Below are 115,343 nucleotides of genomic sequence, written 5' to 3' on the forward strand. Positions count from 1 at the left end.
AGCTGTGTTCGATAGGCTCGCCCTCAGTAGCCTGACAGCGTTTGCAGGTCTTTGGAGCTGTGCAGGTCGCTTCTTTCCAATCATGTCCCAATGGGTTTATAGGCTCATCTTTGTACTGTGAACATTCGGAGCAATTAAACCTCTTCACACCCTTATCGATGCAAGTCGGTTCGGAGATTATCGTTCCCTTGTCAAATATATGTCCGTCTACTGCGCAGTTCCTTATTACTGTAAGCGTTGCTTTTTCCGATACCCAAGTACCCACGTAGTCCGCATTTTCAGCGTTCTTGACCGTACATTTGTACATATATCCGTTAAAGCTTATGTTCGTTGCACAGGTGGTGAATGTAGTCGACCATTCTTCCTTGCCGTCCACGACTTTTGAATCAAGAGAGAACGTTCCGTCAGCTTCGGTAACGTCTGCAAAAGTCTTTCCATCGTCCTTGCTCACCTGCCATATCACCTCAGCTCCGTAAGGATTTCCCTGAGCGATAGGAAGTGTGAACGTAGCCTTTTCTCCGCTGTTTATGGTCTTATTGCCGAGTGAGGCTGTAAACTCAGGAGAATAATAAATTGTAAGTTTTGCCGCATTTGAAACTACAGAGCCGTATTCATTTGATACAACACAGCGCACAAGCTTTCCGTTGTTTTCTTTTCGCACTTTTAATGAATGTGAATTGTCGTTGGTATATGGGATATCCACGAAAGTTTCTCCGTTATCGCTGCTTTCCTGCCACTGATATTGGAGCGGTTCACTGCCTGTTGCTTCTACATTGAAGAAATAGTAACGTTCAATTACGATAGTTATTTCTCCGGGCTTAACAGGTTTAGGCTGGCTAGGAGCGTTTGTTGCACCGCTTTGCGGGTGCTTTACTATGACCGGTGCTTTTTCGGAGAAGTTTATCGTAACAGGGCCGAAAACGGTCGGCTCAGTTTTTTGTCCGTCGCCTGTTGATACCCATGTTTTGCATCTTATCTGCCAGCCGTTCATTTGGCTTTCTATAGTAGGCTCGTAAACAGAAGAAGTTTCGCCGTCAATGGCGGTGAAAGTCTTTCCGCCGTCCTTGCTCACTTCCCATAGGTAATTCAGCCGTACTGCGCCATTTGGTGTATTGTTTGTGACCTCGAATTTTGCCTTTTTATCCAAGTGGAATTTGTCAGGAGCAGTAAATACCGGCTCGTCAATGAAGATATATGCGTCATAGGTATATGAATGATTGAGCTTGGAATCCCAGCCTAAATAATATACATCTGCCTGATAATGCGTACCATTGTCACTGTTGCCCATACGCCCCACATACATGCTTGTGCCATGGGCATTTATTTTTGTGCGCTTGTCGTTTTCAACACTGTACCATTCTACTCGGATATCACTGTCTTGCAGTGAGGACGGCTCGTTTTCCATTGTTTTCAGCGTAACGACGTCGTTCTTTTTCACAACAAAGTATTTTAATGTTATAGGATCAAAAGGTATCCTATGCTCTAAGATATTCGTTCCATAACGCAGATTAAAATAGGTGTTCTCATCTTCAAGAGTGCCGTCAGCTTTTATTTTAAAAGCATTCACGCCATAAATGGAATCCTGTGACTTGAGCCAGAGATGAAGCTTGTTTCCATCATGGAATATTTCTGAGCGGTTATAGCCATAAAAATCGTCATATGGCGGCTGACGTGTGTTAGCACTGCCTATAAACTCATTGCCATCTGCACCCCTTGCAACATAGGTGTACTTGTGTACCGAGTTTCCTTTTGCGTCCACAGCCTTGCCGTTGTCATTGAAGTCAGCGCTTCCGCCTGATATCTGCAAGATTACGTTGTCACCAAGCGTTCCAGAGTAGTTTCCGCTATCAATGATGACCTTGCCCTCTCCTACAATGTTAAGTCCTCGCACGATCGCACTGTTTGTAAATTCTATCGTGCCGCCTTTCAGCTCGATAGGATAAGTGAAATTATATGTTTTATCAGGGGAGGTCTTTAATTTTAAAGTTGCGCCGTCATAGACAATGATCTTCGGAAGCTCAAAACCGCTTTTGATATCTATGTTCATTTTGATATCGCCTGAAAGTATGTTTACATCAAATGGAACGTTGGTGTCCAGATCGATTTCATATATATCTTTTAGATCTATTCCGCTTGCTAAATAAAATGTTTCATAATCATGCATATCCTTGAAATATGACATTTTACCACGGCCATTATCATCTTTTATATAGATGTCATCCATGTTTTCTGTATAATATTCTGTATACCCTCCGAAGCCATACTGCGCAAACTTCTTGAAGTCAGCGGGACAAGTATCGCTTTCATAGAGTTTCAGCCGTCCCGAAACTGTTATTTCGTTGCCGCCTGATTTACGGAAACCACGATTGACGCTTTCATAATCCACATACTCTGTTCCGGCACGGACACGTCCTCTTCCTAAAAATTTTATGGCGTAATGGTGAACTTGTACGCCATATTCCATGAATCCCGGCGTGGACGGATTAATGTTTCTGCCTTCTACTGTGGCGTTGTTCTTTATTACAATACCGCCTGCTTCAAGGCCTGAGGTGTATTCTGAATCATACTCTTGTGGTTTGTATATCTCTTTAAAGACGTTACCTTCGACCTTACTGCCGTCAACTGTCAAAATTCCATATACCATTATTCCTGCAATAGTTGAACCTGCATTGTTGAAATATCCGCCTGAAGTGAGATTTTTTGGTCTGTAGTGTGTGTAATTGGTGCACTCTCCCTTAACAGGTCTGTATGTAGCACGACCCTCTACGGTGGTATTAGTGCCGTTTACATAAAGCGACCCCTCAACATAAATGCCGTTCATGCCCACAGTTGGTCCGTTTGCGCAAGCCCAAACAGTACTGTAGTCATTAACTATCATATTATACTTTACGATAATGCAAGCGCCGAAGCTTTCGCACGATACATTAGTAGCATTTTGTTCAGTTCCGTCGCCGATAGTAAGATTTGAGCAGTATATTGCTGCGTCATGTGTTACTGCTGAAAACGTTCCGCTGCCAATGATAGTGATATTACTGTCAGGAGCATAAATTCCGCTGTAGCTCTCATTGTATTTGGTTGCGGCTTGGCTTGAAAATGGGCTGTCACCAAGATCAATGCTGCCGACAAGCTTTATGTTCAGATCTTGTTCGCCTTCAACGTATATAAGACCAAATCGGCTGGGTCTTTCGCTGTTGCCGTTTATACGTTTGCCTATAGTCGCCATATTGTAACCAAGAAGCGTCAGGGTCTTGCTTTGTATATCGTATTTCCAGCCCTGTTTGCTCCATGTTTTATCAGATGTTACCTGTTCTTCACCTATCCATATGCCATATTCTGTGACCGCAAATGCGTTCAATGGTGTAATGGACATTGCCATACATAGAGTAAGTATGATGCTCAATAACCGTTTTTTCATCTTGTTTCCCCCTCTTCATCATCTTTTGAAAGTTTAAAATCGAATGTCATTTCCAGCATTGCAAACAGCTTATACATGACCTCAGTGGCGATAGCTCTAATATCAAGCGATCTGATAAATGCAAGCACTTTTGCCTGTTCTTCCTCTGGTACTTTATACACTCGCATTGCCGCCGTCAGAAAACGTCTAAGCTTGTGGTCAAGTGGAAAATGGATATCGCATTTTCTTGCCATATAGTTGCGCATTATTCCTGATGTTCCGATTTCCATTTCATAGAAATCGCTCTCGGTATAGCCCGGAAAATTCGAACCGAATATCTGTTTCAGTTCCGTCGTAGTGTGGACATAGATATACTCAGCCGTTTCAGGCATAGTATAAGCTTCAATGTAGATCTCTCGGAGATTTTCATTCAGCTCAGTGAGGGTTATCTGTATGGCAGTTTCCACCGCATATGTGTATATCGGCGACATATTATCACCAACAATGTTCTTTGCCACTCCAAATTGTCCGCTGAACATCGTGCCCACAAGTTCCATTAGAATAGCGTCTTTTGTGGAAAATAAGTTCTGGAAGCTTCCTCTTGCAACGCCAGCTTTTTTCACTATTTGCGAGATAGTTGTCTGTTTATACCCCTGTTCCAGAAAAAGTTGGACGCATACAGTGAGTATCTTTTTTTTCGTTTCGATACCGTCTTTTCTTGTAGAAATATGTATCACCTCTTTTCATTATTTATTAATAATGATTTATAAATTAGTATGTGTATTAGTTATAACATATATAACACAAATTGTCAAGTATCAGAAAGGGGTAACAGCGAAATTTTACAATGGGCAACGATTTTTTGTATTATTTTTGCCTTAATGATTTAAAGCAAAACTCTTGTATTATTATAAAAAGTATGGTATAATCAAATTACGAAATTTTTTGTATATTTCTAAGGAGGAAATAATTATGAGTATGTATATCACTTGTCTTGACCTTGAGGGAGTTCTCGTTCCTGAGATATGGATAGCTTTTGCTGAGGCTACAGGTATCCCTGAGCTTAAAAGAACAACAAGAGATGAGCCTGACTATGACAAGCTTATGAAATACCGTATCAACATTCTTAAGGAGCATGGTCTTGGTCTTAAGGAAATTCAGGATACTATCGCAACTATCGACCCAATGCCAGGCGCAAAGGAGTTCCTTGACGAGCTGAGAAGCTTCACACAGGTAATAATCATCAGCGATACTTTCTCACAGTTTGCAGGTCCTCTTATGAAGAAGCTTGGTTATCCTACTATCTTCTGCAACACTCTTGAAGTTGCTGACAACGGCGAGATCACAGGCTTCAAGATGAGATGTGAAAAGTCAAAGCTCACAACTGTAAAGGCTCTCCAGTCTATCGGCTTTGAAACTATCGCAAGCGGTGACAGCCACAATGACCTTGGCATGATTCAGGCAAGCAAGGCAGGCTTCCTTTTCAGAAGCACAGATAGCATCAAGGCTGAATATCCTGAGCTTCCTGCTTATGAAACATATGATGAGCTTATGGCTGCAATAAAGGCTGCTATGGACTAATAGTCTTTAACAAAGAAAAAACATAGATGAAAAAGGTAATATCACTTATAATAACAGCGGCTTTGTCACTGTCTGCGATGCATTCATGAAACAATTCGCAGAGCTTTTAAGCAAATAATATTTGTTTTTTTACGGCGTTGTGTCTTTTGGCACTTCGCCGTATTTTTTTGCAAAACAATACCAAACATAATCTGCGATATGTAACGCATATTATATATAGTATCTTCGCTTTTGCCGTGAATATTTTATCATATGAAAAGTTTATACTTCTGACATAAGTTTCCCTTGACAAACGGGGTTAGTTTATGCTAATATGAATGTGGTTAGTAAATACTAACCTAAATTAATGAAAAGGAGGAGTTAAGAAAAGTATGAGCGTTATAATAGTAGGCGGAAATGACCGTATGGCAACACGCTATAAGGATATCTGCAAATCATATGATTGCAAGGCTAAGGTGTTCATCAAATATCCTACAGGTTTTGATAAGAAGATAGGCAGTCCTGATCTGGCAGTGGTGTTTACTGATACAGTGTCACATAAAATGCTCAATGGTCTTAACCAAAGAGCAAGCAAACTTGATTTTCCCGTGGCTATATGCCATTCATCAAGCTGTTCGGCTTTGAAGAACGTGCTTGAAAAATATTGTACTAAAGGCGTTGTAAACGCATAGATCTATATGTATAGGTTAGGAATTTCTAACCAAAGGAGGGACTATGTCACAGTCTGAGCTGAGAAATTTTGAAAAAAGCATGGCTTATCATCTTGCCCCTGCAATGCTTGGAATAAAGCCTGCCTGTCTTATGTCAATGGAAAAGAACAAGGACGGGCTTGAAGAGAATGTCGAGCTTTTTAACAGCAGGGCATATACAAAGGGCATGAAGCTAACAGTGCTTTGCGAGTGCAAAAGCAGAAAGCTGCTTTTTCTCTATAACGAAAAGCTTTTATCTGACAGACTTGCAGACAACAGAGTAAGAAAGCTTCTTGAAAGCTTTGGCTATGACAGCCGTATGACCCTTGAACAGCAGCTTGAAAGGCTGTCTGGAAGAATATCCGCAAGTGAAGATTTCCCTCATGAGATAGGTCTGTTTCTAGGCTATCCTGTTGATGATGTTACAGGGTTCATACAGAACAAGGGAAGAAACTATCTTCTTTGCGGATATTGGAAAGTCTACTCTGACGAAAACAGAGCAAGACGTATTTTCAGCAATTATGACAAGTGCAGAAATTATCTGTGTAATAAACTTGCTCAGGGCGAAAGCATTTACCAAGCCCTGAAAATTTCTTAGGAGGTAATCATAATGAAAACAGCAGTAATTTATTGGAGCGGTACAGGCAACACAGAGGCTATGGCAAAGGCAGTTGCAGAGGGTGCAGGCGCAGAGTGCTTCGCAGTTTCTGAGTTCAGCGGCAATGTTGAGGATTATGACGCAATAGCTCTTGGATGCCCTGCAATGGGAGCAGAGGAGCTTGAGGACAGCGAGTTCGAGCCATTTTTCGCAGGTATCGAGGGCAAGCTCTCAGGCAAGAAGATAGCACTCTTCGGCTCGTACGGCTGGGGTGACGGCGAGTGGATGCGTCAGTGGCAGGACAGAGTTACGGGCGACGGTGCAACACTTGTAAATGGCGAGGGACTTATTGTAAACGAAACTCCTGACGACGACGCTCTTGCAAGCTGCAAGGCTTTGGGCGAGGCTCTTGCTAAGTAAGCATATATCTCTAATGTAATAATGTAAACTGCAAACGCAGGCGGAAAAAGGCAGTTTTGCTTTTCTGTCTGCGTTTGTGCGGTAATTAAGTTATTGAAAACTAACTAAAGTTACCTGAAACTAACTTGAGATTTTGTGCAAGCTTACAAAATTGAAAAAACGGCACATTTAGTCTTGACAAATTCGGTTAGCCGTGCTAAACTATATTACGGGTTAGAAAATGCTAACCCTTTTAATAAGCCTGAAAGTTAGATGAATCTAACTTTTGATACTGACAAAAGAACAGGAGGGTCTGAATGATGCCGCTGACATTTGCAAACGTAGGGGAAGAGAACATGATAAAGAAAGTAGGCGGAAAACCTGAAACAAGAAAGTTTCTTGAAAATCTGGGTTTTGTCGCAGGTGGAACGGTAACGGTAGTAAGCACTATCGGAGGAAACGTTATCGTTAAGGTCAAAGAATCAAGAGTAGCTGTTTCAAAGGAAATGGCTGCGAAGATAATGGTATAGGAAACATTTGGCGGTCAAGCCATGATAAATATGTTTGAAGATATTTTGTATAGTTAGGAGGATCAGGTTATGGCAACATTGAAAGAAGCTAAGATCGGTTCAACAGTTACCGTGAAGAAGCTCAACGGCACTGGTGCTGTAAAGAGAAGAATCATGGATATGGGCATCACAAAGGGTGTTGAAGTCCATGTAAGAAAGGTTGCGCCTTTGGGTGACCCTATTGAAGTAACGGTCAGAGGCTATGAGCTTTCGCTCAGGAAAGCTGACGCTGAGATGATCGAAACGGTCTGATACATAGTTCAGGCAAACAGCAAAAAATTTCATCGGCAGAGCTGATGTGTACTTAGAAGATGAGGATATATTAGAGTGCCGAAATTCTGAAAGGATCAAATTGTATGGAGATCAAAATTGCTCTCGCAGGTAACCCTAACTGCGGTAAAACAACTCTTTTCAACGCTCTTACAGGTTCAAACCAGTTCGTAGGTAACTGGCCGGGCGTAACAGTTGAAAAGAAAGAGGGTAAGCTCAAGGGTCATAAGGACGTAGTTATCATGGACCTTCCTGGTATCTATTCTCTTTCACCTTACACACTTGAGGAAGTAGTTGCAAGAAACTATCTTATAAGCGAGCGTCCGGACGCTATCCTCAATATCATCGACGGTACAAACCTCGAAAGAAACCTTTATCTTACAACACAGCTTGTTGAGCTTGGTATCCCTGTTGTTGTTGCTATCAACATGATGGACGTTGTTAAAAAGAACGGCGACAAGATAAATACAGATCAGCTTGCTAAGGAGCTTGGCTGTCAGGTCTGCGAGATATCAGCACTTAAAGGCACCGGTATCAAGGAAGCTGCTGAGCTAGCAGTAAAGGCTGCTGAGTCAAAAGTTCCAATGGTACCTCAGCATTCATTCAACGGCGTTGTTGAACACGCTATCGCTCATATTGAGGAAGCATTTCTCAATGATGTTGCTGAAGAACAGCAGAGATGGTACGCTATAAAGATATTCGAGAGAGATGAGAAGGTCATCGAACAACTCGGTATGTCTGAGCAGGTAAAGACCCATATCGAAAAGGATATCTGCGCTGCTGAAAAAGAAATGGACGACGACTCGGAGAGTATCATCACAAACGAGAGATACATTTACATAGCTTCAATAATCAAGGATTGCTATAAAAAGAAAAATCAGGGTGGTCTTACAACATCAGATAAGATCGATAAGATTGTAACGAACCGTTGGCTCGGTCTTCCTATCTTTGCAGTGGTTATGTTCCTTGTTTACTATATCTCAATGGTAACAGTAGGTTCAGCCGCAACTGACTGGGCAAACGACGGACTCTTCGGCGACGGCTGGCACCTGTTCGGTATCGGTTCTTCTGACGCTGAGGACGCTGCTGACGAATATGGCAGCTCGCTTGACATAATCAACGCATTTATCGAGCAGCAGGGCGGCGAGGCTATCGACAACGAAGCTGATGACTTTGACGTTGACGCTGCTAAGGCAACAGCAGACAACCTGCTTGCTACAGTAGATAAGTCCGCAACTGCTGATTATACAGTAGAGGACGAGGAAACACTTGAAGAAACAACAGAAACAGCTAAGTATGCTGATCTGAAAGCTGCAGTTGCAGCCGCTGAGAAGTATGACTTCGCTGATCCAGACCCAGCAGATTACGGCGTATGGGTACCTGGTATCCCTGTACTTATCGAAAGCGGTCTTGACGCAGTAAACTGTGCAGATTGGCTCAAGGGTCTTATCCTTGACGGTATCGTTGCCGGTGTTGGTGCGGTTCTTGGATTTGTACCACAGATGCTCGTACTCTTCATTCTCCTTGCTATCCTTGAGGCTTGCGGTTACATGGCTCGTATCGCATTCGTAATGGACAGGATCTTCAGAAAGTTCGGCCTTTCAGGAAAGTCATTTATTCCGATCCTTATCGGTACAGGTTGCGGTATCCCTGGTATCATGGCTTCAAGAACTATCGAGAACGAGCGTGACAGACGTATGACTGTCATGACAACAACATTTATTCCTTGCGGTGCTAAGACACCATTTATTGCAATGATCGCAGGTGCTATCTTCGGAGGCTCTGCATGGGTAGCAACAGGCGCATACTTCATCGGTATCGCAGCTATCATCATTTCAGGTATCATGCTGAAAAAGACAAAGATGTTCGCAGGAGATCCTGCACCATTCGTTATGGAGCTTCCTGCTTACCATATCCCTACAGTAGGCAACGTACTCAGATCAATGTGGGAGCGTGGCTGGTCATTCATCAAGAAGGCTGGTACGATCATTACACTGTCAACTATCTTCGTATGGTTCACTTCATACTTCGGCTGGGTAGACGGTTCATTCGGTATGCTCACAGAAGACCAGATGGAATACAGTATCCTGGCTCACATTGGTAAGGCTATCTGCTGGATCTTCGCACCTCTTGGCTGGGGCAACTGGCAGGCAACTGTTGCAGCTGTTACAGGTCTTGTTGCTAAGGAGAATATCGTTGGTACAATGGGTATCCTTTACGGCGGCGGAGACGGTTCAGTTTACTCTGCTATCGGTGCTGCATTCACTGGCATCACAGGTATGTCATTCCTTATCTTCAACCTCCTCTGCGCACCTTGTTTCGCAGCAATGGGAGCTATCAAGCGTGAGATGAACAGCAGAAAGTGGTTCTGGTTCGCTATTGGCTACGAGTGTGGTTTTGCTTATGTTATCGCACTTATCGTAAATCAGCTTGGCAATCTCTTCACTGGTAAGGTGAATGTTATCGGTCTTATCTTTGCAATAGCTCTTATCGCTCTTATCATCTATATGCTCGTTAGACCTTATAAGGAAAGCACAAAGCTTGAAAAGGACGTTAAGGTAGGCGCAAACGCATAATAAAAAGCAAATATCATCACTTATCTTGCATAAACAGTTGGGAGGATAATTATGGACACAGTAGGCGGTACGATTCTGGTTGCAGTGATTCTTGCTGCTATCGTGGCAGCTATAATTTACAAGCTCGTAAAGGATAAGAAGCAGGGCAAAAGCTCTTGTGGTGGCAGCTGCGGCTGTTGTCCAAATTCTTCTCGCTGTCACAGATCATGATAAAACAGTAATAAACTTCGGGGAGGTCATCTGAATGCTGACTAAATCACAGAAAAGGTATTTATTTGCCATATACAGACTGGGTCAGAACGGCAGACCTGTCAAGTCCACAGAGGTAGCTTCTGTTTTGGGCGTGACAAAGGCAAGCACCGTCAAGATGACTCAGAAGCTTATAGACGAGGGCTATATAATCAAAGAGCCTTACCGTGAGATCACACTGACATCTGAGGGCATAAAGGCAGCTAATGAGCTTTATACTCCAAGTGTGATACTTCAGGATTTTCTTGAAAACCGTGTGGGCGTTGAGAGAAAAAATGCCGAGAATGACTCGGTGGCTATTGTTTCTCAGATATCTGATGACGCTCTTGACAAGCTTGTAAGCTTTGCTTTGCAAAGCACGACAAACGGCTAAATTAGTAATATTTATATCGTTAGATCCCGCCTTTTTCGGCGGGATTTATCAGATATATCAGTTAGTTGTAATTAACCACAATGTGAAGTAAGTTATGGCATACAAATATGTATAATATGACGTTTAAAAACGGCAAAGATACATTATTAAAATAAATAGTTAGAAAGGGGAATGAATGTATTTCTTGAAATAAAGAACATAAAAAAGCATTTTGGCGAGGGCGAGAGCAGGGTTGAAGTGCTTAAGGGCATTGATATCGAAATAGAAAAAGGAGAGTTCTGCGTGCTTCTCGGACCGTCAGGCTCAGGTAAATCAACACTACTGAACATTATAGGAGGAATTGACGCCGCAGACGAGGGGTATATCTCAATAAACGGCGAAAAAACAGCCGACATGAACGAAAAGGCATTGACCCTTTACAGAAGAAAGCACTTGGGTTATATCTTCCAGATGTACAACCTTATACCTAACCTGAATATCAAGGAGAACATCGAGGTAGGCGCATATCTTAGCGACAACCCTCTTGACGTTGACGACCTGCTTAAAACCCTTGGGCTTTACGAGCATCGTCACAAGCTTCCTAATCAGCTTTCGGGAGGTCAGCAGCAGAGAACTGCTATTGGCAGAGCCATCGTCAAGAACCCTGATATCCTGCTCTGCGACGAGCCTACAGGTGCGCTTGACTACAATACCTCCAAGGAGATATTACAGCTTATAGAGGACGTAAACAAGAAGTATGGCAACACTATCATAATGGTAACACATAATGATGCTATCAAGCAAATGGCTGACAGAGTTGTAAAGCTTAGAGATGGTATGATAAGAAAGAATTATCTTAATGAAACTAAGCTCACAGCCGAAGAGCTTGATTGGTAAGGAGGGTCAGCATGAAAAACCCTCTTATCAAGCGTTTGCCCAGAGAGCTTAAGGGCGAAATAGGAAAATACATCGTTCTGTTTTTGTTCATCACAATGATGATAGGCATAGTATCAGGCTTTCTTGTTGCGGCAGGCAGTATGTCTGTTGCTTATGACGAAAGCTTTGAGAAATACAATATCGAAAGCGGAAATTTTGAACTTCTTCAAAAAGCCGATGATGATGCTATCAAGAAGATAGAGGACGGTGAGGAGAAGATAAAGGTATACGAAAATTTTTATCTTGACAAAGAAACAAAAGAAGTTGACAGCACTATCAGGCTTTTCAAAAATCGTAAGGATATCGACAAGATATGTATAATGGACGGTGAGCTTCCTTCTGCTGATGACGAGATCGCTATTGACAGAATGTATGCTGACAATAATAAACTTAAAGTCGGCGACAGCCTGACGGTCGGCGGCAAGAAGCTTAAGATAACAGGTCTTGTTGCACTTTCAGATTACAGCGCACTGTATTCAAATCCGTCTGATATGATGTTTGACGCTTTGAAGTTCGGTGTAGCTATCGTTACCGATACCCTTTTTGACGATTATGGTGAGGCTGATCTTCATTACAGCTACTCATGGAAATATGATAAAACCCCGGCAGACGACGAGGAAGCTCAGGATATGGCTGAGAAGGTCATGAAGCATATAAATGGAATCTCAATGCTCACTCAGTTTATTCCGGAATACTCAAATCAGGCGATACATTTTACAGGCGACGATATCAAGGGCGATAACACCATGATAACAGTTTTTCTTTATCTTGTTATGGTCATAATCGCATTTGTTTTTGCTATAACAACGGGAAACACTATTGCAAAAGAAGCAAACGTTATAGGTACGCTCAGAGCCTCAGGCTACACAAAGGGCGAGCTTGTTAGACATTATCTTGCAACGCCTATGATAGTCGTGCTTGTATCTGCCATTGTAGGCAACATACTGGGTTACACCTGCTTTAAGGAATTTGCGGTCAAAGCGTACTATGGAAGCTACAGTCTGCCAACATACAAAACGATCTGGAACGCAGATGCGTTTATAAAGACGACAGTAGTTCCTCTTATAATACTTTTCGTAATAAACCTTGTAATGCTTGTAAATAAACTAAGTCTTTCACCGCTTAAATTCTTAAGGCGTGATCTTAAAAAGCGTCAGAAGAAAAAGGCTTTTAAACTCAACACGAGGATAGGCATATTAAAGCGTTTCAGACTTAGAGTCATCTTCCAGAACATTCCTAACTATATTACAGTGTTTGTTGGCATTCTTTTTGCCAATGTTATCATCTTCTTTGGCCTTGGCATGAAGCCTATGCTTCTTCATTATCAGGATATAATAGAAGATAATATGATAAGCAAATATCAGTATGTGCTGAAAATGCCTGCTGAAACTAAAACAGAGGGTGTAGAGAAATATTGTTCAGGCTCTCTTAAAACTGTCGATGACAAGCTAAAAGAGGAAACGGCAACAATTTACGGAGTTAAAGAAAACAGCAAGTTCGTTCATGCAGATATAAAAGACGGCGGAGCGTTTATCTCTGATGGTTATGCTCAGAAGTATAACATAGAGGTTGGCGATGAAGTGACGCTGAAAGAGTCTTACGGAGATAAAAAATACAATTTTAAGGTAGAGGGTATCTATGACGATCCTGCAACTATAGCAGTTTATCTGACAGACAGCGACTTCATAAAGACCTTTGAACTTGAGGACGGGTATTTTAATGGTTATTTCTCCAATACAAAGATAAAGGATATAGACGATCTGTATATTGCGACAACTATAACGAAAGACGACCTGACAAAAACATCACGACAGCTCATACTGTCTATGGGTTCTATGATAAGCATGTTTGCGACAGCGGGTGTTATAATGTTCATGCTAATTGTTTATCTTCTTTCAAAGGTCATAATAGAAAAGAACAGCCAGTCTATTTCTATGACAAAGATACTGGGTTACAACAACAGGGAAATAAACAGCCTTTATATAACGACTACGACCATAGTCGTTATAGCCTCAATGCTGCTGACTGTTCCTATAGTAAATGTTACTTTGAAGTATATATTCAAAGTTGCTTTCGCTCAGTATTCAGGCTGGATGCCATATTATGTGCCAGCAAAAATATTTGTTGAAGTGCCGCTGCTCGGTATCGTTTCATATGCGGTGATAGCATTTATCCTTACAAGACGTGTAAAGAAAGTACCTCTTGATGAGGCACTCAAAAATGTAGAGTAATTCTTCCAAATCATTCTTTCTTAATTGAGCTGTGCTGTCGGTATGTATCGGCGGCACAGTTTTTTGTTTTTTTTTATAACTTTTTTTTGAAAATCGCTAATTTGGAAAAATGAGTTAGGCAATCGCCGTAAATTTTATTAATATCTTTACTATACTTTAACATATTATTAACAGCATAGTGATACATTATATGATATGGAATTATACGCTTTTATAAATAGGCTCTGCTTAATGAAGAGAAGAAGTGCAGAGAACTGCAGTGAATGGCAGTATGTCATTCGGTTGGAGGAAAAATATGAGTAAACAAAAGAAGCCTGCAGGCGGTTTGAATATTATCATTGTGGGCTGCGGAAAAGTAGGCACGACCCTTGTTGAACAGCTTGTGAAAGAGGGTCACGATATCACGATAGTCGACAAGAATGCAAAGAAGATACAGGAACTCAGTAGTCTTTATGATATTATGGGCATCGTAGGAAACGGCGCAAGCTTTAGCGTTCAGCAGGACGCCGGCATAGAGAACGCCGACCTTATAATTGCTGTCACAGAGTCTGATGAGCTTAACCTGCTTTGTTGTACACTTGCCAAGAGAGTAGCGAAGTGTTCAGCTATAGCAAGAGTAAGAACACCTGATTACAGCAAGGAGATAGTCTATCTAAGAGAGAAGCTTGGTCTTGCAATGGTCATAAATCCTGAACTTGAGGCTTCAAGAGAAGCGTCAAGAATACTTTGTCTGCCAACAGCTCTTGAGGTAAACACCTTTGCAAATGGTCAGGCTGAGCTTATAAAGTATAAGATACCTGAGGGCAATCCTCTTGTCGGCACTACGATCGCTGAGCTTAGTCGTAAAACGGCAACAAGCCTGCTTATATGTGTTGTTGAGAGAGAAGGGGAAATATATATTCCATCTGGCGATTTCACAATGAAAAAGAATGATGTTATCTCATTTTGCACCCAAAGAAATTTTTCAAGAACGTTCTTTGAGGATCTCAGTGTGAAGACAAATCAGGTGAAGAACACAATGATAATAGGCGGTGGCAAGGCGGCTTATTATCTTGCAAAACGTCTTATTGGCATGGGGATCAACGTCAAGATAATCGAGAATGACAGACAGCGCTGTGAGGATCTCAGCGTGCTTTTGCCAAAGGCGATAATAATAAACGGTGATGGCACTGACGAGGAACTTCTGAGGGAAGAGGGCATAGAGTATGCAGAGTCATTTGTGGCTCTCACGGGAATAGACGAAGAAAATATCTTGCTCACTCTTCATGCCAGACAGGTGTCAAATGCTAAGACTATCACAAAGATAAACAGGATAAACTTCAAGGACGTTATAAGCAGACTGGACCTTGGAAGCGTAGTATATCCAAGATATATCACCTCTGAGGCGATAATAGCCTACGTCCGTGCGAAGAACGAATCGGGAGATAGCAATATCGAAACGCTGTATCATTTGTTCGATCATAGAGTAGAAGCTATCGAGTTCAAGGTGGATCAGGAGTCAGAGGTCACAGGTACACCGCTTCAGGCTCTTGATTTAAAAAGACATTTGCTTGTGGCGTTCATAAACCGAAACGGCAAGATCATTATCCCGAGCGGTCAGGATACTATAGAGAGGGGCGACACTGTAATGGTCGTCACTACTCATACGGGATTTAACGATATCACTGATATTCTGAAATAGCGGAGGAAATATGAACAGCTCGATCATTCGATATATTTTAGGAAACGTTATGCGAATGGAAGCCTGCTTTTTGCTGCTGCCTTGCATAGTGTCGCTGGTCTACGGGGAAGGCGTGGGACTTTATTATCTTGGAACAGCCATTGTGTGCCTTGCTTTTGGCGTGGTAATGGCTTGGAAAAAGCCTAAAAACTATGTGTTTTATCTCAAAGAGGGTTGTATAGCAACATCTTTGAGCTGGATAGTTATGAGCCTTGTTGGGTGTATGCCTTTTTGGATAAGCGGAGAGATACCAAGCTTCACGGATGCTATGTTTGAAACAGTTTCCGGATTTACAACGACTGGTGCTTCGATCCTTACCAATGTTGAGGCGCTTTCTCATACTGCACTTTTTTGGCGAAGCTTCACGCACTGGATAGGCGGTATGGGAGTTTTGGTGTTCCTGCTTGCTATCATACCGCTGAGCGGTGGTTCAAATATAAATCTTATGAGGGCGGAAAGCCCTGGACCATCAGTGGGCAAGCTTGTTCCAAAGATGAAATATACCGCAAGGATACTTTATATAATCTATTTTGGCATGACCATATTGGAATTTATTTTCCTTATTATCGGCAAAATGCCTGTGTTTGACAGCATTTGTACAGCCGTTGGAACGGCAGGCACGGGTGGTTTTGGAGTCAAGAACGACAGCTTAGGAAGCTATTCGCCATATTTGCAGTGGGTGGTTGCCATTTTCATGATACTGTTTGGCGTGAATTTTAACGCATACTATTATATTATATACAGGCACTTTAAAAAGGCATTCAAAATGGAGGAAGTACGGTGCTATTTTGCTATAATCCTCATTGCCACAGCTATAATATTCGCAAATATCCTCGACCACTGTGTTAGCATTTTTGACGCACTTACAAAATCAGTATTTCAGGTGGCGTCGCTCATTACAAGTACGGGCTTTTCAAGCACTGACTTTAATCTGTGGCCTCAGATATGCCGGACGGTGCTTGTACTTATAATGTTCATAGGAGCTTGCGCAGGCAGTACGGGCGGAGGTATAAAGGTATCAAGAGTGATCGTGCTTTTCAAGACAATGATAAAGGAGCTTCACTCCTATATACACCCAAAGAGCATACGCAAGGTAAACCTTGACGGCAAACCTGTTGAACATGAGATAGTGCGTTCTATAAATGTTTATATCGTAACATTCGTGATAATTTTTGCTTCATCAGTTTTTATGGTGGCATTTGATGGTAAAGATCTTGTAACAAACTTTACTGCTGTGCTGACAACCATCAATAACATGGGACCTGGTCTTGCGGAGGTAGGTCCAGCAGGCAACTTTTCAAACTTCTCTGTTTTTTCAAAGTTCGTTTTCATGTTCGATATGCTTGCAGGCAGATTGGAGCTTTTCCCTCTGCTGATACTTTTCCACCCCTCTGCATGGAAAGATCTTATTTCTAAAAGGGCGGAAGCAAGAAAATTCTGATAACATAAAAAGGACGGCTCAAACCGTCCTTTTTTCATTTTACAGCCTTTTTGAACTGCTGTTCATATTTATGCTTGGTCGCTATTCCGCCTCTTATATGTCTTTCACGTTTGTTTTCCTCAAGGACCTCTTTTACGCTTTTGAAAAGCTGAGGAGAGATTTTCGGCAGACGTTCTGTCAGATCCTTATGTACAGTGGATTTGCTTATGCCAAATTCCTTTGCCGCACAGCGTACCGTGGCTCTGTGTGCCGCAACATATTCTCCAAGCAGCACACATCGTTCCTTTTCGGATCCATTCATTGTTCACACCCCATTAAATTTTTCTGTAGTAATCTATATGCTGTTCCTTACTTCATTATTACTTGACGTTCTTTCAGACTTTACAAAATAATTGCCGATAATCAAATATTTTTATGCAAAATGCTTGAAATCACACTGGGAATGTGCTATAATGTAAGTGTGATATAGATACTGTCACAGAATATGAACGAAACGAGGGGATAAGGCAATGAAACTTAATTTTATCGGTGCAACACATGAGGTAACGGGAAGCTGTACATATATAGAAGCCTGCGGAAAGAGATTTCTGGTGGATTTCGGAATGGAGCAGGGCGTTGACTATTTTGAAAATGCGAAGATACCTTGTCCTCCTGGAAATATAGATTTTGTATTGCTGACTCATGCTCATATAGATCATTCAGGTCTGCTTCCACTGTTGGCGGCAGGCGGCTTTGCTGGACAGATACACGCAACGGAGGCCACTTGTAATTTATGCGAGATAATGCTGAGAGATTCAGCGCATATTCAGGAGTTTGAAGCAGAGTGGAGAAGCAGAAAGGGCAAACGTAAGGGCACTGGCGAAGTGTCGCCACTCTATACTATGGCAGACGCAGAGGCGGCTATTGCTTGCCTTTGCCCACACCCATACAGTGAGGTGACGGAGATATCCGAGGGCATAAAGGTACGCTTTATCGACGCAGGTCACCTGCTTGGCTCATCAAGTATTGAGATATGGCTCACAGAGAACGGTGAAGAACGTAAGATCGTATTTTCGGGAGATATAGGAAACCTTGACCAGCCTCTTATCAGAGATCCGCAGTATATAACGGAGGCAGATTATGTTGTAATGGAGTCCACATACGGTAACCGTCGCCATGATAAGCCGAAGGACTATGCAAAGAGTCTTGCAGAGGTCATTCAAAAGACCTTTGATAGGGGAGGAAACCTTGTTATACCGTCATTTGCAGTGGGCAGAACTCAGGAACTGCTGTATTTTATAAGGCATATCAAGGCGGAGAATATGGTGACGGGTCATGGGGATTTTCCTGTGTATGTGGATTCTCCGCTGGCTATCGAAGCCACACAGATATTCAATAAGAACAAAAATTCATGTTTCGATGAAGAGGCAATGTCCTATGTGAACAAGGGCATAAATCCTATCACTTTCAGCGGACTTAATATCGCTGTCACAAGTGACGAGTCAAGAGCCATAAACTTTATCGACACACCTAAGATAATAATTTCCGCAAGCGGTATGTGCGAGGCGGGCAGAATAAAACACCACCTCAAGCACAATTTGTGGAAACCTGAAAACACCATACTTTTTGTGGGCTATCAGGCTATGAATACCCTTGGAAGAAGCCTTGTGGAGGGTGCAAAAACTGCAAAGCTTTTCGGTGAGGAAGTCGTTGTCAGGGCTGAAATACTGGTGCTGCCAGGCGTGAGCGGTCACGCTGACGTTGACGGTCTGGACAGGTGGATAAAAAGCTATGAAAAGCCGCCTAAGAAAGTCTTTGTCAACCACGGCGAGGATTCAGTTGCTGAGGCGTATAAGGAGCATTTGCGTAACGATTTCGGGCTTAACGCCTTTGCACCTTACAGCGGTGCGGAGCTTGACCTTATAAGCGGCGAGTTCAAAAACACGGCCCCTATAAAGATAGTCAAGAAGACAGGCGCGTCCCCTAACTATCAGCGTCTGCTCAGCGCTCTTGACAGGCTGACGGCTTTGGTAAACAAAAGCTCAGGTCTTACTAATAAAGACCTTGCAAAGCTCACTGATACCATAAATAATATCTGTGCGAAGTGGAACGATTAGCTTTTGCTGCACATATAATATGAGATACAGGGCAACACTGCACGCTTTATGTGTGGTGTTGCCTGACGCATACGAAAGGAACAAACCACACAATGAAAAAGATACACGTCTGTGCTATAAACAGAAAGGTCAGAGATGACGAAAAGCTTTTTGTTGAAGAGTGCGACAGAAAATATAATGAAAAGCTCGTTGCCATTGCAGACAGCATCGAGGAGCATCAAAAGGAGAAGCCTATATTGCTTTTGGCAGGTCCGTCAGGGGCGGGCAAGACCACAACAGCGTTGAAAATAGAGGAAATACTTGACAGCAGGGGTATACACACCCACACTATCTCTATGGACGATTATTTTCTTCCAGCGGACAGCTTCACCGCTGTTATAGGAGAGGACGGCAAGCCTGACTATGAATCTCCTGACAGAATAGACAGAAAGCTTCTTTATGAGCATATGGAAAAGATAAACAGCGGTGAGGAAGTCGTTCTGCCGAAGTTTGAATTTTCAGAACAATGCAGGCGTGATGGAGAAAAACTCAGACGAAACAAAAACGACATAGTTGTTTTTGAGGGTATCCATGCCCTTAACCCGGAGGTCACAGGTGCGGCTGGGGATTATGCAAGATGTATGTATGTCAGTGTAAGAAGCAGACTCGAATTGAAAGACGGTGAGCTTCTGCATCCTTGCTATATCAGGCTTATGCGCAGACTTATAAGGGACGGATTTTTCCGTGGCAGAAGTGCAGCGGAAACACTAGATATGTTCGACAGCGTTGAGGCTGGCGAGAACAAGTATATAATGCCATACAAGCACAGGGCTGAGTTTTCAGTGGATACTTTTCACGCTTATGAGCCTGCCTTGTATAAGAACTATCTTTTGAATACACTGCGACGTGAGAGCAGGAGCTATAAGGATTTTGAACGCTTTTTGCCTATGCTAAAAGCCCTTGAGGAGATAGAGCCGGTGATGCTCGAAAGTGTGCCTGTAAATTCCCTTGCAAGGGAGTTTGTAGGTGAGAGCAGCTATAGCTACTAAGACGATAAAACGCCGTCGGAAAAGGACGGCGTTTTGCTATGCTTGCTTGACTTTTTTTATAAAAAGTAGTAAAATGAGATAAGGTAAGTACAGGTATTTTTGAAAACGTTTTCCTGAACGTGATCATTGAATAAAAAATTAGTGGGGATAAAAATGAATTTTGATAATGATTTGATGCTTTTCTTCCGAACGATATATGAAGATTCGGAGAATATGGACGAATGCAGTGCCAAGGTGAAAAGTGCTGTGGCTGCTGTGGCAGACAAGCTTGACATCGTCAGAGCGGAGCTTGCAGTGAAAATGCCTGCAACAAAGCTTTGTGAGGATGGTGCAGATATGCTCATGGTGCTTTATGACAGAGAGAAGGACGTGGAAAACGAGCCTTTTGAGGCAAGTTTTCCTTTGTTTGAAGGCGGATTTATAACAGTGACCTTTTATTCTGGTAATTCCAATGGTTTTGATAACGAGCAAAGGAATATCGTAGAGATAATCGCAAACACTGTTTTTATCCAATTTAACAGGGTAATTATGCAGGAGCTTGTTACTCATGTTATAAAAACGGATATCGAAACAGGTGCAGCAACTTTAGACGCTTTGATAAATTACGCCGGTATGCTTATAGCGCAAAACAGGATAGAGGATTTCAGTATAATCTTTTTCAATATACATAACTTCAAATATGTAAATAAGGTATTAAATTACGAACAGGGCGACGTTGTTTTGCGTAATTATACAAAGACAATATACCGAAATCTTTCAGATGGTGAGATTATCACAAGACTTGGCGGCGATAATTTCGTTATGCTTGTAAAGAAAGAATCGCTCAGAGAATATATTGATATGCTCAGCTTTATGAACATAAGGTATGATGATGGCAAAGTATCAAAGGATTTTATTTTTAGTGCAACCATCGGATATTCGTCAACTGTGGGTATAAGATATCCAAGAGAAGTAATGGCTCGTGCAAGCATTGCATATTCTGCTGCAAGACGAGTTGGTGCAGGCCATGTAATGGAGTATTCCGAAAATATAAAACAAGAACTGATGAAAATTCAGGGAGTGCTGTCAAACTTCATGGCTGGGCTTATGGCTGGTGAGTTCGAGGTGTATTATCAGCCAAAGGTACGCATCGAAACCAAGGAGATATTTGGTGCAGAAGCCCTTGTACGTTGGCATAGAAAGGGAAGGATATCAGCACCGGTGGAGTTTGTTCCGTTTCTTACCAATGACGGAAGCATAATAAAGCTTGACTACTATGTGCTTGAAGAAGTTTGCAAATGGCTGAGAAAACGTATAGATATGGGTTTTGAACCCTTGAGGATATCAGTGAATTTTTCGAGGAAGCACCTGGAAGAAAAAAATATGATAGGCAATATAGTTGCCTTGATCGACAAATACGAGCTTGATCACCAGCTTATAGAAATAGAGCTTACTGAAAGCGAGGATTATCAGAATTTTGAGCTTATCACAGAGATCGTGAATGGTCTGAGAGCTAATGGTATCGTCACATCTATGGACGATTTTGGTACTGGCTTTTCATCGCTCAATATGATAAAGAACGTTGATCTTCAGGTAATAAAGATAGACAAGTCCTTTATTCCTCTTGAAAAGGATTATGAGGGCAAGGATAAAGATCTTATAATGTTCTATTACATTATAAAAATGGTTAAAAAGCTTGGCAAGGAAACTATCGCCGAGGGAGTTGAAACTGAGCAGCAGCTTGACTATCTCAGAGAAGTTGGCTGTGACGCTGTTCAGGGCTTTGTGTTTGACAAGCCTCTGCCTGCGGCTGAGTTTGAGAAACGTCTTGCCTGCGGTTATAACTGATAAATAAAAGGACGAACATTTTGTGTTCGTCCTTTTTTCTGCATGAATGAAAACAGCCGCAAAACCGCATTTTAGTATTAGTTTTGTGCATCTTTGCTGAGTATCTCCTCTATGTTATCAAAGATAAACTCCTGCGCTTGCTTTGGAAAAAGTATCGTTTTGTAGCTGTTTCCAAGCTGTGATATTTTTTCACGCTCTATTATTCCTGCTTCAGGGGAAAGTATTGTAGTTTCAAGAAAGCCCCTGCCGTTTGCACCGTCTTTTGCAAGATAATTTTCACCTATGAGCCATTCTTTTATGGCAAGTTTTATGCTTCTTATATCGCCGTCTGTGCCGAGCTGATAGAAAATGCTGTCGCATACTTCTGAAAGGGTCATATCCTGTTCCTTGCCTGAAAGCTCACCTGCGTGGGCAATTATATATTCCTTTGTGCTTTGACCGCCAACCGCATTTTGTTTTTGCAGATAGCCCTCTGGGATATATTTATAACCCGAAGCAGCGTCAGGATTTTCCTTGAGATATTTCTGTATCTCAGCTACAAAGTATCTTCCATAACGTTCCTGCTTTGACTTTCCCACCCCTGAGATATTCAAAAGCTCCGTCTGCGTCTTAGGCAGCTTTATACACATATCACGCAGTGAAGCGTCTGTAAGAATGATATATGCAGGCAGACTCGCCTGTGTCGCAAGCTTGCTCCGCACAGCTCTGAGCCGTCCGAAAAGCTCCTTGTCAAATGTCGTAACTTCGTCCCTGCCGATCTTTGTGACCGTTTCGCTCTTTGGCTTTTTCTTTGGAAGGCGTATTGTAATAGTCTTTTTGTCCATTAATATCTCTGCAGACCTTCTGGTAAGTGTAAGCACAGAAAAATCCCCGTGTGAAGTCTGTGTGATGTAATCATCAGCTTCAAGAAAAGCTATGAGCCTGCGGATATATACCTGCGTGGAGTCTTTCATTATGCCGTAGGTTGAAAGAGTGGAAAGGTCAAAACGCTTTACCTTTTCGGAGTCTGAGCCTTTAAGTATCTGTGCTATGACACCTGCTCCAAAAGAAAGGTTTCGCTGGTGAAGTCTATAAATGCAGGAAAGCACTTTTTGGCAATCTACAGACACGTCAACTTCTTCTGTTTCTCCGAAATCACCCAAACAGCCTGAGCAGTTCTGACAAGGCTTGTCCTGCTTCTCACCGAAATATCCAAGGATAAACTCTCTCAGACAGCCGTTTGTGTTGCAGTAATCGGTCATCTTTTTCAGACGCATAAGATCACGTTTGCGTATCATTTCAAGAGTGTCATCGTCAAGGTCGGGATTGTCATGTGAATTGTTTATAAGAAACTTGTTGGTCGCAACGTCCTGACCGCTGTAGAGCAAAATGCACTTTGCTTCGTTTCCGTCACGTCCCGCTCTGCCTGCCTCCTGATAATAGCTTTCAATATTCTTAGGCATATTGTAATGTATGACATAGCTCACGTTTGATTTGTCTATTCCCATGCCGAAAGCATTGGTCGCCACCATGACCTGGACACGGTCAAAAATAAAATCATCTTGATTTTTACGCCTTTCCTCATCAGAAAGTCCTGCATGATAGCGTGAAGCGTTGTAGCCGTCGGCACAGAGCTTTTCACACACGCTCTCAACATTTTTTCTTGTGGAGCAGTAGATTATTCCGCAGTTGTCCTTGTATTTCTCAACTATCCTCACTGCTTCACTGTATTTGTCATGAGGGTGAGAAACGCCAAAGTAGAGATTTTTTCTGTCAAAGCCTGTGGTTATGGTGAAAGGGTCACGTAGTTCAAGCATTTTGATAATGTCTGCTTTTACTTCTGCGGTGGCAGTGGCGGTGAATGCACTGACTATGGGACGGTAGGGAAGTTTACCAAGAAACTCGGGTATCTTCATATAGGAAGGTCTGAAATCCTGTCCCCACTGAGAAACGCAGTGGGCTTCGTCCACCGCAAGCATGGATATCTTCACCGACGAAGCCAGTGACAGAAACGATCCTGTCATCAGCCTTTCAGGTGCAACATATATTATCTTGTACATACCACGGGCGGCGTTTGATATAGCCATTTCATACTGTGCCGCCGTCAGTGAGGAGTTCAGATACGCTGCCCTCACTCCAGATTGTATCAGCGAGTTCACCTGATCTTTCATAAGGGATATGAGCGGCGAAACAACTATAGTTATCCCGTCAAACATAAGAGCAGGTATTTGATAGCACATAGATTTGCCTGCGCCTGTTGGCATAACTCCAAGGCAGTCACGCCCTGCAAGTATGCTGTCTATTATCTGCTCCTGACCGTTTCTGAACTGAGAGTGCCCGAAAAAGTCCTGAAGCACTGAATACTTATTGTGAAAATCTGTCATTTTATCCTAACTTTCCATTGTGTGTATGCTTATATTATACTACCAAAAACCAGCTAAGTCAAACAGATATACAAAATTCCATGCACGATTTTGTAACATCTTTTCCTTAGTCGCTATTGTAATTTTATCGGGATTGTGTTATAATAGGCTTGGTAAATAATTAGTTATAAAAATATAAAAAATTAACAAATCTCCAAAGGAAGGGTTGTCTGAACACAGTCGTATATTCAGGCATGGTGAAGATCATGGATATGGAAAATAAATTGTGGCAAAGCTATTTTGGTGCTGTCTGGGGAAAGGTTTGTTCAATATGGCACAATATCGGCGGGTTTGTTATGGACGAGAAAAGCGGAGAGTTTTATGCCGATGAAAACTGTCGTGCTCTTATGGGACTTAGAGAGAACACAGATTATGACAAGTTCAGAGATATAGTTGCATTGAACGGCGGAGGACGAGATCTTGGTCTGCCGTTGTGTATAGAACTTCTTGACACTCCAAGTGGCATTGCCGCCGGAATAGTGTATCTGTCGAAAGAATATATGTCAAAAAGTGTTTTTGAAGGGCTCGACATTATACCACAATCAGAGCTTGTAAGACTTCTTGATGGAATGACACGCTCATCATTGCTTGCTCTTGTAAGATTTGATGGAGCAGGGAAGCTTTTGGATTCAGACTACTGCATAGGGGAGGCACTTAAGGCGGCTGTTGCGGTTTTGCCTGAAAATACTGTGACGGCATTCAATTCAGACGGTCAGTTTTGGATATATGTTCCACGCTTTGGAGGTAAGCCTGAGGAGTTTGCTGACAATATACGTAAAGCGGTGAAGGAGTGTTGCCTGCCAGATGAATTTGGAGTGAGATCATCTTCGAATCATTCGCTGTCTGTGACGGCAGGCATAAGCAGCGGCTTTGAAGTGCCAGCAAGACTCATGCACGCAGCAGGCTTTGCACTCTATGAAGCTAAGGCAAAGGGTGCAGGCAGTATTTGTTGCTTTGATCCTGAAAAATATGCAAAGCAGAAGAGTGATATTGAGAGTATCAGGGCTTTTTCAGAGCTTCTTGATAAAAATCTGTTTACATATCATTTTCAGCCTATCGTTAGTTCTTCAACAGGCGAGATAGTCGCTTATGAAGCGCTTATGAGAACAAAGGGAAATATAGCACTCAATCCGCTTCAGATACTCAACTGTGCTAAAAATTTCGGCAGACTTTACGATATAGAGAAGGCTACACTGAAAAATACTCTTAAATATCTCAGCAAGCATCAGCTCGATTTTGAAAACCGCAGGCTGTATATAAATTCAATATCATCTCATGCTCTTGACGATAAGGATTTTTATGCGATCGTCAATGATTATGGCGAACTTCTTGAAAAGGTCGTTATCGAAATGACAGAGCAGACAGAGATAAGCGAGGACGACCTCGATAGAATAAGGGTGCGTCTTGAAAAGAACAATATGAGCCTTGCTATTGACGATTACGGCACAGGCTATTCAAATACATCGAATCTTCTGCGATATGATCCTGAGGTGGTAAAGATAGACCGTTCTCTCATTTCTGGCATTGACCAGAATCCTAAGGCTCAGAAGATAGTTTCAAAAATGGTGGAATATTTCCATTCAAGCGGATATACCGCGCTTGCAGAGGGCGTTGAAACAAGCGAAGAACTTAAAACCATGATATATTTCGGCGTCGATCTTATTCAGGGTTATTATGTTTCTAAGCCGAAGCCTGTGCTTATCCACGATATCTCGGAAAATATCCGTGAGGAGATAGTGGCTTACAGTATCGAGGCTGGAGATAAAGATAAAAAGGTTTTCCACGCTGAGGATAATGACGTTATCGACCTTGCTGAGATGTATAAAAAAAGATATTCTGACATTTTTCTCGGCACAGGTACATTTACTTTTTCAGGAAAGGCTGAGGACGATCGTGCAGTGCCTCTGTCTGTGACAGTTGGTAGTGGCGTTGATTGCGTCATTCACTTGAAAAACGCATGGCTCACTACATATGGTGAATTACCGAACATAAAGCTTGGCACTGGCTCTAGAGTAAGGATAGTGTGCAGCGGTGAAGATCATATAGACGGCAGAGGCATTTATGTCCCTGAGGGATCATCGTTAGAGCTTGTAGGCTCAGGTGAGCTTTATGTCAGATCAGAGTCGAAGGATTGCTATGCAATAGGCACTGACAGCAGGCAGCCTTGCGGTAGGATAACTGTCGCAATGACAGGTATTCTTGATATAACTGCAAATGGCGACAAGTGCGTTGGAATAGGCGGAGGAGGCTGCAAAGATGGTATTGTCATTGCAGGCGGTGATATAGCTGTAAATTGCAGTGGCGATAGGTGCGTTGGTATTGGAAGCATCGACGGCGACGCAGATGTGACTATATCAAACTGTGGCTGCAGGCTAAAGCTTGCGGCAGGAATGTCAGTGGGCATTGGTGCCGTAAGGGGCAGTGCTGATATAAGCATTTCAGATTATAACATGAGTTGTGAGCTTTCGGGAAATAACCTGACTGCAGTGGGAGTTATGAGTAACGGAACCGGAAGGATATGTATTCTTGATGGCAGACTCAACATTTCCATGAAGGGAAGAACTCTCAACTGTGTGGGAACAAGGGACGGCGAGCTGGATTGTGAGCTTAAAAATACTGTCTTTAAGCTTTATTGCGAGGGTGGTTCTGTTTCAGGTGTTGGAGATAAAACAGGTAAAGGTGACGTGACAGCACAAAGCTGTCAGTTTGACGTAATGTTCCTTACAGGCGATGGCTGGTGGCTTGGAAGTCCGAATGGTACGCTTTCAGTAGTCGACTGTAAGAAAGATATCAAGATAAACAAATAAGGCAAAGCCCATAGGCGTGCCTTGTGTGACGCTGCTTTAGATCGTCTGAAGCAGCACGGCTGATTTGTACGGAGGATCATGAGATGATGAATGATACTGCTAAACGCAGACGTATAAAAATAGGACTTTTGGTGAGCCACCTTGAAGATGATTTTGACGATGCGGTTGCAGAGGGCGCAATGATAGGCGCAGAGCAGTGCGACGCCGACCTCGTTATTTTTCCAGGCAGATATATAGATGGGGTCTATGCCGATAAGCTGAGAACGGTGTATGAGTATCAGTATAATACTTTGTTCGATATGGCGGCGGCAAATAAGTTCGACGTTCTGCTTGTGCTTATCGGCACACTTGGAACATATCTTGACAACGAGCATAAGGTTCAGTTTCTGAAAAAATTTGCTGGAACGCCTGTTATAACTATAACGGCACATATTGATGGTTATCCTTGTATCATGCTCGACAACAGAACGGGAATGAAGGAGGCTATAGAACATCTTATAAAGGTGCATGGCTGTAAAAAGATAGGTATGGTAAGCGGACCTAAAACAAGTGATGATGCCCTTGAAAGACTTGACGTTTACAAGGAAACTCTTGAGGAAAATGGTATCATCTATGATGAAAAGCGTGTTGCATATGGTAATTTTTCGAAATTCTGTGTTGACGAAGTCGGAACGCTAATTGACGATAATCCAGAACTTGATGCTATCGTTTTTGCAAACGACCAGATGGCAATTGCAGGCTATAAGGCTATGGAAGAGCGTGGGATACGTCCTGGTAAGGATATCCTTGTGACAGGCTTTGATGACGATCCAGTGGCTGAGGAGCTTAATCCGCATTTGACGACTGTCAAGGCTGACCCTTCTGAACTTGGCTATCATGCCGTTCAGGAGGCTGTGAACTATGTTATAAATAAGGCTATAAACAACGATAAGATCTCTTCAGAAATGGTAAGAAGAAATTCCTGCGGCTGTCAGGGCAACTCAAAATTAAAGACCATATCTTTTGGTCGCATATCAGATGATCCGGAAGCGTTTGCAAGAAGAATGAGCCAGTTTTTGTTCAATAAATACAGTGCAAGTGAAACAACTGCGAAAATGCGAGAAGTTTACGTCAAGATAATATATGCACTTGATGATTATGCCCGTGAGGAAAATCTTGATAATGAGGTCAAAAAAGATAAGGTATTAGAAATGATCTCAACTCTTGCCAGTGAAGAATTTTTTAGGTTTGTGAGCGTTGATGAGCTTTATGCTTCTGTTGAGTATATTCAGCAAAAGCTTATCTCTCGTTTTGATAACATGGAGAAGCATTTGAAGTTAAATCAGACTTTTATTCAGATATACAAGATACTGGCAGAACGCAATGCGAATTATTGTAAGGAAAAGCTTGAGGATAATGAGTTTCTTGCATGGCAGGCAAACTCTATCACAAGGGATATGCTTGTATTTGAAGCTTATGATGACAGAGCATATGAGACCGTTGTGGATAAGCTTATGAGGCTTCATATGGAATCAAGCTTTCTGTTCAGCTTCGAGCCTGCCATTATTCACTTCGGTACAGATAAGTGGCAACCGCCGGAATATATGTATCTCAAAGCCTATCACAATGGTTCTGACGCTATCCAGCTCCCACATGAAGAGCAGGCTGTAAAGTATACAGAGCTGTTGTCGAATAAGTATCTGCCAACAGACAGACGTTATACATTAGTGGTATCACCATTGTTCTCTAACGAGGAGCATTACGGAATACTGATGTGTGAGATAAAGCATGAGTATTTTAATTATTTGCAGTCTGTGACAGTTCAACTTTGTGCGGCACTTAAAATAATAACCTTGATGAAGCAGCAGGCTGTTACCCAGAAGCAGCTTAAAAAGAGCCTTATCGAGATCAAGGAAAACAATGAGCTTCTTCGAGATCTTTCAAGGCAGGACGCTTTGACGGGTTGCTACAACCGAAGGGGATTTTTTGAGGAGCTTCGTAAAAGACTCAGCAATGACAAAAACGAGGGTGAAAAGGCTATCATGGTCTTTGCCGACCTTGACTGTCTGAAAACCATAAATGATAAATTTGGTCACGAGGAGGGCGACTTTGCTATACTATCTGCGGCAAAGATACTTAAACACTCTTTTGGCAACAGTGAGATAGTGGGTCGTATAGGTGGCGATGAGTTCGTTGTATGCGCTTTTCTTGATAACGCAATAGATATCCCGTCAATGAGAAACCATATAGAAGCGGTCACAAGAGAATACAATATTAAATATGCCGCCGATAAGCCATATATAATCCATACGAGCGTAGGCGTTTATCCGTTCGTATGCAGTGCCACGCTTGAGATAGGAGAGCTTCTCAGCCATGCTGATATCCTGCTTTATGAGGAGAAAAAGCACAAGAGAAGTATTCTTAAAAGCGATTATGAATAACATTTGCAGGCTGTCTGAAAAAGGCAGCCTGCTTTTTGTTTTTATGCTTGACAAAATATCATGGCTGTGATATAATAAAACATATTTTACGAAAGGAGCGTCGGATGACATGAGAATTACAAGAATATGGGTGAGAAACTATTAAACCGAATATCAGGCAAGTGCATTGGCACAAGCCGCTCCGACTCTTCCGTATAACGTTTTGGTTACACGCCTGAGGGTGTGTTTTTTTATGCCTGAAAAAGCCGAAGAGCGGCTTGATAACAGACATTAGGAGTGATTAATATGGCAGAAATGTTTGACAACACAATAAAAAAAGACCGTGTGCTGTTGGCGGCAGTGGACACAGGTTCGTATGACGTGGAGCTTTCCCTTGACGAGCTTGAAGAGCTGACAGAAACAGCAGGCGGTGAGGTGATAGCGAGAGTAACACAGAAAAGGCCGTCCTTTGACAGCGGTACCTGCATAGGCTCAGGCAGGCTTGAAGAAATGGCTGAGATATGCAGAAATGAAAATATTGACAGGATAGTTTTTGACTGCGAGCTTACAGCTACGCAGATAAGAAATATCGAGGACGTGTGCGGCGTTTTCACTATCGACAGAACTATGCTCATACTGGATATCTTTGCTCAGCGTGCGACTACTCGTGAGGGCAGATTGCAGGTAGAGATAGCACAGAATAAATACAGACTTCCAAGGCTTGCAGGCATGGGAACTAATATGTCACGTCTTGGCGGTGGTATCGGCACAAGAGGTCCTGGTGAGTCGAAGCTCGAAACTGACAAGCGACACATCAGAACACGTATTGCGGCACTTTCAGACGAGCTTAAGGAGATAGAGAAGCGTCGTGGGCTTATGAGAAAACGTCGCAAGAAAGACGGTGTTCTCACAGCGGCGATAGTGGGCTATACAAACGTGGGCAAATCCACACTGCTTAATTATCTTACAGAAGCGGGCGTGCTTGCAGAGAACAAGCTTTTTGCGACTTTGGAAACAACATCAAGGGCTATAGAGCTTCCTGACGGCAGGTCGGTGACGCTTATTGACACGGTAGGACTTATCAGACGTCTGCCGCATCAGCTTGTGGAAGCTTTCAAATCCACTCTTGAAGAGGCGGCAAGTGCGGACGTTATAATCCATATGTGCGACGCCTCGGCTGATGACTGCGAGGAGCAGGCAAAAGTTACCCTTGAACTGCTCAAAGAACTTGGCTGTGAGGGAATACCTGTGGTTACGGTGTTCAACAAGTGCGACAAAGTGCCTTATATAAACGAGCTTGACACATCAGGTGAAGCGGTGAAGATATCCGCCAAAAACGGCACAGGCATTGACAGCCTGCTAGCGGCTATACAAAGGGCGTTACCCGAAAACAGCGTAAGATGCAGGCTTCTTTTGCCTTTTGACAAGGCGGGTCTTGTGAACACCATAAGGCAGGAGGGCAGGATATTCAGCGAGGATTATACCGCTGAGGGTATCGTTCTTGACGCTCTTGTGGATATCAAGGTCTATCATCTTGTGGAAAGCTATAAGGTAAAAAGTGAAGAATAAAGTGTTTTGCAAACGTTAAAAAAATGTAAACTCTCGGTATGGCTATTGACAAGCCCTGCCTGTGAGAGTATAATAATCGTGGTTAGCAATAACAAATAAATCGAAAGGAAAAAACAGAATATGTCTACTGTTATCATGTCTGCAGTCTTTACATACTTCTTTATGAGCTTGAGCTACTTTTATGGCTTCGAGTTTTTTTGGCGTGTGAAGAAAGCGACGAGATCAGAATAGGCGTATAGAGAAGTTTCTGTTTTTATATATGCGTTTATTATAAGCCGTGGCTTTCTTGTAAAAGAATGTCACGGCTGTTTTTATTGCCTATACAAATTTGATTTTCGGAGGAAAGTAACATGATCATCGTATTGAAAAACAATTCACAGGAAAAACAGGTAGAAGAGCTTTTGAACTGGCTCGACCAGTTCCATGTATCGACGAATCTGGTAGAGGGCGTTCATTCAAATGTTATCGGTCTTATTGGCGACACAACTCAGATCGATATAGAAGCAGTTCAGGCTAAGGAATGTGTTGAAAATGTACAGCGTGTTCAGGAGCCTTACAAGAATGCTAACAGAAAGTTCCACCCTGATAATACTGTTATCGACGTTGCAGGCAGAAAGATAGGCGGCGGAAAGCTTCAGGTCATTGCAGGTCCTTGCTCTGTTGAAACTGAGGAGCAGATAATCACAACTGCTATCGCTGTAAAGGAAGCAGGTGCAACAATGCTCAGAGGTGGCGCATTCAAGCCAAGAACTTCACCATATTCATTCCAGGGTCTTGGCAAGGAGGGCATCGACCTTCTCATTCAGGCTAGAAAGATAACAGGTCTGCCTATCGTTACTGAGATCATGGATCTTTCTGATCTTGACTGCTTTGCTGACGTTGACGTTGTTCAGGTAGGAGCAAGAAATATGCAGAATTTCACGCTTCTCAAGGCTCTCGGCAGAAGCGACAAGCCTGTTCTTCTCAAGAGAGGACTTTCATCAACACTTCAGGAGCTTCTCATGTCCGCTGAGTACATAATGTCTGAGGGCAATCAGAACGTTATCCTCTGTGAGAGAGGTATCCGCACATTCGAGCCTGCCACAAGAAATACTCTCGATCTTTCAGCCGTTCCTCTGCTCCAGCAGAAAACACACCTTCCTATCACTATCGACCCTAGCCACGCTACAGGTATCGCTTCACTTGTTGAGCCAATGGCACTTTGTGCTGTAACAGCAGGCTGTGACGCACTTGAGATAGAGGTACACAACGACCCTAAGAACGCATGGAGCGATGGTGCGCAGTCACTTACTCCTGCACAGTTCGCTGAAACAATGAAGAAAGTTAAGGCACTTTCCGAGTTCATGGGCAAGCCTCTTGATGTAAACGAATAAACAAGACATTGAAAAAGAGGTGTTTTCGCACCTCTTTTTCTTTACAAATATTCAGTTATGTGGTATAATGTTTTAGAACTGTAAATGGATAAAGTACAAAGGAGGAAGAGCGATGAAACTTGTGCTTAAACAAAGGCTTTTTTCATGGTTTGACAGCTATGATGTGTGCGACGAATACGGTAACGCAGTTTTCAGCGTAAAAGGCAGACTCGCATGGGGTCACTTGCTGGAGATATACGACAACATGGGAAACAAGGTCGGCGTGCTGAAAGAAAAGGTGCTGAAAATTTTCCCTACCTTTGAGATATACATAGGCGGAGAGTATATGGGCTGTATAAAGAAAGAGTTCACCTTTTTCAAGCCAAAGTTCCATATAGATTTCTGCGGCTGGAGAGTGGACGGTGATATTTTCGGCTGGGACTATTCCGTTTATAGCGGTGCTGAACAGATAATGTATGTGTCAAAGGAGCTTTTGCACCTTACTGATACCTATGTCATAGACGTTTATGACGACAGCAATGCTTTGGCAGGATTGCTCATTGCACTTGCGATAGACGCCGAGAAATGCTCAGACGGCAATTAGGCTTTTATGATAGCTGTGTAAAAAATTGTACTGAAAGGTTTTGATATTAATGAAATTCAACTGCGAGCTTAAAAGGGTCGTGGACGATTCTTATGATATAGAAATAGGCAGAAAATTGCAGGATACGCTGGTCAGCGACTTTAAAGGCGGTCTAGTGGGGAAGACAAAGAAATTTGCCATTGTGACGGATTCTATCGTTGTGGATCTCTATGGCAGAGATATTTACGACAGGCTCAACGCCGCAGGTCTGAAAGCCGAGCTTTTTGTAATACCTGAGGGAGAAAAGTCCAAAACCAGGCAGATGAAAGAGTTTGTTGAGGACTCTATGCTTGAAAAAGGCTTTCGCCGTGACTGCTGTGTGGTAGCCGTTGGCGGCGGAGTTGTCACAGACCTGGCAGGCTTTGTTGCAGGAACATTCGGCAGAGGAGTGCCTTTTGTGAATTATGCCACAACGCTCCTTGCGGCGGCTGACGCTTCTGTGGGCGGAAAAACTGCCGTTGATACGCCACTTGCTACAAATCTTATAGGTCTGTTCAATCAGCCCAAGAAAGTTTATCTCGACATAGACACATGGAAAACTCTGCCTGAAAAACAGCTTTCAAGCGGTCTTGCGGAAACTATAAAGCATGGCTGTCTTGGTGATAAGGAGCTGTTTGAGTATCTTGAAAAAAACGTGGAAAAGGTGCTTGAATGTGACGGTGAAGCCTGCGAGTATATCGCAAAGAAAAACTGCGAAGTCAAGTACAAAGTGGTAATGAAAGACGAGAGAGAGTCGGGTCTGAGAGAGGTGCTTAATCTCGGCCACACTGTTGGCAGAGCTATCGAAACTGTGTCTGATTATAGACTATATCATGGCGAAGCTGTAGCTATCGGTATGGTGGCACAGTCAAGATTGGGCGAGAAGCTTGGCTTTATATCCCATGAAAATGAACAGCGTGTGGAAAAGCTTCTTGAAAGGGCAAAGCTTCCTACAAAAATACCTGACTATATTGACAGAAAGGCTCTTGTGAAAAAGCTTTATACAGATAAAAAGGTCCGTGACGGAAAGCTGAGATTTGTTTTCCAAAAAGAAATAGGCGAGATGATGTGCTTCGGTGAAAATCAGTACGGCAAAGAGATATCCGAGGAGCAGATTGCTGAAATAATCACAGAGATGTAACGGAGGATAGCGATGAACATAACTGTATTTCCGAAAAAACTCAGCGGACAGGTGACAGTTCCGCCCTCAAAAAGCGTTGCACACAGAATGGTGATAGCGGCGGCGCTGTCAAACGGCATTTCTGAGATAACAAATCTTTATCCCTCGGTGGATATCCTTGCGACTATGGATTGCATGAGGGCGCTTGGGGCGAAAATAGATTTTGACGGCGACAAGGCTGTGATAGAGGGCATAAAGGATATTCCTGAGAGCGCAGTTTTGGATTGCTGTGAAAGCGGCTCAACGCTGAGATTTCTCATACCTGTTGCTTGTGCGCTTGGGGTGGATACTCAGTTCATCGGCAGGGGCAGGCTTCCGCAAAGACCTATAACACCATATCTTGAAGAGTTTCCAAAGCATGGCGTAAGCTTTGAATACAACAACACTATGCCTTTTTCCACTAATGGAAAGCTCACAGGGGGCAAGTTCTATGTTGACGGTGGAATATCTTCTCAGTTTATCACAGGGCTTCTGTTTGCTCTGCCGCTTCTTGAGGAGGACAGCGAGATAATACTCACTTCTCATTTGGAGTCAAAGCCATATGTTGACATAACTCTAGGCACTTTGAGAGAGCATGGTTGTCAGGTGGAGGAAACAAAGAACGGATATTTTGTAAAGGGCGGTCAGCATTATATGCCTTTTAGTGGCAGAGTTGAGGGGGATTATTCTCAGGCGGCTTTCTTCAAGGTGGCAAATTCTTTGGGCAGTGATATTGATATCGCAGGGCTCTCTGAAAAATCTTTTCAGGGAGATAAAAAAATTGTTGAAATATGCGAGAAAATAGTGTATAATAAAAATGGCGGTTTGCAGCCTTTTGACCTCGATTGCTCGGATATACCCGACCTTGTGCCTGTTCTTACAGTACTTGGAGGCTTCTGCGAAGGAAAAAGCTATATACGAAATGCCGCACGTCTTAGGATAAAGGAGTGCGACAGGCTTTCGGCTATCTCACAGTGCCTTAACGCAATTGGCGGAAAGGTAACTGAGCTTGAGGACGGATTGGAGATAGAGGGCGTTGGCTCACTGAATGGCGGAGAAGTTGACAGCTTCAACGACCACAGGATCGCAATGTCAATGGCGGTGGCTGCCACAAGATGTACTTCACCACTGAAGATAAACGGTGCGGAGTGCGTCAGCAAGTCATATCCCGATTTCTTTGAGGTATATGAGAGCATCGGAGGAGAGATAAGCCGTGAGCCTTAACGTGGGCTAGTACAAAAATTTGTACTGATCTGGCGGGTATCTGCCGTTATTTATACAGGCTTTATAAGCTGACAGGAGGAAGTAAAATGTCATCAACATGGAACAACAATATAGGCTTTACCGTTTTCGGTGAGAGCCACGGCCCTGCAATAGGCGTTGTTATGGATAATGTACCGCCGGGGGAGAGCATCGACCTTGACAAGATATATCAATTTATGGCAAGAAGAGCGCCTAAGCAGAACAAGACCTCTACACAGAGAAAAGAAAAGGATATGCCGCAGATAATGTCTGGCTATTTCAACGGCAAGACTACGGGTACTCCTCTTTGTGCGCTTATAGCCAATACAGACCAGCATTCACAGGATTATTCAAATCTTTCAAGGCTTGCAAGACCAGGTCACGCTGATTATACAGGCGCATTGAGATACAGAGGCTTCAATGATGTAAGAGGCGGCGGACATTTTTCAGGCAGACTTACTGCGCCCCTATGCTTTGCAGGAGCAGTGGCAGGTCAGATACTTGAAAAAAGAGGTATCTATGTGGGCGCTCATATCGCAGAGATCCATGGCATAAAGGATAAGGCTTTTGACCCTATCAATACCACTAAGGATATGATAAGGGAAGTTCGTGAGAAAGAGTTCCCGACTATTATCGACGTTCAGGGCAACGAAATGATAAAGGAGATAGACAAGGCAAGAAAGGATAAGGACAGTGTTGGCGGAATTATAGAATGTATCGCTATCAATGTTCCAGCCGGTATCGGCTCGCCTATCTTTGACGGACTTGAAAACTCTATAGCTCAGCTTATTTTCGGTATCCCTGCGGTAAAGGGTCTGGAGTTTGGTGCAGGCTTTAAGGTGGCGGAAATGACAGGTTCGGAGAACAATGATGAGTTCTATGTAAATGATAAGGGTCACGTTGTGACAAAGACAAACAATCACGGCGGAATACTGGGCGGAATAGCTTCTGGTATGCCTATCACACTTAGAGTTGCTTTCAAGCCTACTCCGTCAATAGCAAGACCGCAGGCAACTGTGGACTATTCAGCTATGAAAAATGAAACTCTCGAAGTAAAGGGCAGACACGACCCTTGTGTTGTTCCAAGGGCTGTGCCATGTGTTGAGGCGGCTGTTAATATAGCTTTGCTCAATCATATGCTTGAATACCCAAATTTTTAGAGAAATTTCCAAAGGAGGATTGATAGCTTGGTACAAAATCCTGAGGCTCATATATCAGAGAACATGAAGAACATTTCCGACGTGTATGAGGTTCAAATACTTCTGGCTTATTTTCTCGGTCAGATAAATCAGCTTTGTACGCCTAATCAGCTTACTGAGATAGCCACGGGCGAAGGCGTTGTGAATTATTTTGTGTACACTGAGGCTGTCAGCAGAATGTTGGAAAACGGCACGCTGGAGCTTGCGGAAATAGAAGGCACGAATTACTATCGGCTCACTGAAAAGGGCATAGAGGGCGCTGAGAAATTCAAAAAACTTGTGCCGAAAAGTTTTAGAGATAAGATATATGCGGCAGGTCTAAGACTGTTCGTCAAGCTTAAAAACGATCGTGACGTAAGCTTTGATATAAAGCCTGCAAAGCGTGGTTATAACGTGCATTGCCGTTGCTGTGACGATGATATGGTGCTTATGGACATAACTCTTTACGCACCTGATCAGGAGCAGGCAAATTATATAAAATCGAAAATTCAGATGAATCCTACAGATTTCTATTGCAGAGTGGTGGACTATATAATCGAGAACGAGGAATATGTGCCGTCTGCTGCAGAGGAGCAGGGATTGTTCTAAAGAAAGTGGAGCCGTCTGGGCGTATGCTCAGGCGGCTTTTGAAAAAATATTTTTTATTTTTTGTGACATTTCGGGAGAGAAAAAGTATTTATTATAAAGGGGTGATCAAATGGACGTCAATTTGAAAAATACGCCTTCAGAGATAGACAGGCTTATAGATAAATATAAAAGTACCGTTTATGGAATCGCTATAGCACGTCTTGGCTCAAAAGCAGATGCAGACGATGTTTTTCAGGAAGTGTTTCTTGCAGCTTATCGAAAGGGGATAACAGTCAAGGACAATGATGAGGAGAAGTTCTGGCTTATCAGGACTACTCTCAATCAGTGCAAAAAGATAACATTGTCAAGCTGGCGCAGGCGTACGGTTCCCCTTGAAGAAAGAAAGGAAGAGGTAAGCTTTTTCAGAAGCCGTGAGGAAAATGATGTTTTCTGTGCTGTAACGGAACTGCCTGAAAAATACAGAATGGTGGTCTATCTTTACTATTTTGAAGAGGTGTCTACTGATGAGATAGCAGAGATAATGAAAGTACGCAGTGGAACGGTGAGAATGCAGCTTACAAGGGCAAGAGAAATGTTGAAAGAAAAGCTGAAAGGAGGATATTTCTATGAATAAGGAATTTTTCAGAGGCATGAAAGAGCAGATAGAGCCTGATGAAGAGCAGGTCGAGGAGCTGAAAAATAAGCTCAAGAATACTGCGGCGGTAAGCAGGAAACCTATGTGGATAGGCGGAGTATGTGCGGCGGCACTGTGTGTGGCAGTTGGAGCAGGTCTGTTTTTATCCGACAGCAAAACTGATAAAAACAGCATAAAGACAAGCGGCAGTTCATCAGTGCAGTACAATGACAGTTGGTCGCCTGACCTTATAAATAGAAATGGGAACGGCTCTGACGGAAATCAGACAGTAGCTGGTGGCGAAACAGAGGAAAGCATTGTCGACAGTACACATGATTCAAAGATCGACAACGGCAAGACGGACGATACGCATAATACAAACAACAATACGGGTGGAAATACGCACATAACAGACAATGACCGCATAAGTGACAACAATGGCGGAATTATTTCAGACAATAGTAATACAGAAAATACAGATAGTAATGCAAACGACAGCAAATCGGAGACCACATCGTCCAAAAATGAAACGGAAGACCCTATAGAGTTCGATGAAAAAGACCCTGTATACCCTGAGATATATGTGCAGGACGAAAGGCTTTTTGATATGACATTAAAGGGCAGGGCATTTGCATTCCCTGCAAAGTATAGTGATGTAGCGGATATGGGTCTTTGGGCGGCAGGTCTAAGTGGTTATTCTGAGAGCGTTGACCCGAAAAATTATGTGATAGCGGAAGATGATATGGAAACTTTTTTCAGTAATGGTGCAACAGGATATTCAGGAAGCATGACAATTGACAATAACACTTATGAGGAAGCGAAAGCAAGCGATTGTGATGTCATGGGATTGTTTTTGGATAACTGTCCTGAGTTTTCAATAGGAGGAATAAAGGCTGGTTCAACAATAGAAGATGTGAATAAGACGTTTGGCGTTAATTATACTAATGAATGCAGAACGCTTACTGTACATTCGGATAACGGCGCTTTTACAGACAGCAAGGGTACTTTTACTCTAACAGTTGTATTTGCGTTCGATGACGGGGTAGTTTATAGTGTAGGCGAGTCAAAGATATATTCGACGTTCTTCTGATCGTCAATATTGTGTAAGTTTTGTACTGTTTCTGTGCAAAATAATGAAAATATCTATAAAAAACATAGAAACGGTACAAAACGCTTGACAAAAAGGCATAAAAGTGATAAAATAAACAAGTCGTCTCGAGAGAGAGCGATAAAGAGAGAAGCGAAACGAAGGTAAAAGGTTCGGGAGAACAGCAGAGACCGAAGGAGTAGCTCAAAAAGAACTCAACAAAAGAGTTCGAACGAATTCATAAAGAATTCACAAAGAAAAGTCTTGACAAAGCTTAGCTGATATGATATAATAGATAAGCTGATTTAAGACGGCACATTAGAAAACACGAAAAGATCGAAAGTCAAAAAACTTTTTTGAAAAAACTTCAGAAAAGGGGTTGACAAAAGATAAAAAGTGTGATATAATGTAAAAGTTGCACGACACAAAAGAGTGTAACGAAACAGCATCTTGAAAATTGAACAAAGACGAATAGTACGAAACCCTTGAGAGATTCTTTTGAGAAAAAGAATTAAAGGTCTAACATAAAGACGTAAAAGAAATGTACGTTCAGTGAAGTGAACTGAAACAGGATAACAAGAGCAGAGATGCTTTTGATATACAACTTTGATTAAGAGTTTGATCCTGGCTCAGGACGAACGCTGGCGGCACGCTTAACACATGCAAGTCGAACGAGAGAAGAGGAGCTTGCTTTTCTGATCTAGTGGCGGACGGGTGAGTAACACGTGAGCAATCTGCCTTTCAGAGGGGGATACCGATTGGAAACGATCGTTAATACCGCATAACATAATTGAACCGCATGATTTGATTATCAAAGATTTATCGCTGAAAGATGAGCTCGCGTCTGATTAGCTAGTTGGTAAGGTAACGGCTTACCAAGGCGACGATCAGTAGCCGGACTGAGAGGTTGATCGGCCACATTGGGACTGAGACACGGCCCAGACTCCTACGGGAGGCAGCAGTGGGGAATATTGCACAATGGAGGAAACTCTGATGCAGCGATGCCGCGTGAGGGAAGAAGGTTTTAGGATTGTAAACCTCTGTCTTCAGGGACGAAAAAAGACGGTACCTGAGGAGGAAGCTCCGGCTAACTACGTGCCAGCAGCCGCGGTAATACGTAGGGAGCGAGCGTTGTCCGGAATTACTGGGTGTAAAGGGAGCGTAGGCGGGATCGCAAGTCAGATGTGAAAACTATGGGCTTAACCCATAAACTGCATTTGAAACTGTGGTTCTTGAGTGAAGTAGAGGTAAGCGGAATTCCTAGTGTAGCGGTGAAATGCGTAGATATTAGGAGGAACATCAGTGGCGAAGGCGGCTTACTGGGCTTTAACTGACGCTGAGGCTCGAAAGCGTGGGGAGCAAACAGGATTAGATACCCTGGTAGTCCACGCCGTAAACGATGATTACTAGGTGTGGGGGGACTGACCCCTTCCGTGCCGCAGCAAACGCAATAAGTAATCCACCTGGGGAGTACGACCGCAAGGTTGAAACTCAAAGGAATTGACGGGGGCCCGCACAAGCAGTGGAGTATGTGGATTAATTCGAAGCAACGCGAAGAACCTTACCAGGTCTTGACATCGTATGCATAGCTCAGAGATGAGTGAAATCTCTTCGGAGACATATAGACAGGTGGTGCATGGTTGTCGTCAGCTCGTGTCGTGAGATGTTGGGTTAAGTCCCGCAACGAGCGCAACCCTTACTGTTAGTTGCTACGCAAGAGCACTCTAGCAGGACTGCCGTTGACAAAACGGAGGAAGGTGGGGATGACGTCAAATCATCATGCCCCTTATGACCTGGGCCTCACACGTACTACAATGGCTGTCAACAGAGGGAAGCAAAGCCGCGAGGTGGAGCGAACCCCTAAAAGCAGTCTTAGTTCGGATTGTAGGCTGCAACCCGCCTACATGAAGTCGGAATTGCTAGTAATCGCAGATCAGCATGCTGCGGTGAATACGTTCCCGGGCCTTGTACACACCGCCCGTCACGCCATGGGAGTCGGTAACACCCGAAGCCTGTAGTCTAACCGCAAGGAGGACGCAGTCGAAGGTGGGATTGATGACTGGGGTGAAGTCGTAACAAGGTAGCCGTATCGGAAGGTGCGGCTGGATCACCTCCTTTCTATGGAGAACGGAGAAGTAAAAAAACTTCTCATAAACAAATTCTCCGGTCAGCAAAGGTTTAAGAAAGTAGTTTTTGTTCAATTTTGAGGATGCTGGAAACAGTATCTTTAAAACAGCACAATGGAGTACCTAGTCCCTGCATATGGGGGTGTAGCTCAGCTGGGAGAGCACCTGCTTTGCAAGCAGGGGGTCAGGAGTTCGATTCTCCTCATCTCCACCAAGGGACGAAGGAAGACGAACAGCTTGAGTGCCGTTATGTAAAGCATAATGGGCGCATAGCTCAGGTGGTTAGAGCGCACGCCTGATAAGCGTGAGGTCGGTGGTTCGAGTCCACTTGTGCCCACCAGCAAGAGAGATCTTGCAAGGAACGAAACTTGAAAATTGAATAATGAAAAGCAAAAGTAATGCAAATGAGGAAAAATGAACGACAATAACGAAAGTTAAAGTCGGGTAAAAAACCTGCAATTAGCATAAAAATTAAGAGGATTAGACATAATTCAAAAATGGTTAAGCTAAGAAGAGCGTAGGGAGAATGCCTTGGCATTAGGAGCCGATGAAGGACGTGATAAGCTGCGATAAGCTGCGGGGATCAGCAAGTATGAATTGATCCGCAGATTTCCGAATGGAGCAATCCGTATGTGTATGCACATACATCATATACTGAATCAAATAGGTATATGAGGGGAACCGCCTGAACTGAAACATCTAAGTAGGGCGAGGAAAAGAAATCAACCGAGATTCTGTGAGTAGTGGCGAGCGAAAGCGGAAGAGGCTAAACCATAGGTAGCAATACTTATGGGGTTTCGGACAGCATTTAGCATTGATAATTTCTAGTTGAAACGTGTGGGAAAACGTACCGAAGAGTGTGAGAGTCACGTAAGCGAAAGAGAAAGTCAGCGAGCTGTATCCAAAGTACCGCGGGACACGTGAAACCCCGTGGGAAGATGGGGGGACCATCCTCCAAGCCTAAATACTACCTAATGACCGATAGCGAATAGTACTGTGAAGGAACGGTGAAAAGAACCCCGGGAGGGGAGTGAAAAAGAACCTGAAACCCTATGCTTACAAGCACCGAGAGCACGTCAAAGTGTGATCGGGTACCTTTTGTAGAATGGTCCGGCGAGTTATTGTATGCGGCAAGGTTAAGTGCTTAAGGCACGGAGCCGAAGCGAGAGCAAGTCTGAATAGGGCGAAAAAGTCGTATGCAATAGACCCGAAACCGAGTGACCTATCCATGTCCAGGCTGAAGTGGAGGTAAAACTCCATGGAGGGCCGAACACACGTCCGTTGAAAAGGCCGGTGATGAGGTGTGGATAGCGGAGAAATTCCAATCGAACTCGGATATAGCTGGTTCTCTCCGAAATAGCTTTAGGGCTAGCCTCGTGAAAGATTACTGGAGGTAAAGCACTGAATGGGCTAGGGGTCGAAAGATTACTGAACCCTATCAAACTAAGAATGCCAGATAATTGATTCACGGGAGTCAGACAATGTGAGATAAGTCTCATTGTCAAAAGGGAAACAGCCCAGACCCACAGCTAAGGTCCCTAAACATTGTTAAGTGGAAAAGGATGTGGGGTTGCATAAACAACCAGGATGTTGGCTTAGAAGCAGCCACTCATTAAAAGAGTGCGTAATAGCTCACTGGTCGAGTGACCCTGCGCCGAAAATTCAACGGGGCTAAACAATGTACCGAAGCTTGGGATTCTAAAGTAATTTAGAGTGGTAGGAGAGCGTCGAATAAGGGGTGAAGTCAGAGCGGAAGCGCTGGTGGACTTTATTCGAGTGAGAATGCCGGAATGAGTAGCGAGAATTATGTGAGAATCATAATGGCCGAAAATCTAAGGTTTCCTGAGGAAGGTTCGTCCGCTCAGGGTAAGCCGGGGGCTAAGGCGAGGCGGAGACGCGTAGCCGATGCACATACGGTTGAAATTCCGTAGCCACCGAAAGATTTAAGTACAGGGACGCTTTAGAAGTGATGTTGCCGGGCGATGGTTGACCCGGTCGTAAGGGATCGAAAATGAGTAGAGAAGTCATCATGGAAAGAGACAAGAAAAGCTGTATGAATATCTTAGGTGCCCGTACCGCAAACCGACACAGGTAGATAGGAAGAAGATTCTAAGGCCAACGGGAGAAGGGTTGTTAAGGAACTCGGCAAGTTGACCCCGTAACTTAGGGATAAGGGGTGCTCAAGTGATTGAGCCGCAGAGAATAGGCCCAGGCGACTGTTTAGCAAAAACACAGGTCTCTGCTAAATCGAAAGATGACGTATAGGGGCTGACACCTGCCCGGTGCCGGAAGGTTAAGAGGAGATGTGAGAGCATTGAATTGAAGCCCCGGTAAACGGCGGCCGTAACTATAACGGTCCTAAGGTAGCGAAATTCCTTGTCAGGTAAGTTCTGACCCGCACGAAAGGTGTAACGATCTGGGCACTGTCTCAACAACCCGCCCGGCGAAATTGTAGTACCGGTGAAGATGCCGGTTACCCGCGACTAGACGGAAAGACCCCATGGAGCTTTACTGTAGCCTAATATTGGATTTCGGTATTTCACGTACAGGATAGGTGGGAGACTGGGAAGCACAGGCGTCAGCTTGTGTGGAGTCGACCTTGGGATACCACTCTTGGAGTGCTGGAATTCTAACCTGCGGCTTTGAAGCAAGTCGGGGGACATTGTTAGGTGGGCAGTTTGACTGGGGCGGTCGCCTCCTAAAGAGTAACGGAGGCGCTCAAAGGTTCGCTCTGCATGGATGGAAACCATGCGTCAGAGTGTAAACGCAAAAGCGAGCCTAACTGCGAGAATGACGGTTCGAGCAGTAACGAAAGTTGGAGTTAGTGATCCGGCGGTATGTGAATGGAAATGCCGTCGCTCAACGGATAAAAGCTACCCTGGGGATAACAGGCTGATCTCCCCCAAGAGTCCACATCGACGGGGAGGTTTGGCACCTCGATGTCGGCTCATCGCATCCTGGGGCTGAATTCGGTCCCAAGGGTTTGGCTGTTCGCCAATTAAAGCGGTACGCGAGCTGGGTTCAGAACGTCGTGAGACAGTTCGGTCCCTATCTGTCGTGGGCGTAGGATATTTGCAAGGAGCTGTCCCTAGTACGAGAGGACCGGGATGGACGCACCTCTGGTGCACCAGTTGTCACGCCAGTGGCACAGCTGGGCAGCTATGTGCGGAACGGATAAACGCTGAAGGCATCTAAGCGTGAAGCCGCCCTTAAGATAAGATATCCCTTCTGTTTACAGAGTAAGACCCCTTGAAGACTACAAGGTTGATAGGCTCAAAGTGTAAGCACGGTGACGTGTTTAGCTAGCGAGTACTAATCGGTCGAGGGCTTAACCTTATTGGTTATGACTACTCCTTTTAACCAACAGCTTTTTCATTATTCAATTTTGAGGATTCGTTCCTCTTCACTTAGTCGGTGGCGTTTGAGTTGAGGTCACACCTGTTCCCATGCCGAACACAGTAGTTAAGCTCTTCTTCGCCGAAAATACTTGGATGGTAACGTCCCGGTAAGATAGGGTGCTGCCGACACCTTACTAAACAGAGAAGATAATGTTCTTCTCTGTTTAGTCATATTCCTCCTTAGCTCAGTCGGTAGAGCATTCGGCTGTTAACCGAAGGGTCGTTGGTTCGAGTCCAACAGGGGGAGCCATACTTGTGCAATAAAATAGATGCACACCTCGAAAAGCTCGTATTTACGAGCTTTTTTTGCGTTTTGAGGGTAAAAATTTCAGGTGTAAAACCGTAGATGCTTTTTCGATAAAAAAGGATCTGAACCATCAACAATTAAACATCGTCAAACAAAACGGCAGACTTTAAGTATATTTTGCTCTAAGCCTGCCGTTTTGTATATAAAAGAACTTTCACAAAGTTTTCAATACAAATTTATTGGATCTGCCGATTTTGTTGGTATCTCTTAAAATAGAGAAACCAATAGGATCGGCTTTTTTGTTTTTTAGAGCGGATACTCAGAATTCCTTAATGTAAACGACATGACTGTTGTTTATCCTAATGGAATAATTGATATTATTCCGTGGGAAAACGGAAATGTGGACAAGAAAAATATTCAAAGATTCTTACCGGCTCTTTTAAAAGACGGCGAGTCTGAAACAATCAGTCTGAAACCCGGAGAAAGTATTGTCGGACATTATTCAGCAAGCAAAAAAACACTTTCTTCTAATTTTGATGACTAAAAAAATATAAGAAAGCATTACCATAGGAGCGGCAATCGGATTTCTGATCATAATTTTTCAGCATGGAAAACTGTGCGTTGAATTCCTATGAAAACAAGATTTTACATATCAGGAGGAAAAAATTGAAAAAAAGAATCATTTCAATTTTCATGTCTGTTATTGTCCTCATCAACATAATTGTTCCGGTCTACGCTTCGGCAGCAGCGAAACTCAGTATATTATAAAAAACTCAGGATATAATTATGAAATTCAGCCCGATCAGGAAGTGAATTTCGGTTTCTGTGTGACAGGAGAAGGTCTTGAAATTCCAAAAGCTTTTGAAATCTGTTCACAAAGAACCGATAAAGCAGAAAATGAATATATTGTTTCGCTGAATGTTACCAACGATTGGGGTAACGGTTTTACCGGCGAAATAAAAATACAAAATCTCTCAGCCGAACCAATCCCCAGACTTTTGGCGTGCCTGATTCTGAGTATATATTTGAAGTTGACGTTCCGTCAGTTGTCGAAAACTTTTCAAATATTAATACCGATACAAATCCTTTCGAGGTATCGGTTAAAATGAAAGCTGCAGGAAATATTCTGTCAAATCTTGATGCATGAGAAAGCCTTTACTCAAAAGCAATGACAAATGATGCAACTTTAGGAATTTGTTCGGAATTTATTTACGATGAGGGTTGCAAAATTGAAGAAGCTGTGATACAATTTAAAATAGATTACGAGAATGCAGTCGAAGCAGATACTAAAAAGGCTGAAGATTCTGAGTTCTATACACTGTTTCCATTGCTTATTTCAGTATTAAAATTAGGCAATCAAGGCATATCTACTGCTTTTTCATGTATATCGGACCTTTTCAGTAACACGGTCAAAACTTGTAATTAATGAAATAAGAAGATTATTGAACTTAGAGGAGGATTTTTTTGATAGATGGCAATAATGAGTTAGAAAATCATATTTACTATGTTTGCTTAATAAATGTTATTTTATTTCTGATTGGCGTATTTGCGGCTTATGGTGTTTATTATGAATATTTGTATGAAGGGATATTCACTAACGGTATATCTGATTTCAAAAGATTGATAATATTTAATTTTATATGCTATCTTTTGATTGTGTATAATGCCGCAGTCATTATAATGGCTATGGGTGAGGGCCTTTTTCTAAGTGCAAGATATAGGAAATTTAATAAGTCAAAAAAATTAGGCTTGAAAATTATTACATCAGCCGTAATAAACCATGATAAAGATTTTTTGTTAAAAAATCGGATACGGATATTAGTTTTTATTTGTTTGCTTATAGGAGTAGGTGCAGGTATAAATAAAATATTTGAGATCAGCAATATGACAGTATTTGAACAGTTGTCTCTGATATCCGAAATAAATGACGATATAGAATATGATGATCCGATAAGTATTGAAACCGACAGCATTGAGTTATACGATAATCGAAATATTTGGGTAGAAAACAGTGATGGTGTTAATGTAAAACGATCACTAAAATCAAGTCAGGTCGAAACGATCAAGGGCGACAACGGATTTCAAAAAGAAATTCCAGATGAACGGCATTTTCGAATCTCATATTATAAAAGATCAGGTTATGTAAAAGAAGTTCTGGATATAACGGATACCTCCGATTACAATTTGTCACTTAGTTCTCCATCATATTCATATTTTATAAAACAAAATATTGAAATAAGATTAAGCGTCAATGAAAACAATACAATACTTGTAGAGCGTTCTGGTATTGCAGTGTATGATGATTTAGATCCGAACAGCGTAGAATTAGCTGAGATGGAAAAGAAAATATATTGGTACATTACCTGTGACGGCGAGTTTTATAAGCGCAGTTTAGCTATTCGGTCAAACTGGACAAATGTTCTAACTTTTGCTCCTGCCGGAGATTACGCTGTCACTCTTGTTTTGGATAATGACGAAGAAATCGAAGATCAAGCCCCTATCAGCAATACCATTTTATATTCTAAGAGGAGTAAGAATAGTAATTCTGAAGAGTATGAGAGTGTACCACTGGAAAAAGAAGATTGATTATTTTAGGGGGAAAAACAATGCCTCAATTCATAAAATCATTCCTATGGCGGTTCATATTAGACATTATCTTATTGGGGACATTTGTTAGGTTTTGTCAAAATATCATTTTGACAATTACGTCAAGATTCATATCTGAGGTGACATAATTATGGCTAACAAGGCATTATTTTGGTATAACTACAAAAGATTTGTTGACGAAGGCACCATTAAGCCACTGTCTCCAAAGACATTTGCATTGTCAGGATTAATAACGGTTTGTGGTCTTGTGCTTAGTCTAACAATTTATTGTTTGGTATTTCCTAACAGTTTTGTTGGAGAGAATACACCTATTAAACTGTTTTTCTGTACATTGTTTTATATGCTTGGTACGCTTGCCATGATCGGCGGAGTGTACTTTGGTATATCGCTTGTTGTTACAAGGTTTATACCAACCAAAAGTAATAGACTTGTACTTAGATGCTTTATGTATGTAATTCAGATCGTGTTGTTTCTTCTTGTTTTTATAGGAGGTTTTGAAAATTATTTTTCGGTTTACGGTATTAGTTCTTATTCGGACGACATTAAAGCAATAAAAAGTGATTATGTAATGATGGTGAACTCTGCAAAGGATATGTTTTCAGATACTGAAACGCTTAAAGATGTACACTTCGATACTATGTCGTACTTATACTTTGAAAACCAAGGAAGAAATGCTGTGTATATTGATGCCGTTGACGATAACGATCGTTATACAAAACTTATGATTTCTCCCGGTGACAAATCAAAGATTGATTTCTCGGCGTTTTATGACGTTACTTATTATCCTAATACGATGACGATAAGTAGTTTAAATATTGTAGGAGAATATGACGCTACAGAAGAAGCCGAAAAAAAAGAGCAAAATGAAATTACGGAGTTATTAAATGAATTGCTTGACATGGATATAGAAATAACTCTTGAAGTAGATGAAAAAGGAACAGTATTTATTAATCGTCCGCATATACCTTATTATGATGATAAAGAAGATATTGGGGTTGTTCCTCTTGATCGTAGCATCAGTCTGTATGTAAAAAGAGATGGGGAATTTTATCAAAATTGGGACTTCTCAAAGAAGGAGTGGATTAATAAACTAACTTTCTTAAAAAGTAATAGAAAGTATGGAAATTATGAAATAATACTTGCTTTCGGATACAATGAAACAACAGGAGAATATACTCCCATTAGTAACACGATTGAATACACGGTTGAATAATAAGGAGGAAAAACAATGACCCAATTCACAAAATCATTTCTATGGAGATTTATACTAGATATAATTCTACTTGGAATTTTCGTAAGACTTTTGCAGAGCGTTATCTTGGCGATTTTGTCAAGAAGTATGGAAACTTATGATGATGTTGATTATGTATATGATAAATACGCATATAACAATATCAAACATATTAATGAGGAGATTTTGTAGGGAAAAATATGAAAGCTATTAAAACAATTTATAATAATTGCGGTTGGTTTTTGTTAGTGCTGATATTCGGAAATATATTATTAAATTTTTTTGCTCCAAACTCATTGATTGGTCAAGAAAATATAAATTTAGTTTGTTTATTTTTGAAAATTAAAGCAATCTCAGCAATTGTACTAGCCTTTTTTATGATCATGTTTATGATAAAATCGGCTGTAACATTCTTTAATGAAAAAGGTTACGGTTTAGGTCATAAAATTGTTGGAGTCGTATTTTCGTGTTTTGTTTCAATATTGTGGATGAATTTTATATCTGTTCAGTCTCAGTATAGTACATACGGCATAAAAAATCTAATTGAAGAAATTTCTGTTGTGCAAAAAATAAGCAACGGAAGTGCTTTTAAGAAAACTATTAATTTAACCAAGCAAGATGATAATATTTCGGTTTATACAAAAAAATCGAAAAAGTCTTCTTATCCATCACGATTTCAAGGTGTTCAGGCTACTCAATTGTATAATTTTTATGGAGTTTATGCGGATTCAGACAAATTAAAAGTATATAATGAAAGCATAAATACTCAACTAAGATTAAGTCTTAGTAAATCAGAGTTTGACTATTATAATGACTTGATAAAATCAGCTAATAACAATGATGAGTTTCAAATTGAGTTTTATACTGATAAAGATGGAAAGAATTTGGGATACATAGAATCAATTCAGTTGGTTGAGAAAAAAAATTCGCCGTCATATTCAGAAAATATATCTGTGAAAGAAAATTCTGATTTATATACTGTTACAAAGAGCGATAATTCAGAATTAGAAAATATATGTTGGCTTATAGTCAAGGACGGTGAAATTCAAAAAATTGTCGATGCAAGTGAAATAAACGAATTCAAATTGCGAAAGGATGTGCCGGAAGGAGTATATACAGTATTATTGTGTACTGATTATGATTCTACCACACATTCATATACACAAGTAAGCAACGCTATTGAAATTATAATTTGATAACAGGAGAAAGACATGACCAAATTTACAAAATCATTTCTATGGAGATTTATATTAGATATAATTCTGCTTGGAATTTTCGTGAGACTTATGCAGAACATTATCTTGGCGATTCTGTCAAGAAGTATGGAAACTTGTTCGACTCCGTTTCTGGTTATTGAAGCGGTTGTCGTATCAGTAATCAGTATGCTATTTATCTGTTTTATTACATATTGGAATATCAGCGTTATTTCAAACAAATGGAGAGCTATGAAGCTTTGAGGGGTTTATAAGTTTCATTGATAAGTGGATAGAGAAAATGACCAGATTGGTGATTGCGTGAAAAATGCAGGATAGTTGTAAATATGTTGAATTATCGATACTACGAAAAAGACCGAGTAAGATGTTCCGGTGGAACATTTTGCTCGGTCCGATTTTTATTTGACTTGAATAGTTATTATGTTGTAATATCAGACCTGAGCCGCATATACTCCGTAGATCTCGGTATAATTAGAGGTAAATATGTGAAGCTGTCCCATATCATAAATGCTTACTCCGTAGTTGCTGAAAGCTTGTGCAATGTCATCGTATGAGTAGAAAGCAACTCCTGACGACACCTCACTTGCACTAATGCAAATATCCCAGCTATATGAGTACTTGTTTTCAAGGACCAGCATAGGAGCACTGTCACCGCTGTATACCATGGCAATTTTATAGTTATCGCTTATATACTTTAACCCGTCAGAAATCGTAAGAGCTGACCAGACAGGTATGACGCTTCCCATTTTATTTTGTAATAGTCACCAATCACATAACACCGTTATGTTTCAATATCATATAATATGCTGAAAATATAGTAAATGTATTGACATATCGAGCGTTATATGCTAAGATAACAGTGTTATGTGAAGTGGAAAGCGGGGTGCAGTAATGGGTGACGAACTTGAAACAAGGGAAAAGCTGTTGGAAAGTGCAATGGCCGAGTTCTCTGAAAATGGTTATATGAAGGCTTCTCTGAGAAAAATATGCGCTGACGCAGGCGTGACGACCGGTGCGCTGTATTTCTTCTTTAAAAATAAAAATGACTTGTTCAAGGCTATTGTCGATGAGCCGCTGAAAGAGCTTTGCAAGCTTCTTACGGAGCATTATATGCAGGATGCTCAGGATATGGATAGCGATGACCCTGCGGTGCTTTCTGCTGAGTATCACATTGACACCCACACCGACCTTGACAAGCTTGTGGAGTATATGTATCTCCACTATGACGTTTTTATGCTGCTGCTCACGGGTGCGCAGGGGTCTGAGTATGAAAATACTGTGGATATGATCGTGGATATGACAGAACAGGGCTTTAGGATATCAGCGGAAAAAGCTGCCGCAAAAATGCCTAACTGCCACGTTGATGAGTATATGCTTCATTGGATAACCCATATAAGTGTTGACGCCTACACTCATTTGCTAACTCACGAGAGAGATGTGGAAAAGGCAAAGCTCCATATGCGCAGAGTAATGGAGTTTCTAATAAAAATATGGTTTACAATGATAGTCGAGGATTAGAAAATTGCCGCCTGCGGGCGGTAACTTTTAGAAACCTACATAACAACGTTATGTGTGAATTTTGTATCTCAAATGTCGATGAAATGTGCAGATATGCACATTTTTATATAAAGTAAAGTTAGCTAAATCTAACTTATAAATGGAGGAAATGATATGTATTTGGAGATCAAAGATGTGAAGAAAAGCTACGGCAGTGACGCCAGCTATATTCAGGTGCTAAAGGGTATCACCACAAGTCTAGAAAAAGGTCAGATGTGCGTTATTCAGGGTACGAGCGGCTCTGGTAAATCCACGCTCCTTAACTGCATAGGCGGTCTTGACACTATGGACAGTGGCTCTGTTAAGGTCGACGGCAAGGAGATTTTCGGTCTTAAACCTGATAAGCTTGCCGACTACAGAAAGGAAAATCTGGGCTTTATCTTTCAGTTTTATAACCTCGTTCCAAATCTGACAGTTGTGGAAAATATTCAGGTTTGTGAATATCTTTCAGATTCGCCACTGGATATGGAAGAACTTCTCACAACGTTGGGACTTTCCGAACACAGAAACAAGTTTCCGTCACAGCTTTCAGGCGGTCAGCAGCAGAGATGTGCTATAGCAAGGGCGCTTATAAAAAATCCAAAGCTGCTTTTGTGCGACGAGCCTACAGGCGCTCTTGACTCCAAAACTTCAAGGGATATTCTTATCCTGCTGGAAAAAATCAATGCAAAATATGGCACAACAATGCTTATCGTTACTCACAACAATGCTATAAAAAATATGGTGCATAAGGTAATAATCGTTAAGGACGGACTTATCAAACAGGATTATCTTAACGAAACACGCATACCTGCCGCAGAGCTGGAGGACTTGTAATGAACAGGGTACTCAGAAAAAGACTCGGACGTGAGCTTAAAACAAATTTCGCACGTTATCTTGCGCTTGTATTGCTTATCGTAATGGGAATGTACATAATAGTTTCCGTGGTTGCAAGTGCAGACACTATCATTGACGGAACTGCCGAACATGGTAAGCAAAACAAGGTCGAAGACGGACAGTTCGGCGTTTTTATCCCTCTTACAGACGAGCAGGAAAAGGAAATAACAGACAAAGGAATTACTCTTGAACAGCATTTCAGCATTGACGTTACCGCGAAGGACGGCTCAAAGCTCCGTGTTTTCCGTAAAAGAAGTGACATTGACCTTATCGAGCTTGACAGCGGAAGACTTGCTGAGAAAAAGGGCGAAGCGGTAGTCGAAAAGCGCTACAGCGAGGAACATTCTCTGTCAGTGGGCGATAAGCTTACAGCAGGCGGAGTTGAATTCGAGATTGTTGGAATAGGAACTACACCTGACTATGACACACCTTTTGAAAATTTCTCTGACACGGCTGTGTCAAGCAAGGGCTTCGGACTTCTTTTCGTAAGCGACGATCAGTATGACTATTTCAAAAATGACAGTGAACAGAAAGCGGAGGACCTTTGCTATGCTTACAGACTTAACGGCAAGGCAACTGATGACGAGCTGAAAGAAATGATCGAGGATTTTGACTTTGATTATAAAAAAGTCACAGACAAGTATTATCTTGAAACTATCAAGGACGTCTTGAAACAGCGTGACGATATTTCAAATGGTATCGATAAGCTCTATGACGGCTCTCAGACCCTTAAAGACGGTGTGAAAGACCTTTCTGAGGGAGCAGACGCTCTCTATGACGCAATGGGCGGACTTTACGAGGGTGCAAAGGCAATCCCAGAGGGTGCGAACGCTATCACGGCAGGAGTTAAGGCCGCATATGACGGCTCAAAAGACCTGTCAGAGGGTGCAAGATCTGCATACAGCGGTGCAGGGAGCCTTGCAAATGGTATTGATAGCTTCAAAAAGCAGGCTGACGAGCTTCTTGACGAGTTGTTCACCATTGATCTTGACAATCTGACAATGTTCGTGAAAAAGGGCGACAACGTTCGTATAGCTGGTGCGGCAGGTGACGTTGTCATGAACAAATATGCAGGACTTGGTGTGGGTGTTATACTTATGGCACTTCTTACTTATGTTATCTCTGTTTTCGTCATTCATCAGATTCAGCGTGAAAGCAGTGTTATAGGTGCGCTTTATGCTCTTGGCGCAAAGAAAAAAGATCTTATCCGACACTACGTAACATTGCCGACTATAGTTGCATTTGTTGGCGGAATAATCGGTGCGGTCATAGGCTTTTCACCTGTGGGGATCGATTATCAGCTTCTCGACAGCTACGCATATTCTTCGCTCCCTGATTTTACCCCTGTTTATCCTTTGTATCTTATCATTTACAGCGTTGTAATGCCTCCTGTTGTTTCGTTTATAGTTAATACCCTTGTGATAAACAAGCGGCTTTCTCAGACGGCTCTTTCACTTATTAGAAACGAGCAGAAAACAGGTCACTACAGCAGAGTGAAGATAAAGAGCAGGAATTTTATCCGCAGATTTCAGATACGCCAAATGCTTCGTGAAATGCGCACAGGCATAACAGTGCTTCTCAGTATGCTGTTTTCACTGTTTATTCTTATGCTTGGCGTTGATTGCTACTACCTTTGTGAGAACGTGAGAAAAGACACTATAAATGACACAAAATACGAGTATATGTACACTCTGAAATATCCAGAGGAAAGCGTTCCGGAGGGTGGTGAGGCTTGCTTTGTAAAAACGCTTTCAAAAGAACAGCTTGGCTATAACCTTGATGTCACCGTTATGGGTATGGACAGCGACAACAAGTATTATGATGTGAAAACACATAAGGGCAAGAGCTTTATAACAGTGAGCCAGTCAGTTGTGGAGCGTTACGGAGTGGCAAAGGGCGATAAGTTTATCCTGACAGACGATGCGACCTCAATGGATTACGCATTCACAGTGGAGGATATCTGCGACGAGCGTGGCGGACTTATGGTGTTCATGGATATTGACAGTATGCGTGAGCTTTTCGGTGAGAGCGACACTTACTACAACTGTTTGCTCTCAGACAAGAAACTTGACATTGACGAGGGCAGACTTTACAGCACAACGACAAAATCGGATATCGAGCGTTCAGCGGCAGTTTTCACGGACCTTATGATGTCAATGATAGTAATGCTTATTGCGGTTGCTGTAATAATTTTCTGCTCTGTGATGTTCCTTATGCTGAATGTTACAATAGAAAGGGCTTCCTTTGGAATATCCCTTGTGAAGGTGTTTGGCTATAAGACCAAGGACGTGAAAAAGCTTTACCTAAACGGAAACGCAATTATCATAACTTTGGGCGCACTTATCGAGATACCGCTTTCAAAGATGTTTATGGACAAGGTTTTCCCAGTGTTCATTCCAAACGTAACAAGCGGAATAAACCTTGCATTCCCATGGTATGCTTACGTTATAATTTTCGCAGGAGTAATGGCAACATACTTTATCATCACCTCAATTCTTGTAAGAAAGCTTGGCAAGATAACCCCTGCCGAGGTGCTTAAAAACAGAGAATGATTTCTTAATATACAAAAAAACGTACAGAGCGTAATGATGTGACCTCCAAATCGTTAGATTTTTGGTCTAACTTCTTAGGGTCGGATCATAAAGCTTTGTACGTTTTTGATTATGCCTAATTTGTATTATTGTCTATTTGGGTTATTATAACTGCGGCAATGGTAAGGACAATATATCCTGCTGTGACCTCAAATGGAAATTTTATTATTGCAGTTTTGGGGATTATAAAAGGCAAGGTAGATATTGCACAGCATGGAGGAAAATAAAGCTTTGCTTTTCGGCAAAGGACGAATATCACAGCCGAGGATAAAACTGCACCAAATGTCAGGGTAAGCCCAAGCTTTTCAGAGATAAAAAATCTTGCCATAACGCCTGCGAACGCAGCCACCGCCATGAGAGCAATTGCTGTGTATTTTCTTTTCATAAGCTTTGAGCCTTTGCCGCTAAGCTCAAAAAATGCAACTATAAGCGGCGGAGCGATAAAGAATATCTCGTGAAAATGCGCAGGCAATATGCAGATAACAAGCGCTGTGATGACTTGTTTTGCTCTTAGTTTGAGAAGCTCTGAGCTTGGTTCGATAGGTCTATATTCATACTTTTCATGCAGACCAAAGTATTCAAGAACTTTTTGAAAAATAAGTATAAATGCTGTCATGACCGCAACGGAAATGACGTAAACAGGGCTTTTTGTACCCATAAGTATCGGAAGTATGCAGGCTGAAATGGCAGGAACAAAGTTCGCTTTTGACAGTGTTATAACGCTCACTGCTACAAGAAGTCCCAAAGCTATACGAAGTATAAGTATCTCAGGGATAAACCGCACTATGCACACGCCTGCGACGGCGACAGAAACTATCGCCGCAAAAAGCCGTGTTCGAGAGGTGTTCCAAGATTGCACAGGCGCAATTAGCGCACCCATTGCCACCGCCGTTATCTCAGGAAAAAATTATCTCCTTTTCCCCGAAGATCTCCGCCGAGCCGACCATTATTGCCACCACAGCAAGGGATATCCCCATAGCTATATTTTGATTTTTATTCATTGCTTCACCTTGATGTTTTTTTTCTTTATTATAACATAAAGGGGAGAGGTTTTCAATCGGCAGTATCAAAAATACTCGTCTGACCGTCATGTGCAGCTACGATATAAATTCATGCCGTTTTTTTGCGAGAGTATACCTTTGCCGTTGTAAAGTGCATAACTTTTTCCTCCATGATTTGTTACTAATATTATAGCACATACGTTCTATAATGTCTAGGCTTGAAAATCGCCGTCAAAGGTGCTATAATGGATAAAAAGCCAAAAGGAGCGTAAAAAATGAGAAATATACCTACAGATATTTACATAGAAAATGAAGCGGTAAAAAATCACGGGGGCGAAATAGCGGAACTTGGCAAAAAAGCCATGATAGTCACAGGCAGACATTCTTCTGCGGTGAATGGTTCTCTTGATGATGTCAGGGCAGTGCTTGAAAGTCAGGGCATTGGATATGTGATATATAATGATATTGAGGAAAACCCGTCTGTGGAAACTGTTTACACAGCGGCAACGGCGGCGGTAAAATACGGCGTGGATATGTTCGTGGCAGTGGGCGGCGGTTCGCCAATGGACGCAAGCAAGGCAATATCAATGCTTGCTAAGAATGGGATAGTTTGCGAAAATGCCGAGTTTTCCGAAAACGAGGGCGTTGTAAAAGCTGAGAAGTGTGAGCTTCCAGACAGCATTGCCAAGGTGGAGGAGCTTTTGTACACTCCTGCGAAACTACCTTTTTACCCTATAGTCTGTGTGCCTACCACCTGCGGAACAGGCTCGGAGGCTACACCTTATTCTATCCTGACTTCCCACATCAAGCATACCAAGAAATCTATTGCCCACAAAATTTTTCCGTCACTTGCATTGGTGGACTACGGCTATCTTAAAACATCATCATATGGCGGTATGAAAAGCACCTGCGTTGACGCACTTGCTCACATGATAGAGTCACGGCTCAACACCAACGCAAATGCGTTCAGCCGTGCATATGCAGAGGAGGGTATGAGGCTTTGGGCAAGCTGTAAGGGCTGTCTTGAAACAGAGGAGAGATTTGCTCAAATGACCGATGATGAGTTCTCAACTTTCATGCAGGCATCAGTGCTTGCAGGCATGGCGATAGCCTACACAGGCACAAGCATACCTCACGGTCTGAGTTATACTTTGACATATGAAAATGGCGTACCCCACGGCAATGCAATAGGCGTTTTTCTGTCAGGCTTTTTGAAAAAATACGGTGACAGCACCGAGGTGGAGTATGTTGTAAAACAGCTTCTTGGCTTTGACGATATCGACGCTTTCAGGGACTATATCAGGACGCTTTTTGGCAAGCTTGATATGTCAGAGGAGCTTTGGAAGAAGGACAGAGACGGAATACTTGCCAACCCTGCCAAGCTTAAAAATTATCCTTTTGAGCTTACGGCAGATATGCTTGACGATTACGTTCGCTATTATAACGCATAAAAAAAGCTGTCAGGGCGGTGGCTCTGACAGCTTCTTTATTACATCTTCGCAAGCCTGTCTATCTCTGCAAGTTCAGCTTCTGTGAAGTCAAGGCGGTCAAGACAGCCTATGTTTTCCGTTATCTGCTCAGGCCGGCTTGCACCGATAAGCACAGTAGTAACAGCCTTGTTGTGAAGCACCCATGAAAGTGCCATTTGCGAAAGGGTCTGTCCCCTCGAAGCGGCGATATCATTAAGCTTGTTGAGTTTTTCTATCATTTTGTCGTTAAGCTCATTGCCTATCCATGTTTCGCCTCTGCCTACCCTTGAATCTGCCGGTATGCCTTTTAGATATTTGCTTGTGAGAAAGCCCTGATACAGTGGCGAGAACACTGCAATGCCAAAGCCCTCAGAAAGTGCAAGGCTGTCAAGTTTATCGTCCTCTATCCAGCGGTTGAGTATGGAATATGAGGGCTGATTGATAATAAAAGGAGTTCTTAGCTCTCGGAAAATTTTCAGCATTTCTGCTGTGTCGGCTCTGTTGTAATTTGATATGCCAACATAAAGCGTCTTGCCCTGTCTTACTGCATTGTCAAGTGCAAGGGCAGTCTCTTCAAGAGGCGTTTCGGGATCTCTTACATGGTGATAGAAAATGTCAACATATTCAAGTCCCATTCTTTTGAGAGATTGGTCAAGGCTTGCCGTGAGATATTTTCTCGAGCCGTTTCTGTCACCGTATGGACCTGCCCACATTTCATAGCCTGCCTTGGTGGAAATACACATCTCGTCACGGAACTCTCTCATGCCACGATCGAGTATCCTGCCGAAGTTTTCCTCTGCCGAGCCGTTGTAGGGATTGCCATAGTTGTTTGCAAGATCAAAATGTGTGATACCGCTGTTGAATGCAGTGTGTACCATTCTTTCCATGTTCTCAAAATTGTTTTTTAAACTGAAATTCTGCCAGAATCCCAGCGATACAGCTGATAGTTTAAGCCCGCTTTTTCCACAGCGGTTGTATATCATTTTGTCATATCTTTTATCGTCAGGTATAAACATTTCAAAAAACCTCCTATATAATCGTGTTAGTGCATAAATTATCCCACTTACTTTTATGATTATAGCATATTGTATTATCTATGTCAATGTGCTATAATTGAATAAGTTATATGATAAAAAATATGTGTGTAATGCACAATAAATGGAAAGATAATAATATGAGAAATGATATGAACAGAAGAATTATCGCTGCTGTATGTGCAGTAGTCATGACGGGAGCAATGCTCACAAGCTGTGCTAAAGAAACAGGGGAAAGCTCAAAAGCAGAGAGTAGTTCTGCCGAATCTCAGGCTGTGACAACAACGGCTGAGCCTGTTGTAACTCTTCCTGCCACCACAAAGCAGGTCATAAATCCTGAGCCTGCTACTTATGAAAGCCTGAGTGCTGACAAGGCTGAAAAAGAAAGTTTTAAGAAAAAGATACGATCAGAAAGTAAGATACCTGTTATAAGCGTCACAACTGCCCCTGACGATATGATAGCTTCAAGGGAGAAGTATACTTCCTGCGTGGTGGACGTTTTCAATTGTGATGAAAAATTGAAGATAAACGAAGCCTCAGCAGGCATAAAGGTAAGAGGAAATTCAAGCGCATATTACGGTGATGTTAGTCAGATCCTTGCAAACAAAGTGCCTTATAGGATAAAATTTGATAAAAAAACAAATATGCTTGGGCTTAATAACGGCGCAGAGTGCAAAAGCTGGGTGCTGTTGAAATCAGATTGGGATCTAATAAGAAACGATATCGCATTCCGTTTTGGCAGAACTATCATGGGTGACAGCAATTTCTGCTCAGACGGTCAGCTTGTTCACCTCTATGTGAACGAGGAGTTTCAAGGTGTTTATGAGCTTTGCGAACAGTGTCAGATAAATCCAAACAGAGTGGATATCTCCGAGCCTGCGGAGGGCTGCACCGACACTGATATAGGCTATTATCTTGAGCTTGACAACTATGCAACAAGCGATGAGGATAACCATTATATAAGCATGGACTATGAAAATGCCACTGTCACCGACATAAACGGCGAAACAAGGCAGTTCGTTCCTGCGGAATATTCTATCAAGAATGACCTCTATTCGCAAAATCAGATAGACTTTATTGACAAGTATCTCAACAATCTGTTCAAGATAGTTTATGAAGCCTGCGAGAACGGCAAATATTATAAATTTGATGAAAATTATGACCTTGTTGACTCTGATGTTACCACCGCTGAGGAAGCCGTTTCTAATGTTATGGATATAGACTCAGTGAGAGATATGTATATTCTTTATGAGATCGTACATGACTATGACTGTGGTGAGGGAAGCTTCTATATGTGCGTCGATCTTTCAAAGGACAGTAAATGTCCTAAGCTGAAATTTACCTCACCTTGGGATTTTAACTGGGCATATAATGACAGCACTGAGAAATATTATGCTGGTGCTTTCACAGACAAGAATTTTGTGGCTAAAAAAGGCGACCGTTCAAACCCATGGTTTATCGTTCTTTGCAAGCAGGATTGGTTTATGGCTACTGCCAAGGAAAAGTGGACGGAGATGAGCCAGGAAAAGCTTTTACAGGGCTGTATAAAAACAGAACGTGAATATCTCAAAGAGTATGACGCCGACCTTAGAAAAGGCGAAGAGTGGGGTCCTGACTCTGCGGAGGATCTTTTCAATTGGATCGAAAACCGCATTTATTGGCTCAATAGTCAGTGGAAAATAAAGTCTGACGTTAGTAACAGTGCTTCTTAAATGATAAATTTTATTCAATTAAGGCAATACCGCGCAAAGATTGTGCGTCAGATGCGTAGTCAGATTTTTTGTCAGATTGCACAAAAATTCCGCAGGCATACTGCCGTATGTCAAGGGATTTTTGTGTGATATGACGGAAAATCTGCAAGCAGATGGCGTGCAAAGCCGTCAGGCGGGCTTTGTGCGGTGTTGCCTTAATAAATCAGGCTTGAAAAATGCTGTAAAATCGGTATAATAAGATAGTATCCCCATATTGAAAGGAGGAAATGTCTGCAACGCAGGCATAATAAAATATGACGGAAAAATTATTCAAGCTGAAAGAAAATCACACCGATGTTAAAACTGAGATAATGGCGGGCGTGACGACTTTCATGACCATGGCATATATCCTTGCCATAAACCCGAGCATTCTCGGCAGAACGGGCATGGATCCTACAGCCGTACTTCTTGCCACCTGTATCGCCTCTGTTATTGGAACAGTGTGCATGGGACTTATGGCAAATCTGCCTTTTGTGCTTTCCGCAGGCATGGGACTTAACGCTTACATGGCTTACACTGTTGTGGCAGGCTACGGCTATCCATGGCAGGTGGCACTTCTGGCGGTTTTCGTCGAGGGTATCGTCTTTATCGTGCTTTCTCTTACAAACGTCAGAGAAGCCATTTTCAATGCAATACCTGTGGTGCTGAAAAAAGCGGTGTCCGTTGGTATTGGTCTTTACATTGCCTTTATCGGACTTCAGAATGCTGGACTTTGCGTTGACAGTTCAGCCACTCTTGTTACCATAACAGGCTTCCGCAAGAATTTCACAACTTCGGGCATATGTGCGCTTCTCACTATCGTGGGACTTTTCATCACTATTATCCTATATATCAAAAAAGTCCGTGGCTCTATTCTTATGGGTATAGTGGCAACATGGGTAATAGGCATGATATGTCAACTTGTAGGGCTGTATGTTCCTGACGCTGAAAGCGGCTATAATTCGCTTTTTCCTACAATGTCGCTAACGGATTTTTCAAAGCTTGGCGAAACATTTGGTCAGTGCTTTAAGGTGGATATGCACAGCATTGGTATCTTCAATTTTATAGTCGTGGTATTCTCCTTCCTGTTCGTTGACCTTTTCGACACTTTAGGCACTCTTATCGGCGTATGTTCAAAGGCAGATATGCTTGATGAAAAGGGCAGACTTCCGCAGATAAAGCCTGCGCTTCTTGCTGACGCCGTTGCCACAACGGCAGGCGCAGTTCTTGGTACTTCCACCACCACAACATTCGTTGAGTCCTCAGCAGGCGTTGCCGCAGGCGGCAGAACAGGTCTTACCTCTATCACAGCCGCAGTGCTGTTTGCACTGTCAATGTTCTTTGCACCTATCTTCACGGCTATACCATCCTTTGCAACAGCTCCTGCACTTATAGTAGTAGGCTTTTTGATGTTCAGCTCTATCACTGACATCAAGTTTGATGACGGCAATTATACAAAGGCTATCCCTGCGTATCTTTGTATTCTCTCAATGCCTCTTTTCTATAGCATTTCAGAGGGCATCTCTCTTGGAATAATCTCATATGTTGTTATAAATCTTGTTTGCGGAAAGCGCAAGGATATCACACCGCTTATGTATGTGCTTGCAGTGCTTTTCGTGCTGAAATATGTGTTCTTATAAGGAAAGCTTTCAAAGAACAGGTCTGAAACTAGCCATGCTTTCCTGTTCGTTCTGCTACAGAATGAGAATTGGCGTAAAATGACAAAAAAAGCGGCAGCCGTTACCGACTGCCGCTTTTGTTATATGCTTTTTATTATCTCTCTGAGCTTTTCTGTAAGCACCGCCGCTGCCTTTTTGTGAGTCTTTTCAGTAGGGTGCCAGTTTGCCGCAAAGCCGTCATTTGCTCCGTCCTGCTCGTGGAACATCATTGAGCTTATCTTGCTGTCAGCGTGGCTTTTAAGATATATCTTTATGCCCTCTTCAACAGCAGGGAATATCCTCTCGCCCATTATTCCAACAGTGCAGAGAATGTAAGCCTGCGGATTTTTCTCACGAACGACCGCAAGAAAATCAGCATAAAGCTTTGAGAAAACAGCCTGCCTGTCCTTGTAGTCACGGCAGTAGCTGTCGTCGTTTGTGCCAAGGTTTATAACGATTATCTGCGGAATATATTTGCTGAAATCCCATGGTATATCCTGCGGAGCAGTTCCTGCAAAATTGCCCCTTGAAAAGCCGTAGCTGCAATAGAACTGTGGAATTGTCTGTTCGCTGATAGGCTCGTCACCCTCAGTATAGCCTGAGATTATACCGTAGCCACTGGCTGAAAACATACTGTATTCAGCGTCAAGTGCCTTGGCGGTCTTGTAGGCATAGGCTTTTGTAACGTCCTCAGTAGCAGTGGTGAACTGGTGGTTTTCGTCCTCATCATCAACACCATAGCCGCAGGTTATAGAGTCGCCGATAAATTCTATTTTAAGCGGTTTTTCAGGCAAAGCCTCAGCACTGCCCTCAGCAAAAGCCTCAATGCCAACTGCTGACATTGGAGATTCTGAAAGCTTTATTATCTCCACAACTGACCGAGCGTTTTCCGTGCGGTCTATTACCGTGACCTCTTTTTCTGCACAGTTTATCATCTCGTCAACTACTCTCTTGCCGTCAACATAAACGGCTATCCTTGCATAGTCGATAGGATTGTCGCCCACTGCGATATTGTCACCTTTGAGCTTCAAAACAAGCTTTGTGCCGTCAAATGTGAATGACGCACCGGTTCCTGAAAGACCGAGCCACATTACCTCGTCTTTGAAATATACTCTGCCTGTGAGCTTTGCATTTTTGTCAAGCTGTAATCTATCCATACTTTTTCCTCTTTTTTCATCTATGATCTTCTTTAGCTGACGCAAAAAGGCTGTGTGTCAGCTCCGTAACAATAAGAGTATAACACACAGCCATATTATTGTCAACTTATGCAAGGGAATTTACATCACCCTCACGCTTTTGCTTAACAAGCAAAGCAGCCACAGCGAAGAATGCCACTGCAAACAGTGCTTCGATACCGATGCAGATAAGATATTCCTTTGTGCTGAATACTCCACCGCTCATGCCGAAAAGCATATTGTTGGCTTTGGTGTACCAGTATGCAGGGAACAATCTTCCCACTGCAAGAACGCCTCCTGTGAGCAATTCCTGCGGCACGAAAACTCCGCAAAGAAAGCTCATGCCAAGACCGATTATGTTCGATATGGCAGTTATGCCGTTGTCGCTAAGGTCAAACTGCGCTATTATCATTGCTATGCCTGCGGCGGCAATGATATATACAAAGCTGTTAAGGCAGGCAAGCCAGAATTTCACGTTGAGCGTTTTGCCCCAAATTATTGCGACTATCATAAACAAAAGCCATATGCTAAACACCAAGATACTTGCCCCAAGAGCCGTCTGTCTGCTGTAGTTTGCTGATGTCAGGCTTGAACACATTGTGCGTTCACGAACGCCCTTTCTGTTTAGCGTCAGTATAACGGGGCAAAGGGTAACAATGAGCATGGAAAGCATAACGTATGCAAGATACTGAAAATAGTAGCCGAATATTGCCGGCATACCTGTTCCGCCCTTGTTGTTAAAGTTTTTAAGCTCCGCCTTTACTTGCTGAGAAACTGCCGTTTGGGCAAGCTCCATAGCGTTTTCTGTGCTTTCACCTGCCGTCATGTACGCCTTTACGCTTGAAAGATAGCTGTCAAGCCTGCTTTCAAAAAGCTGTCCGCCGTAGCTGGAGGGCATTTTGAAATTCTCAAAAAGTCCGTCAAAATCCCCTGCGTTTATCTTGTCGCCAAAGCCCTTGTTTATATAGAGAACATAACCGGAACGTCCGTAATAAACGGCGTCGGTGACCTCGTCAGTATCGTCTGCAAGCTCCACCTTTTTGCTGCCGCTGAATATAAAGTCCTGCAAACGCTTGCTTTCGGCACTGTTGTCACGGTCAATGACGGATATGGACATTTTGTAGTCCTCATAGTCATTGTTATCTTTTGCAGTATCCGCCATTATTACTGCTATGACCATAAATATGACGAGATATAATATAGCAGACGTAAGCCTTGTTTTGAGTATTTTCATAAAGGTCTTAAAGACTTGCATATTTACGCCTCCTTGTAAGAACATATCCACCAAGGGTGAACAGCACTGTGTATATCGCCATTGAAATTATCTTCACCGTGAACCGCCTGTAATCTTCGTAGAGATTAAGACAGTAAAAGCTGTCTGAGATAATGGCGGCAGGGTTTATTTCATTGAATATCGGGCAATGCTCTGCAACAGTGCCTCTTATGGTATTTGACATAAGACCGCTGAAGAAGCAGCAGGTCATTGATGCCGCCATGACTACAGATATTTTTACACCCTCTTTTATGCGGAAAGAGCCAACGAAAAATCCCATGGATATTCCCGTTATTCCTCCGATTATTGCGGCAAGATAAACAAGTGGGAGCTTACTGCCGAAATCCACTTTAAGCACAAATCTCAGGAACGTCACCGATATCACCATGCATATCATTTCCACCGCATGAAAAGCAAGGAGCGTTGCCGTTATGCTTGTAAGCTTGTTCACTGGAGAACAGCAACGTCTTGCGCCAAGTGCAGACAGGTCGCCCTGATTTTTCTGTGCCACGAACAGACCTGACATCGAGCCGAAAAGTGCCGTCATGGCAAGGAGATTATAGAAAAACTGTATCGTTATGTCAGGATTGCCGTGGAGAGGTATATCCTCATTTGGGCTTATCTTCTCAGAAAGGGAAGCTATGACCTTATCAAGCTTTTGCGGAGCGTTCTTTGCAGTGTCGGTTATTATCTTTTCCTGAGTTTTGTATTGCTGTATGAAAGTCTTTACAATGGTCTGCTGGATACCTGTTGAGCCAAACTCAAGGGAGAGGTCGGAAGCCTTTATAATGCCTTTTATATCTTCGCTTTTAAGCATTTCTTCTGCCTTGTCAATATCCGTATACGTCACCTTGAAAAGAGCCTCATCACTATTTGATATCTGTTCAAGCACCTGCTTAAGGATATCGTTTTCTTCTATATTTGTCACCGCAACAGGTATCGCATTGAATACAACATCTTTTTCGTATATTCCTGAAAACGCCATCTTAAAAAAGCAACCCAGTATTATGGGAAAGGCTATGAGCCAGAAGAGTATGGCTTTTTGACGCAGACAGCTTTTAAATTCGTATTTGAATATGTTTGAGAACATTCTATCACTCCTTATCCCTGAGAGCTTTGCCGGTTATTTCAAGGAAAACGTCATTGAGGGTAGGCTGCTCAGAATAAACGCTGCCGAAGCCCACCTGATTTTCCTGCAATATTTTCAGTATCTCAATAAGATTGTGCCGTCCCCCTGTACAGCGTGCAACGAGCTTGTTGTCGGCATAGGAAACATTATAAACGTGTTCCAAAGCTTCTATTTGTTCACGGACGTTTTCAGGAAGCTGGAGTATCTCGGCGGTGATAGTTTCGGTGTTCTTTATCATGCGTTTGAGTTCCTCTGTAGTACCCTCGGCTATCTTACTGCCCTTATCCATTATGGCGATACGGGTGCATATCTGCTCGACTTCTTCCATGTAGTGGGAGGTGTAAATTATAGTCGCACCTTCACGGTTGAGCTGTAAAATGCCCTCCAGTATCTTGTTTCTTGATTGTGGGTCAACGGCAACTGTCGGCTCGTCAAGTATGATAAGCTCAGGCTTGTGTGCAATACCACAGGCAATGTTAAGTCGTCTGAGCAGACCGCCTGAAAGCTTTTTAGGGTGGAACTTCACAAAGTCCTCAAGTCCCACAAAAGCTATGGCATCGTCAACATATTTCTTTCGTGTGGCTTTGTCGGTGATGTAAAGCCCGCAAAAATAGTCAATGTTCTCATACACAGTCAGCTCGTCAAACACCGCAACATTCTGCATTATAACGCCAATACGCTTTTTTACCCCATAGTTCACAGGGGACATTTTTTCACCGAATATCTCGATGTCGCCCTTATCGTATGCCAACAGTGAGAGCAGGCAGTTTATCGTGGTGGTCTTACCCGAACCGTTAGGACCGAGAAGTCCGAAGACCTCGCCTTTTTTTATTTCAAGATCAAAGTGGTCAAGAGCAATAAGCTCCTTGTATCTTTTTACCAGATTGTCTATTTTTACTACAGTTTCAGCCATAAGAAAAACCTCCCTTAGTTTGTATTATCATTATACAATACTATCCGCCAAAAAGCTAGTGAGCAAAGTCATATCTTCATGTGACAAATGTCATATTATAAAAAAGCAGAGCGGCTGGTGACCAACTCTGCTTTGCAGTTATTTAAGCTGTGCTGTAAATATCATCATGCCGTTTTCGGCTTTGCATGATATCTTGCTTTTGTGCGACCTGACTATTGCCTGTGCAATAGAAAGCCCAATGCCGTAGCCGCCTTTTTTCTCACCTTTTGACCGAGAACGTGAGCTGTCGTCACGATAAAATCTGTCAAAAAGTTTTGTTAGGTCGCCTTGCGGTGGTTCTTTGCAGGTATTTGAAACTTCTAGGTCAGTTTCCTTGCCATTATGAGAAGTGAAAAGCTTTACTATTATCTCGCCATCCTCGTCAGCATATTTTACTGCATTTTCCGTGAGGATAGAAACAAGCTGTCTTATCGCACCCTCGTCACCGTGATAGGAAAGTCCGTTGGCAACATCAATGGTGAGCTTTTTGCCCTTTGTTTCCGCAAGGGTAGTAAAAGGCGAAGCGGCGTCATAAACAGCGTCAGAAATATTGAAATCAGCCATGGTAAGAGCAGGCTTTTCCTCCTCCATTTTCGCAAGGCTCAAAAGATCTTTCAGCAGACCGTTGAGCCTTGTTATCTGATTTTTTATGCTTGCTGTCCACTGGTTTGGCTCTGACACCATTTCAAGAACTTCCGTGTTTGCGGAGATTATAGCAAGGGGTGTTTTTATCTCGTGCCCTGCGTCGGTGATGAACCGCTTTTGCTTTTCAAAGCTCTCCACAACAGGTCTTATGGCACGCTTTGAGAAGATTATGATAAGCAGACATACAAGTATATATCCTGCTGCCCCTATAGCACACGACACCAGCAAAAAGCGATTTTTGGTGGCACTGTCACTGCGGCAGTCCATGAAAACTATCATCTTGCCTTTGTCAGTGCCGCCTGTTTTGTAGCGGTAGTTTCCTGACGTGCCTGAAGTCTTGCCGCTGTCAAGAACGCTTTTGCCGTATTCTATAGCCTGCGCACTTGACACCGCCGCAACGTGTCCTGTATCTACCTTGGTTATTTCGCCATTGCTGTCGGCGTATACAACAAAATACCTTGTCTGATACTTAGTTTCCTCGTTAAAGCCTCTGTGCTTATCAGGCTTTCTGTTTTCAGGCTGAACATTGCTGTCTGATGAACTGCCTGAATCGTTCTGCGGCTTGTCATGCTTCATGCCCTTGGGGTCGAACTCAGGAAATCTGCCGTCATTTTCGATTATTATGTTCAGCAGATCGTCTGCATTCTTGTTGGTCTGATAGATGTTCACTCCATTTATGCCGCCTATTATGGCAAACTCTACGATAAGAAGGCACACAGCGGCGATAACAACGAATTTCCGCTGTAAACGCTTAATCATTATGCTTTTCCTCTAGTGTGTAGCCCACGCCCCTTGTGGCTTTTATCTCGACATCTGCACCGATAAGACCAAGCTTTTTACGCAGATATGAAATATATACCCACACCACGTTTATCTCAGCGTCAGAGTCATAGCCCCATATCTTTTCCATGAAACGCTCTGTGGAAATAAGCGTGCCGTGATTTAGCATAAGGGCTTCTATCATTTGAAACTCTTTGTTGCCAAGCTTCTGAGAGCCGTTAGGACCTGAAAGCTCAAAGCTCTGTCTGTTGAGAGAAACGTTTCCGAAAGTCAGGGTAGAGGGTGCAAACTCAGTGCGGCGGCGTGTCATTGCCCTTATTCTCGCAAGAAGCTCGCCCATTGCAAAGGGCTTTGTAAGATAATCGTCAGCACCCGAATCAAGTCCGGTTATCCTATCGTCAATATCAGATTTTGCAGTGAGCAGCAGAACAGGGGAGTCGATACCCTTTTCACGAAGTTTTGTAAGCACCTGTATGCCGTCCATACCAGGCATCATAAGGTCAAGTATTATGCCGTCATAATCCTGTGCAATTGCATAGTTGTATGCGTCGATGCCGTTGTAAACAGCGTCAACAGAATAGTTTTTGTGTTTAAGCACTGCCGAAAGCGCATTTGCAAGCTCCACCTCGTCCTCAGCAAGAAGTAATCTCATTAAAATTCCTCCCTATAAGTCAGTATAATATCTTACGATATATGATAACCTATGAACTTTAAACTCACTTTAAATGTATTGTACCATAAATATTCTTTTTGGGCAATAAAAATCTGCCCCCGAAAACCGAGGGCAGATAAAAGATTTTTGAATTAGAATGCTGTCTTGTAGATGCCGAGGATAGACTCAACTGTGCAAGGTCTTGGATTTCCGCCTGTGCATACGTCTGCGAATGCAGACTCTGAAAGTGCCTGAAGATCCTCTTCCTTAACGCCTATCTCGTGGAGCTTCTCAGGAATTCCAACGTCCTTTGAAAGCTGCTTAACTGCGTTTACTGCGGCTGCTCTGTATTCAGCCTGGCTCATGCCTGTTGTGTCAACGCCCATTGCTTCTGCAATGTATTTGAACTTTTCGCCTGTGTATTCAGCGTTGTACTCCATTACATACGGAAGAAGAACTGCATTTGCGATACCATGAGGTGTGTCATAGAATGCGCCGAGCGGGTGAGCCATGCCGTGAACAACGCCAAGACCAACGTTTGAGAAGCCCATGCCTGCGATATACTGACCGAGAGCCATATCTTCTCTGCCCTGTGGGTCATTCTCAACAGCCTTTCTCAGTGAACGTGAGATTATCTCTATTGCTTTAAGGTGCATCATGTCTGTAAGCTCCCAAGCGCCAAGTGTTGTGTAGCCCTCGATAGCGTGTGTAAGAGCGTCCATACCTGTTGAAGCTGTAAGTCCCTTTGGCATTGATGACATCATCTTTGCGTCGATAACTGCAACAACTGGGATATCGTGTGGATCAACGCAAACGAACTTTCTCTTTTTCTCCTCGTCTGTGATAACATAGTTGATAGTTACCTCTGCGGCTGTGCCTGCTGTTGTAGGAACTGCGATTATAGGAACACTAGGATTCTTTGTGTCAATAGCGCCCTCAAGAGAAGTAACGTCAGCATACTCAGGGTTGTTTATGATGATACCGATAGCCTTTGCAGTGTCCATTGATGAGCCGCCGCCGATAGCGATAAGATAGTCAGCATCTGCTGCCTTGAAAGCTTCGATACCAGCCTTTACTACCTTTACAGTAGGGTTAGCCTTTACCTGAGAGAATATATCATAAGCAAGTCCTGCTTCCTCCAAAAGATCTGTAACGTTCTTTGCAACGTTAAATTTGATAAGGTCAGGGTCTGTTACAACAAGAGCCTTTTTAAAAGCTCTCTTCTTTGCCTCTGTAACTATCTCGCTGATCGAGCCTGCACCGAAATATGAAGTTTCATTAAGTATCATTCTGTTAGCCATTTGATTATTCCGCCTTTCAAATATATGATCTCTGTTATCAAAGTTATATCTTTGATTATTGATATTATACAACTTTTATACCATGATTTCAATTATTTTTGTGTAAAATATTAGCGGCGCAATATTGTGTAAAACAGCCAAAAACATAAATCATTTAATCTAAGGCACACCATACAAGGCGTAACCTGTGAATGATACTTTTTTCTTGACAAATCGGCAAAAATGTGCTATAATTCTCAATTAGGAAAGTTACCTTGCGGAAAATTTCGCAAGGTGCTTTTGTGTTTTATAGGCTTTTTGTGAAAAATTACGATTTTCTTTCCTTTGATGGGAGAAAATATATTTATAATTTTTATTGTTTATAATTTTTGCGAAATATATTAAGCAAATCGTTACAGAAAGCATTCGCTTTGCTGTGTCTTGATAAATCGGAGGAGTATGTATGATTAGAGAAGATTTAAGAAATGTTGCTATTATTGCCCACGTTGACCACGGTAAGACTACCCTTGTAGACCAGATGCTCAAGCAGAGCGGTACTTTCAGAGAAAATCAGGCTGTAGAAGAAAGAGTCATGGATTCAAACGATATTGAGCGTGAGAGAGGAATCACTATCCTTGCAAAGAATACTTCTATCAAGTATAAGGACGTTAAGATAAACGTTATCGACACCCCAGGCCATGCTGATTTCGGTGGTGAGGTAGAGCGTGTTCTTAAAATGGTAAACGGTGTTATACTGCTTGTGGACGCAGCCGAGGGTCCAATGCCACAGACAAGATTTGTGCTTCAGAAAGCACTTGAGCTTGGTCATAAAATAATCATCGTTATCAACAAGATAGACAGACCTGACGCTCGTCTTAACGAGGTAGGCGACGAAGTTCTCGAGCTTCTAATGGATCTTGACGCTACTGACGAGCAGCTTGACAGCCCTATCCTTTATTGCTCAGGCAGAGCAGGTACAGCTACTCACTCACCTGATGAAGAGGGCAAGGATATGATACCTCTCTTTGACGAGATACTCAGCTATATCCCTGCACCTGAGGTAGACACAGAGGGCCCAATGCAGTATCTTGTTTCCGCTATCGACTACAACGAGTATGTAGGAAGAATAGCTATCGGCCGTATCGAGCGTGGCGAAATGAAAGTTAATCAGGACGTTACGATCGGCGACTATCATCAGACTAAGAAGGAATATCGTGGCAAGATAGTTACAATGTATCAGATAGAGGGACTTAACAGAGTTCCATGCCAGAGTGCAAAGGCTGGCGATATCGTTTGTATAAGCGGTATCGAGAACATCACTATCGGCGACACTATCTGTGACTTCGGCAACTTTGAGGCTGTTCCTTTTGTAAAGATATCCGAGCCTACAGTTGAAATGACATTCTCCGTAAATAATTCGCCATTCGCAGGCAGAGAGGGCAAGTTCGTAACGAGCCGTCACCTGAGAGACAGACTTTTCAAGGAGCTTCTTAAGGACGTTTCACTGAGAGTTTCTGAAACAGACAGCACAGACGCTTTCAAGGTTGCAGGACGTGGCGAAATGCACCTTTCTATCCTTATCGAGAATATGCGTCGTGAGGGCTATGAGCTTGGCGTTTCAACACCGCACGTTCTGTTCAAGGAGATAGAGGGCAAGCTTTGCGAACCTATCGAAAGACTTGTTATTGACGTTCCTGAGAACTGCGTAGGTTCTGTTATGGAGAAGATAGGTGCAAGAAAGGGCGAGCTTCAGGAAATGGCACCTGTTGGAAGCAGAATGAGACTTGAATTTCTTATCCCTGCAAGAGGACTTTTCGGATACAAGAGCGAGTTCCTTACAGACACAAAGGGCGAGGGTATCATGAGCTCTGTATTCCATGACTACGAGCCATATAAGGGCGAGATACCAAAGAGAGCAACAGGCTCACTTGTTGCGTTTGAAACAGGCGAGGCTGTAACATACGGTCTTTACAACGCACAGGAGAGAGGCGAGCTGTTCATCACAGCAGGCACACCTGTATATGAGGGAATGATAGTTGGCGCTTCACCAAAGCAGGAAGACCTTGTTGTAAATGTCTGCAAGAAGAAGCACCTTACAAATACTCGTGCAAGCGGTTCTGATGACGCGCTCAGACTTGTTCCGCCAAGAAATCTCAGCCTTGAGGATTCACTTGAGTTTCTCGCTGATGATGAGCTTCTTGAAGTAACACCAAAGAGCATAAGAATAAGAAAGCGTATTCTGAGCAACTCACAGAGAGCTAAGGAAAGAGCTAAAATGTAATAATAACAAAAAGAGGAGCGGTCATGCCGTCTCCTCTTTACTTTTTTATGAAATTGTAGTGCTATTGTATGTTGGTGTAGTAGAAAATAGCAAGCTGTGTGCGGTCACGGAGGGAGAGCTTTTCCAGGATAGTGCTGATGTAATTTCGCACTGTGCCCTCACTGAGATAAAGCAGTGAGGCTATCTCCTTGTTGCTAAGTCCTTTTGCCACCTGTTCGATTATCTCCTGCTCTTTTTCGACTATGCCGTAGTGGTCAAAATCAAAACTGCTGTGATTGGTAAGAAGCTCAGGAAGCTTGCTTGCAACATCTGAGCCGAAAACTGTCTGCCCATTCATAACGGTTTCAAGGGCAGGGCATATGCTTTCAAAATCCTGCTTTAAAATATATCCCTTTGCTCCCATAAGCACAGCCTTTATAATGTATTCATCATCAGAAAATGTGGTAAGATAAAGTATCCTTGCGTCAGGGTACCCAGCAAGGATCTTTTCGCCGGCTTCAATGCCGCTCATGCCGTTCATGCGGATATCCATAAGCAGAACATCAGGCTTGAGAAGAGTATAAAGCTCTATGGCTTCCTCACCGCAGCTTCCTATGGCAAGAACGTTCACACTGCCTGTGCTTTCCAAAATGGTTTTCAGCGACATCGCCACAAGCTTGTCATCATCTATTATAACAATGTTCATGTCAAGACCTCCGTTCAGTCAGGTTTTGTTTCGGCACAGACAGAAAAATGTGGAATCCCTTGCTGCCCGATGTGATGTTTATGTTTCCATTTAAAGAAGCCGCACGCTCTCGCATATTGGCAAGCCCCATGCCGTTTTCGTCTATCTTTTCGGGACAGCTTCCGTTGTCTGCGATACTAAGCTGATAAAGAGCAGGGTGTTCACGAATGATTATTTTTATGCTGTCGCCGTCGCTGTGCTTTGCAGTATTGGAAAGTGCTTCTTTTATAACGCCAATAAAGCAAAACTTCACATCTCGTGACATTCTTTCGGAAAAGTCATAATCACAGCTTACTGCAAATCTGTCTTTCAGAGGTCTTATGCAGTCTTCAACAGCAGGCTTTAGTGCGATAGAATCGTCATGAAGATCATGAACACTGCTTTGTATGCTCGTCATGGCGGTGTTCAGCGTGCCGCTCAGGTCGTTGATGGCTTCACCGACAGTTTCATCTTTGTTTATGACCGAAAGCGCACCAAGCTGTAAAATAGACCTTGTGAGCATATGTCCCACGTTATCGTGTATCTCCCTTGCAATGCGGTTACGCTCTTTCAGCGTGGCAAGATATATCTCGTAGTCTTGATTTCTCTGCATGGCTTTGTTTTTTTCTACAAGCTGGGTGGTAAGTTCTTTTGAATTGTCACGAGTATTTATGAGCATCTTTGTCAGCTTTTCGTTCAGAACGCTGTGGGTTGAAATTGTGAAGCTTACCAAAAAAAGAGCGACAAGTGGGAAGATGTCTTTTCCCAGAGTGAATATATTTGCAAGTACGCCTATGAATGTTAAGACCATAGCAGGGTAAAATTTTGTACAGAAAGCATCATAAAGCACCAAAGGGGCGAGTATCAAAGCTTCTTTACTGAAAATGCAAAGTGAGCTGTACGCAATAACTGAAAGGTATGCAACGGCAGAGCTTGGTTTTATTTGCAAGATAGCGGAGCATATGACAGCCAATAGCAATGTGGTGATGTTTGACGGATCTGTTCCCTCTGCGAGCATGAATGCACAGCAGCTAAGGCCTAAAAGAAACTTATCCCACAGTTTGTTCATATGGCGTTCCCCCTTTGATGTGATATCTCAATTTTAACACATTAGTGCCCGATTGTCTAGTATCGTTCTAAAATAGTTTTGCTATACTGTAAAAATCATTGACTTATACCTATAAAAAATGGTATAATGATAACAATGATAATTTCTTGTAAGGAGCATATTTTTATGAAAGACGGTTTTATAAAGGTCGCCGCCTGCACCCCTGAGATACAGGTGGCAGACGTTGACTTCAATGTGGATAAAATAATCAGTCAGCTTGAAAAGTGCAGGGAAGAGGGCGTAAAGGTCGCTGTGTTCCCTGAGCTTTGCATAACAGGTTATACCTGTCAGGACTTGTTCTTTCAGAACGCTTTGCTTGACAAGGCAATGGAGGGTGTTGTAAAGATAGCAAAGACTACTGCTGACAGCGATATGCTTGTGGCTGTGGGCGTGCCTGTGAGAGCAAACGGCAAGCTTTATAACTGTGCGGCTGTTATACAGGACGGCGAGGTGCGTGCCTTTGTACCTAAAACGCATCTGCCGAACTATAACGAATTTTATGAGGCAAGACATTTTGCACCATACAGAGGCGAATGTGCTGCCATTGATCTGAGAGAGTACGGACAGCTTGAATTTATACCGCCTATGGAACAGACCGTTTTCGTATGTGAAGAGATACCTGAGCTTGTGGTGGGCTTTGAACTTTGTGAGGACTTGTGGGTGGCTGACCCTGTTTCAAACTATCTTGCTAAAGCTGGGGCTACCCTTATATGCAATCTGTCTGCAAGCGATGAAGTTATCGGCAAGGACTCATACCGCAGACAGCTTGTATCGAACCAGTCCGCAAGGCTTGTGGCAGGGTATATCTATTGTTCTGCAGGTGACGGCGAGTCAACGCAGGATATGGTCTTTTCTGGTCACAATATCATTGCGGAAAACGGCTCTATACTTGCAGAGAGCAGGCTTTTTGAAAACGGCATTACCATATCGGAAATAGATTTTAAAAAGCTTGCGTTTGAGCGAAGAAAAATTTCTACCTATCCTGCAAGTGCTGAGTGGGACTATTCTTCCAAAGACAGCGGTTTTTTGGATAAGGACAATATCTCCCGTGAAAGATTCAGCCTTGAAATGGGCGAAACAGCTTTGACAAGAAAATTTGCAAAAACGCCTTTTATCCCGTCAAATCAGGCGGAGAGAAACGAGCGCTGTCACCTTATTTTGCAAATGCAATCCCATGGACTTATGAAGCGTATCGCACACACACATTCCAAGACTGTGGTCATTGGCATTTCAGGGGGACTTGATTCTACGCTTGCACTGCTTGTGTGTGTAATGGCAATGGATCTGCTCAAAAGACCGCATACTGATATCGTTGCGGTGACGATGCCATGCTTTGGCACAACAAAGCGCACACGCTCCAATGCGGAAATACTTTGCGACGCTTTGGGGGTAACGTTCAGAGAGGTGGATATCTCAAAAGCAGTTTTACAGCACTTTGAAGATATCGGTCATGATTATAACGATCACAGCGTTGTGTTCGAGAATGGTCAGGCGAGAGAGCGCACAAAGGTGCTTATGAATATCGCAAATCAGGTGAGCGGAATGGTGGTCGGCACAGGCGACTTGAGCGAGCTTGCTCTCGGCTGGGCGACCTACAACGGCGACCATATGTCCATGTACGGTGTGAACGCTTCTATCCCTAAAACGCTGGTAAGGCATATCGTTCAGTATTACGGCGACACCTGCACATCTGATACTCTGAGAAATGTACTGTACGATATTTTGGACACTCCTGTTTCTCCTGAGCTTCTTCCTACTGATGAGAGTGGCACTGAGATGACACAGAAAACAGAAGACCTTGTCGGTCCATATGAGCTTCATGACTTCTTCCTTTACTATGGCATACGCTGGGGCTTTGAGCCGTCAAAGGTGAAAAGGCTTGCGAAATATGCCTTTGAGGGGGATTATCCTGACGAGGTCATAGACAAGTGGCTCAAAACATTCTATCGCAGATTTTTCTCACAGCAGTTCAAACGCTCCTGCCTGCCTGACGGCGCAAAGATCGGTTCTGTTACCCTGTCACCGAGAGGGGATTGGAGAATGCCGTCTGACGCTGTGGCTAAGCTTTGGCTGGAGGATATCGACAAATAACGCAAGGTAAAAATAAAGTAACAAAATCTTTATAACTGCTCGGTTTTACAGAATTGGCTGTTCAGATATAATTATAAGTAAGGAACGGAAAACTTTTCTGAACAGTATCATTACGGAGGATTTATTATGAAATACACAGAGAAAGAGGTTTTGCAGTTCGTTGAAGAAAACGACGTAAAGTTCGTAAAGCTCATGTTCTGCGATATATTCGGTTCGCTAAAGACTATCTCTGTTATAGCAGGCGAGCTGCCGAAAATATTCAGAGAGGGACTTATCTTTGACGCTTCAAAGCTCGGTGGCTTTTTGAATGTGACTGCTTCAGACCTTAGACTTTTCCCTGACCCTGATACGCTGGCGCTTCTTCCATGGCGACCGCAGCACGGCAGGGTAGTAAGATTTTTCTGCCACCTGAAATATCCTGACGGAACGGCTTTCGAGGGAGATGGCAGGTTTTTCCTCAAAACTGCTATCGCATATGCGAAGGGCAAGGGATATAACTTCCAGATAGGTACTTCATGCGAGTTTTACTGTTTTGAAAAGGACGATACTGATATGCCTACAAAGCGTCCTCACGATTATGCAGGCTATTGTGACGCTGCGCCTGTTGACAGGGGAGAAAACCTTAGACGTGACATATGCCTGACACTTGAGCAAATGGATATTTTCCCAGAAAGCTCAAGACATGAAACCGGTCCGGGTCAGAACGAGATAGATTTTCAGTATTCAAACGCACTGAAAGCTGCCGATAATCTTGTGACGTTCAAGAACGTTGTAAAATCTGTGGCTGACAGAAACGGGCTTTACGCAACGTTCATGCCAAAGCCTATCGTCGACAACTGCGGATCTGGTCTGCATATAATGCTCATGTGCATGAAAGGCACAGAAAATGTTTTCAGACCTCAGCTTGGCGGACTTTCCAAAGAGGCTGAGCGCATGATAGCAGGAATACTGAAAAACGTTGGCGATATGACGCTGTTTCTAAACACCACTACAAATTCATACAAACGTTTTGGCAGTCTGCTTGCACCTAAGTACATTTCATGGTCACATGAAAATTATGCACAGCTTCTTCGTGCACCGCTTGCTGATACAGATGAGAATGGTATAATACTCCGTTCAGCAGACAACACCTGTAATCCTTACTTTGCTATGGGTCTGCTTATTTATGCCTGTATAGACGGCGTTATAAATAAGGAAGAACTTCCAAAACCTTTTAATTTCAATATAGGCTCGGCAGATGAAAGCGAGCTTGCAAAGCTTGAAACACTTCCGCAGTCTTTGAAAGAGGCAGTGGAACGTGCTGAAAAGAGCGAGTTTCTTGCGGATAGGCTTCCTGAGCATATGTTGGAGCGTTTTATCGCAATAGAAAAGGAGCTTATCATAGAATATGAGAGAGCTGCCGATAAGGAGCAGTTTGAAACAGCCAGATATTTTTATCATCTGTAATGTCAGAGAAAGCTAAAAAAAGGAGGTGGGGAAATGGACAGGATACTTGTGGCTTCAAGCAATGACAAGGCAACAGCTATGCTTGTGAGTCTGTTAAAAGAAACCTTTCCCACCTGCAAGACTTCTATAGCCGCAACGGGTCTTGAAACAAGGCGTGCAGTAGGGTCAGGCAGTTATGACTGTGTCGTGATAAACTGTCCATTGTCAGACGAATATGGCAACGAGCTTGCGGAGATAGTCTGCACCTCAACTGACGCAAGCTGTGTGGCTATCGCAAAGTCGGAAAATGCGGATATCCTTGCGGATAAACTGGAAGATTTCGGCGTAATGGTGATACCAAAGCCACTAGGCAGACAGTATTTTTACCGTTCAATGAAATTTGTCAGTGCCGCAAGAAAAAGAATGCTGGGCATAAGGTCTGAAAACCTGAAACTGCACAAAAAGCTTGAAGAGATAAGAACGATAAACAGAGCAAAGTGCTCACTTATGCAGTATCTTGGCTTTACAGAACAGCAGGCTCATAAATATCTTGAAAAGCAGGCTATGGATAAGAGATGCACAAAGATCGAGGTGGCTCAGAAGGTCATTGAGATGTACGAGGTTTAAATGTTACATAATTGTTAAATTAATGACACGCTATTGCAATTGGCGGAGTAATGTTGTATAATAATAGAGGAAAATTTTAAATAACGGAGGTCGTTAAAAAATGTTAGTTTCAGCTAAGGAAATGATGACAAAGGCACTTGCAGGCAAGTATGCTGTAGGTCAGTTCAATATTAACAACCTTGAGTGGACAAAGGCTATCCTTCTCACTGCTCAGGAACTGCAGTCACCTGTAATTCTTGGTGTATCTGAGGGCGCAGGCAAGTACATGACAGGCTTTAAGACAGTTGCTGCTATGGTTAAAGCAATGGACGAAGAGCTTGGTATCACAGTACCTGTTGCACTTCATCTTGACCACGGAACATATGAGGGCTGCTACAAGTGCGTAAAGGCTGGCTTCTCATCTATCATGTTCGACGGTTCACATTATCCATTTGATGAGAACCTTGCTAAGTCAACTGAACTCGTTCACGTTGCAGATCAGCTTGGTCTTTCAATTGAGTGTGAAGTTGGTTCTATCGGTGGCGAAGAGGACGGCGTTGTAGGTATGGGCGAGTGCGCAGATCCAGACGAGTGCAAGACAATCGCTGATCTCGGCGTTACAATGCTCGCAGCTGGTATCGGTAACATTCACGGTAAGTATCCAGCAAACTGGCCAGGTCTTTCATTCGAGACACTTGCTGCTATCAAGGAAAAGGTTGGCGATATGCCACTGGTACTTCACGGCGGTACAGGTATTCCTGATGACATGATCAAGAAGGCAATCTCACTTGGCGTTGCAAAGATCAACGTAAACACAGAGTGCCAGCTTTCATTCCAGGAAGCTACAAGAAAGTACATTGAAGAGGGCAAGGATCTTCAGGGCAAGGGCTTTGACCCAAGAAAGCTTCTCAACCCTGGCTTCGAGGCTATCAAGGCTAAGGTCAAGGAGAAGATGGAACTCTTCGGTTCTGTTGGCAAGGCTTAATCAATAGCTAAATTAACGTAAATAAACGGGCTGTCGTTTCGGCGGCAGCCTTTTTATGTTATTTTATTTTCCAATTAAATAGAGTGTAACCTAGATCAACCACTCACAAATAAAAACAAGGAGATTTTTTTATGGAAATTTTCAGTGCACGTCGTTTAACAAACATGGGACTTATTGCAGCGATATACGTTGTGGCTACGATGCTTTGTAGCTCGCTTGCATACGGACAGGTACAGTTCCGCATATCTGAGGTTTTGATGCTACTTTGTTATTTCAACAAGGATTACATCATTTCGCTTTCTATAGGTTGTTTGATAGTCAATCTATTCAGTACGCTCGGAATGGTGGACGTAGTATTTGGAACGCTTGCTACAGTTGTGGCAGCGGTTCTTATCTATCTGCTGAGAAACAAGGTAAATCTTGTAGTTGCGTCGCTTTTCCCGGTGATATCAAATGCGGTGATAGTTGGCTTTGAACTGACGTATGTCTTCAAGACGCCGCTTCTTGTGAACATGGGCTGGGTAGCCTTAGGCGAATTTGTATGCGTAACGATAGTTGGTGTAATACTTATCAAGGCGCTTATGAAGAACAAGTATTTCAGCAAGCTTGTGACTTTCGGCATGAGTGATCAGGCTCTAAGTGAGCAGTTTAAAAACGGGTGATGATTCCGATATAAAAATCAGCCTGACTTTTTAGTCAGGCTTTATTTTTTGGCGTTTTTATCGAAAAAACTGCTAAAAAGTATTGACAAAGTACGTGTAATATGATATAATATATACGTTGCATTGAGCAACGTTAAATATGCGGATGTGGCGGAATTGGCAGACGCGCTAGCTTCAGGCAGCGTAACGACAGTGAATTTATTTGCTTGGCTGCTTTCTGGTTCATCATAAATGTGGATTAGTGTGATAAGCACCCACCTCGGTTTTGGATTTGAGCCGAGTAAAAGTTTCAAATTTTTATATGCGGATGTGGCGGAATTGGCAGACGCGCTAGTTTCAGGCAGCGTAACGACAGTGGATTTATCTGCTTGCCGATTTCCTGTTCATATATCATGTGGAGCTGTTTGTGAAAAGCCCACCTCGGTTTTAGATTTGAGCCGAGTAAGAAGTTTCAAATTTTTATATGCGGATATGGCGGAATAGGCAGACGCGCTGGCTTCAGGCAGCGTAACGATAGTGAATTTATTTGCTTGGCTGCTTTTCGGTTCATCATAAATGTGGATTAGTGTGATTAGCACCCACCTCGGCTTTTGAATTTGAGCCGAGCAAAAGTTTCAAATTTTTATATGCGGATGTGGCGGAATTGGCAGACGCGCTAGCTTCAGGTGCTAGTGATCGCAAGGTCATGTGGGTTCAAGTCCCGTCATCCGCACCACGAAAAGCTCGATTTTATCGGGCTTTTTTCTTTTGCTCCAGTAAAAATAAATGGGCAGACACGCTGGCTCTAAGAACAATTTTTAATTGATATTATGCTAAAACGCACTACCATAGCTAATGCGTCTGTCGGTTAATATATTCATATATGTAACGAACAAATCCGCAGGCGATACTGCGGATTTCGTTTTAATTTCTATGCACTTTCTAATTCTTCTGTTGGCTCAATAAACACGCTGACAGTTCCATTAAACTCTCCGTTCATCTCGAATCTGATATCAAGACTTTTATCTTCATTTTGATGAATGATAATTCGCTTGACTAACATTCTTAGATTGATATCCGAAATCGTACCCTCGGACAGGATTTCATCAAGTATCTGTGTTGTGTTTTTAAGCTGTTCTTTTCTCTGTTTGCAGATTTTGTCATACTCTTTAAGATCAGTTATCCGTTTTTCAATAGCGGATATTTCTTCTTCACGCTTAGTAATCATATTGTTGTAAACTTGTGCGTGTTCTCTGTCGCCGATTCGCTCTATAATCAAATCTTCGATCTGCTGTCGGAGTGATAATATCTTATCGTTGAGCTGCTGTATCTGACGTTCATACAGCGGCTTTTTCTTTACCCAATCCTTGACAATCTTGTTGTAGCGTTCGCTTTCGGCAAGTATCGTTTCACGTAGTCCTCGGACTTCATCTTCGATCAAAGCGTCAAGCTGATTTTCACGGACTGTGTGCGGAGTACAGTATTGCTTGCCGTAGCGGTGTGCGCTGTTGCAAGTGTATTCAACGTACTCTTTGCCTTTCCATTTTCTTGTGCGAGCTACAAAGCAAGCCCCGCAGTCGGAGCATTTTATTAATCCGGAATAGCGATGAAGATTCCTGCCATTTTGCGAACGTGGATTAATCTGTGAACGCTGTTCCAGTAAAAACTGTGCCTGTTTCCAAGTTGTTTCATCAATTATTGGTTCGCAGAAATTCTCATGGCGATACTGTTCCTCTAGCGGAATAAAAGTTTTTGTTTTGTAGATTTTACTTGTCACAGTTTTGTGATTTACCATTGTTCCAATATATAGTTCGTTAGTTAAAATTCTTTTGACCGCCGTTTGTACCCACAAGTATTTCTTAGAGATGTCGGGTTTCCAGTCGGCTAGCTTTCTTCGCTGATAGTATTCGGGCGACTTAATTCCACGCTCGTTCATCTTCTTTGCGATTGTGGTCAAGCCGTAGCCGTCAACGTATAGCTTGAATACTTCCTGCACTATCCAAGCTGTTTCATCGTCTACCAAAACAGTATTTGTGTTTCGGTCACGCTTGTAACCGAGGGGTAAGGACTCTATCAGACCTTTTCCTTTCTGCTTTTGACGTACACCTGCTTTTACTTTTTTGCTGATGTCCTTAGCATAAAAATCGTTGAAGATCTGCTTGAATCCAATCATCAAATCGTCGTTTTCATTGAATGAATCTATTCCCTCAGTCACAGAAATTACCTTAACATTATTCTGTCGCAAGTGATCAATGAAGAGTTCAGTCTGCGTTCTGTGTCGTCCTAATCTAGATAGATCCTTGACCAGAACAACATCGATCTTACCTTCATCAACAGCAATTTCAAGTTTGCCTAAGCCTTTTCTGTTGAACGTCATTCCCGAAACGTTGTCATCAAAACTTTCACCAACTATTTCGTAACCATTCTGTTCAGCGTAATCAACTAAAATCTGCCGCTGATTTTGTAAGCTGTTCATTTCCTCATCTTCGTCACGAGATAATCTGTAGTATAGCCACGCTCTCATTTTATCGACCTCCTTAAATTCGTCAGGTACGTCATGGTGTGTCTGCGTTACAACAGACACTACCACAAGCCTCCCTTAAAGTCCAGCGATCACGCCGATTCTTCAATAATTTCTATCTTACCAACAAAATCAGCGTCGGAGCATTTGGGCATACTATCCGAATTTAAATAGTCGTTGATCATAGCTTCCATAAACGTATCAAAGGATTTTTTATCGCCGTTGTATATGATCGTGACGGAATTGATTCTGGGGATTTCTCTTTGTCTTGGCATTGGGTTATCGCCCTCCTTACTGTCTTTTCAGTTTCTTTTTCTCTGATTTTTAAACTGATCATTTTTAATCATTCCTTTCCTGATATTTTGTCTGACATCATCAGCAACGCCCGAAATTATGCCGATTTTACGTGATCTTCAGTACTTACGACCCCTGAATCATTCAAAGCTCAAATTTATGACCCCATAAAAAATATGCACAAAGGCTTTTCTAAAACTGCGTATTTACGGCACTTTTGCGGCGAGCTTTGCTCGTCCGCTGTGAGTGTTTCGGGGGCTGCGACCCCGAAACTTTAACTTGCAATGAAATATTTAGCTTTGGTGGTTATAGCTCTAGCTGCTTAATTGTGCAAAGTACATAATTGCTCAAATCGTTGAGTTCGACTTGCACAAGCTAACCTTATTTAAAATATCGCTCACAGCGGCTCACAAATCGCTTGTGTGTGGTTTTGGTGAGTTTCTGCTAAACTTACCCGACTGATTTTTTTAGCCCACAAATCGCCCCACGTTCGCTGATTTGGGTTGACAGCAAAACTTGCTTTGATTTCTACCGTCACATCTTGTAAAGCAAGGTTTTGCAGGACTTTTCATACTTTCAAGGTCAGCCTGTTGACAGTAACTTCGCTAGTGTTTTTACTGTCACTGCTGTCACGCTCACGGTCGTAATGAAGAATTATCAGCCTGCAGTTGCGTGTCCGCTTGTACTCAAAATCAATGCCGTATTTTCTCAGCGTGTAACCGTTGCGAACCAGATCTCTTGTTACTCTGTTTGGATAGAATTGTTCTTGCGTGACTTCTTTTAGTTCGCTTACAAGTTCAGACGCAGTACCTGTAAACGAAATGTGCTTTTTTAGATAAACATACAACGCTGCAAGAAAAATGTTGTCTTTGCTTTGACCAGTGGACAACTCATCTGTGACTATCCACTTTTTCAAGTCACTATCAAAATGCAAACTTATTTCTGCGTTTTCAATGTCACGACCGACACAGAACAGTTTAGCATTGCGACTTCCACTCTTTGTTTCGATCAGAACCATACTTCCGTCTACACAGCCGCTCAGTCCTGTCTAACCTGAGATCATATTGAACGGGTCGCTGTCTTTGCATTTTCTTGTGTGATGAACCACTATGACAGTTATCTCAAGCTTGTCTGCAAGAGCTTTCAGAACGGATAGGTCTTTGTAGTCTGAACCATAGCTTGAATCTGTTGAACCACGAACCATTTGCAGAGTGTCAATGAACACAATTTTTAGACCGCAATGTTCAATTTTAAAACTTTCGATTTGTTCTTCAAGTCCGTTGCCGATAGATTCAGACATAACAGAGAAGTACAAATTTTCAGTTGGCACATCAGTTATTTCATACAAGCGATTTTGAATACGAACGTAGCTATCCTCTAAACACAAATACAATGCCGTGCCCTGCAATGTTTTCTGACCTAAAACACTTTCTCCTTTCGCTATTGACAAGCACATATCAAGTGCTAGCCAAGACTTTCCGACCTTTGGTGCTCCGGCTAAGATATACAGACCTTGTGCAAGCAAGCCGTCTATAACGAACTCTATTGGCTTGTACACCGTAGTCATTATTTCTTCGCAGGATCTTGTGATAAGTTTTTTCAAATTATCATTCCTCCTATTCTGTTTTCAAGTTTCTGTTATTGTCACTGAACATAGCGAAATTTATATTCAAAACAAAAAGCTCGCAAAGACTTTTAAAATCTTTACGAGCTTATATTATTCTCCATTCTTATGGTATCGCATTTTAATACGTTTGTCAATAGTCATGGTCCATTTTCATTGTTTTGCACAGGAGATTTGATTTTGACACGGGGGTAAGATGTGCGTTTTCGCCGTCGCACTGTGAGAGGGAGGGAGTGGCAGATTGGGGGTTCGGGGTTCTCCCCGACAAGCCGCAATCGGTGGTCTGCCCCTTGTGGGCGGACTGCCGTTTGCGATGCTTGCTAAGTCTGCGGACTTAACTTTTCCGGGCTGTCCAGTTGACAGTAAATAATTATCATTTTTTATGTTCATACTGAAAATGCACTTGAAATATTTATCTTTTAATGATATACTGTTATGCACAGACAAAAAACGGAGAGGTGATTTGATGCTGGCAATTTACCTATCAATGCTCGAAACCAACGAAGAAAAAAATCAGTTTGAACAGCTTTACATAAAATACAAGCAGGATATGTATGCGGTTGCATATGGCATTTTGAAAAACAAGGAAGATGCTGAGGATGCTGTACATCAGTCTTTTTTGAAAATAGCAGATAACTTTTCAAAAGTTTCACAAATTCCATGTCACGAATTAAAAGCATATATTGTTATTATATGTAGAAACACAGCGATAAATATTTATAGGCAAAATCAAAATCGTGCAAAGCATAGTACAGAATTATTTGAAACTGAAATAGTTGATGAATCATATTTTGAAAAACAAAACTATGATGAACTTTTATTAGCAATAAAACAACTTCCGCAGATTTATAAGGATGTTATCTATCTGTATTTTCTGCAAGAGTTCTCAGCAAAAGAAACGGCAACACAACTTGAAATATCTTCTGAATTGGTCAGACAACGTGCATTAAGAGCTAAAAAGATGTTGAAAGACATCTTAGAAAGGAGTAGTCACATTGAATAATACTCAGTTTAAGAGAGCAATATCTGAGGCTTTGACAAGAGAATATGAATTATCTGTTCCTGCACATAACAATGACTATAAGTTTTCAGATAAGTTTACCCGAAAGATGAATAAGCTGATAGGTCGCCAGAAAAAGCCGTACTACCAAATGATTAATACAGCCAGTAAGCGAGTGGCTTGTATTTTTATAGTGATTTTTATTGCTGCATTTACAACAATAATGAGCGTATCCGCTTTGAGAAATGCATTTAAGGATTTTTTCATGAGCATTTTTTCAGACCATTCAGAGATATCAGCAAATGTTGAAAGCAATGAGGCTGCACTGGACACAATTCAAGTCAACTATGATATAGGTTATGATTTGAGTGATTATGATGTTATTTATGAGGAATATGATAAAATTTCTCGGAATATCATTTATCAAAATGAGAATACAATAATTGATTATCAGCAGTTAGTCAAATCCGAATTTGATATGGGACTTAACACAGAAAACGCTGAAATATCAACAATAGATATATCCGGACACGATGCAGTTTATTATATAGATAATCATCAATTTTATCACTTGATTTGGGATAATGGAGATTATATTATTATGATAAGCTCCAACATTGGCAGAAATGAACTAATTGATATAGCAAATTCTGTGCAAAAAGCAGAAAAATAAAACTATTTTTTGTTTTTCTGTAACGAATCCACCTTCTGATTTGTTATGTATGAATGAGGGAGTAAAAGCTTCTGTATTAATGCTAACAAAAAAGGAGGTGTTTTTTGTGTATAAAAGGATCGTTTCTTTGATTACAATTCTTGTGATTGGCATGAGCTGGTTCTATTAATATTTCATACAATAGCATAAAAGAAATAGGAATGAGAACAGAAAATGATAATGGATTAATTTTTGATTCATTAAATGCAATATTTATTAACAATGAATATGATGATTTTAATAATATAGCTAACTCTGATAATCTATATACTATTGAAGGAGATAATTATTTTACTGACTTTTCATTGGTTTTACAAGATTTAAATATTGATGGGAGATTATATACTGACGGAGACATTACTATTAATGCTACATCTGTGACCTCCGAATCAAAAAATTCAATTATTGCATCTCACACAGGAAATATAGTGATTAATTCCAATGAATTTAATTATAAAGGTATTTTTTTTGCACCAAATGGTTATGTAAATATTAATTCTAAAAATATTGATTTCAAAGGATTCATAATTGCGGCTGGTATCTCTATATCTGGAGATGATGTAACAATTTCAGAGAGTGATGAGGTTTTCACAAACTTTAATACAATGGAGCAAGAATATCAACAGAGAAATGATGAACTAATTACTGAGTATTTTGATACTGTATCGGCTCTAGAAGATAATCCAGACGACATAATTGTGGAAAGTAAATACAACGATTTGAGAAAAGATTTGCAAACTAAAGACCTTTTACTAAGCGAAAATGAGATTTCTGAATTATTTTGCAATCAAGAAAATATATCGAGTAGTTACAATGTTATGAACAAAGCTAAAGCTAGCTTTTATCCTTGTAAGGGAATCGAAAAGATGTATGACGTGATTCGCACATCATCAACGTATTCCTATGGTGGAAAGTCATATCAATACTACTCACTAAGTGTAAGTGATAAAGTATCCACTAGTAAACCAAAGTTACGTCGCAATTATTCTCCCAATATCTATCTTATTGGTAAATGCTCCAATGAAGCAACCGCAAAAAAATATTTAAATACAGCTGTTTCAACATTATTTGGAAAAGGTTTTGGGGCTTTATTAGCAGGATGTGGTCATCCTATAGCTGGTAAAACTTTAGGGGTGGTAATAAAATCACTATTTTCTCGTACGCCGTCACCACATGATCTATATACGGATAGTTCAAAGTTTCTTCGATTGTCGGATGTTTGCTTAAATACCACAATGAAATATACATGGGTTAAGTATAAAGGCAGATGGGAATTTGGCTACAGTTGTGATAAGACAGCGTGGAAGTATGTGCTTACTGAGGGAAAGTTAAACACAAAAACAAAGTTATACGATTATGAGAAGTTAACTAGAAGTTTTACAAACAAAGGAAATTATTACAAGCCATATGTAGCAATTAAGACAGTAGTCGACTATAAAAAGATGTATGGTGATAATGCGTCTACAGGAAATAATGACCCAATAGGTTACAGTAGTACAGCCTCTTATGAAATTAAAAATAGTGACAAAAAAGTCGTAAAAACCCTAAAACCTTTATTCATAAAAAATACAACAGCATTAATATAAATATATGTGGAGGTATTATGAAAAAAAAATAATATTATTTTCAGTCTTGGCGATAATACTGCTCGGTATGATACTTTTTCTATTTGCAAAAATACCATCACCACAGATGGATCATAAGATATTTGGCTCATATTTTGAAAAAAAGATTTGTAAAAAATATGAATTAACTTTTGTTGATGAGACCTTCAACTATGCTGAATCTGCAGGATACGACAGTCAAACCCTTTCCCTTATCATCCATGGTGATCCACAAATATATAAATATCATGACAGGGATATATATTGCAGAATAACAGCAGATTATAAAGGTAAAACCATTACTGTTAGATTTAAAGGAACAAAGATCATTGGGACAAAATATAAATGGAGTCTTGAAAACGAAGATGCGTTTGAAGTTTTTAAAAAATAATGTATGAATTGTATAATTGGTTAAGAAAAAACTAAATTTCGTGATTCTTAGCTATGGAATCAATACTTAATTTTGTATTGAATGCAAGCACTATATCTTTGGCTTTCAGCGCTTAGGGCTTGCTCAGGCTATCATGGAAAACCCGAAGATTCTTATTCTTGACGAGCCTTTCAACTGACTTGACAAGGACGGCGTTAAGGAAATGAGAGAGTATCTTCTCAGCTACAAGGAGCAGGGCAAGACTATTCTGATATGCTTTCATTCGGCAGAGGATATTTCCGTGCTGTGCGATACGGTGCATGAGATGGATAAGAGGGTTATCAGTAGGATAAGGGTATGAGTTAACTTATTATTCACTGTCGTTACCCCACCCTCAGGTGCTAGTGATCGCAAGGTCATGTGGGTTCAAGTCCCGTCATCCGCACCATAACAGGACACCAATTTTGATACAATGCGTATCTTGATTGGTGTCCGTTTTCTTTATCTGAAAGTCCTTGTTTAATGGGATTTGTCAACACAATTTAACGAAAGCAGGCAATAAAGCTCGCAAAGGAGAGTCACTTACTATCGCACAGCAGCTTCAGGCAGCAAACAAGCGTATCAAAGAGCTTTTAAAGAAAAACCGTGAGCTTGAAGAGCTTAATGAATTTCTGGAGTAAGCATCTGTTTTTTTCGCTGCGAACCGTCGGAAGTCAGGGAAGAAGAACGGTTAAAGTTCATTCCAAAAACGTTAATTTTCATTTACTGCGTCACACATACGCTACTGTTTGTATTGAGAATGGCTTTGATGCTAAAACTGTCAGCGAGTTGCTAGGTCATTCTAATGTTAATATTACACTTAACCGCTATGTTCACTCATCGCTTGATACAAAAAAGAAATATGTTGAAAAACTTAATTTTGTAGCTTAAAAGTTTTTAGCCGTCAGAAATATCTGATTGGTAGTAAATAATGCATGATTTTACGTTGCTTTTTTGCCTTTTTGCCTGTAGGTGCAGATTTTGCGAAAGGTTTGTCTTATCTGTATTAATGTATTATACCACGATTTTAACAAATTATGTATTGATTTTACGTAAAATATTTGGTACAATGTTAATTAAGGCAGGTGAGCGTCGTGATTAGAATTGCGGTAGTAGATGACGAAAAATATGTATGTGCCCAACTCAAAAGATCATTGTTGGAATATCAGTTCAAATACAATTTGGACTTTGACGTTGATATATTTTTAACATGCGAAGATTTATATGAAAGATTGCAGTCCTCAATGGGCTATCATTTAATTTTCTTGGATATAGAATTTCCTAATATGAATGGAGTGGATTTGGGCAAAAAAATCAGAGGCAGGATTGGGGATATAAGGACTCAGATAGTATTCATCTCGGCTAAAGATTCATACGCAATGGAGTTATTTTCTGTCCACCCTTTTGATTTCATCATTAAACCGGTAAGTAAAGAACGACTTTATCCTTGTATTTCTAATTTCATCAAATTATATTCGAACAGTAATGTATTCTTCACTTATACATTGGAAAATATTAAGCACAAAATAGCCGTCAGCGAAATAATTTATATACAAAGTGAAAGAAAAAAGCTTAAATTGATTACATCAAGTGAAGAGATAATTTGTTATCATAAATTTAGTGATGCTGTAACTAATGAAATGAAAAATGATATGGTTGTAATAAAACGTGGCTTGGCTGTTAACATCAATCACATTGTTGATGCAGATTTTGAAACTGTTGTATTATCAAACGGAACAAGGCTAAAGATCAGCGACGGATATCGTAACAGTGTAATGGACATATTATCTGACAAGATAGGAGGATCGTAAATGCAGCCAACGGTATATTTAGTCTCTAATGCGGTGCATATGTATGCTGTATACATACTTTTTACTGCGGTTTTGGGCAAGAGTAAACTTCATCAATTTGCTGAGATCTTGACTTATATTGTTTATTATCTAATAAATTGCGGTGTGTATCTTTTTATGGATAACATAATGCTGAATTTGATCAGCAATATATTGCCTATGTTCGTGATAATGTTACAATATAAAAAGCCCATACAAACTTATATATTTCTAACTATCGGCGTTTGTGCGGTTGGCATGATATTAGATTGGATGATGTTTTGCATTTTCCCAGAATCAATGCTTTTAAAGTCAAATACTCCTCAAAGTATTGCTTTTCTTGGATTTGTTTTTCTGTTCAGACATTATTTTAATAGAAAAGAAAAAATCATAGTCACTTCCAACTATGTTATGCTTTTAGTGATAATTTCTATCGGAACGATTATTATAGCCGAACTTTCCGGGCCTGAATCTAATGCAAAATGTTTTGTAATTTCAGTTATATTATTGATAATCAACTTTTTAAATTTTTATTTGTATGATAAATATATAGAAAATATGCAAATGAAAATCATGTTTAACGCTGTTGAATCTTCTAATCAAGCTTACAAAAATCAAATTCAATTAATGAACGAGTCACAAAAGAAAATACGCTTATTAAAGCATGATATGAAAAATCATTTGTTAAAGTTAAAATATGATTTAGAAAACGGCAATTACACAAAGGCAGATGAATATATCAATAATATGACCAATAATTTAATTACCGAAAAAGAATTCGTAAATACAGGTAATATAGACTTTGATTGCTTGTTGAATTATAAATTATCGATTGCCAATGAAATGAATGTTGTTTTTTCGTGCCATATTGTATTGCCTGAAGAATTACAGGTAAATTCATTTGATTTAACTGTGATATTAGGAAATTTATTGGATAATGCTCTGAATGCATTGAAAGAAGCAAAGGTGAAGCAGCTTAATATTGACATAAATTATTCAATAGGCATGATAGTAATAAAAATAGAAAATACATTTGCAAATATAAGTAGCAAATATGATGATCCAGAAAAACATGGATACGGATTGATAAGTGTAAGGACATCGTTGGAAAAATACAATGGAAAACTCCAGAACAACATTGTTGATGACAAGTATGTTGTAAAAGCAGTTTTATATAATGTAGTGAAAAAATCATAAAAATTATGGCAGTGCTGATACGGGCACTGCTTTTTTTGTACCCAAAAACACCATAATTCGTACCATTGCTTTACCTTTGTATATGTTAATATGATATGATATGATAATGGTGTGTATATCGCAATAATCGTAAAAGGAAGTGAAATTATGAAGTCTTTTATGCTTAAGTTCTTTAAGAAGTATGGTGGTATGCTTTGCTTTTGCCACTGTCGAAGATAAAAACAAGTCTTTAGACAGAGATGAAATTAGCGTATTTAAAAAAAGAGCCTATTTGATCTTATCAATAGAATTATTCATATGGCTAGCAGTATCAGTGATTTTTCAGCCCATAGAAAAAACTATTCCTATTGTTATGTTTACGGAATATCTAATGTTGGTCATTGGGAAATTAAAACTCAGCAAATATTCGTGATTGGGGTGTTAATACCTATGGATTATGAAGATTACTACTATGAATCTAGAAGTAGATATTATGACGCTTGTTCTGAAGTTAATAACTATGAAAACAGAGCAAATGAGCTGAGGTCTCAGAGACAAAGAAAAATTATATATATCAATCAGCTCAAATCAGATTTAAAAAGACATCAAAAATTGCTTAAAGAACACCCCGAAACCAAACAGGAAATCACTATAAAACCATTTGATAACGATGGCAATTTGGTGGATTATAATGTTAGAGCAGATGAAATAACAAATGATTTTTTTTATGAGGTAAAAGCATCAGATACAGCTCCATATACCCAAAATCAAAAAATTGGTGGCATGATAAGAGGAAAAGGAAAAGACGGCTTTTTAGGCGGCACTATACTTGGACATTTAAAGGGATATACGACAAGGAATGGTATAACTCGCTCCATTCTAGATGATATGAAATTAATAGGAGGTAACTAATGTCTGTACTTGAGAAAAACAGTATTGATTACATTTATGCTGAAGATAATCATATAATTATGGGTATAAGTGACCATTTAACATGGCAGGAAGAAGCAATAGTAGCTCATTGGCAATTGCTTCAAGATAAATTAAAAAACTATATAGGCTTTATAAAATCAGGACAATTGTTTGAACAATATCCTGAATTTGATAAACAGCCTTGTATTAAAATCTTCTTTTCCCAAAATTGCCCAGATGTTGTCGATAAATATTTAAATAAATTAAAAAAATATTGTAACGAATTACAATGTGATTTGGTATGGATATATGATCCGCAGGAAGACTAACTAAAATCATCATAAAAGTCCTACATAAGAAAAGATCCGAAGCTTATTCATTTGGTGATCAACGGCGAAGAAATTGTTACAACTGAAACGCACCCGTTTTATGTGAATGATCGTGGCTTTGTCAAAGCAGGAGAACTAATAGTTGGTGATGAACTTCTTGATGTAAACGGAAATGTTCTTTTAGTTGAAAATTTTGACGTTGAGTTGACAGATGATTCTGTTAAGGTGTATAATTTTCAAGTAGAGGATTACCATACATATCACGTTAGCGGATTAGGTGTGTTGGTGCATAATGCTGGTGATTATTCTAATCTAAAAGATTCAAAATATGTAGGTGAAGGGAAAAAGTTTACAAAGGCTCAAAAAAGACAGATAATACAAGAAAATATGAGACGAAATGGCGGAAAAATAAAATCTGATATGTCAGGAAAAGAACTTGTTCCCGCAACTCAAAGTAAGCTAAACGTAACGCCAGATCCATTGGAAGTTCAAATTGACCACATAAAGCCAAGAAGCAGTGGATGAAGTAATAGTTATTCTAATGCACAGGTTTTATCAAGAGAAGAAAATATTTTTAAATCAAATAAGTGAGGAAAAATTATGTTTGATATTGATGAAAATACAATGGTAATAACAACTGTAGATATTATTAACAAAAAAAGAAAGTAGTTTTAGTTTTCCATGATAAAGAAGATGGAATGTGGGAATTTCTGGACGGAAAGGACGTTAGTGAAGAAAGTGCTGCTATAATATCGATTTCGGAAATGGAGCAGATTGATTCTTCTATTGGTGAATTATGTGATCTTCCTCTAGGATGCGGCGCTTTTCGTGATGATGAAACGCAGCCATGGAAATGGTTTGAAATAGAATGACCTCTTTTATTAGTGCCAAACAATAATAAAGGTGAAATTTACTAAGATAAAAAATAATATAGGGAAAATAGTCGATGACCCAGATGACATAATCGAAGGACTTGCAACTGGTGATACTGTTAAGGAATTGTTCAGAGTAAATGTAAGTAAGGATAACGGTTTAGTAGATGTTACAACTAGTGTTAAGTCATTAAAGTAGACAATTATTTACATCAAGAGTTTTTGATATTAAGGAGAATATTATGCGAGATACAATTAAATCAAAAGAGTATTTTGATGAGTATATTTTGAAAATGTCAGAAGGAATCAAAAGATTTGAAGAGGGTATTGCTGCTGGAAAATACTTAAATGACAAGATACTTTTTGTAAAAGATTACATTTTACAAAAAAAATCGGGATAATAATCGCAAAGTATTCAAAAGGTGATTCAATTGAAGAAATAAAAAAAGAATTTAAATCTTCTTTAGATTTGTTTGGTGAAGCTTGGGATGATTCAGTATACGAGAGCAATATTATTTTTGCTTCTTTAGCATATCTTCTGAATTTGGACGATGGTAAGTTGAATATAATAAAAAATAAATTGAGTAAATCTGAAACATATGATTCATTATTAGATTTTATCCTCATTGGAAATAAAAGTGAGTTTGATACATCGAAAATATCCTTCCCTCGTCCATACAAAAAGTTAGTAAAAAGCATTAACGGTGAAGATAGAGATGCTTTTCTAAAATATTTGAGAGGATGGTATAAAGGCTCTGTAGATAGTGCTTGGTATGGTACACATGAACTGGTGAATAAATATCAGTATTATGGATATTGGTGTTTTGAAGCTGGTGCTATTGCAAAAAGACTTGGTTTTATAGATAACGATTTACAAAATGAGCAGTATTATCCTTATGATATGGTTCATTTCAATTGAGTAATGACGAGGTGATAAAATGACACTTTCGATAGATGGTCGCTTATCTGAACTTATAGCGAACTCCTGTTCTTGAAACCTACATAAGAGAGGTAACAACGCTTGTTCATCTCACTGTGAACGGTGAAGAAATCGTTACAACTGTTGACCACCCGTTCTATGTAAATAGTCGTGGCTTTGTCAAAGCAGGAGAACTTGCAATCGGATATGAACTTCTTGATGTAAACGGAAATGTTCTTTTAGTTGAAAAATTTAATGTTGAGTTGACAGATGAACCCACTACAGTGTATAATTTTCAGGTAGAGGATTTCCATACATATCACGTTAGTGGTTTTGGTGTGTTGGTGCATTGGTGCATAATGCAGAGTATTCTCCAGAGAAAATGCAAAAAATAAAAGCAAGGCAAAAAGCTGGTCACGAATACGAAAAAAATCAACATGAAAAATTAAAACAAAAAAATCCAACCGCTGAAGCTCAAGTTAGAGTTAAGCCAATAGACGATAGCGGGAACGCAATGTCAAAAGGCGGCAATTATCTTGATGATTTGTACATCAATGAGCAAGGACAATTTGAAATAAACGAATATAAACTAGGACCAAAATCGCCTTACCAAAAGAATCAAATATCTAATGGTTTCCCAGAAAAAGCAACTAATAAGGATATGATGATTACAAGCGGTTCTCATACGGGAGAAATACTCCCTAAGGGAACGAGAGTTAATACATATAGAAAAGAATAAAATGAAATAGGTGAAATAAATGGCTATTACTGATAGAGATGTTGTAGATAGTGTTGCTTATGAAGATAGCATCCTCCTTCTTCAACTGTATGATCATCTTGATTTTGAGGGTGAGTTTGAAAAAGATCATATGTTAATGTTGCAGGATAAATTAAATACATATATATGGTATATTGATAGTAAACAATATCAAACAACATATCCTGGTAAGGACTTCAAAAAATTTCATGTGAAAATTTTTTTTATGTTTGAACCGTCTTGTCTATGTAAAAGATTTATTGCACATGTAAACGGTAAGCTATTAAGTTCAAATATTACAGTAGAGTATGTTGTTGATAAAGACGATGCTGATTAAGATATAGTATTAAATCCTATTTTTGAACCTTGTATATAAGGCACATAAAACTTTTCGTCTTACGATTAATTGTGAAATGTTTTTTTTGCTGCCAATTATCAATTCTGTAAAACTTAAAACTATTTACAGGTTGATAAGAATGTCTGTAATCAGAGGGAAAAATCAGGAATAATAAAAAAGAATTTCTTGCAAGTGATGGCAATTGGTATCCGATTGAAAAAGCAGATATGGCTCACATAAAAGATGCAGTTGTTTGGTGGAATGAAAAAGGCAGATTTTATGGTGCAAAAGCCCCAGAAGTGAGAGCATTTATGTTGGATTCTAATAATTATTATTTAGAATTATATAGTATTAATCGATCTCAAGGTGCACACCTAGGTACTTATTTGCCCCCAGCGACCACATAAAGTTATAAATGTAAGTAAAAGGAGATTTTTATGGAATTGAATGATTTAGTTTATAAAAAAATTGTTAAGTTAAGTGAACAAGGCGACGAATTAGCGGATAATTTCAAATATGATAAAGCAATTCTCAAATATGAGCAAGCGCTAAACTTGTTGCCAAAGCCTATCTATAATTGGGAGGCAGCTACTTGGCTTTTGACTGCACTTGGAGACGTTTATTATTTAAATGATAAATATGAAACGAGTTTAAATTACTTCTTGGAAGCTGAAAAATGTCCTGACGGCTTGGATAATCCGTTCATTTATGTTAGAATTGGTGAATGCTTTTATGAGTTGAATAATTTTAAACAAGCACAAGATTACTTAATAAGAGCATATATGTTAGATGGTGAGGAAGTTTTTTCGGATGCGGATCCTAAATATTTAAATTATATTAAAGCATTAATATAATACCCATTGAATCAAAAATTCTGTTTGGCGATAATTGGCTGAGTGACTTTAATGCTACATTACATAAAAGTTCAGTATATAATTTTGCACAGACGACCATAGCCGGAGTTGCTGTATTTACAGGCGGAATGAATAAAGGCTTTAACAGTGCCGCAAATCAAGCCGGAGTTAAACCGTCATGTTTTGTGGCAGGAACGCTTGTCATGGCGGTTGCCGGAATGGTTGCTATTGAAAATATCAAAGCAGGAGATAAAGTTATCTCTACAAACCACGAAACCTTTGAAACTGCCGAGAAAACAGTTCTTGAAACATACATAAGAGAAGATTCCAAACTAATTCACCTAGTTATAAATTGAAATACATCATGATAATCAAAATCCCAATGACCATTTTATGAAAAAACTCAAACTGATCATCGACTAAGTGGTAATTATAAAAAAATCACCCTCACTATAATGAAGGAAGTAAAATTAATCGTGCTCAATGGCGTCAGCAAAAGAAAAATTATTGGAAAAATGAGTGGGATTCGGGAAGGTGGAAATAAATGAATAATTATAAGTATTTTAGTGATGTCTTAAAGAATGGATACTTCACAGAAACACCATGTCAGTTTTGTGGAGGTTCTGAACATTGTCTTGAAGGATCTTTTTTTGACAGAGATGACAATCTTGTATCTATATGTCTCAATTGCTTTGATAAACGAAAAGTAAGTGTAGATATTCCTAGCTATATAGCAGACAGAGTTGTAAAAAAACAAAATGAAAAAGTAACTGAATTGAGTTTTTGTCCACCTGTACCTTGGATTCAAAATAACGATTGGCCTGTTTGCTGTGATGATTATATGACATATATAGGTGAGTGGGAAAGGGAAGATTTTATCAAAAATTCTACAAACGGTGATGGATTGTCTTTACTAAAAGAACTTTTGATTGATGAACTAAAGAATAATGTTGAAAGTTACGAAGCTCTTTGGGCGGATTTAGGATATGAAACTGCTGCATTTGTTTTTAAATGTTCAAAATGTGGAAACAAAGTGGTTGTATGTCAAGACTATTGAACAATTAAGAAACTATTCAGATTCTGCAAAGTAATGCTTTTTTCTATAGAAAAGTCGGCATAGAAAATTTTGTAGTATCTGCTGTGAAAACAAATTGAAAATCATTCTGTCGAGTTGACAGAAGAACCTGTTAAGGTTTATAATTTTGAGGTAGAAGATTTCCATACTTATCATGTTAGTGGTTTTGGAGTGTTGGTGCATAATGCAAATGATTATGCAAATCCTCGTACACAAAATACATCTGATCTGGATATTCAAAAAAATCAAGGAAACTAAATATGATGGAACAATAAGAACTGGTGGAAGAAGTGGAGGTTCAAGACCTCTTGAAGGCCAGCCGAATACCTATGTGAATACAGAGAGTGGACATAAATTGGTTTATGGGGCGGATGGTAGATTAAATTTGGATATTTCTACAAAGGGAGTCAAAGCAAGAGGCTATGATATTGCTCTGAACGGACACTTATATCCACGTGATATGAAATTAATTGGTCCTGTTCCAAGAGAATTATTAGAAAATCGGTGATTAAAATGAAAATATTTAAAAGCATAGTTGATGAGAGGATACTACATGATTTCTCTAAAATACAGGGCAGGTCTTTAATGAATTATGTTGCTAATTCATCGATATTGAAACGGCAATTAGTTTTGCTAGTTTGTTTTGTCCAGAGATCATTGAAGTTGATGATTGTATATTTATTTCTGAGTTCTATAATGGAAATATCATGGAATTAAGGAAACTTTATAAAAATACTAAAGATATTGAGATGTTCGTCAATAGTTGGTCATTGCAAAGTTTAGTCAAAGAATGTGACGTTATAAATAGTTCAGATGACTATATTGAGGAGTTTGCAAAGGCAATTCAGTATTTTTGGCAACTCAGAGTTAATTCGCTTTTCCCAAGCAGAGATATCGTAGTAGAAATTGGCGAAGAAATTATGGGCGAGGAAGGACTGACAGTTACGTTATATCAAAAAGGTCAGCCTAAGTGATGCAAAAAAATATTACAGTAAAGACGTCTAATTAAAATATTTCACACCTACCGTGTTGACTTCTTTTGTGCGCTGGTACATAATTTTGGTAGAAAATATTCTCCTGCTAAGGACTTTAAGAGGGGTAGATTTTGATTTTAATAATACAAAACCTGCTGATACATCGGGTCAACACGATTTAATAGTAAAGTAATGATATAACGAGGTAATATTTTATGCAAAATGATATAAAAAAAGCGATAGAAGATATATACATAAACGGAAATACAGAATTATTTATTTCAAAGTGCAGGGACACAGTTGATTTTCTTGATGAACTATTGGAAAAAATAAAGACCAAATCTGAAAATGTTGAGAAGTTTTTTGATTCAAACGAGCCTTCTTCAGAGATTAGAATTGTTGTAAATAGGTGTTCTTTTTCAGAAGGTGAAATTGAATATGTTTCGCTACTGCAAATAAACAAGATAGTTAAGTATTTCTACCTTCAAGATGAATTTTCTATTGACAGTCCAGATCCTGATGGAATGGATTCATATCTTGCTGGATTCAGAAATGAGCCGTATAGCAAAAAGCAATTTGATGTTGATGAAACGATTTGCAATTATCTCACAGAAAAAGGTTATTCAAGATTATATATTAATGATATGGACGAAGTATATCCAGGTATAAAAAAGTTTAAAGACAGAGAAGAAACTAACCAAATGACTGTGGGAAATGCTTTGTTTATGGATATGTGGGAATTATGTAACAGTGATTAGATATTAGTTACGCAGATAACTCAAAGTTTCCAACAGTGTATAATTTTCAGGTGGAGGATTTCCATACTTATCATGTTTGTACATTGGGCGTGTTGGTGCATAATGCTAGCAAGGATTATTCAGGGAAAAAGGCTGAAAACGTTACCAAAAATCAAGAAAATGGGAAGAAGTTTGAGAAAGAACAATTTTCTAATTTGAAAGAAGCTCACCCTGAAGCAGAAACACAAGTTTCAGTAAAGCCAATGGATTCTAATGGAAATGCCATGAGAAATGGTGAAAATTACCTCGATGGTATTGCTTTAGATTCAGATGGAAATCCTTTTATTGAAGAGTATAAAGCGAGTCAAACTGCAACATACACATCTAATCAAAAGGCTAATGGATTTGATACAGGAGCTTTAAATAAAGATCTTGTAGTTACTGGAGAAGGTGGTGGTGTTTTTTAAACCTGGAGATGTAATTCCTGAAGGTACACCAATCAATACGATTAGAGGTAAATAAAATTTCATTTAACCAAATTTAAAACAGGAAGTGAAATATATGGCTGTTACAGATGTAAATGTTATTGATGGAATAGCATTTGATGATGATAATAAAACCTTAATTATGGAAATATATGATCATTTGCACTTTGAGGGTAAGTTTGAATTTGATCATATTGTTATATTACAAGATAAGCTCAATACATATTTGTGGTATATTGAGAGTAAGCAATATGCAGATATTTATCCAGATAAGCAATTTGATAATTTTGTAATAAATATTCATTTTCGTTATGAAATAACGGAAAATTGTAAGAAATATATTAATGTGTCAAATCAAAAATTATCTGTTTTGAATATTAAAATAGTATCATATTTGAATACGATTGACACTGAGTGACTTTAATGCGGCTTTGCATGAGAGTTCTATATACAATGTAGCTCAGACGACTATAGCAAGTGTAGCTGTTTTTACCGGCGGAATGAACAGCGGATTTAACAAGGCAGCTAACAGTGCAGGAGTTAAACCGTCATGTTTTGTGGCGGGAACGCTTGTCATGGCGGTTGTCGGAATGGTTGCCATAGAAAAGATAAAGTCAGGAGATAAAATCATTTCAACAGATCCTGAAACAATGGAAACTGGTGAAAAGACCGTCCTTGAAACATACATAAGAGAGGTAACTACTCTTGTTCATCTTACAGTAAACGGCGAAGAAATCGTTACAACTGTTGACCACCCGTTTTATGTAAAAAATCAAGGCTTTATTAAAGCAGGAGAACTAATAGTTGGTGATGAATTTCTTGATGTAAACGGAAATGTTCTTTTAGTTGAAAAATTTAATGTTGAGTTGACAGATGAACCCACTACAGTGTATAATTTTCAGGTAGAGGATTTCCATACTTATCATGTTGGTGAAATTGGTGTTTGGGTTCATAATGCAAGTTGCAAGGTTAATAAAAAAGTAGGAGAAAATTATGATCAAAGGTTTTGAAGACGCATTCACTGATTTACAGTCAGAATTTGTTTCGTTATGTATGGAATATACCAACGGAAGTGTTGATAAAATATATATTTATATTTATCAAGATACATCGCAGAAAATGTTCAATGCTATTTTTGTTAAAGGAAAGAGAGTTATACCTGCTGGGAATTTTGCCGATGATGAGGCCTCTGACGAGTTTTTATCGATCGGAATAAAAGATATTGACAAACTGGTTGAATTGTGCGATATGTATCAATGCAAAGGTCCTAATGAATATAAGTTGGAGTTTGATGTTGCTACTCATAAATTCGATGCATCCTACCGTTATGATAACTATACCAAGAGTGGAATATCACCTGTGTCGGAATTTATGAGTTGGTATGAAGAAATTAAAGAGAAATATGTCAAATAATCAATCGATGTTCAGAATGTGATGAGGCGATAAAAGGGAATGTTTAAAAATTTTTTTAAATTTGTTGGTGAAAACAAGAGTTGCCGTTCAATTAAAGACTTTATCAATGCTGTCTCTGGTAAAAGTTATTTAAACGGAATGTACAGATTCTTTGAAAAAAATGATATTGATGAGTGGAATGATATTGTTGGTGACTGTTTTCCTAAATATAAAGATACTTTTTCAGTTTTAAGTTATGATTGGATGGGTCGTATATTTGCTTTGGAAAAGAAAACGAATATGGTAATACTTTTTGAACCTGGCACAGGTGATGTTTATGATACCGATGCCGATATAATAAAATTCCATGATGAACTCATTTCCCAAAATCCTATTGAGTGTCTTGTGTCGGACTTGTTTGAATATTGGTATAAAGCAAATGACTACAAACCTCTGGCCCATAAGGATTGTGTTAGTTATAAAGTGCCTCTGTTTTTAGGTGGTAAAGACGAACTGGGTAACCTTGATATATGCGATATGGAAGTATATTGGGAAATAATGATGCCATTAATGAATCTTTAACCAATATACTTACGGAGGTGTAAAAATGCCAAGCAACCAAGAAAAAGTTTCACAGCTTTTAGCGGCAAGGAGATATATAATAATCCTAAAACTGGAAAATAAGTAGCATATGATACAGATGGTAATTACTTTAGGATTGAAGACACAACTTTAACAGGAAAAAGAGTATACACTTATCTATTTTCTAACTTACGTTTTGAACCTATATATGAGAAGATTCTAAGCTTATTCATTTGGTGATCAACAGCGAAGAGATCATAACGACTGAAACCCACCCGTTCTTTGTAAAAAATCAAGGCTTTATCAAAGCAGGAGAACTTGCAATCGGTGATGAATTGCTTGACTCAAACAAAAACATTCTTTTGGTTGAAAATTTTGATGTCGAATTGACAGGCAAGCCTGTTACGGTGTATAATTTTCAGGTGGAGGATTTCCATACTTATTATGCTGGCGGATTAGGCGTGTTGGTGCATAATGCAAGTAATGAATATAAAACAAAGACTGTCCGTACCGCCAAGGGAGAAGAAAAAATTCCCATTGTTGATAAACCAGGCTCTCCTTCTTGGAAACAAGCAGTTAAAGAATTAAGATCTGCTAGAAAAAAAGGAAACAATTATATTGCTTCAAATAGACAGCAAGCGGAACAACTTATAAATGAAGCAATGCCTGATTTGCCTAAAGCAGAAACATATGCAACAAATGCACCAAAATCTAATTATCAAATTCACCCTATTGATAATGAATATAACATGCCACATATTTGTTATCATGATTGGGCAAAGGGAAAACATAATGGCTCTGCAGGACATATATTTTGGGAGGAATAGATATGGATATAAAAGAATTTAAATATGCTTGGAGATATACAAGCGAAAATTATGCGCTATTCTCTCCAAAGCAGCTATCAGAAATGAATGTTGTTAATGAAAACAAAGCAGTTGAAATTTGGAATAGTATATGCGATAATGAAATACTTCAAAAAAGTTCATATGTTCAAATGATGATTGATCATAAACTGACTGTTTTCATAGGTGACTGTGGTTGGGGCGATGAATCAATGGAGAGAGTAACTCAACAAAAATTAATGAGTTTATTCGAAAAAAGTATTTCAGACAAAGTAACATTGTTATATGATCATACTTCAGCAATAAGCATTACAGCATCTATTTTTTGTGAAAAATGGTCGGATTTTTGTTATCCTTCAGATGTGCTTCTTATTGTAAATAACAATATTGTTCTATTGTATTATGAAGATACATTATACAGACCTTTAGAATCATTTGAAAATATAATATAATTACTATTTACAGAACATTTTTATCAACGATTTTGCAGGTACACCGATTTGAACTGTAAGTGTACTTGCTTCAACTGAAACGCACCCGTTTTATGTACAATGTAGAGGGTTTGTTGAGGCTGGTAAGCTGCTGGTTGGCGATAAACTCCTTGATGTAAACGGAAATGTTCTTTTAGTTGAAAATTTTGATGTTGAGTTGACAGAAGAACCTGTTAAGGTTTATAATTTTGAGGTAGAAGATTTTCATACTTATCATGTTTGTACATTGGGCGTGTTGGTGCATAATGCGGGAAAGAATTACGCTTCCTTAGAACCAGATAAGTATACTGAACTTACACAATCGGAGGTAAAGGATATATTAAAAGAACGAGGATTAGATGAGCAAGCAGCTCAGAATCTTATAGATTCGTTTGATGGACCTATTTATAAAAGAGAAGGTTTCGAAGGGGAAGCATTTACGATTACGGAATCAAATGCCGGAGAAGCATCTGGAGTATTTGTTACAAGAGAATCTGCAGGTATAACTCCTACAGAAAGAATTAATAACTTGGCACTGCCGCCGAATAATACTGCGATGGCTGAAAGCACAGTGCAACTAACAAGATCGCAGATTTTGCTTGAGGGAAAGGTAGCTGCACAACCTGATTGGGCAGTTATTGCTGATGATGGTATACCGAGGAGCGGTGGCGGTTGGCAAGTTGTTACTGACGGTGGAAAATACAATGGTGCGATTGAGAGGTAAATCTAAAATGAAAGATAAATTACTTAAATTACATGACTATCTATTAAGTAATGGTTATATAAAAGATGCCGATAGAATATACAGTATACTTGAAGAATATGAAAATGAAAATAAATTGTCCGATCTTTCCGCTCAAAAACTGATTGTTATGTGTAATCCGAAATATCTTGGAAACTATTATATTCGTGAATTTGATGATTTATACAAATGGTGGAATTTTCTGGCTGAGATTGTTTCGGGTATTAGATAATAATTTTAATATATATCAGTTGACCACCCGTTCTATGTAAAAGATAAGGGCTTTATCAATGCAGGTGAACTTAAAATTAATGATGAGCTCCTTGATTCTAACGGTAACATACTTTTAATTGAAAATTTTGCTATTGAGTTGACAGAGAAACCTGTTACAGTGTATTATTTTCAGGTAGAAGATTTTCATACCTATCATGTTGGTGAGTTTAGAATACTTGTACATAACGCAGATTACAAAATTACATTATCAAGAGAAAAGTATCCAGAGTCTGCAAAACACATTGAGGATGCAATAAAAAATGGTCAGCCGAGGGAACTTACAATAAATAGAAGTGTAGCAAAATCTAATATAAAAGCGTCACTAAAGGCAATTAGCAAAGTTTCAGGTAAGGATTTGGATGAGTATCCTTTTGCAATGTGTAAAGAAGGAGGCAAAGGGACTCATGTTCGTGCAATCAAAAGATCCGATAATAGAGGTTCGGGTTCTTTTATTGGGCATAAACTAAGGGGTCTCCCCGATGGGGGTACATTTGAAATAATAATTGTTGATTAATGGAGGTTAATGAAAATGCAGGAAAATAATAAATTGTGGTTAGAGATCAAGGAAATGTTTGAAACGTCACAGACAGAGGTAACGATATTTAATGGTGCTGGGTCAGACAGTGCTAAAATATGTGATATGCTTAGAGTAACTTCTGCGTCTGCTATGGGTGCTGTCATACTGAACACATCAGGAGTTGTATTTGATGATTGGATAAGACTTTATGGCGGTGATACATCTGATAGGGTAGGCATATCTAAAATAAATTTGCTGTCTAAAAACGGTACACCTGAGAGGGTCAAACAAATGCTTATCGTTGCCACTGATGTTGTGGGCGGTATATTTGCGATCAATTCAGGCAAATTTGATGAGGGCATAGGCGATGTGTGGTATTTTGCTCCTGATACTTTGGATTGGGAAGACCTTGAGTTAAGATACTCTGAATTTATTGCCTGGCTCGCTCAGGGGAATATAGATGAATTTTATAGTTCAATGAGGTGGACAAATTGGAGAGAATCTGCAAAGAATGTGGAATTTGATAAAGCCATTTTGATATATCCGTTTCTTTGGTCCGAAGAAGTTAACATTGAAACCGCGTCAAAATCAATAGTTCCATTTGACGAGTTGTTTGCTACAAACATGGAATATAGAGAAAAGTTTGGCATTGGCGATTAATAGATCTTAATTGGAGATTAATTTCTGAACTAATAGTTGGTGATGAACTACTTGATGTAAATGGAAACATTCTTTTAGTTGAAAATTTTGATGTTGAGTTGACAGAAGAACCTGTTAAGGTGTATAATTTTCAGGTAGAGGACTATCATACTTACTATGTTGGTGAGAATGGGGTTTGGGTTCATAATGCAAATTGCAAGTTGATAAAAAATGATGACGGTACATATGATGCTGAGCTATCATATAAAGAGGATTGGACACCAGAGCAACGAGCAGAAGCCGATGCAAAATGTAAAGCTTTATCGGATGCTGATACTGTAAAAACTAAGGTTGAAAGAAATGATTCTCCGTCTGTAGAATATAAGAAGGCATTTGGAAAAGATTCGATACCAGCTGGCAAAGATATTGATCACACAATAGATTTACAACTTGGCGGAAATCCTGATGTAAAAGTTAATGGAAAGCCTTTGGATAAAAGTGTAAATAGGAGTCTTGGCAAACAAATAGGCTATTTGATTAAAGATTTTGATTACGGTACAATAATAAGGAAATTTACAATGGTCAATCGACAATAAATTATTGAGGAGTGTTAATTCATGTACGAAAATTTTAACGAATTCATTAAGAATAATGAAAAATTGGATATTAAAAGCGAAAGAGAGTTTTTAGAGGTTTATAATGGTAAATCATTCTTAAATGGGCTATACAGAATCCATAATCTAGAAGATAGAGAAAAATGGAATGAAATAATAGGTAAAACATTTCCGCCAGCAATGGGAAAAATAATGGTTTTTGGCTATGATTGGCTAGGACGGAGTTTTGCAATTTATAATGAGACGGATACAGTACTGATGTTTGAGCCAGGAACAGGTGAAGCCTTTGATACTGATTTTAACTTTTATGACTTTCACAATAAAGAAATTCCCACTAATCATTTGGTATGCTTAGCTTCAGAGTATTATGAAAAGTGGCGTAAGGCAAATAACAATTATATTTTACCGCATAACAAGTGCGCAGGTTACAAAGTACCGCTATTCCTAAATGGAAAAGATGTGGTGGAAAATCTTGAAATATCTGATATGGAAGTATATTGGGAAATAATGATGCCATTGATAAATCTTTAACTAGTTACTTACGGAGGAATAAAAATGCCAAGCAACCAAGAAAAAGTCTCACAGCTTTTAGATACTATTAGGAGTTGTAGTAAAATACAACTGTATAAACTCTGACTATTATTGAGAGCAAAGACGATTTTTACGACGAGTACTACTAAATGAAGCCTGAATGTGAAAAAAGCCGTTGGGAAAAATTCAAAGACGGCTGCAAAAAAGTCGGCGAATGGTGTAAGGAACATTGGAAAGAGTTAGTTATAGGCGCTATATGTATTGTTATTGGTGCTGTTTTAACCGTATTGACAGGTGGCTCATTTTTAGCAGCACTTGGTATAGAATTTAAGGCAGCTGCAATGGCAGGGTTTATATCTGGTGGGATTAGTGTGATGAGTTCACTGATAGTTTCGATTTTCAGTGGAGATAGTTTTAAAACGATTTTGGAAAAAGTGTTAAGATCATTTGTAGATGGTTTCGCTAGTGGATTTATGTGGGGTGGAATTTTTGCTGGTGGTGCGCAGACAATATCTGCAATATTAAAATTTTCTAGAAGCGGTACATTGATATTTGGCGGTGAACAACTGCAATTATTCAAGCCAAATAATTTCTCAGGTAAAACTTTGGGTAAAATAAAAATATGGTCTCCAAACGGACTTAATAACCCTAATTCTGGTGGAACATTATTTAAAATTGGAAAAACTTTCAGATTGGATTTTGAGGCTGGAAAACAACTTTTTCATATGCATATTACATATAATTTATACAATAGTATGCCTAATTTCATGAAATCCATGAAATGGATATTTGATCCCGCTAAACGTGATGTACATGTTAGATTGACTTCAATATTAGGAGGAGTAATAGGTGTTACGCAGAAAGAATGATCAAAAGAAAAAAGTGAAACAAGCATTTATAGATGGTGATGTTTCTACAAAGTTATTAACAAAAATAATTAAGCTAGCACCATCTTTTTTCTTTCTTGAAATTTGCGATATTTGCAAGAATGATGAATTAACAAAAATTATTACTAATTCTAAGCAAACATATGCATCATTGATAACTAAAAACGAAAATACCGATATTGTTATTGTAGCAAATAATGACTTTTTTAATATATCTGTCAATTTATTGTTTAAAAGCTTATGTGAAACTATAGTTATATATTTTCCTTTTGAAAATATTACGTTTCAACAATTTCTTTATAATTGTGAACCGTACTCAAACAATCCGCAAAAATCAGCTATTATAAAAGGTCTATGCTATATGATCTGTACATGGGTAACAAATGAAAATAGATTATATTTTCATTTTGATAATTTTAAGGGTATAGAAACGTTTGAAAAAATTAAAACGTTAATTTGAAACAATTATATAAATTTAATTTTTACCACAAATTCATTAAGAAAAATTGAATCTTTTGAATAACATTAATGAATACATTTCCGATGTTGTGATTATTGACCAAAATGCGACTGATGCTATCAATAAAAGCAAGAATGATTTTTACGATAAGTATGAATACTTAAAAACCGGACTGTGAAAAAAGCTGGTTGGAAGAAAAAGTAGATAACGCTTGCGAGTGGTGCAAGGAAAATTGGCAGTCAATAGTTAGTGTGTTTGTGACTATTGTCATTGTTGTCGGTATTGTTATATTGAGTATTTCAACATTTGGAACGGCAATTCCAGTAATTGCTGTTGGTGTAGTTGGAGCAATCGTAGGCATTTCAGGTCAATTAATTAGTGTTATTATTTCATGTGCGATAACAGGCGATTGGGATGGTAACTGGCAATCATATATTGGATCAGCGATAGGCGGTTTTTCTGGCGGTGTTTTATTATTGCTTACTAATCCAATTGCTGCTTGTTCAGCAGAGGCGGCAATATCAACGTTTTTTGGCGAAAATCTTGAAAATATCACTGGGGGACAAAAAAGATCGACTTTTGAAATATTATTTGATACTGGTTTAAGCACAGGAACAGCGGCTTTTTTTAGTGTTGCTTTAAGTAAAATTACTGGAAAGCTTTCGAAAAAAATTCCGGTGTTCAAAAGACTTTCAGGCATAAATAGCTATGATGCTTCATTTAAAATGGTAATAACAAAATTAAAACAGGGAAGTATTAAAAAATTTCATTATAAAACAATTAGAAATGGTGTAATTTCAGGACTTTCTGGAGGTGCATTGGAAAATATAGCAAGTGGTTTTTTTGATGAGATTAAGGAATGGTATGACGAATGGAGAGAGTTGTCACAAAATTAATAAGAAATGAAGGAGGTCTGATCAATGAAATCAAAATCGAAATTTACTGTGAAGATACCGTCAGAGATTTATAAAGGTGAAGTTTTTATAAGTGCTTTTTTCATTGTATTAAACATAATGTATACGATTTTTGGTAATCCTCCGCATTTTCCTATGTATATTTCAACAATATTATTCGTTTTTATTCCAATAGCTATTTCATTATTGTGGATAAGAAAATTAAAAATTGTAGTAAGTGGCAGCAAAATAACCGTTAGGAAGATTTTGGGCTCCAAATATAGTGTGGATGTTTCAGAAATAACAAAGATAAAATGGATAATTAATGATACTAGATTAGGGGTTAATGAAAAAATTTTAATATATGTGAACTCGGAGCATTTTGCTGTTGAAACTCTTATGGACGGATTTGAAATAATGTCAGAATATCTTTTGAAAAATGTTGATCCTGATAAAATAATTTATATTAATAAAAAATAGAACATTTGGCAATAAAATAATCGGAATATGTTGTGCGTATCGACGGCGATGTCGCTGACGCTATTAATAAGAGCAAGAATGATTTTTATGATAAGTACGAATACTTAAAACCGGAATGCAAAAAGAGCTGGTTGGAAAAAGCTAAAGAGTGGATTGATTCAGCTTGTGAATGGTGTAAAGATTTATGGAATAAAATTATAGATTTTGATTTTTTAATTTTATAGGTAAATTAATTCATAGTGAAGGATTCAGGGATTTCGTAACCTTTGCAGTTGGAATATTTTATCAGATAGGTGGTGTCTGGCTGATAAAGAAAATTGCGGAGGTAGGAACAATCGCTGCAGTATTTGTGAGAAAGCATCCGATTTTGTCTTCATATATGAATGAGAAGAATTTATAATATGGTCATGGAAGGGCGACTATATGAACCTTGGAGCAGGCGCTGAAACAGGTATTTATCAGGTGAAAGATGGAGAATTTGATGAGTATGGAAATTATATTATGGAAAATGGTGAATACTCATATCTTTATGCCGAAGTTAACAGAGAATATTCTGTTGATATGACTCTTGAATTATATCATGATTCTAATGGGGATGGAATCTTCAGTGTTGATGAGCAGCTGTATAAACATGAACCAGATGAATTACAATGGTGGATAACGGGATTTGATCCGTTGGTTCAGAATGTTAAAGCTGAGGATCTCCAAGCCGTAACTACTATAGATTTTTCGAGCTTTGGAGAAAACAAAGATATAATGTTAGATTCTTTCAGAGAATTTAATGCAGGAGAAGTCGAATGGGATATTCCAGAAAAAGATTCGGGTTCATACATTGTAATTCTGACTTGGTAAGGAGAATATTATGTTAAAATTTAAAAACTTGCTTTGCTGCACAATGTCCGTAATATTGATGTTAAGCCTAATGTCCTGTTCTGTTGTAGAAAAATTGAACAGCCATTATGAAGGTGATCTCGTTATTGATCAGACGGAGAATGTGAGTGTTTCAGAAACAGTAATAAAGGCTTTGGAAAATAACGATGCGGACGCAATCAAAAATCTGTTTTCTGTTCGTGCCAAAGATCTTTGTCCGGATCTGGATGAAGGGATCGGATATATGCTCAGCATATATGAAGGCGAATTTGTTGAAATTACGCAGAATAATTCAAGCTCAAATAAATATTCGAGCGGTGGTGAAAGATGTATTGTTTCTCCGGTATGCGTTTTTAAAACAACAGAAAACTACTATAAGCTTACTTGGAATGCGTGGACGATAAATGAAAAAGATAAGGAAAAAGAAGGAGTCTACAGCATGAAACTCCAGATTTGGCCGGATGCCGGACTGGATCAGGGAGGTGAAGATCTTTTTGTTGCAGGGGTAGTGTATCCTGCTAATTCCGAGGAAAGTGATATGGCGTTTACTCTTTGGAAAAACATTTATCAGCAAAAAAATCATGACGATCGCATAGAGAGATTTCGTGAGCTGCTTTCTGACAATATGCTGGCTTCAGGCGTAACGGACGATGAAATAGTATAATGTCCCCCTTGTCAAGACACAAATGAAAAAAATTATCGTGACAGCGAAAACTTTGTATAGCCATCCAAAAAACGTAAGCAAAATTTATGCAGCATTGCATACAGACTTGGCTTGGTAAACCTGCACAGGCAACTTGTAGCCAAGCGCCTGATGGGGTCTTTCGTTGTTGTAATCCTTGATGTAACTACCAATCTGCTGGCGCAGCTCTCTGGGATTGCTGTATTCATTGATATAAATCAACTCCGTTTTCAAGCTGCGAAACCAGCGTTCAATTACCACATTATCCACCCATCTAGCTTTTCCGTCCATACTCTGGCGGATATTCTTCGCTTTCAGAAATTCAATATAGTCATTGCTTGTAAACTGGCTGCCCTGATCAGAATTGATAATTTCAGGATTGCCGTATTGTTCCATGGCATTTGTGACTGCTGCTAAAACCGGTGCAGTATCCAGCGTATCAGACAATTCATAGCCCACGATAAAACGGCTGTACCAATCAATAATCGCTGTCAGATACATATGGCTACGCCCCATTTTGATATAGGTGATGTCAATTGACCATACCTGATTTGGTCGGTCAATTTTTAGATTTTTCAGCAGATACGGAAATTTTAAACTGTTCTTTCCGGGCTTTGAAAGATTGGATTTCGGATAAACCGGACAGATATTCATTTCCGCCATATAACGTCTGACAAGCTTTCTGCCGATTGCAATCCCGTCTTCCTGTACAAGCTTTTCTTTGATTTTCCGATGACCAATGTAGCAGAATTTTGTGTGCCAGTAGTCAATACGTGATTTGATGTATTCCTCACGCTCCAAGGCTTTTTCTGCCGGTTCAACAGGCTGATAGTACATCGAAGTGCGGTTGATTTCAAGCAGTTCACACTGTTCCTTAATGTTCAGCCTATCATTCTTCATAACCAGACTTTTCCTTCCAGTCAGGTCCGAGCACTTCTTCAGATTTTTTTTTGAGCCAGTCCACCTGAACTGTCAGGTGACCGATTTTCTGCATAAGCTTTTCTTCCCGCTTTTTTGAGTTCTCAGCTGCTCTTTTTGCTTCCTTTTCTGATTTTGAACCATTAAAGGCACGGGATGCATTCTCAAGAAATTCCTTTTTCCAATTTTTCAGCTGATTGACGTTGATTCCTTCACGACTTGCTATCTCGCTGATCGTCTGCTCTCCCTCCAGTATTTCTATTACGATTTTTGCCTTGTACTCCGGTGTGTATGTGTTCCTCTTCGCCATTATCGTGTCCTCCTGTTTCTTTCTTTTATTATACCACTGTCACGATGTTTTGGCAATTTTGTGTTCAGTTTCTAGGGTACATTATATAGATCGCTTTTTTGATTACTGTCAGCCAATGCGAGAACTTCACGAAGGCTGGACGGAAATTGATGATGGAAATATTACCGTTTATATTACGTCCATGAAAAATGATACTCCGATATGTTTTTGTTTTAGACTTGACAAGGAACAAACGGATAAAATATCTTTTCTAAAATTTGTCGAGATAGACGATGAAAAGACTATCGGTGATTATAATTTATCGGAAAAAAATGCGGGAATTTATTTGCCGGATTAATGGAAGTGATTAATTATGAAAAAACTTATACTATCCGTTTTGCTTTTTTTACTGGTGGCGAGTTCTACAGGCTGTACTATATTAAACGATAGCCAAAGTTCAATAGAAAATGATGATAAATTAATTATCGATCAAACCTCAACGAAAAATACTTCGGATGTTCTGATACAAGCCTTGGAGACCAACGATGCTGAACTTTTTAAAAGCGTTTTTTCAGAGCAGACTTTGAAATTACAGCCTGATATTGATGAAGGTATCAAATACATATTTAATATATTTGAGGGTGACAATTTAGAGATAGTTTATGAAAATCAGTCATCAGAATCTTTTTCTGATTTGCAGGCAAAATGTGTATGGTCGATCTGTGTAATTAAGACTACTGAAAAATGCTATTCATTAACATGGACTGAGTGGGTACAGCAGGAAACTGATCCGTCTGCCCAAGGCGTATACAGCTTGATTTTTGAAGAATGTGAGGAAGATCAGAGAGGAGCAGGCGGCGGAGATCTGCTTGCCGGAATATATTACCCCGGATGTGAAACCTAGTCTGATATTTTAAACACATTTTTCGGGGCGATGCATAATAAAGACCGAGAAGAGCTTGAAACTATATTTTCCAATGAGTTTCTGGAGGATCCGGAAGCTGTGAAGAATATGGATAAATTTATAGAACGATATACTCCTTCATATTCTAATTTGTTAGCCGCATGGGAGGTCAATGATACTATTTGCATTCAACTAAGGCGTTTCGATGCTTTTATTTGTCTGCATTTTGATAATAAACAGACAGATAAAATATCATCTATTCGAGTATTTGACAGTACAACTGAAGATGAAGAAAGCATATCACGATACGATTTTAACCAAGATGAAATGGGAATTTATTTTCCAGATTAGTCAAATGCATCTTAATAAGTATCAATCAGAAGCTCACGTATATGTTTATAGCGGAAGCAAATATGAATATCTTGAAGCTAACAGTGCAACCATGATTTATTAAGAAGACGTTGTTGATCAATTGGAAAGGATATGAAACTGTCACGGCTTTCAGCAAGACTGTTTCGTGTTGATGAGCGTGGGTGGCAATTGAAAGGTGGTGAACTTATCTTAGAATAATTAATATATAAAAGACAAATATTGTGAAAAGGAGTTAATAATATGAAAACAACAAACTATCTCGCCGGACTAGCGGCAATAACAATGACATTCACAGGCGTGGCTGCTCCAATATCAGCTTATGCCGATGATATCTCGACGTCTGCAAGCATAGACTATGCAACATATGGCGACTTTGTGTATATCATAAAAGCTGATAAAACAGCCGAGATAGTAGAGTATAACGGCACAGATGAAAACGTTGTTATCCCTGCTGAACTCAATGGGTATACGATAACAGGTATAAGCGGTTGGTCGGGTAAACCTACAAATTCTCACCCTTTGGGTGTCATAACTGGTGCTTTTAAGAACAACAAGACCATTAAAACCGTAGTCATTCCTGATACAGTAAAATATATAGACGATGAAAGCTTTTATGGCTGCACAGCCCTTGAAAGCGTGATGTTTGGCAACGGTGTTGAAGAAATAGGCGATTATGCCTTTGAAAACTGCACTTCACTTTCCAAGGTATACATCCCTGTAAGCGTAAAGAAAATAGGCGCTGAGGCTTTTGGTTATACTTTCGGCTCAGAACTTACACTTAATAAAAACTTCTCAATGACCTGCTCTAAGGATAGCGCCGCTGAAAAGTATGCAAAAGAAAATGGTATCACATATGACACATATCAGGTAAAAATTGATGAGCTTGCCGTTTCAGGTATTAAGGACAAAGAGTACACAGGTAAGCCTGTTACGCAAAATATAGTTATCAAAAATGGCAATGTCGTCCTTGATGATGGTACTGACTATACTGTTACTTATTCTGCAAACACAAAGGTGGGTACTGTTGAAGTCACCATAACAGGAACAGGTTCATATATCGGCGAGATAAAGTCAAGCTTTGATATACTGCCTGCAAAACAGCAGATACAGAAGCTTGAAACACGCTTCAAAGGCTTTTTCATAGACTGGGCGCAGAAAGGCTCTGCAACAGGATATGAGATAGAATATAGCACAAATGCTGATTTTAAGGACAGCACGGTTAAAAAGCTTACCGCAAACAAACCTGATACTCTCACCATAAGCGGTCTGACAGCAGGAAATAAATATTATGTTCGTGTACGTTCCTACACAAACGTTGGCGAAAATGTATACTATGGAGCATGGTCAGACAGCAAAAATATTACCACTGCAAAGTATGACATTACAAAGTCAGCTATCTCAGGCATTTCTACAAAGACATACACAGGAAAGAATATCACGCAGAGCGTAAAGGTAAAATACAACGGCAAGACGCTTAAAAGCGGCACAGATTACACAGTTTCATATTCAAACAACAAAAAGGTAGGAACAGCCACAGTAAAGATAACAGGCAAAGGACAATACGGCGGAACTGTCAGCAAGACATTCAAGATAAACCCTGCCAAGCAGAAGATACAGAAGCTCACAGCGAAGTCAAAGGCTTTCTTTATTGATTGGGCGCAGAAAGGCTCTGCAACAGGTTATGAGGTGCAGTACGCCACAAACTCTAAGTTTACAGGCGCAAAGAAGCTTGATGTTGCAAACAACAAGACCGACAAAATGACGATCTCAAAGCTTTCGGCAAATAAGAAATACTATGTTAAGGTACGTTCCTATACGCTTGTAAAGGGTACTAAATATTTTGGAGAATGGTCGGCTGTTAAGAGTGTGACAACGAAGAAGTAGTATGCTTATAAACCGCAACCAAAATATGCTTTGTCTTGATGAATTTGATATACTTGAACTGCGTGAAAATGCAGATGAGTGTGATTAAATGGTGTTACTGAAACTATAAATGGATGTATAAAAGCAATTGCACGAGACGGGAAAGGTTATTCATTTGAAATTCTAAGAGGAAAGGTTCTTTATGGTCAAGCCTATAAAACCAAAGCCATTTTTTCGTATAATAAATTTTCTCCGACAATACACTATGTAACTGACCCTTCGACCCGCTCGTCATTAAATATGATTCAAAATCTTATGGATTCGTACAAACAGATATCAGGAGCTGATATTGATAGGTTAAAATTAGGACTGTTCTGAATAGAATAAGCTGCCACAGATTTTTTCTGTAGCAGCTTATTTTTTGTTTATGCTATTCCTTCTTGCGAAGATATCCATCATCATCATATTTCTTAGCTATATGCTGTGCAGCTTGCTAATCGCCCCATTTGTCTACAGCCTTATCCCAAATTGTCATATATTACAACCTGTTTTCTGAAAAAGTTTACATTTATCAACACGGAAGTTGAAATAGCCGAAATATGGGATCATTCAAAGCATGAACAGTGCCGGCGGAAGATGTCATGATAATGCACGCTGTGAAAGTATGTGGGGAATCTGCACCGCCAACGGCGGGCTGCCTCCGTCAACCCGAAGAAAGCTCTACTATGATCATATCTTTCTCGTTGCATAATTCTTGTTCGAATAAAATGTGTCAAGTGATATTGACAAAACCAGGTAGAACTTGTCCGGCAATTTTAACGCAGTAAACCGCATCATGACAAGTACAAGTCCCTTTCAGCACGGAAACAAAAAGATTATGCAAAGAAAAACGCTCCTGTACTGGAAAAGTACAAGAGCGTTGGAAGTCAGTTAAAATTATTGTATCCGGACGGCAGATTTCCGTCAGAAATGGTGCTTGACCGTCAAAGGCAGGCGTTGTATGAGGAACGGGAAAAACTTTATGAAGAATACCGCTACCTCAAAAAAGAATATGCTGATTTGGACAAGGCAAGTCAGACGATTGACGATTATCTTGAAGATTTGCGTAATGAGCCTGAACATAAAAGGAAGAAGGGTGAGTTAGAATAGCCGTGCAAACTGGAATTTGACGCTCTATTAATGCTATTAAACCCAATCAATAGCATTCTTTACAAGTTTGACAAATGGTTCACAGGTCAGA

Annotated in this window: 111 protein-coding genes, 4 tRNA genes, 3 rRNA genes and 5 pseudogenes (2 of these 123 cut by a window edge); 100 read left to right on the top strand and 23 right to left on the bottom strand. The window is 40.3% G+C overall.

Features of this window, described 5'->3' with window-relative positions:
* The 3 genes and pseudogenes from RBI_RS04085 to RBI_RS15220 all read right to left on the bottom strand — a co-directional run.
* Positions 1–3,415, bottom strand: the 5' portion of a protein-coding gene (locus tag RBI_RS04085) for an NPXTG-anchored protein (protein ID WP_038671238.1). Its footprint begins 1,163 nt before the window's first position; 3,415 of the gene's 4,578 nt are visible here — the first part of the coding sequence; its start codon is at positions 3,413–3,415; the stop codon falls past the left edge of the window.
* Positions 3,412–3,951: a TetR/AcrR family transcriptional regulator gene (locus RBI_RS04090; protein WP_242843696.1), complete on the bottom strand. Its 540-nt coding sequence runs from the start codon at positions 3,949–3,951 to the stop codon at positions 3,412–3,414. The genes RBI_RS04085 and RBI_RS04090 overlap by 4 nt, the downstream gene beginning before the upstream one ends.
* A 6-nt stretch (positions 3,952–3,957) precedes the next feature.
* Positions 3,958–4,131: pseudogene (locus RBI_RS15220) on the bottom strand (TetR/AcrR family transcriptional regulator); the annotation flags it as partial.
* A gap of 241 nt (positions 4,132–4,372) precedes the next feature.
* On the opposite strand from RBI_RS15220, the gene thrH reads away from it, so the two are divergent.
* The 13 genes from thrH to RBI_RS04150 all read left to right on the top strand — a co-directional run bounded on the left by thrH (position 4,373) and on the right by RBI_RS04150 (position 17,005).
* Entirely contained in the window at positions 4,373–4,975 is a 603-nt protein-coding gene (gene thrH, locus RBI_RS04095; RefSeq protein WP_038673078.1) for a bifunctional phosphoserine phosphatase/homoserine phosphotransferase ThrH, read from the top strand.
* A 371-nt stretch (positions 4,976–5,346) separates the two neighbouring features.
* Positions 5,347–5,646: a DUF2325 domain-containing protein gene (locus tag RBI_RS04100; protein WP_022288593.1), complete on the top strand. Its 300-nt coding sequence runs from the start codon at positions 5,347–5,349 to the stop codon at positions 5,644–5,646.
* Between the two features lie 43 nt (positions 5,647–5,689).
* Complete coding sequence (locus RBI_RS04105) at positions 5,690–6,262, top strand: DUF3793 family protein (protein WP_038671240.1); 573 nt, start codon at positions 5,690–5,692, stop codon at positions 6,260–6,262.
* A 12-nt stretch (positions 6,263–6,274) separates the two neighbouring features.
* Positions 6,275–6,682: a flavodoxin gene (locus tag RBI_RS04110; RefSeq protein WP_038671242.1), complete on the top strand. Its 408-nt coding sequence runs from the start codon at positions 6,275–6,277 to the stop codon at positions 6,680–6,682.
* Positions 6,683–6,978: 296 nt separating this feature from the next.
* Positions 6,979–7,191, top strand: coding sequence for a FeoA family protein (locus RBI_RS04115; protein ID WP_022288590.1), 213 nt, complete (start codon positions 6,979–6,981; stop codon positions 7,189–7,191).
* Between the two features lie 69 nt (positions 7,192–7,260).
* Positions 7,261–7,482 (top strand): FeoA family protein, encoded by a 222-nt coding sequence (locus tag RBI_RS04120; protein WP_022288589.1) that lies wholly within the window; start codon positions 7,261–7,263, stop codon positions 7,480–7,482.
* A gap of 104 nt (positions 7,483–7,586) precedes the next feature.
* A complete protein-coding gene (feoB, locus tag RBI_RS04125) occupies positions 7,587–10,076 on the top strand; it encodes a ferrous iron transporter B (protein ID WP_038671245.1) in 2,490 nt (829 codons plus the stop codon).
* A 51-nt stretch (positions 10,077–10,127) separates the two neighbouring features.
* Positions 10,128–10,286: a FeoB-associated Cys-rich membrane protein gene (locus tag RBI_RS14500; RefSeq protein ID WP_022288587.1), complete on the top strand. Its 159-nt coding sequence runs from the start codon at positions 10,128–10,130 to the stop codon at positions 10,284–10,286.
* 34 nt (positions 10,287–10,320) lie between these two features.
* Entirely contained in the window at positions 10,321–10,698 is a 378-nt protein-coding gene (locus RBI_RS04130) for a metal-dependent transcriptional regulator (RefSeq protein ID WP_022288586.1), read from the top strand.
* Between the two features lie 171 nt (positions 10,699–10,869).
* The gene (locus RBI_RS04135) at positions 10,870–11,574 is read left to right on the top strand and encodes an ABC transporter ATP-binding protein (protein ID WP_038671247.1); all 705 of its coding nucleotides are present in this window, start codon (positions 10,870–10,872) and stop codon (positions 11,572–11,574) included.
* 11 nt (positions 11,575–11,585) lie between these two features.
* Positions 11,586–13,844 carry an ABC transporter permease gene (locus tag RBI_RS04140; RefSeq protein ID WP_038671249.1) on the top strand — a complete coding sequence of 753 codons (2,259 nt, stop codon included), beginning with the start codon at positions 11,586–11,588 and terminating at the stop codon, positions 13,842–13,844.
* A 295-nt stretch (positions 13,845–14,139) separates the two neighbouring features.
* On the top strand, positions 14,140–15,525 hold the full coding sequence (gene trkA, locus RBI_RS04145) for a Trk system potassium transporter TrkA (RefSeq protein WP_038671251.1): 1,386 nt from the start codon (positions 14,140–14,142) through the stop codon (positions 15,523–15,525).
* Between the two features lie 10 nt (positions 15,526–15,535).
* Positions 15,536–17,005: a TrkH family potassium uptake protein gene (locus tag RBI_RS04150; RefSeq protein WP_038671253.1), complete on the top strand. Its 1,470-nt coding sequence runs from the start codon at positions 15,536–15,538 to the stop codon at positions 17,003–17,005.
* 34 nt (positions 17,006–17,039) lie between these two features.
* Here RBI_RS04150 and spoIIID read toward each other — a convergent pair whose 3' ends face one another.
* Positions 17,040–17,306 (bottom strand): sporulation transcriptional regulator SpoIIID, encoded by a 267-nt coding sequence (spoIIID, locus tag RBI_RS04155; RefSeq protein WP_038671255.1) that lies wholly within the window; start codon positions 17,304–17,306, stop codon positions 17,040–17,042.
* Positions 17,307–17,514: 208 nt separating this feature from the next.
* Between spoIIID and RBI_RS04160 the strand changes: the two genes are divergently transcribed.
* The 3 genes from RBI_RS04160 to RBI_RS04170 all read left to right on the top strand — a co-directional run bounded on the left by RBI_RS04160 (position 17,515) and on the right by RBI_RS04170 (position 21,956).
* On the top strand, positions 17,515–19,101 hold the full coding sequence (locus RBI_RS04160) for an MBL fold metallo-hydrolase RNA specificity domain-containing protein (protein WP_038671257.1): 1,587 nt from the start codon (positions 17,515–17,517) through the stop codon (positions 19,099–19,101).
* Positions 19,102–19,193: 92 nt separating this feature from the next.
* Positions 19,194–20,129 carry a uridine kinase family protein gene (locus RBI_RS04165; protein WP_038671259.1) on the top strand — a complete coding sequence of 312 codons (936 nt, stop codon included), beginning with the start codon at positions 19,194–19,196 and terminating at the stop codon, positions 20,127–20,129.
* A 153-nt stretch (positions 20,130–20,282) separates the two neighbouring features.
* Positions 20,283–21,956: a bifunctional diguanylate cyclase/phosphodiesterase gene (locus RBI_RS04170; protein ID WP_038671261.1), complete on the top strand. Its 1,674-nt coding sequence runs from the start codon at positions 20,283–20,285 to the stop codon at positions 21,954–21,956.
* A gap of 77 nt (positions 21,957–22,033) precedes the next feature.
* Here the strand turns inward: RBI_RS04170 and recQ are convergent, their stop codons facing one another.
* Complete coding sequence (gene recQ, locus RBI_RS04175) at positions 22,034–24,319, bottom strand: DNA helicase RecQ (protein ID WP_038671263.1); 2,286 nt, start codon at positions 24,317–24,319, stop codon at positions 22,034–22,036.
* Positions 24,320–24,570: 251 nt separating this feature from the next.
* Here recQ and RBI_RS04180 point away from each other — a divergent pair, with 251 nt between their 5' ends.
* From RBI_RS04180 to RBI_RS04290, 21 genes are all read left to right on the top strand, one after another.
* A complete protein-coding gene (locus RBI_RS04180; protein WP_158455086.1) occupies positions 24,571–27,165 on the top strand; it encodes an EAL domain-containing protein in 2,595 nt (864 codons plus the stop codon).
* Between the two features lie 83 nt (positions 27,166–27,248).
* Positions 27,249–29,585 carry a diguanylate cyclase gene (locus tag RBI_RS04185; protein ID WP_038671267.1) on the top strand — a complete coding sequence of 779 codons (2,337 nt, stop codon included), beginning with the start codon at positions 27,249–27,251 and terminating at the stop codon, positions 29,583–29,585.
* 294 nt (positions 29,586–29,879) lie between these two features.
* Positions 29,880–31,133, top strand: coding sequence for a GTPase HflX (hflX, locus tag RBI_RS04190; RefSeq protein WP_178086266.1), 1,254 nt, complete (start codon positions 29,880–29,882; stop codon positions 31,131–31,133).
* A 350-nt stretch (positions 31,134–31,483) separates the two neighbouring features.
* Complete coding sequence (aroF, locus tag RBI_RS04195; protein ID WP_038671269.1) at positions 31,484–32,506, top strand: 3-deoxy-7-phosphoheptulonate synthase; 1,023 nt, start codon at positions 31,484–31,486, stop codon at positions 32,504–32,506.
* A gap of 112 nt (positions 32,507–32,618) precedes the next feature.
* Positions 32,619–33,089: an LURP-one-related/scramblase family protein gene (locus RBI_RS04200; protein WP_022288571.1), complete on the top strand. Its 471-nt coding sequence runs from the start codon at positions 32,619–32,621 to the stop codon at positions 33,087–33,089.
* A 49-nt stretch (positions 33,090–33,138) separates the two neighbouring features.
* A complete protein-coding gene (gene aroB, locus RBI_RS04205; protein WP_038671271.1) occupies positions 33,139–34,248 on the top strand; it encodes a 3-dehydroquinate synthase in 1,110 nt (369 codons plus the stop codon).
* A gap of 12 nt (positions 34,249–34,260) precedes the next feature.
* Positions 34,261–35,490: a 3-phosphoshikimate 1-carboxyvinyltransferase gene (gene aroA, locus RBI_RS04210; RefSeq protein ID WP_038671273.1), complete on the top strand. Its 1,230-nt coding sequence runs from the start codon at positions 34,261–34,263 to the stop codon at positions 35,488–35,490.
* An 86-nt stretch (positions 35,491–35,576) separates the two neighbouring features.
* The gene (aroC, locus tag RBI_RS04215; RefSeq protein ID WP_038671275.1) at positions 35,577–36,668 is read left to right on the top strand and encodes a chorismate synthase; all 1,092 of its coding nucleotides are present in this window, start codon (positions 35,577–35,579) and stop codon (positions 36,666–36,668) included.
* 27 nt (positions 36,669–36,695) lie between these two features.
* Complete coding sequence (locus tag RBI_RS04220) at positions 36,696–37,295, top strand: DUF4364 family protein (protein ID WP_022288567.1); 600 nt, start codon at positions 36,696–36,698, stop codon at positions 37,293–37,295.
* A gap of 109 nt (positions 37,296–37,404) precedes the next feature.
* Complete coding sequence (locus RBI_RS04225) at positions 37,405–37,908, top strand: RNA polymerase sigma factor (RefSeq protein WP_038671277.1); 504 nt, start codon at positions 37,405–37,407, stop codon at positions 37,906–37,908.
* Positions 37,901–38,998, top strand: a complete 1,098-nt coding sequence (locus tag RBI_RS04230; RefSeq protein WP_038671279.1) for a hypothetical protein — start codon at positions 37,901–37,903, stop codon at positions 38,996–38,998. The genes RBI_RS04225 and RBI_RS04230 overlap by 8 nt, the downstream gene beginning before the upstream one ends.
* A gap of 603 nt (positions 38,999–39,601) precedes the next feature.
* Positions 39,602–41,113: ribosomal RNA gene (locus tag RBI_RS04235) — 16S ribosomal RNA — on the top strand.
* Between the two features lie 146 nt (positions 41,114–41,259).
* Positions 41,260–41,335 (top strand) — tRNA-Ala (locus RBI_RS04240).
* A gap of 49 nt (positions 41,336–41,384) precedes the next feature.
* Positions 41,385–41,461: transfer RNA gene (locus tag RBI_RS04245), tRNA-Ile, on the top strand.
* A 159-nt stretch (positions 41,462–41,620) separates the two neighbouring features.
* A 23S ribosomal RNA gene (locus tag RBI_RS04250) occupies positions 41,621–44,457 on the top strand.
* Between the two features lie 74 nt (positions 44,458–44,531).
* Positions 44,532–44,648 (top strand): 5S ribosomal RNA (gene rrf / locus RBI_RS04255).
* The 16S, 23S and 5S rRNA genes sit together here with 3 tRNA genes alongside, the layout of an rRNA operon.
* 45 nt (positions 44,649–44,693) lie before the next feature.
* A tRNA-Asn gene (locus RBI_RS04260) sits at positions 44,694–44,769 on the top strand.
* A gap of 397 nt (positions 44,770–45,166) precedes the next feature.
* Positions 45,167–45,310: a hypothetical protein gene (locus RBI_RS04265; protein WP_158455089.1), complete on the top strand. Its 144-nt coding sequence runs from the start codon at positions 45,167–45,169 to the stop codon at positions 45,308–45,310.
* 920 nt (positions 45,311–46,230) lie between these two features.
* Positions 46,231–47,352, top strand: a complete 1,122-nt coding sequence (locus RBI_RS04275; protein WP_038671285.1) for a hypothetical protein — start codon at positions 46,231–46,233, stop codon at positions 47,350–47,352.
* Between the two features lie 151 nt (positions 47,353–47,503).
* Positions 47,504–48,586 carry a hypothetical protein gene (locus RBI_RS04280; protein ID WP_038671286.1) on the top strand — a complete coding sequence of 361 codons (1,083 nt, stop codon included), beginning with the start codon at positions 47,504–47,506 and terminating at the stop codon, positions 48,584–48,586.
* Positions 48,587–48,804: 218 nt separating this feature from the next.
* A complete protein-coding gene (locus tag RBI_RS04290) occupies positions 48,805–49,800 on the top strand; it encodes a hypothetical protein (protein ID WP_038671290.1) in 996 nt (331 codons plus the stop codon).
* Between the two features lie 449 nt (positions 49,801–50,249).
* Here RBI_RS04290 and RBI_RS04300 read toward each other — a convergent pair whose 3' ends face one another.
* Positions 50,250–50,564 carry a hypothetical protein gene (locus RBI_RS04300; RefSeq protein WP_038671294.1) on the bottom strand — a complete coding sequence of 105 codons (315 nt, stop codon included), beginning with the start codon at positions 50,562–50,564 and terminating at the stop codon, positions 50,250–50,252.
* 145 nt (positions 50,565–50,709) lie between these two features.
* Here RBI_RS04300 and RBI_RS04305 point away from each other — a divergent pair, with 145 nt between their 5' ends.
* The 3 genes from RBI_RS04305 to RBI_RS04315 all read left to right on the top strand — a co-directional run bounded on the left by RBI_RS04305 (position 50,710) and on the right by RBI_RS04315 (position 54,803).
* On the top strand, positions 50,710–51,336 hold the full coding sequence (locus RBI_RS04305; protein WP_038671296.1) for a TetR/AcrR family transcriptional regulator: 627 nt from the start codon (positions 50,710–50,712) through the stop codon (positions 51,334–51,336).
* 153 nt (positions 51,337–51,489) lie between these two features.
* Complete coding sequence (locus RBI_RS04310; RefSeq protein WP_038671298.1) at positions 51,490–52,191, top strand: ABC transporter ATP-binding protein; 702 nt, start codon at positions 51,490–51,492, stop codon at positions 52,189–52,191.
* Entirely contained in the window at positions 52,191–54,803 is a 2,613-nt protein-coding gene (locus tag RBI_RS04315) for an ABC transporter permease (RefSeq protein ID WP_038671300.1), read from the top strand. Before RBI_RS04310 ends, RBI_RS04315 begins: the two co-directional genes overlap by 1 nt.
* 115 nt (positions 54,804–54,918) lie before the next feature.
* On the opposite strand, the gene RBI_RS04320 is transcribed toward RBI_RS04315, so the two are convergent.
* Positions 54,919–55,722, bottom strand: coding sequence for a hypothetical protein (locus RBI_RS04320; protein WP_038671302.1), 804 nt, complete (start codon positions 55,720–55,722; stop codon positions 54,919–54,921).
* 396 nt (positions 55,723–56,118) lie between these two features.
* On the opposite strand from RBI_RS04320, the gene RBI_RS04325 reads away from it, so the two are divergent.
* On the top strand, positions 56,119–57,294 hold the full coding sequence (locus tag RBI_RS04325; RefSeq protein ID WP_038671304.1) for an iron-containing alcohol dehydrogenase family protein: 1,176 nt from the start codon (positions 56,119–56,121) through the stop codon (positions 57,292–57,294).
* A gap of 38 nt (positions 57,295–57,332) precedes the next feature.
* On the opposite strand, the gene RBI_RS04330 is transcribed toward RBI_RS04325, so the two are convergent.
* Complete coding sequence (locus RBI_RS04330; protein ID WP_038671306.1) at positions 57,333–58,328, bottom strand: aldo/keto reductase; 996 nt, start codon at positions 58,326–58,328, stop codon at positions 57,333–57,335.
* Positions 58,329–58,498: 170 nt separating this feature from the next.
* Here RBI_RS04330 and RBI_RS04335 point away from each other — a divergent pair, with 170 nt between their 5' ends.
* Both RBI_RS04335 and RBI_RS04340 read left to right on the top strand, forming a co-directional pair.
* Entirely contained in the window at positions 58,499–60,058 is a 1,560-nt protein-coding gene (locus tag RBI_RS04335; RefSeq protein ID WP_207640609.1) for a CotH kinase family protein, read from the top strand.
* A gap of 293 nt (positions 60,059–60,351) precedes the next feature.
* Positions 60,352–61,716: an NCS2 family permease gene (locus tag RBI_RS04340; protein ID WP_038671310.1), complete on the top strand. Its 1,365-nt coding sequence runs from the start codon at positions 60,352–60,354 to the stop codon at positions 61,714–61,716.
* Between the two features lie 119 nt (positions 61,717–61,835).
* On the opposite strand, the gene RBI_RS04345 is transcribed toward RBI_RS04340, so the two are convergent.
* The 7 genes from RBI_RS04345 to fucO form a co-directional block, all read right to left on the bottom strand.
* A complete protein-coding gene (locus RBI_RS04345) occupies positions 61,836–62,891 on the bottom strand; it encodes an SGNH/GDSL hydrolase family protein (RefSeq protein ID WP_038671312.1) in 1,056 nt (351 codons plus the stop codon).
* A gap of 106 nt (positions 62,892–62,997) precedes the next feature.
* Positions 62,998–64,164: an ABC transporter permease gene (locus RBI_RS04350; protein ID WP_038671314.1), complete on the bottom strand. Its 1,167-nt coding sequence runs from the start codon at positions 64,162–64,164 to the stop codon at positions 62,998–63,000.
* A complete protein-coding gene (locus RBI_RS04355) occupies positions 64,151–65,272 on the bottom strand; it encodes an ABC transporter permease (RefSeq protein ID WP_038671316.1) in 1,122 nt (373 codons plus the stop codon). The genes RBI_RS04350 and RBI_RS04355 overlap by 14 nt, the downstream gene beginning before the upstream one ends.
* A gap of 4 nt (positions 65,273–65,276) precedes the next feature.
* A complete protein-coding gene (locus RBI_RS04360) occupies positions 65,277–66,224 on the bottom strand; it encodes an ABC transporter ATP-binding protein (RefSeq protein ID WP_038671318.1) in 948 nt (315 codons plus the stop codon).
* Positions 66,225–66,362: 138 nt separating this feature from the next.
* Entirely contained in the window at positions 66,363–67,667 is a 1,305-nt protein-coding gene (locus RBI_RS04365; RefSeq protein ID WP_038671320.1) for a sensor histidine kinase, read from the bottom strand.
* Complete coding sequence (locus RBI_RS04370) at positions 67,660–68,340, bottom strand: response regulator transcription factor (protein ID WP_038671323.1); 681 nt, start codon at positions 68,338–68,340, stop codon at positions 67,660–67,662. Before RBI_RS04370 ends, RBI_RS04365 begins: the two co-directional genes overlap by 8 nt.
* Before the next feature lie 152 nt (positions 68,341–68,492).
* Positions 68,493–69,641 carry a lactaldehyde reductase gene (gene fucO, locus RBI_RS04375; RefSeq protein ID WP_022287672.1) on the bottom strand — a complete coding sequence of 383 codons (1,149 nt, stop codon included), beginning with the start codon at positions 69,639–69,641 and terminating at the stop codon, positions 68,493–68,495.
* A gap of 442 nt (positions 69,642–70,083) precedes the next feature.
* Here fucO and typA point away from each other — a divergent pair, with 442 nt between their 5' ends.
* Positions 70,084–71,901 (top strand): translational GTPase TypA, encoded by a 1,818-nt coding sequence (gene typA / locus RBI_RS04380; protein ID WP_022287673.1) that lies wholly within the window; start codon positions 70,084–70,086, stop codon positions 71,899–71,901.
* Positions 71,902–71,962: 61 nt separating this feature from the next.
* On the opposite strand, the gene RBI_RS04385 is transcribed toward typA, so the two are convergent.
* Entirely contained in the window at positions 71,963–72,586 is a 624-nt protein-coding gene (locus RBI_RS04385) for a response regulator transcription factor (RefSeq protein ID WP_038671325.1), read from the bottom strand.
* Between the two features lies 1 nt (position 72,587).
* Entirely contained in the window at positions 72,588–73,673 is a 1,086-nt protein-coding gene (locus RBI_RS04390; RefSeq protein WP_038671327.1) for a sensor histidine kinase, read from the bottom strand.
* A gap of 165 nt (positions 73,674–73,838) precedes the next feature.
* Between RBI_RS04390 and RBI_RS04395 the strand changes: the two genes are divergently transcribed.
* The 6 genes from RBI_RS04395 to RBI_RS04420 all read left to right on the top strand — a co-directional run bounded on the left by RBI_RS04395 (position 73,839) and on the right by RBI_RS04420 (position 80,196).
* A complete protein-coding gene (locus RBI_RS04395) occupies positions 73,839–75,803 on the top strand; it encodes an NAD(+) synthase (RefSeq protein ID WP_038671329.1) in 1,965 nt (654 codons plus the stop codon).
* Positions 75,804–75,929: 126 nt separating this feature from the next.
* Entirely contained in the window at positions 75,930–77,249 is a 1,320-nt protein-coding gene (locus RBI_RS04400) for a glutamine synthetase family protein (RefSeq protein ID WP_038671331.1), read from the top strand.
* A gap of 33 nt (positions 77,250–77,282) precedes the next feature.
* Positions 77,283–77,855 carry an ANTAR domain-containing response regulator gene (locus tag RBI_RS04405; protein ID WP_022288387.1) on the top strand — a complete coding sequence of 191 codons (573 nt, stop codon included), beginning with the start codon at positions 77,283–77,285 and terminating at the stop codon, positions 77,853–77,855.
* A gap of 100 nt (positions 77,856–77,955) precedes the next feature.
* A complete protein-coding gene (gene fba, locus RBI_RS04410) occupies positions 77,956–78,819 on the top strand; it encodes a class II fructose-1,6-bisphosphate aldolase (RefSeq protein ID WP_038671333.1) in 864 nt (287 codons plus the stop codon).
* 131 nt (positions 78,820–78,950) lie between these two features.
* Entirely contained in the window at positions 78,951–79,481 is a 531-nt protein-coding gene (locus RBI_RS04415; RefSeq protein WP_038671335.1) for a QueT transporter family protein, read from the top strand.
* A gap of 628 nt (positions 79,482–80,109) precedes the next feature.
* Positions 80,110–80,196: transfer RNA gene (locus RBI_RS04420), tRNA-Leu, on the top strand.
* A 195-nt stretch (positions 80,197–80,391) separates the two neighbouring features.
* Here the strand turns inward: RBI_RS04420 and RBI_RS04425 are convergent.
* The 4 genes from RBI_RS04425 to RBI_RS13990 all read right to left on the bottom strand — a co-directional run bounded on the left by RBI_RS04425 (position 80,392) and on the right by RBI_RS13990 (position 83,878).
* Entirely contained in the window at positions 80,392–82,044 is a 1,653-nt protein-coding gene (locus RBI_RS04425; protein ID WP_148303561.1) for a recombinase family protein, read from the bottom strand.
* Positions 82,045–82,073: 29 nt separating this feature from the next.
* Positions 82,074–82,256, bottom strand: coding sequence for a hypothetical protein (locus RBI_RS04430; protein WP_038671339.1), 183 nt, complete (start codon positions 82,254–82,256; stop codon positions 82,074–82,076).
* A gap of 587 nt (positions 82,257–82,843) precedes the next feature.
* Positions 82,844–83,293 carry a hypothetical protein gene (locus RBI_RS13985; RefSeq protein WP_051706422.1) on the bottom strand — a complete coding sequence of 150 codons (450 nt, stop codon included), beginning with the start codon at positions 83,291–83,293 and terminating at the stop codon, positions 82,844–82,846.
* Between the two features lie 30 nt (positions 83,294–83,323).
* Positions 83,324–83,878: an AAA family ATPase gene (locus RBI_RS13990; RefSeq protein ID WP_051706425.1), complete on the bottom strand. Its 555-nt coding sequence runs from the start codon at positions 83,876–83,878 to the stop codon at positions 83,324–83,326.
* Between the two features lie 262 nt (positions 83,879–84,140).
* On the opposite strand from RBI_RS13990, the gene RBI_RS15400 reads away from it, so the two are divergent.
* The 45 genes and pseudogenes from RBI_RS15400 (at position 84,141) to RBI_RS04645 (ending at position 109,739) form a co-directional block, all read left to right on the top strand.
* Entirely contained in the window at positions 84,141–84,269 is a 129-nt protein-coding gene (locus RBI_RS15400; protein WP_272481043.1) for a hypothetical protein, read from the top strand.
* 96 nt (positions 84,270–84,365) lie between these two features.
* Positions 84,366–84,902 carry an RNA polymerase sigma factor gene (locus tag RBI_RS04440; RefSeq protein WP_038671341.1) on the top strand — a complete coding sequence of 179 codons (537 nt, stop codon included), beginning with the start codon at positions 84,366–84,368 and terminating at the stop codon, positions 84,900–84,902.
* Positions 84,895–85,572, top strand: a complete 678-nt coding sequence (locus RBI_RS04445) for a DUF4367 domain-containing protein (protein ID WP_038671343.1) — start codon at positions 84,895–84,897, stop codon at positions 85,570–85,572. Before RBI_RS04440 ends, RBI_RS04445 begins: the two co-directional genes overlap by 8 nt.
* A 200-nt stretch (positions 85,573–85,772) precedes the next feature.
* A complete protein-coding gene (locus RBI_RS04450) occupies positions 85,773–87,197 on the top strand; it encodes a hypothetical protein (protein ID WP_038671345.1) in 1,425 nt (474 codons plus the stop codon).
* A gap of 67 nt (positions 87,198–87,264) precedes the next feature.
* Positions 87,265–87,606 (top strand): hypothetical protein, encoded by a 342-nt coding sequence (locus tag RBI_RS04455; protein WP_147340068.1) that lies wholly within the window; start codon positions 87,265–87,267, stop codon positions 87,604–87,606.
* 106 nt (positions 87,607–87,712) lie between these two features.
* Positions 87,713–87,946, top strand: a pseudogene (locus RBI_RS04460) (multidrug ABC transporter ATP-binding protein); the annotation flags it as partial.
* Positions 87,947–88,248: 302 nt separating this feature from the next.
* On the top strand, positions 88,249–88,515 hold the full coding sequence (locus RBI_RS14505) for a tyrosine-type recombinase/integrase (RefSeq protein ID WP_081855947.1): 267 nt from the start codon (positions 88,249–88,251) through the stop codon (positions 88,513–88,515).
* Positions 88,516–88,718: 203 nt separating this feature from the next.
* The gene (locus tag RBI_RS04465; RefSeq protein ID WP_038671349.1) at positions 88,719–89,435 is read left to right on the top strand and encodes a LytR/AlgR family response regulator transcription factor; all 717 of its coding nucleotides are present in this window, start codon (positions 88,719–88,721) and stop codon (positions 89,433–89,435) included.
* The gene (locus RBI_RS04470; protein ID WP_038671351.1) at positions 89,436–90,650 is read left to right on the top strand and encodes a sensor histidine kinase; all 1,215 of its coding nucleotides are present in this window, start codon (positions 89,436–89,438) and stop codon (positions 90,648–90,650) included. It begins immediately after the preceding gene.
* Positions 90,651–90,947: 297 nt separating this feature from the next.
* Positions 90,948–91,541 (top strand): hypothetical protein, encoded by a 594-nt coding sequence (locus RBI_RS13995; protein ID WP_148303562.1) that lies wholly within the window; start codon positions 90,948–90,950, stop codon positions 91,539–91,541.
* Positions 91,541–91,870, top strand: a complete 330-nt coding sequence (locus tag RBI_RS14000; protein ID WP_051706430.1) for a DUF6572 domain-containing protein — start codon at positions 91,541–91,543, stop codon at positions 91,868–91,870. The genes RBI_RS13995 and RBI_RS14000 overlap by 1 nt, the downstream gene beginning before the upstream one ends.
* Positions 91,871–91,894: 24 nt before the next feature.
* The gene (locus tag RBI_RS04490) at positions 91,895–92,395 is read left to right on the top strand and encodes a polymorphic toxin-type HINT domain-containing protein (RefSeq protein WP_081855949.1); all 501 of its coding nucleotides are present in this window, start codon (positions 91,895–91,897) and stop codon (positions 92,393–92,395) included.
* 589 nt (positions 92,396–92,984) lie between these two features.
* Positions 92,985–93,143 (top strand): hypothetical protein, encoded by a 159-nt coding sequence (locus RBI_RS15225; protein WP_242843671.1) that lies wholly within the window; start codon positions 92,985–92,987, stop codon positions 93,141–93,143.
* Positions 93,144–93,172: 29 nt separating this feature from the next.
* Positions 93,173–93,253 (top strand): annotated as a pseudogene (locus tag RBI_RS15230) (PoNe immunity protein domain-containing protein); the annotation flags it as partial.
* A gap of 48 nt (positions 93,254–93,301) precedes the next feature.
* Positions 93,302–93,661 (top strand): PoNe immunity protein domain-containing protein, encoded by a 360-nt coding sequence (locus tag RBI_RS15235; protein ID WP_242843672.1) that lies wholly within the window; start codon positions 93,302–93,304, stop codon positions 93,659–93,661.
* Positions 93,662–93,777: 116 nt separating this feature from the next.
* Positions 93,778–94,056 carry a polymorphic toxin-type HINT domain-containing protein gene (locus RBI_RS15240; RefSeq protein WP_051706435.1) on the top strand — a complete coding sequence of 93 codons (279 nt, stop codon included), beginning with the start codon at positions 93,778–93,780 and terminating at the stop codon, positions 94,054–94,056.
* A complete protein-coding gene (locus RBI_RS15245) occupies positions 94,011–94,400 on the top strand; it encodes a hypothetical protein (RefSeq protein WP_158455094.1) in 390 nt (129 codons plus the stop codon). Before RBI_RS15240 ends, RBI_RS15245 begins: the two co-directional genes overlap by 46 nt.
* A 19-nt stretch (positions 94,401–94,419) precedes the next feature.
* Positions 94,420–94,755: a DUF6572 domain-containing protein gene (locus RBI_RS04515; protein ID WP_038671359.1), complete on the top strand. Its 336-nt coding sequence runs from the start codon at positions 94,420–94,422 to the stop codon at positions 94,753–94,755.
* Positions 94,756–95,192: 437 nt separating this feature from the next.
* Positions 95,193–95,609, top strand: coding sequence for a tetratricopeptide repeat protein (locus tag RBI_RS04520; protein WP_038671361.1), 417 nt, complete (start codon positions 95,193–95,195; stop codon positions 95,607–95,609).
* A gap of 32 nt (positions 95,610–95,641) precedes the next feature.
* Positions 95,642–95,962, top strand: a pseudogene (locus tag RBI_RS14515) (polymorphic toxin-type HINT domain-containing protein); the annotation flags it as partial.
* 191 nt (positions 95,963–96,153) lie between these two features.
* Complete coding sequence (locus RBI_RS14010) at positions 96,154–96,666, top strand: CbrC family protein (RefSeq protein ID WP_051706438.1); 513 nt, start codon at positions 96,154–96,156, stop codon at positions 96,664–96,666.
* Positions 96,667–96,759: 93 nt separating this feature from the next.
* A complete protein-coding gene (locus tag RBI_RS14520; protein ID WP_081855953.1) occupies positions 96,760–96,942 on the top strand; it encodes a polymorphic toxin-type HINT domain-containing protein in 183 nt (60 codons plus the stop codon).
* Positions 96,875–97,192 carry a hypothetical protein gene (locus tag RBI_RS14745; RefSeq protein WP_148303563.1) on the top strand — a complete coding sequence of 106 codons (318 nt, stop codon included), beginning with the start codon at positions 96,875–96,877 and terminating at the stop codon, positions 97,190–97,192. Before RBI_RS14520 ends, RBI_RS14745 begins: the two co-directional genes overlap by 68 nt.
* 199 nt (positions 97,193–97,391) lie before the next feature.
* Positions 97,392–97,658, top strand: a complete 267-nt coding sequence (locus RBI_RS04540; RefSeq protein ID WP_038671365.1) for a hypothetical protein — start codon at positions 97,392–97,394, stop codon at positions 97,656–97,658.
* A 215-nt stretch (positions 97,659–97,873) separates the two neighbouring features.
* Positions 97,874–98,416, top strand: coding sequence for a hypothetical protein (locus RBI_RS04545; protein WP_038671367.1), 543 nt, complete (start codon positions 97,874–97,876; stop codon positions 98,414–98,416).
* Between the two features lie 35 nt (positions 98,417–98,451).
* On the top strand, positions 98,452–98,862 hold the full coding sequence (locus RBI_RS04550) for a hypothetical protein (protein WP_148303565.1): 411 nt from the start codon (positions 98,452–98,454) through the stop codon (positions 98,860–98,862).
* Between the two features lie 94 nt (positions 98,863–98,956).
* Positions 98,957–99,298 (top strand): DUF6572 domain-containing protein, encoded by a 342-nt coding sequence (locus RBI_RS04555; RefSeq protein ID WP_038671371.1) that lies wholly within the window; start codon positions 98,957–98,959, stop codon positions 99,296–99,298.
* A gap of 82 nt (positions 99,299–99,380) precedes the next feature.
* Complete coding sequence (locus tag RBI_RS04560) at positions 99,381–99,890, top strand: polymorphic toxin-type HINT domain-containing protein (protein ID WP_051706443.1); 510 nt, start codon at positions 99,381–99,383, stop codon at positions 99,888–99,890.
* Positions 99,874–100,293, top strand: coding sequence for a hypothetical protein (locus tag RBI_RS04565; protein WP_038671373.1), 420 nt, complete (start codon positions 99,874–99,876; stop codon positions 100,291–100,293). Before RBI_RS04560 ends, RBI_RS04565 begins: the two co-directional genes overlap by 17 nt.
* A gap of 39 nt (positions 100,294–100,332) precedes the next feature.
* Complete coding sequence (locus tag RBI_RS04570; protein WP_038671375.1) at positions 100,333–100,854, top strand: T6SS immunity protein Tdi1 domain-containing protein; 522 nt, start codon at positions 100,333–100,335, stop codon at positions 100,852–100,854.
* A gap of 236 nt (positions 100,855–101,090) precedes the next feature.
* On the top strand, positions 101,091–101,681 hold the full coding sequence (locus RBI_RS14020; protein WP_242843680.1) for a polymorphic toxin-type HINT domain-containing protein: 591 nt from the start codon (positions 101,091–101,093) through the stop codon (positions 101,679–101,681).
* A gap of 2 nt (positions 101,682–101,683) precedes the next feature.
* Positions 101,684–102,151 (top strand): DUF2947 family protein, encoded by a 468-nt coding sequence (locus RBI_RS04580; RefSeq protein ID WP_038671377.1) that lies wholly within the window; start codon positions 101,684–101,686, stop codon positions 102,149–102,151.
* 70 nt (positions 102,152–102,221) lie between these two features.
* A pseudogene (locus tag RBI_RS04585) lies at positions 102,222–102,893 on the top strand (polymorphic toxin-type HINT domain-containing protein); the annotation flags it as partial.
* 7 nt (positions 102,894–102,900) lie between these two features.
* Positions 102,901–103,143: a hypothetical protein gene (locus tag RBI_RS04590; protein WP_147340069.1), complete on the top strand. Its 243-nt coding sequence runs from the start codon at positions 102,901–102,903 to the stop codon at positions 103,141–103,143.
* Between the two features lie 12 nt (positions 103,144–103,155).
* On the top strand, positions 103,156–103,698 hold the full coding sequence (locus RBI_RS15250) for a polymorphic toxin-type HINT domain-containing protein (protein ID WP_272481050.1): 543 nt from the start codon (positions 103,156–103,158) through the stop codon (positions 103,696–103,698).
* A gap of 15 nt (positions 103,699–103,713) precedes the next feature.
* A complete protein-coding gene (locus RBI_RS04600) occupies positions 103,714–104,361 on the top strand; it encodes a DUF2625 family protein (protein ID WP_038671383.1) in 648 nt (215 codons plus the stop codon).
* Positions 104,362–104,381: 20 nt separating this feature from the next.
* Positions 104,382–104,936 (top strand): polymorphic toxin-type HINT domain-containing protein, encoded by a 555-nt coding sequence (locus tag RBI_RS04605; RefSeq protein WP_272481051.1) that lies wholly within the window; start codon positions 104,382–104,384, stop codon positions 104,934–104,936.
* A 21-nt stretch (positions 104,937–104,957) separates the two neighbouring features.
* A complete protein-coding gene (locus RBI_RS04610) occupies positions 104,958–105,485 on the top strand; it encodes a hypothetical protein (RefSeq protein ID WP_081855958.1) in 528 nt (175 codons plus the stop codon).
* A 149-nt stretch (positions 105,486–105,634) separates the two neighbouring features.
* Positions 105,635–106,354: a hypothetical protein gene (locus RBI_RS04615; RefSeq protein WP_038671387.1), complete on the top strand. Its 720-nt coding sequence runs from the start codon at positions 105,635–105,637 to the stop codon at positions 106,352–106,354.
* Positions 106,335–106,832, top strand: a complete 498-nt coding sequence (locus RBI_RS04620; protein ID WP_038671389.1) for a hypothetical protein — start codon at positions 106,335–106,337, stop codon at positions 106,830–106,832. Before RBI_RS04615 ends, RBI_RS04620 begins: the two co-directional genes overlap by 20 nt.
* Before the next feature lie 188 nt (positions 106,833–107,020).
* On the top strand, positions 107,021–107,728 hold the full coding sequence (locus RBI_RS04625) for a hypothetical protein (RefSeq protein WP_038671391.1): 708 nt from the start codon (positions 107,021–107,023) through the stop codon (positions 107,726–107,728).
* A 24-nt stretch (positions 107,729–107,752) separates the two neighbouring features.
* A complete protein-coding gene (locus RBI_RS04630) occupies positions 107,753–108,205 on the top strand; it encodes a hypothetical protein (RefSeq protein ID WP_038671393.1) in 453 nt (150 codons plus the stop codon).
* A 32-nt stretch (positions 108,206–108,237) separates the two neighbouring features.
* A complete protein-coding gene (locus tag RBI_RS04635) occupies positions 108,238–108,429 on the top strand; it encodes a hypothetical protein (protein WP_038671395.1) in 192 nt (63 codons plus the stop codon).
* A gap of 199 nt (positions 108,430–108,628) precedes the next feature.
* Positions 108,629–109,057 carry a hypothetical protein gene (locus RBI_RS04640; protein ID WP_038671397.1) on the top strand — a complete coding sequence of 143 codons (429 nt, stop codon included), beginning with the start codon at positions 108,629–108,631 and terminating at the stop codon, positions 109,055–109,057.
* Positions 109,058–109,067: 10 nt separating this feature from the next.
* A complete protein-coding gene (locus RBI_RS04645; protein WP_038671399.1) occupies positions 109,068–109,739 on the top strand; it encodes a DUF5104 domain-containing protein in 672 nt (223 codons plus the stop codon).
* An 84-nt stretch (positions 109,740–109,823) separates the two neighbouring features.
* On the opposite strand, the gene RBI_RS04650 is transcribed toward RBI_RS04645, so the two are convergent.
* Positions 109,824–110,985 (bottom strand): IS3 family transposase gene (locus RBI_RS04650; protein WP_242843625.1). Its coding sequence is split into 2 segments (ribosomal slippage): positions 109,824–110,699 and positions 110,701–110,985, totalling 1,161 coding nucleotides; the frame shifts between segments, so codons are not numbered across the junction.
* Between the two features lie 352 nt (positions 110,986–111,337).
* On the opposite strand from RBI_RS04650, the gene RBI_RS04665 reads away from it, so the two are divergent.
* The 5 genes from RBI_RS04665 to RBI_RS04680 all read left to right on the top strand — a co-directional run bounded on the left by RBI_RS04665 (position 111,338) and on the right by RBI_RS04680 (position 115,252).
* Positions 111,338–111,868, top strand: a complete 531-nt coding sequence (locus RBI_RS04665) for a DUF5104 domain-containing protein (RefSeq protein WP_038671404.1) — start codon at positions 111,338–111,340, stop codon at positions 111,866–111,868.
* Positions 111,869–111,967: 99 nt separating this feature from the next.
* Complete coding sequence (locus RBI_RS04670; protein ID WP_158455097.1) at positions 111,968–112,219, top strand: hypothetical protein; 252 nt, start codon at positions 111,968–111,970, stop codon at positions 112,217–112,219.
* Between the two features lie 261 nt (positions 112,220–112,480).
* Positions 112,481–114,124, top strand: coding sequence for a fibronectin type III domain-containing protein (locus tag RBI_RS04675; RefSeq protein ID WP_038671408.1), 1,644 nt, complete (start codon positions 112,481–112,483; stop codon positions 114,122–114,124).
* A 595-nt stretch (positions 114,125–114,719) separates the two neighbouring features.
* Complete coding sequence (locus tag RBI_RS14525) at positions 114,720–114,854, top strand: hypothetical protein (protein WP_337795318.1); 135 nt, start codon at positions 114,720–114,722, stop codon at positions 114,852–114,854.
* Positions 114,855–115,072: 218 nt separating this feature from the next.
* Positions 115,073–115,252: a hypothetical protein gene (locus RBI_RS04680; protein WP_148303566.1), complete on the top strand. Its 180-nt coding sequence runs from the start codon at positions 115,073–115,075 to the stop codon at positions 115,250–115,252.
* A gap of 36 nt (positions 115,253–115,288) precedes the next feature.
* Here the strand turns inward: RBI_RS04680 and RBI_RS04685 are convergent, their stop codons facing one another.
* Positions 115,289–115,343: the end of a ThuA domain-containing protein gene (locus tag RBI_RS04685; protein WP_038671412.1), read on the bottom strand. The gene runs 578 nt beyond the window's last position; 55 of the gene's 633 nt are visible here — the last part of the coding sequence; its start codon lies off the right edge, out of view; it ends in the stop codon at positions 115,289–115,291.

The organism is Ruminococcus bicirculans (ex Wegman et al. 2014) (assembly GCF_000723465.1).
In the GTDB taxonomy this organism is placed as follows: Bacteria; Bacillota; Clostridia; order Oscillospirales; family Ruminococcaceae; genus Hominimerdicola; species Hominimerdicola aceti.

Excerpts from the sequence above, each read along its gene's own strand:
- RBI_RS04090 (WP_242843696.1), bottom strand. The coding sequence starts at position 3,951 with ATGGAACTTGTGGGCACGATGTTCAGCGGACAATTTGGAGTGGCAAAG.
- thrH (WP_038673078.1), top strand. The coding sequence starts at position 4,373 with ATGTATATCACTTGTCTTGACCTTGAGGGAGTTCTCGTTCCTGAGATA.
- RBI_RS04100 (WP_022288593.1), top strand. The coding sequence starts at position 5,347 with ATGAGCGTTATAATAGTAGGCGGAAATGACCGTATGGCAACACGCTAT.
- RBI_RS04105 (WP_038671240.1), top strand. The coding sequence starts at position 5,690 with ATGTCACAGTCTGAGCTGAGAAATTTTGAAAAAAGCATGGCTTATCAT.
- RBI_RS04110 (WP_038671242.1), top strand. The coding sequence starts at position 6,275 with ATGAAAACAGCAGTAATTTATTGGAGCGGTACAGGCAACACAGAGGCT.
- RBI_RS04115 (WP_022288590.1), top strand. The coding sequence starts at position 6,979 with ATGATGCCGCTGACATTTGCAAACGTAGGGGAAGAGAACATGATAAAG.
- RBI_RS04120 (WP_022288589.1), top strand. The coding sequence starts at position 7,261 with ATGGCAACATTGAAAGAAGCTAAGATCGGTTCAACAGTTACCGTGAAG.
- feoB (WP_038671245.1), top strand. The coding sequence starts at position 7,587 with ATGGAGATCAAAATTGCTCTCGCAGGTAACCCTAACTGCGGTAAAACA.
- RBI_RS14500 (WP_022288587.1), top strand. The coding sequence starts at position 10,128 with ATGGACACAGTAGGCGGTACGATTCTGGTTGCAGTGATTCTTGCTGCT.
- RBI_RS04130 (WP_022288586.1), top strand. The coding sequence starts at position 10,321 with ATGCTGACTAAATCACAGAAAAGGTATTTATTTGCCATATACAGACTG.
- RBI_RS04135 (WP_038671247.1), top strand. The coding sequence starts at position 10,870 with ATGAATGTATTTCTTGAAATAAAGAACATAAAAAAGCATTTTGGCGAG.
- RBI_RS04140 (WP_038671249.1), top strand. The coding sequence starts at position 11,586 with ATGAAAAACCCTCTTATCAAGCGTTTGCCCAGAGAGCTTAAGGGCGAA.
- trkA (WP_038671251.1), top strand. The coding sequence starts at position 14,140 with ATGAGTAAACAAAAGAAGCCTGCAGGCGGTTTGAATATTATCATTGTG.
- RBI_RS04150 (WP_038671253.1), top strand. The coding sequence starts at position 15,536 with ATGAACAGCTCGATCATTCGATATATTTTAGGAAACGTTATGCGAATG.
- spoIIID (WP_038671255.1), bottom strand. The coding sequence starts at position 17,306 with ATGAATGGATCCGAAAAGGAACGATGTGTGCTGCTTGGAGAATATGTT.
- RBI_RS04160 (WP_038671257.1), top strand. The coding sequence starts at position 17,515 with ATGAAACTTAATTTTATCGGTGCAACACATGAGGTAACGGGAAGCTGT.
- RBI_RS04165 (WP_038671259.1), top strand. The coding sequence starts at position 19,194 with ATGAAAAAGATACACGTCTGTGCTATAAACAGAAAGGTCAGAGATGAC.
- RBI_RS04170 (WP_038671261.1), top strand. The coding sequence starts at position 20,283 with ATGAATTTTGATAATGATTTGATGCTTTTCTTCCGAACGATATATGAA.
- recQ (WP_038671263.1), bottom strand. The coding sequence starts at position 24,319 with ATGACAGATTTTCACAATAAGTATTCAGTGCTTCAGGACTTTTTCGGG.
- RBI_RS04180 (WP_158455086.1), top strand. The coding sequence starts at position 24,571 with ATGGAAAATAAATTGTGGCAAAGCTATTTTGGTGCTGTCTGGGGAAAG.
- RBI_RS04185 (WP_038671267.1), top strand. The coding sequence starts at position 27,249 with ATGATGAATGATACTGCTAAACGCAGACGTATAAAAATAGGACTTTTG.
- hflX (WP_178086266.1), top strand. The coding sequence starts at position 29,880 with ATGTTTGACAACACAATAAAAAAAGACCGTGTGCTGTTGGCGGCAGTG.
- aroF (WP_038671269.1), top strand. The coding sequence starts at position 31,484 with ATGATCATCGTATTGAAAAACAATTCACAGGAAAAACAGGTAGAAGAG.
- RBI_RS04200 (WP_022288571.1), top strand. The coding sequence starts at position 32,619 with ATGAAACTTGTGCTTAAACAAAGGCTTTTTTCATGGTTTGACAGCTAT.
- aroB (WP_038671271.1), top strand. The coding sequence starts at position 33,139 with ATGAAATTCAACTGCGAGCTTAAAAGGGTCGTGGACGATTCTTATGAT.
- aroA (WP_038671273.1), top strand. The coding sequence starts at position 34,261 with ATGAACATAACTGTATTTCCGAAAAAACTCAGCGGACAGGTGACAGTT.
- aroC (WP_038671275.1), top strand. The coding sequence starts at position 35,577 with ATGTCATCAACATGGAACAACAATATAGGCTTTACCGTTTTCGGTGAG.
- RBI_RS04225 (WP_038671277.1), top strand. The coding sequence starts at position 37,405 with ATGGACGTCAATTTGAAAAATACGCCTTCAGAGATAGACAGGCTTATA.
- RBI_RS04230 (WP_038671279.1), top strand. The coding sequence starts at position 37,901 with ATGAATAAGGAATTTTTCAGAGGCATGAAAGAGCAGATAGAGCCTGAT.
- RBI_RS04280 (WP_038671286.1), top strand. The coding sequence starts at position 47,504 with ATGGCTAACAAGGCATTATTTTGGTATAACTACAAAAGATTTGTTGAC.
- RBI_RS04290 (WP_038671290.1), top strand. The coding sequence starts at position 48,805 with ATGAAAGCTATTAAAACAATTTATAATAATTGCGGTTGGTTTTTGTTA.
- RBI_RS04300 (WP_038671294.1), bottom strand. The coding sequence starts at position 50,564 with ATGGGAAGCGTCATACCTGTCTGGTCAGCTCTTACGATTTCTGACGGG.
- RBI_RS04305 (WP_038671296.1), top strand. The coding sequence starts at position 50,710 with ATGGGTGACGAACTTGAAACAAGGGAAAAGCTGTTGGAAAGTGCAATG.
- RBI_RS04310 (WP_038671298.1), top strand. The coding sequence starts at position 51,490 with ATGTATTTGGAGATCAAAGATGTGAAGAAAAGCTACGGCAGTGACGCC.
- RBI_RS04315 (WP_038671300.1), top strand. The coding sequence starts at position 52,191 with ATGAACAGGGTACTCAGAAAAAGACTCGGACGTGAGCTTAAAACAAAT.
- RBI_RS04320 (WP_038671302.1), bottom strand. The coding sequence starts at position 55,722 with ATGGGTGCGCTAATTGCGCCTGTGCAATCTTGGAACACCTCTCGAACA.
- RBI_RS04325 (WP_038671304.1), top strand. The coding sequence starts at position 56,119 with ATGAGAAATATACCTACAGATATTTACATAGAAAATGAAGCGGTAAAA.
- RBI_RS04330 (WP_038671306.1), bottom strand. The coding sequence starts at position 58,328 with ATGTTTATACCTGACGATAAAAGATATGACAAAATGATATACAACCGC.
- RBI_RS04335 (WP_207640609.1), top strand. The coding sequence starts at position 58,499 with ATGAACAGAAGAATTATCGCTGCTGTATGTGCAGTAGTCATGACGGGA.
- RBI_RS04340 (WP_038671310.1), top strand. The coding sequence starts at position 60,352 with ATGACGGAAAAATTATTCAAGCTGAAAGAAAATCACACCGATGTTAAA.
- RBI_RS04345 (WP_038671312.1), bottom strand. The coding sequence starts at position 62,891 with ATGGATAGATTACAGCTTGACAAAAATGCAAAGCTCACAGGCAGAGTA.
- RBI_RS04350 (WP_038671314.1), bottom strand. The coding sequence starts at position 64,164 with ATGCAAGTCTTTAAGACCTTTATGAAAATACTCAAAACAAGGCTTACG.
- RBI_RS04355 (WP_038671316.1), bottom strand. The coding sequence starts at position 65,272 with ATGTTCTCAAACATATTCAAATACGAATTTAAAAGCTGTCTGCGTCAA.
- RBI_RS04360 (WP_038671318.1), bottom strand. The coding sequence starts at position 66,224 with ATGGCTGAAACTGTAGTAAAAATAGACAATCTGGTAAAAAGATACAAG.
- RBI_RS04365 (WP_038671320.1), bottom strand. The coding sequence starts at position 67,667 with ATGATTAAGCGTTTACAGCGGAAATTCGTTGTTATCGCCGCTGTGTGC.
- RBI_RS04370 (WP_038671323.1), bottom strand. The coding sequence starts at position 68,340 with ATGAGATTACTTCTTGCTGAGGACGAGGTGGAGCTTGCAAATGCGCTT.
- fucO (WP_022287672.1), bottom strand. The coding sequence starts at position 69,641 with ATGGCTAACAGAATGATACTTAATGAAACTTCATATTTCGGTGCAGGC.
- typA (WP_022287673.1), top strand. The coding sequence starts at position 70,084 with ATGATTAGAGAAGATTTAAGAAATGTTGCTATTATTGCCCACGTTGAC.
- RBI_RS04385 (WP_038671325.1), bottom strand. The coding sequence starts at position 72,586 with ATGAACATTGTTATAATAGATGATGACAAGCTTGTGGCGATGTCGCTG.
- RBI_RS04390 (WP_038671327.1), bottom strand. The coding sequence starts at position 73,673 with ATGAACAAACTGTGGGATAAGTTTCTTTTAGGCCTTAGCTGCTGTGCA.
- RBI_RS04395 (WP_038671329.1), top strand. The coding sequence starts at position 73,839 with ATGAAAGACGGTTTTATAAAGGTCGCCGCCTGCACCCCTGAGATACAG.
- RBI_RS04400 (WP_038671331.1), top strand. The coding sequence starts at position 75,930 with ATGAAATACACAGAGAAAGAGGTTTTGCAGTTCGTTGAAGAAAACGAC.
- RBI_RS04405 (WP_022288387.1), top strand. The coding sequence starts at position 77,283 with ATGGACAGGATACTTGTGGCTTCAAGCAATGACAAGGCAACAGCTATG.
- fba (WP_038671333.1), top strand. The coding sequence starts at position 77,956 with ATGTTAGTTTCAGCTAAGGAAATGATGACAAAGGCACTTGCAGGCAAG.
- RBI_RS04415 (WP_038671335.1), top strand. The coding sequence starts at position 78,951 with ATGGAAATTTTCAGTGCACGTCGTTTAACAAACATGGGACTTATTGCA.
- RBI_RS04430 (WP_038671339.1), bottom strand. The coding sequence starts at position 82,256 with ATGCCAAGACAAAGAGAAATCCCCAGAATCAATTCCGTCACGATCATA.
- RBI_RS13985 (WP_051706422.1), bottom strand. The coding sequence starts at position 83,293 with ATGGTTCTGATCGAAACAAAGAGTGGAAGTCGCAATGCTAAACTGTTC.
- RBI_RS04440 (WP_038671341.1), top strand. The coding sequence starts at position 84,366 with ATGCTGGCAATTTACCTATCAATGCTCGAAACCAACGAAGAAAAAAAT.
- RBI_RS04450 (WP_038671345.1), top strand. The coding sequence starts at position 85,773 with ATGAGAACAGAAAATGATAATGGATTAATTTTTGATTCATTAAATGCA.
- RBI_RS04455 (WP_147340068.1), top strand. The coding sequence starts at position 87,265 with ATGATACTTTTTCTATTTGCAAAAATACCATCACCACAGATGGATCAT.
- RBI_RS14505 (WP_081855947.1), top strand. The coding sequence starts at position 88,249 with ATGAATTTCTGGAGTAAGCATCTGTTTTTTTCGCTGCGAACCGTCGGA.
- RBI_RS04470 (WP_038671351.1), top strand. The coding sequence starts at position 89,436 with ATGCAGCCAACGGTATATTTAGTCTCTAATGCGGTGCATATGTATGCT.
- RBI_RS13995 (WP_148303562.1), top strand. The coding sequence starts at position 90,948 with ATGGCTAGCAGTATCAGTGATTTTTCAGCCCATAGAAAAAACTATTCC.
- RBI_RS14000 (WP_051706430.1), top strand. The coding sequence starts at position 91,541 with ATGTCTGTACTTGAGAAAAACAGTATTGATTACATTTATGCTGAAGAT.
- RBI_RS15225 (WP_242843671.1), top strand. The coding sequence starts at position 92,985 with ATGCGAGATACAATTAAATCAAAAGAGTATTTTGATGAGTATATTTTG.
- RBI_RS04515 (WP_038671359.1), top strand. The coding sequence starts at position 94,420 with ATGGCTATTACTGATAGAGATGTTGTAGATAGTGTTGCTTATGAAGAT.
- RBI_RS04520 (WP_038671361.1), top strand. The coding sequence starts at position 95,193 with ATGGAATTGAATGATTTAGTTTATAAAAAAATTGTTAAGTTAAGTGAA.
- RBI_RS14010 (WP_051706438.1), top strand. The coding sequence starts at position 96,154 with ATGAATAATTATAAGTATTTTAGTGATGTCTTAAAGAATGGATACTTC.
- RBI_RS14745 (WP_148303563.1), top strand. The coding sequence starts at position 96,875 with ATGATTATGCAAATCCTCGTACACAAAATACATCTGATCTGGATATTC.
- RBI_RS04540 (WP_038671365.1), top strand. The coding sequence starts at position 97,392 with ATGGAATTAAGGAAACTTTATAAAAATACTAAAGATATTGAGATGTTC.
- RBI_RS04545 (WP_038671367.1), top strand. The coding sequence starts at position 97,874 with ATGCAAAATGATATAAAAAAAGCGATAGAAGATATATACATAAACGGA.
- RBI_RS04555 (WP_038671371.1), top strand. The coding sequence starts at position 98,957 with ATGGCTGTTACAGATGTAAATGTTATTGATGGAATAGCATTTGATGAT.
- RBI_RS04560 (WP_051706443.1), top strand. The coding sequence starts at position 99,381 with ATGAACAGCGGATTTAACAAGGCAGCTAACAGTGCAGGAGTTAAACCG.
- RBI_RS04565 (WP_038671373.1), top strand. The coding sequence starts at position 99,874 with ATGATCAAAGGTTTTGAAGACGCATTCACTGATTTACAGTCAGAATTT.
- RBI_RS04570 (WP_038671375.1), top strand. The coding sequence starts at position 100,333 with ATGTTTAAAAATTTTTTTAAATTTGTTGGTGAAAACAAGAGTTGCCGT.
- RBI_RS04580 (WP_038671377.1), top strand. The coding sequence starts at position 101,684 with ATGGATATAAAAGAATTTAAATATGCTTGGAGATATACAAGCGAAAAT.
- RBI_RS04590 (WP_147340069.1), top strand. The coding sequence starts at position 102,901 with ATGAAAGATAAATTACTTAAATTACATGACTATCTATTAAGTAATGGT.
- RBI_RS04600 (WP_038671383.1), top strand. The coding sequence starts at position 103,714 with ATGCAGGAAAATAATAAATTGTGGTTAGAGATCAAGGAAATGTTTGAA.
- RBI_RS04610 (WP_081855958.1), top strand. The coding sequence starts at position 104,958 with ATGTACGAAAATTTTAACGAATTCATTAAGAATAATGAAAAATTGGAT.
- RBI_RS04615 (WP_038671387.1), top strand. The coding sequence starts at position 105,635 with ATGAAGCCTGAATGTGAAAAAAGCCGTTGGGAAAAATTCAAAGACGGC.
- RBI_RS04630 (WP_038671393.1), top strand. The coding sequence starts at position 107,753 with ATGAAATCAAAATCGAAATTTACTGTGAAGATACCGTCAGAGATTTAT.
- RBI_RS04640 (WP_038671397.1), top strand. The coding sequence starts at position 108,629 with ATGAACCTTGGAGCAGGCGCTGAAACAGGTATTTATCAGGTGAAAGAT.
- RBI_RS04645 (WP_038671399.1), top strand. The coding sequence starts at position 109,068 with ATGTTAAAATTTAAAAACTTGCTTTGCTGCACAATGTCCGTAATATTG.
- RBI_RS04665 (WP_038671404.1), top strand. The coding sequence starts at position 111,338 with ATGAAAAAACTTATACTATCCGTTTTGCTTTTTTTACTGGTGGCGAGT.
- RBI_RS04675 (WP_038671408.1), top strand. The coding sequence starts at position 112,481 with ATGAAAACAACAAACTATCTCGCCGGACTAGCGGCAATAACAATGACA.
- RBI_RS14525 (WP_337795318.1), top strand. The coding sequence starts at position 114,720 with ATGAACAGTGCCGGCGGAAGATGTCATGATAATGCACGCTGTGAAAGT.
- RBI_RS04680 (WP_148303566.1), top strand. The coding sequence starts at position 115,073 with ATGGTGCTTGACCGTCAAAGGCAGGCGTTGTATGAGGAACGGGAAAAA.